General features: G+C 71.2%; 98 protein-coding genes and 2 pseudogenes (2 of these 100 only partly in view). 62 read left to right on the top strand and 38 right to left on the bottom strand.

Translation table 11 applies throughout. The features are described 5' to 3' along the window. The 3 genes from ACIQRL_RS28500 to ACIQRL_RS28490 all read left to right on the top strand — a co-directional run. Positions 1-99, top strand: partial view of an alpha/beta fold hydrolase gene (locus tag ACIQRL_RS28500; protein WP_401336895.1) — the 3' portion only. Its footprint begins 723 nt before the window's first position; 99 of the gene's 822 nt are visible here — the last part of the coding sequence; its start codon lies beyond the left edge, outside the window; its stop codon occupies positions 97-99. Positions 100-210: 111 nt separating this feature from the next. Next, on the top strand, positions 211-1,068 hold the full coding sequence (locus ACIQRL_RS28495; protein WP_401336893.1) for an alpha/beta hydrolase: 858 nt from the start codon (positions 211-213) through the stop codon (positions 1,066-1,068). A 41-nt stretch (positions 1,069-1,109) separates the two neighbouring features. Next, positions 1,110-1,952: an alpha/beta hydrolase gene (locus ACIQRL_RS28490; protein WP_401336891.1), complete on the top strand. Its 843-nt coding sequence runs from the start codon at positions 1,110-1,112 to the stop codon at positions 1,950-1,952. A 162-nt stretch (positions 1,953-2,114) separates the two neighbouring features. Here the strand turns inward: ACIQRL_RS28490 and ACIQRL_RS28485 are convergent, their stop codons facing one another. Further along, positions 2,115-2,705 (bottom strand): cation transporter, encoded by a 591-nt coding sequence (locus ACIQRL_RS28485; protein WP_401336890.1) that lies wholly within the window; start codon positions 2,703-2,705, stop codon positions 2,115-2,117. A 105-nt stretch (positions 2,706-2,810) separates the two neighbouring features. Between ACIQRL_RS28485 and ACIQRL_RS28480 the strand changes: the two genes are divergently transcribed. After that, on the top strand, positions 2,811-2,954 hold the full coding sequence (locus ACIQRL_RS28480) for a hypothetical protein (RefSeq protein WP_401336888.1): 144 nt from the start codon (positions 2,811-2,813) through the stop codon (positions 2,952-2,954). A gap of 28 nt (positions 2,955-2,982) precedes the next feature. On the opposite strand, the gene ACIQRL_RS28475 is transcribed toward ACIQRL_RS28480, so the two are convergent. Further along, positions 2,983-3,285, bottom strand: a complete 303-nt coding sequence (locus ACIQRL_RS28475; protein ID WP_401336886.1) for a winged helix-turn-helix domain-containing protein — start codon at positions 3,283-3,285, stop codon at positions 2,983-2,985. Here ACIQRL_RS28475 and ACIQRL_RS28470 point away from each other — a divergent pair. From ACIQRL_RS28470 to ACIQRL_RS28460, 3 genes and pseudogenes are all read left to right on the top strand, one after another. Further along, positions 3,193-3,935, top strand: a pseudogene (locus tag ACIQRL_RS28470) (cation diffusion facilitator family transporter); the annotation flags it as partial. The gene ACIQRL_RS28475 and the pseudogene ACIQRL_RS28470 overlap by 93 nt on opposite strands. 317 nt (positions 3,936-4,252) lie before the next feature. Next, entirely contained in the window at positions 4,253-5,767 is a 1,515-nt protein-coding gene (locus ACIQRL_RS28465) for a sialidase family protein (protein ID WP_401336885.1), read from the top strand. 465 nt (positions 5,768-6,232) lie between these two features. Beyond that, positions 6,233-6,763, top strand: a complete 531-nt coding sequence (locus tag ACIQRL_RS28460; RefSeq protein ID WP_401336884.1) for a hypothetical protein — start codon at positions 6,233-6,235, stop codon at positions 6,761-6,763. A gap of 599 nt (positions 6,764-7,362) precedes the next feature. On the opposite strand, the gene ACIQRL_RS28455 is transcribed toward ACIQRL_RS28460, so the two are convergent. Then, on the bottom strand, positions 7,363-7,944 hold the full coding sequence (locus ACIQRL_RS28455; RefSeq protein WP_401336882.1) for a DUF5994 family protein: 582 nt from the start codon (positions 7,942-7,944) through the stop codon (positions 7,363-7,365). Between the two features lie 625 nt (positions 7,945-8,569). Here ACIQRL_RS28455 and ACIQRL_RS28450 point away from each other — a divergent pair. The 4 genes from ACIQRL_RS28450 to ACIQRL_RS28435 all read left to right on the top strand — a co-directional run bounded on the left by ACIQRL_RS28450 (position 8,570) and on the right by ACIQRL_RS28435 (position 12,258). Continuing rightward, entirely contained in the window at positions 8,570-9,571 is a 1,002-nt protein-coding gene (locus ACIQRL_RS28450) for an acyl-CoA desaturase (protein WP_401336880.1), read from the top strand. A 33-nt stretch (positions 9,572-9,604) separates the two neighbouring features. Further along, the gene (locus ACIQRL_RS28445) at positions 9,605-10,045 is read left to right on the top strand and encodes a DUF5994 family protein (RefSeq protein ID WP_401336878.1); all 441 of its coding nucleotides are present in this window, start codon (positions 9,605-9,607) and stop codon (positions 10,043-10,045) included. Positions 10,046-10,650: 605 nt separating this feature from the next. Beyond that, the gene (locus ACIQRL_RS28440) at positions 10,651-10,845 is read left to right on the top strand and encodes a hypothetical protein (protein WP_401336876.1); all 195 of its coding nucleotides are present in this window, start codon (positions 10,651-10,653) and stop codon (positions 10,843-10,845) included. Between the two features lie 360 nt (positions 10,846-11,205). Beyond that, complete coding sequence (locus ACIQRL_RS28435; RefSeq protein WP_401336874.1) at positions 11,206-12,258, top strand: slipin family protein; 1,053 nt, start codon at positions 11,206-11,208, stop codon at positions 12,256-12,258. Between the two features lie 71 nt (positions 12,259-12,329). Here the strand turns inward: ACIQRL_RS28435 and mgtA are convergent, their stop codons facing one another. The 5 genes from mgtA to ACIQRL_RS28410 form a co-directional block, all read right to left on the bottom strand. After that, complete coding sequence (gene mgtA / locus ACIQRL_RS28430; RefSeq protein WP_401336872.1) at positions 12,330-14,957, bottom strand: magnesium-translocating P-type ATPase; 2,628 nt, start codon at positions 14,955-14,957, stop codon at positions 12,330-12,332. After that, positions 14,939-17,359: a phosphoketolase gene (locus tag ACIQRL_RS28425; RefSeq protein WP_401336870.1), complete on the bottom strand. Its 2,421-nt coding sequence runs from the start codon at positions 17,357-17,359 to the stop codon at positions 14,939-14,941. Before ACIQRL_RS28425 ends, mgtA begins: the two co-directional genes overlap by 19 nt. Positions 17,360-17,385: 26 nt before the next feature. After that, a complete protein-coding gene (locus ACIQRL_RS28420; protein WP_401336868.1) occupies positions 17,386-18,111 on the bottom strand; it encodes a GAF and ANTAR domain-containing protein in 726 nt (241 codons plus the stop codon). Positions 18,112-18,142: 31 nt separating this feature from the next. Further along, positions 18,143-18,961: a GAF and ANTAR domain-containing protein gene (locus tag ACIQRL_RS28415; protein ID WP_401337049.1), complete on the bottom strand. Its 819-nt coding sequence runs from the start codon at positions 18,959-18,961 to the stop codon at positions 18,143-18,145. A 1,017-nt stretch (positions 18,962-19,978) separates the two neighbouring features. After that, complete coding sequence (locus tag ACIQRL_RS28410; protein WP_401336867.1) at positions 19,979-20,185, bottom strand: hypothetical protein; 207 nt, start codon at positions 20,183-20,185, stop codon at positions 19,979-19,981. 388 nt (positions 20,186-20,573) lie between these two features. Between ACIQRL_RS28410 and ACIQRL_RS28405 the strand changes: the two genes are divergently transcribed. After that, positions 20,574-20,852 carry a hypothetical protein gene (locus ACIQRL_RS28405; protein WP_401336865.1) on the top strand — a complete coding sequence of 93 codons (279 nt, stop codon included), beginning with the start codon at positions 20,574-20,576 and terminating at the stop codon, positions 20,850-20,852. Between the two features lie 873 nt (positions 20,853-21,725). Here ACIQRL_RS28405 and ACIQRL_RS28400 read toward each other — a convergent pair. Continuing rightward, on the bottom strand, positions 21,726-22,151 hold the full coding sequence (locus ACIQRL_RS28400) for an STAS domain-containing protein (RefSeq protein WP_401336864.1): 426 nt from the start codon (positions 22,149-22,151) through the stop codon (positions 21,726-21,728). A 919-nt stretch (positions 22,152-23,070) separates the two neighbouring features. Between ACIQRL_RS28400 and ACIQRL_RS28395 the strand changes: the two genes are divergently transcribed. The 8 genes from ACIQRL_RS28395 to ACIQRL_RS28360 all read left to right on the top strand — a co-directional run bounded on the left by ACIQRL_RS28395 (position 23,071) and on the right by ACIQRL_RS28360 (position 35,114). After that, entirely contained in the window at positions 23,071-24,978 is a 1,908-nt protein-coding gene (locus ACIQRL_RS28395; RefSeq protein ID WP_401336862.1) for an FHA domain-containing protein, read from the top strand. 386 nt (positions 24,979-25,364) lie between these two features. Next, entirely contained in the window at positions 25,365-26,579 is a 1,215-nt protein-coding gene (locus tag ACIQRL_RS28390; protein WP_401336860.1) for a glycoside hydrolase family 3 N-terminal domain-containing protein, read from the top strand. 194 nt (positions 26,580-26,773) lie between these two features. Continuing rightward, on the top strand, positions 26,774-28,063 hold the full coding sequence (locus ACIQRL_RS28385) for an MFS transporter (protein ID WP_401336858.1): 1,290 nt from the start codon (positions 26,774-26,776) through the stop codon (positions 28,061-28,063). A gap of 105 nt (positions 28,064-28,168) precedes the next feature. Beyond that, positions 28,169-28,723 (top strand): hypothetical protein, encoded by a 555-nt coding sequence (locus ACIQRL_RS28380; protein ID WP_401336856.1) that lies wholly within the window; start codon positions 28,169-28,171, stop codon positions 28,721-28,723. Between the two features lie 390 nt (positions 28,724-29,113). Continuing rightward, on the top strand, positions 29,114-29,578 hold the full coding sequence (locus ACIQRL_RS28375; protein WP_401336855.1) for a DUF3592 domain-containing protein: 465 nt from the start codon (positions 29,114-29,116) through the stop codon (positions 29,576-29,578). Positions 29,579-29,643: 65 nt separating this feature from the next. Continuing rightward, positions 29,644-31,929: a HEAT repeat domain-containing protein gene (locus ACIQRL_RS28370; RefSeq protein WP_401336853.1), complete on the top strand. Its 2,286-nt coding sequence runs from the start codon at positions 29,644-29,646 to the stop codon at positions 31,927-31,929. Between the two features lie 241 nt (positions 31,930-32,170). Further along, on the top strand, positions 32,171-34,222 hold the full coding sequence (locus ACIQRL_RS28365) for a phosphocholine-specific phospholipase C (RefSeq protein ID WP_401336851.1): 2,052 nt from the start codon (positions 32,171-32,173) through the stop codon (positions 34,220-34,222). A 52-nt stretch (positions 34,223-34,274) separates the two neighbouring features. Then, positions 34,275-35,114, top strand: coding sequence for a phospholipid scramblase-related protein (locus tag ACIQRL_RS28360; RefSeq protein WP_401336849.1), 840 nt, complete (start codon positions 34,275-34,277; stop codon positions 35,112-35,114). Positions 35,115-35,211: 97 nt separating this feature from the next. On the opposite strand, the gene ACIQRL_RS28355 is transcribed toward ACIQRL_RS28360, so the two are convergent. After that, positions 35,212-36,180 (bottom strand): hypothetical protein, encoded by a 969-nt coding sequence (locus tag ACIQRL_RS28355; RefSeq protein WP_401336848.1) that lies wholly within the window; start codon positions 36,178-36,180, stop codon positions 35,212-35,214. Next, positions 36,177-37,109 (bottom strand): phosphatase PAP2 family protein, encoded by a 933-nt coding sequence (locus tag ACIQRL_RS28350; protein WP_401336846.1) that lies wholly within the window; start codon positions 37,107-37,109, stop codon positions 36,177-36,179. The genes ACIQRL_RS28355 and ACIQRL_RS28350 overlap by 4 nt, the downstream gene beginning before the upstream one ends. 230 nt (positions 37,110-37,339) lie before the next feature. Between ACIQRL_RS28350 and ACIQRL_RS28345 the strand changes: the two genes are divergently transcribed. Then, on the top strand, positions 37,340-37,957 hold the full coding sequence (locus ACIQRL_RS28345; protein ID WP_401336844.1) for a TetR/AcrR family transcriptional regulator: 618 nt from the start codon (positions 37,340-37,342) through the stop codon (positions 37,955-37,957). Between the two features lie 192 nt (positions 37,958-38,149). Here the strand turns inward: ACIQRL_RS28345 and ACIQRL_RS28340 are convergent, their stop codons facing one another. Continuing rightward, entirely contained in the window at positions 38,150-39,154 is a 1,005-nt protein-coding gene (locus tag ACIQRL_RS28340) for a DUF2510 domain-containing protein (RefSeq protein ID WP_401336842.1), read from the bottom strand. A gap of 843 nt (positions 39,155-39,997) precedes the next feature. On the opposite strand from ACIQRL_RS28340, the gene ACIQRL_RS28335 reads away from it, so the two are divergent. Further along, positions 39,998-42,664, top strand: a complete 2,667-nt coding sequence (locus tag ACIQRL_RS28335; protein WP_401336840.1) for an ATP-binding protein — start codon at positions 39,998-40,000, stop codon at positions 42,662-42,664. Positions 42,665-43,043: 379 nt separating this feature from the next. Here the strand turns inward: ACIQRL_RS28335 and pcaD are convergent, their stop codons facing one another. From pcaD to ACIQRL_RS28300, 7 genes are read right to left on the bottom strand one after another with little or no spacing between them, the layout of a single operon-like run. Continuing rightward, positions 43,044-44,186: a 3-oxoadipate enol-lactonase gene (gene pcaD, locus ACIQRL_RS28330; protein WP_401336839.1), complete on the bottom strand. Its 1,143-nt coding sequence runs from the start codon at positions 44,184-44,186 to the stop codon at positions 43,044-43,046. Next, the gene (pcaB, locus tag ACIQRL_RS28325) at positions 44,183-45,532 is read right to left on the bottom strand and encodes a 3-carboxy-cis,cis-muconate cycloisomerase (RefSeq protein WP_401336837.1); all 1,350 of its coding nucleotides are present in this window, start codon (positions 45,530-45,532) and stop codon (positions 44,183-44,185) included. The genes pcaD and pcaB overlap by 4 nt, the downstream gene beginning before the upstream one ends. Continuing rightward, entirely contained in the window at positions 45,529-46,092 is a 564-nt protein-coding gene (pcaG, locus tag ACIQRL_RS28320) for a protocatechuate 3,4-dioxygenase subunit alpha (protein ID WP_401336836.1), read from the bottom strand. Before pcaG ends, pcaB begins: the two co-directional genes overlap by 4 nt. Continuing rightward, the gene (gene pcaH, locus ACIQRL_RS28315) at positions 46,089-46,865 is read right to left on the bottom strand and encodes a protocatechuate 3,4-dioxygenase subunit beta (protein WP_401336834.1); all 777 of its coding nucleotides are present in this window, start codon (positions 46,863-46,865) and stop codon (positions 46,089-46,091) included. The genes pcaG and pcaH overlap by 4 nt, the downstream gene beginning before the upstream one ends. Before the next feature lie 10 nt (positions 46,866-46,875). Further along, complete coding sequence (locus tag ACIQRL_RS28310; RefSeq protein WP_401336832.1) at positions 46,876-48,078, bottom strand: thiolase family protein; 1,203 nt, start codon at positions 48,076-48,078, stop codon at positions 46,876-46,878. Then, entirely contained in the window at positions 48,075-48,722 is a 648-nt protein-coding gene (locus ACIQRL_RS28305) for a CoA transferase subunit B (protein WP_401336831.1), read from the bottom strand. Before ACIQRL_RS28305 ends, ACIQRL_RS28310 begins: the two co-directional genes overlap by 4 nt. Further along, complete coding sequence (locus tag ACIQRL_RS28300; RefSeq protein WP_401336829.1) at positions 48,722-49,504, bottom strand: CoA transferase subunit A; 783 nt, start codon at positions 49,502-49,504, stop codon at positions 48,722-48,724. Before ACIQRL_RS28300 ends, ACIQRL_RS28305 begins: the two co-directional genes overlap by 1 nt. A gap of 270 nt (positions 49,505-49,774) precedes the next feature. On the opposite strand from ACIQRL_RS28300, the gene ACIQRL_RS28295 reads away from it, so the two are divergent. Continuing rightward, the gene (locus tag ACIQRL_RS28295; RefSeq protein ID WP_401336827.1) at positions 49,775-50,239 is read left to right on the top strand and encodes a MarR family winged helix-turn-helix transcriptional regulator; all 465 of its coding nucleotides are present in this window, start codon (positions 49,775-49,777) and stop codon (positions 50,237-50,239) included. A 123-nt stretch (positions 50,240-50,362) separates the two neighbouring features. Here the strand turns inward: ACIQRL_RS28295 and ACIQRL_RS28290 are convergent, their stop codons facing one another. Both ACIQRL_RS28290 and ACIQRL_RS28285 read right to left on the bottom strand, forming a co-directional pair. Further along, positions 50,363-51,331: a DUF3048 domain-containing protein gene (locus tag ACIQRL_RS28290; RefSeq protein ID WP_401337047.1), complete on the bottom strand. Its 969-nt coding sequence runs from the start codon at positions 51,329-51,331 to the stop codon at positions 50,363-50,365. A 177-nt stretch (positions 51,332-51,508) separates the two neighbouring features. Then, a complete protein-coding gene (locus tag ACIQRL_RS28285; protein ID WP_401336825.1) occupies positions 51,509-52,579 on the bottom strand; it encodes an ATP-dependent DNA ligase in 1,071 nt (356 codons plus the stop codon). 74 nt (positions 52,580-52,653) lie between these two features. On the opposite strand from ACIQRL_RS28285, the gene ligD reads away from it, so the two are divergent. Beyond that, positions 52,654-53,685, top strand: a complete 1,032-nt coding sequence (gene ligD, locus ACIQRL_RS28280) for a non-homologous end-joining DNA ligase (protein WP_401336823.1) — start codon at positions 52,654-52,656, stop codon at positions 53,683-53,685. Between the two features lie 479 nt (positions 53,686-54,164). Then, a complete protein-coding gene (locus ACIQRL_RS28275) occupies positions 54,165-55,202 on the top strand; it encodes a LacI family DNA-binding transcriptional regulator (protein ID WP_401336821.1) in 1,038 nt (345 codons plus the stop codon). 294 nt (positions 55,203-55,496) lie between these two features. Here ACIQRL_RS28275 and ACIQRL_RS28270 read toward each other — a convergent pair whose 3' ends face one another. After that, a complete protein-coding gene (locus ACIQRL_RS28270) occupies positions 55,497-56,288 on the bottom strand; it encodes a VOC family protein (RefSeq protein ID WP_401336819.1) in 792 nt (263 codons plus the stop codon). A gap of 271 nt (positions 56,289-56,559) precedes the next feature. Between ACIQRL_RS28270 and ACIQRL_RS28265 the strand changes: the two genes are divergently transcribed. Then, positions 56,560-56,805 carry a WhiB family transcriptional regulator gene (locus ACIQRL_RS28265; RefSeq protein WP_401336818.1) on the top strand — a complete coding sequence of 82 codons (246 nt, stop codon included), beginning with the start codon at positions 56,560-56,562 and terminating at the stop codon, positions 56,803-56,805. 450 nt (positions 56,806-57,255) lie between these two features. Here ACIQRL_RS28265 and ACIQRL_RS28260 read toward each other — a convergent pair whose 3' ends face one another. The 3 genes from ACIQRL_RS28260 to ACIQRL_RS28250 form a co-directional block, all read right to left on the bottom strand. Then, entirely contained in the window at positions 57,256-58,233 is a 978-nt protein-coding gene (locus ACIQRL_RS28260) for an acyl-ACP desaturase (protein ID WP_401336816.1), read from the bottom strand. Positions 58,234-58,446: 213 nt separating this feature from the next. Next, positions 58,447-59,223, bottom strand: coding sequence for a dimethylargininase (gene ddaH / locus ACIQRL_RS28255; protein ID WP_401336814.1), 777 nt, complete (start codon positions 59,221-59,223; stop codon positions 58,447-58,449). A gap of 136 nt (positions 59,224-59,359) precedes the next feature. Continuing rightward, the gene (locus ACIQRL_RS28250) at positions 59,360-60,994 is read right to left on the bottom strand and encodes an ABC-F family ATP-binding cassette domain-containing protein (RefSeq protein ID WP_401336812.1); all 1,635 of its coding nucleotides are present in this window, start codon (positions 60,992-60,994) and stop codon (positions 59,360-59,362) included. A gap of 318 nt (positions 60,995-61,312) precedes the next feature. On the opposite strand from ACIQRL_RS28250, the gene ACIQRL_RS28245 reads away from it, so the two are divergent. Both ACIQRL_RS28245 and ACIQRL_RS28240 read left to right on the top strand, forming a co-directional pair. Continuing rightward, positions 61,313-61,999, top strand: a complete 687-nt coding sequence (locus tag ACIQRL_RS28245) for a GPP34 family phosphoprotein (protein WP_401336811.1) — start codon at positions 61,313-61,315, stop codon at positions 61,997-61,999. A 153-nt stretch (positions 62,000-62,152) separates the two neighbouring features. Further along, positions 62,153-62,989: an isocitrate lyase/phosphoenolpyruvate mutase family protein gene (locus ACIQRL_RS28240; RefSeq protein ID WP_401336810.1), complete on the top strand. Its 837-nt coding sequence runs from the start codon at positions 62,153-62,155 to the stop codon at positions 62,987-62,989. A gap of 25 nt (positions 62,990-63,014) precedes the next feature. Here the strand turns inward: ACIQRL_RS28240 and ACIQRL_RS28235 are convergent, their stop codons facing one another. Beyond that, complete coding sequence (locus ACIQRL_RS28235) at positions 63,015-63,431, bottom strand: SsgA family sporulation/cell division regulator (protein ID WP_401336808.1); 417 nt, start codon at positions 63,429-63,431, stop codon at positions 63,015-63,017. Positions 63,432-63,700: 269 nt separating this feature from the next. Between ACIQRL_RS28235 and ACIQRL_RS28230 the strand changes: the two genes are divergently transcribed. After that, positions 63,701-64,804, top strand: coding sequence for a WD40/YVTN/BNR-like repeat-containing protein (locus ACIQRL_RS28230; RefSeq protein WP_401336806.1), 1,104 nt, complete (start codon positions 63,701-63,703; stop codon positions 64,802-64,804). Between the two features lie 146 nt (positions 64,805-64,950). Here the strand turns inward: ACIQRL_RS28230 and ACIQRL_RS28225 are convergent, their stop codons facing one another. Beyond that, positions 64,951-65,247, bottom strand: a complete 297-nt coding sequence (locus ACIQRL_RS28225; protein WP_401336805.1) for a YciI family protein — start codon at positions 65,245-65,247, stop codon at positions 64,951-64,953. A 216-nt stretch (positions 65,248-65,463) separates the two neighbouring features. Here ACIQRL_RS28225 and ACIQRL_RS28220 point away from each other — a divergent pair, with 216 nt between their 5' ends. From ACIQRL_RS28220 to mmpA, 4 genes are all read left to right on the top strand, one after another. Next, on the top strand, positions 65,464-66,093 hold the full coding sequence (locus tag ACIQRL_RS28220) for a DUF3887 domain-containing protein (protein WP_401336803.1): 630 nt from the start codon (positions 65,464-65,466) through the stop codon (positions 66,091-66,093). A 21-nt stretch (positions 66,094-66,114) separates the two neighbouring features. Next, positions 66,115-66,498 (top strand): hypothetical protein, encoded by a 384-nt coding sequence (locus tag ACIQRL_RS28215; RefSeq protein ID WP_401336801.1) that lies wholly within the window; start codon positions 66,115-66,117, stop codon positions 66,496-66,498. Positions 66,499-66,663: 165 nt separating this feature from the next. After that, the gene (locus ACIQRL_RS28210) at positions 66,664-67,353 is read left to right on the top strand and encodes an endonuclease V (protein ID WP_401336800.1); all 690 of its coding nucleotides are present in this window, start codon (positions 66,664-66,666) and stop codon (positions 67,351-67,353) included. 272 nt (positions 67,354-67,625) lie between these two features. Then, positions 67,626-67,772, top strand: a complete 147-nt coding sequence (mmpA, locus tag ACIQRL_RS28205; RefSeq protein WP_401337045.1) for a morphogenic membrane protein MmpA — start codon at positions 67,626-67,628, stop codon at positions 67,770-67,772. A gap of 94 nt (positions 67,773-67,866) precedes the next feature. Here the strand turns inward: mmpA and ACIQRL_RS28200 are convergent, their stop codons facing one another. Further along, positions 67,867-69,039, bottom strand: coding sequence for a saccharopine dehydrogenase family protein (locus ACIQRL_RS28200; protein ID WP_401336798.1), 1,173 nt, complete (start codon positions 69,037-69,039; stop codon positions 67,867-67,869). 144 nt (positions 69,040-69,183) lie between these two features. Here ACIQRL_RS28200 and ACIQRL_RS28195 point away from each other — a divergent pair, with 144 nt between their 5' ends. The 7 genes and pseudogenes from ACIQRL_RS28195 to ACIQRL_RS28165 all read left to right on the top strand — a co-directional run bounded on the left by ACIQRL_RS28195 (position 69,184) and on the right by ACIQRL_RS28165 (position 76,141). Next, positions 69,184-69,588, top strand: coding sequence for an MmcQ/YjbR family DNA-binding protein (locus ACIQRL_RS28195; RefSeq protein ID WP_401336796.1), 405 nt, complete (start codon positions 69,184-69,186; stop codon positions 69,586-69,588). A 93-nt stretch (positions 69,589-69,681) separates the two neighbouring features. Further along, the gene (locus tag ACIQRL_RS28190; RefSeq protein WP_401336795.1) at positions 69,682-70,818 is read left to right on the top strand and encodes a CaiB/BaiF CoA transferase family protein; all 1,137 of its coding nucleotides are present in this window, start codon (positions 69,682-69,684) and stop codon (positions 70,816-70,818) included. Positions 70,819-70,939: 121 nt separating this feature from the next. Next, the gene (locus ACIQRL_RS28185; RefSeq protein ID WP_401336793.1) at positions 70,940-72,082 is read left to right on the top strand and encodes an acyl-CoA dehydrogenase family protein; all 1,143 of its coding nucleotides are present in this window, start codon (positions 70,940-70,942) and stop codon (positions 72,080-72,082) included. 21 nt (positions 72,083-72,103) lie between these two features. Next, entirely contained in the window at positions 72,104-73,318 is a 1,215-nt protein-coding gene (locus ACIQRL_RS28180) for an acetyl-CoA C-acetyltransferase (RefSeq protein WP_401336791.1), read from the top strand. A gap of 38 nt (positions 73,319-73,356) precedes the next feature. Then, on the top strand, positions 73,357-75,549 hold the full coding sequence (locus ACIQRL_RS28175) for a 3-hydroxyacyl-CoA dehydrogenase NAD-binding domain-containing protein (protein ID WP_401336789.1): 2,193 nt from the start codon (positions 73,357-73,359) through the stop codon (positions 75,547-75,549). Between the two features lie 131 nt (positions 75,550-75,680). Continuing rightward, positions 75,681-75,788 (top strand): annotated as a pseudogene (locus ACIQRL_RS28170) (hypothetical protein); the annotation flags it as partial. A 71-nt stretch (positions 75,789-75,859) separates the two neighbouring features. Beyond that, positions 75,860-76,141, top strand: a complete 282-nt coding sequence (locus tag ACIQRL_RS28165) for a hypothetical protein (protein WP_401336788.1) — start codon at positions 75,860-75,862, stop codon at positions 76,139-76,141. Here ACIQRL_RS28165 and ACIQRL_RS28160 read toward each other — a convergent pair. Together ACIQRL_RS28160 and ACIQRL_RS28155 are read right to left on the bottom strand one after the other, a co-directional pair. Next, positions 76,128-76,826 (bottom strand): MerR family transcriptional regulator, encoded by a 699-nt coding sequence (locus ACIQRL_RS28160; RefSeq protein WP_401336786.1) that lies wholly within the window; start codon positions 76,824-76,826, stop codon positions 76,128-76,130. The genes ACIQRL_RS28165 and ACIQRL_RS28160 overlap by 14 nt on opposite strands. A gap of 289 nt (positions 76,827-77,115) precedes the next feature. Beyond that, entirely contained in the window at positions 77,116-79,047 is a 1,932-nt protein-coding gene (locus ACIQRL_RS28155; protein WP_401337043.1) for an N-acetylmuramoyl-L-alanine amidase, read from the bottom strand. Positions 79,048-79,624: 577 nt separating this feature from the next. Between ACIQRL_RS28155 and ACIQRL_RS28150 the strand changes: the two genes are divergently transcribed. Continuing rightward, the gene (locus ACIQRL_RS28150; RefSeq protein ID WP_401336784.1) at positions 79,625-80,548 is read left to right on the top strand and encodes an adenosine kinase; all 924 of its coding nucleotides are present in this window, start codon (positions 79,625-79,627) and stop codon (positions 80,546-80,548) included. A gap of 226 nt (positions 80,549-80,774) precedes the next feature. Here ACIQRL_RS28150 and ACIQRL_RS28145 read toward each other — a convergent pair whose 3' ends face one another. After that, positions 80,775-82,274, bottom strand: a complete 1,500-nt coding sequence (locus tag ACIQRL_RS28145; protein ID WP_401336783.1) for a M1 family metallopeptidase — start codon at positions 82,272-82,274, stop codon at positions 80,775-80,777. Between the two features lie 182 nt (positions 82,275-82,456). On the opposite strand from ACIQRL_RS28145, the gene ACIQRL_RS28140 reads away from it, so the two are divergent. Beyond that, positions 82,457-84,424 (top strand): Xaa-Pro dipeptidyl-peptidase, encoded by a 1,968-nt coding sequence (locus tag ACIQRL_RS28140; RefSeq protein WP_401336781.1) that lies wholly within the window; start codon positions 82,457-82,459, stop codon positions 84,422-84,424. A gap of 18 nt (positions 84,425-84,442) precedes the next feature. On the opposite strand, the gene ACIQRL_RS28135 is transcribed toward ACIQRL_RS28140, so the two are convergent. Next, positions 84,443-85,405, bottom strand: a complete 963-nt coding sequence (locus ACIQRL_RS28135) for an FAD-dependent oxidoreductase (protein WP_401336780.1) — start codon at positions 85,403-85,405, stop codon at positions 84,443-84,445. Positions 85,406-85,471: 66 nt separating this feature from the next. On the opposite strand from ACIQRL_RS28135, the gene ACIQRL_RS28130 reads away from it, so the two are divergent. Together ACIQRL_RS28130 and ACIQRL_RS28125 are read left to right on the top strand one after the other, a co-directional pair. Further along, entirely contained in the window at positions 85,472-86,491 is a 1,020-nt protein-coding gene (locus ACIQRL_RS28130) for an oxidoreductase (RefSeq protein ID WP_401336778.1), read from the top strand. 112 nt (positions 86,492-86,603) lie between these two features. Further along, on the top strand, positions 86,604-88,244 hold the full coding sequence (locus ACIQRL_RS28125; RefSeq protein ID WP_401336776.1) for an ABC-F family ATP-binding cassette domain-containing protein: 1,641 nt from the start codon (positions 86,604-86,606) through the stop codon (positions 88,242-88,244). 72 nt (positions 88,245-88,316) lie between these two features. On the opposite strand, the gene ACIQRL_RS28120 is transcribed toward ACIQRL_RS28125, so the two are convergent. Beyond that, positions 88,317-90,704: a Tex family protein gene (locus ACIQRL_RS28120; RefSeq protein ID WP_401336774.1), complete on the bottom strand. Its 2,388-nt coding sequence runs from the start codon at positions 90,702-90,704 to the stop codon at positions 88,317-88,319. A 173-nt stretch (positions 90,705-90,877) separates the two neighbouring features. Next, on the bottom strand, positions 90,878-91,744 hold the full coding sequence (locus tag ACIQRL_RS28115; protein WP_401336773.1) for a hypothetical protein: 867 nt from the start codon (positions 91,742-91,744) through the stop codon (positions 90,878-90,880). A gap of 112 nt (positions 91,745-91,856) precedes the next feature. Here ACIQRL_RS28115 and ACIQRL_RS28110 point away from each other — a divergent pair, with 112 nt between their 5' ends. Both ACIQRL_RS28110 and ACIQRL_RS28105 read left to right on the top strand, forming a co-directional pair. Then, positions 91,857-92,810 (top strand): GlxA family transcriptional regulator, encoded by a 954-nt coding sequence (locus tag ACIQRL_RS28110; RefSeq protein WP_401336772.1) that lies wholly within the window; start codon positions 91,857-91,859, stop codon positions 92,808-92,810. 299 nt (positions 92,811-93,109) lie between these two features. Then, positions 93,110-93,745 carry a DJ-1/PfpI family protein gene (locus ACIQRL_RS28105; RefSeq protein ID WP_401336770.1) on the top strand — a complete coding sequence of 212 codons (636 nt, stop codon included), beginning with the start codon at positions 93,110-93,112 and terminating at the stop codon, positions 93,743-93,745. Positions 93,746-93,798: 53 nt separating this feature from the next. Here ACIQRL_RS28105 and ACIQRL_RS28100 read toward each other — a convergent pair whose 3' ends face one another. Further along, complete coding sequence (locus ACIQRL_RS28100; protein ID WP_401336769.1) at positions 93,799-94,542, bottom strand: enoyl-CoA hydratase/isomerase family protein; 744 nt, start codon at positions 94,540-94,542, stop codon at positions 93,799-93,801. A 298-nt stretch (positions 94,543-94,840) separates the two neighbouring features. Here ACIQRL_RS28100 and ACIQRL_RS28095 point away from each other — a divergent pair, with 298 nt between their 5' ends. Then, the gene (locus ACIQRL_RS28095) at positions 94,841-95,341 is read left to right on the top strand and encodes an ATP-binding protein (protein WP_401337041.1); all 501 of its coding nucleotides are present in this window, start codon (positions 94,841-94,843) and stop codon (positions 95,339-95,341) included. 8 nt (positions 95,342-95,349) lie between these two features. Here ACIQRL_RS28095 and idi read toward each other — a convergent pair whose 3' ends face one another. The 3 genes from idi to galE form a co-directional block, all read right to left on the bottom strand. Further along, the gene (idi, locus tag ACIQRL_RS28090; RefSeq protein WP_401336767.1) at positions 95,350-95,943 is read right to left on the bottom strand and encodes an isopentenyl-diphosphate Delta-isomerase; all 594 of its coding nucleotides are present in this window, start codon (positions 95,941-95,943) and stop codon (positions 95,350-95,352) included. Positions 95,944-96,241: 298 nt separating this feature from the next. Then, positions 96,242-97,180, bottom strand: a complete 939-nt coding sequence (locus ACIQRL_RS28085) for a cation diffusion facilitator family transporter (RefSeq protein ID WP_401336766.1) — start codon at positions 97,178-97,180, stop codon at positions 96,242-96,244. Between the two features lie 135 nt (positions 97,181-97,315). Further along, positions 97,316-98,296 carry a UDP-glucose 4-epimerase GalE gene (galE, locus tag ACIQRL_RS28080; RefSeq protein WP_401336765.1) on the bottom strand — a complete coding sequence of 327 codons (981 nt, stop codon included), beginning with the start codon at positions 98,294-98,296 and terminating at the stop codon, positions 97,316-97,318. A gap of 318 nt (positions 98,297-98,614) precedes the next feature. Between galE and ACIQRL_RS28075 the strand changes: the two genes are divergently transcribed. The 15 genes from ACIQRL_RS28075 to hpnH all read left to right on the top strand — a co-directional run. Next, entirely contained in the window at positions 98,615-100,411 is a 1,797-nt protein-coding gene (locus tag ACIQRL_RS28075; RefSeq protein WP_401337039.1) for a DUF5941 domain-containing protein, read from the top strand. Further along, positions 100,408-101,160 (top strand): phosphocholine cytidylyltransferase family protein, encoded by a 753-nt coding sequence (locus ACIQRL_RS28070; RefSeq protein WP_326784319.1) that lies wholly within the window; start codon positions 100,408-100,410, stop codon positions 101,158-101,160. Before ACIQRL_RS28075 ends, ACIQRL_RS28070 begins: the two co-directional genes overlap by 4 nt. Further along, positions 101,148-102,209 carry an iron-containing alcohol dehydrogenase family protein gene (locus tag ACIQRL_RS28065; protein WP_401336763.1) on the top strand — a complete coding sequence of 354 codons (1,062 nt, stop codon included), beginning with the start codon at positions 101,148-101,150 and terminating at the stop codon, positions 102,207-102,209. The genes ACIQRL_RS28070 and ACIQRL_RS28065 overlap by 13 nt, the downstream gene beginning before the upstream one ends. Then, positions 102,187-102,966, top strand: coding sequence for a CDP-alcohol phosphatidyltransferase family protein (locus ACIQRL_RS28060; protein ID WP_401336761.1), 780 nt, complete (start codon positions 102,187-102,189; stop codon positions 102,964-102,966). The genes ACIQRL_RS28065 and ACIQRL_RS28060 overlap by 23 nt, the downstream gene beginning before the upstream one ends. Further along, entirely contained in the window at positions 102,963-103,847 is an 885-nt protein-coding gene (locus tag ACIQRL_RS28055; protein ID WP_401336759.1) for a glycosyltransferase family 2 protein, read from the top strand. Before ACIQRL_RS28060 ends, ACIQRL_RS28055 begins: the two co-directional genes overlap by 4 nt. A 128-nt stretch (positions 103,848-103,975) precedes the next feature. Then, the gene (locus tag ACIQRL_RS28050; RefSeq protein ID WP_401337037.1) at positions 103,976-104,872 is read left to right on the top strand and encodes an ABC transporter permease; all 897 of its coding nucleotides are present in this window, start codon (positions 103,976-103,978) and stop codon (positions 104,870-104,872) included. Continuing rightward, positions 104,865-105,644 (top strand): ABC transporter ATP-binding protein, encoded by a 780-nt coding sequence (locus ACIQRL_RS28045; protein ID WP_401336757.1) that lies wholly within the window; start codon positions 104,865-104,867, stop codon positions 105,642-105,644. The genes ACIQRL_RS28050 and ACIQRL_RS28045 overlap by 8 nt, the downstream gene beginning before the upstream one ends. A gap of 358 nt (positions 105,645-106,002) precedes the next feature. Further along, the gene (gene hpnC, locus ACIQRL_RS28040) at positions 106,003-106,905 is read left to right on the top strand and encodes a squalene synthase HpnC (protein ID WP_401336756.1); all 903 of its coding nucleotides are present in this window, start codon (positions 106,003-106,005) and stop codon (positions 106,903-106,905) included. Next, on the top strand, positions 106,902-107,852 hold the full coding sequence (gene hpnD, locus ACIQRL_RS28035; RefSeq protein WP_401336754.1) for a presqualene diphosphate synthase HpnD: 951 nt from the start codon (positions 106,902-106,904) through the stop codon (positions 107,850-107,852). The genes hpnC and hpnD overlap by 4 nt, the downstream gene beginning before the upstream one ends. Further along, positions 107,852-107,992, top strand: a complete 141-nt coding sequence (locus ACIQRL_RS28030) for a DUF6380 family protein (RefSeq protein WP_401336752.1) — start codon at positions 107,852-107,854, stop codon at positions 107,990-107,992. Before hpnD ends, ACIQRL_RS28030 begins: the two co-directional genes overlap by 1 nt. Next, positions 107,989-109,395, top strand: coding sequence for a hydroxysqualene dehydroxylase HpnE (hpnE, locus tag ACIQRL_RS28025; RefSeq protein ID WP_401336750.1), 1,407 nt, complete (start codon positions 107,989-107,991; stop codon positions 109,393-109,395). Before ACIQRL_RS28030 ends, hpnE begins: the two co-directional genes overlap by 4 nt. Beyond that, a complete protein-coding gene (locus tag ACIQRL_RS28020; RefSeq protein ID WP_401336748.1) occupies positions 109,392-110,522 on the top strand; it encodes a polyprenyl synthetase family protein in 1,131 nt (376 codons plus the stop codon). The genes hpnE and ACIQRL_RS28020 overlap by 4 nt, the downstream gene beginning before the upstream one ends. A gap of 154 nt (positions 110,523-110,676) precedes the next feature. Next, positions 110,677-112,680, top strand: a complete 2,004-nt coding sequence (gene shc, locus ACIQRL_RS28015; RefSeq protein ID WP_401336746.1) for a squalene--hopene cyclase — start codon at positions 110,677-110,679, stop codon at positions 112,678-112,680. Further along, positions 112,680-113,321 (top strand): 1-hydroxy-2-methyl-2-butenyl 4-diphosphate reductase, encoded by a 642-nt coding sequence (locus ACIQRL_RS28010; protein ID WP_401336745.1) that lies wholly within the window; start codon positions 112,680-112,682, stop codon positions 113,319-113,321. The genes shc and ACIQRL_RS28010 overlap by 1 nt, the downstream gene beginning before the upstream one ends. Before the next feature lie 5 nt (positions 113,322-113,326). Then, positions 113,327-113,768, top strand: partial view of an adenosyl-hopene transferase HpnH gene (hpnH, locus tag ACIQRL_RS28005; protein ID WP_401336743.1) — the 5' end (the start) only. It continues 581 nt past the right edge of the window; the window shows 442 of its 1,023 coding nt (coding positions 1-442); it begins with the start codon at positions 113,327-113,329; the stop codon falls past the right edge of the window.

Here is a 113,768-nt window from a genome sequence, read left to right as displayed (position 1 = left end):
GACGCACAGCTCAAGGTCTACGCGGGCGCCCCGCACGGCCTGGTCGGCGACTTCGAGAAGGCGTTCAACGCCGACCTGCTCGCCTTCATCACGAGCTGAACCACCTCACCTGCCCGACCGCACCCGGGGCACCGCACGGCCCGCGCGTTCCGCCGTACCGCACGCCGGTGCCCCGGTCTTCCGCCCAACACCTGCTTCGAGGAGCCCCGCATGTCCGATCACCCCGCCCAGATCCCCGCCGCCACCCTGGAGCGCATTGCCGAGGCCAACGCCTCGGGCCGCACACCCGTCGTCTTCATCCACGGCCTTTGGCTCCTGCCCAACAGCTGGGACCGCTGGGCGGCGCTGTTCGAGGCCGCCGGATACGCCCCGCTCTCGCCGGGCTGGCCCGACGACCCGGACACGGTCGAGGAGGCCGCCGCTCACCCGGAGGTCTTCGCGAACAAGTCGGTCGGCCAGGTCGCCGACCACTACAGCGCCGTCATCGGACTCCTCGACCGCAAGCCCGCCGTCATCGGCCATTCCTTCGGCGGTCTCCTCGCCCAGATCGTCGCCGGCCGCGGGCTGGCAGCCGCCACCGTCGCCATCGACGCGGCGCCCTTCCGCGGTGTCCTGCCGCTGCCCGTCTCCGCCCTGCGCTCCTCCCTGCCCGTTCTGGGCAACCCCGCCAACCGGCACCGTGCCGTGCCCCTCACCTTCGAGCAGTTCCGCTACGCCTTCGCCAACGCCGTCGGCGAGGACGAGGCTCGACAGCTTCACGACACCTACGCGGTCCCGGCGCCCGGAGCACCGCTCTTCCAGGCCGCCACCGCGAACTTCAACCCCTGGACCGAAGCCAAGGTCGACGTCGACAACCCCGACCGAGGCCCCTTGCTGGTCGTCTCCGGCGAGAGGGACCACACCGTCCCGCACGCCATCTCCGCGGCCGCCTACAAGCGCCAGCTCCACAACCCCGGCCTCACCGAGTTCACCGAAATCCCGGACCGCGGGCACTCGCTGACCATCGACCGAGGCTGGCGCGACGTCGCCGAGACCGCTCTCACCTTCGTACAGCGATTCACCAAGTAGCCCCAACCCGCCCCGACACCCCGCCTCAGCTGGAGAACCCGATGGCGCACCTGTTCCGCACCATCCGACGCGTCCCGCGTAAGGCCGGCCCCGTCGCCGCACTGACCACGCTGCTCGCCGTCAGCCTGACCCTCACCCCCGCCGCAGCCTCGAACGCCGACCACACCGAAACGGTCAGACCCAAGCCCACCATCGTGCTGGAACACGGCGCGTTCGCCGACGCCTCCGGCTGGAACGCCGTCATCCACGCCCTGCAAAAGCGCGGCTACACCGTCTACGCCCCGGCCAACCCGCTGCGCTCCCTGTCTGGCGACACCGAGTACCTCAAGTCGTTCCTCGCCACCATCCCGGGCCCCGTCATCCTCGTCGGCCACTCCTACGGCGGCGCCGTCATCACCGGCGCCGCCACCGGCGACCCAGCGGTCAAAGCCTTGGTCTACATCGCCGCCTACGCCCCGGACCAGGGCGAAACCGTCGCCCAGGCCACCACCCTCGGCGGCGGAACCACCGAACTGCTGCAGCACATCACCGCCCGCCCCTTCCCCGGCGCCGCCACCGGCGACGCCGACGCCTACATCGACACCGCCTACTTCCGGCAGCTCTTCGCCCAGGACCTACCCGCCGACCAGGCCGCGCAGATGGCCGCCGCACAACGCCCCGCCGCCTTCACCACCCTCTCCCAGCCCGCAGGCACACCCGCCTGGAAGACCATCCCGTCCTGGTACCTGATCGCCCGCAACGACCACACCATCCCCCCGGCCGCCGAGCGCGCCATGGCAGCCCGCGCCAACGCCCACACCATCGAGATCAACAGCTCCCACGCCGCCATGGTCGGCCACCCCCACGCCGTCACCGACCTCATCCTCGACGCCGCCACCGGCTGACCCGGCATCCAAAACTGCGGTGCCCGGTTCAGGCCTGACAGCCCGTGCCGGGCACCGCACTGCCTACAGCGCGGAACAGGGGGTGCCGCGCCCCGATGAGGAGCGTGCCCGTTCGCCCTGACCCAGTTCGTCCGGCTGCGGATCATCGAGCCGGACAGGCGGTCAGTGCTCGCCGGAGAAGATCTCCCACACCTCGCGGACGGCGTAGTAGACCAGCACGTAACCGGCGAGCGGGTCGGCCCACCAAAGACCGGCCAGGGAGTTGAGGACCAGTCCCGCGAGAACGGCGGTGGCGAGCAGGCCGTCGATGAGGGTGACCTGGCCTTCGGTCTTGAGCACCGGGTTGTCGAGCGCTGTTCCGGTGCGGGCCTTGCCTGCCGCCAAGGCGAACATCACGACGGCGGTCACTGCGGTCCAGGCGATGCCGAGAAGGGAGTGGCGTGGGTGGAAGCCGGTGGCCAGCACCACGGTGGACTGCGCGAGCAGGTAGAGCGCGAGCAATGCGAAGCCGACTCCGATCAGCCGCAGCGCGCGCTTTTGACGGGACTCGCCGGTCCCGGAGAGCTCCCAGATCACCACGGTGGACGCGCCGATCTCGATCAGCGAGTCCAGGCCGAAGCCGGCCAGGGCCACCGAGCGGGCGGAGACGGCGGCCGCGGCCAGCACCCCGATGCCGACCACGTTCCAGCCGAGCGTGGCGTACTCCAGGACGAAACCTCGGCGGAGCAGGGACTGGCGGGAAAACTCTTTCACGGTGGGCACCGCACGATTTTCCCAGGCGGCTCAGCCGCGGCGGCAGGCGGCCGGGGTCCGGGCAACGGCGGGCAACCTGGGCGCGGACCGGTCGACGGGCTCACCATGCGCATAGCCACACCGCAGATCGACCACCTCGGTGAAGACGTTCCGGAACTCCTGCAGATCACCGCCGCGGCCGGCGATGACCAGGAGCCGCACTGCGCCGACACACACGGCCCCGTCCACCGCCCCGACCCCCACGACTGACCACACCCTCGGCAGTAGCGGCGAATGGTCAGTCGTGGGGTGGCAGGTGGCCGATCTGGTGGTCCGCCACGTTCAGGGCCTCGTCGACCAGGCGCCGCAGGTGCCCGTGGCGCAGGCCGTAGACCACTCGGCGCCCCTCCTTGCGTGTGGTCACCAGTCCGGCCAGCCGCAGCCGGGCCAGGTGCACACGCACGAGCCACACGGCCACGACGGGCTCGGCCACCGTCACGACCACGGCGAACGTCACCGCCACCCGCACGCGGACGGCGGGCACCGCGGGCATGGCCCGGACGAGCACCGGCACGGCCACGGCGATCACGACCCCGGCCATGAAACCACGACCATGGCGACGGGAGCGGCCGGTGGGCTCGGATACGTCACCAGTTCGGGCACATGGTCACCCCGCACGGCCATGAGGCCATGGACAAGGTCGACTCGGTGCTGGAGACCTCCCGGGAGGGCATGCGGGCCCTTTGGCTGTCGCTCGGCATCCTTGGACTGACCACCGTCGTCCAGGCCGGGGTCGTCGCGTTGTCCGGGTCGGTGGCCTTGCTGGGCGACACCATCCACAACGCTGCGGACGCGCTGACCGCCGTCCCGCTGGGCATCGCGTTCGTCCTCGGCCGCCGCGCGGCGAACCGCCGTTACACCTACGGCTACGGCCGCGCCGAGGACCTGGCCGGCATCGTCATCGTGCTGACCATCGCCGCTTCGTCCGCGCTGGCCGCCTACGAGGCCGTTGACCGGCTGCTCAACCCGCACGGCATCACGCACCTGTGGGCTGTGGCCATCGCCGCGGTGGTCGGGTTCATCGGGAACGAGTGGGTGGCCCGCTACCGCATCCGCACCGGGAAGAAGATCGGATCGGCCGCGCTGGCGGACAGGAGCCGTCCCGCGCCGGACGGCCCTTGGCGCCGATGGGTGAGACATGGGTCGCCTCGAGGGCAGGCGTGTTGCCGGGGCGGTGCGGCCAAGGCCTGGACGGCGGTCCTGCGGTGATGCTGTCCGCGTCGCACAGGCTGCCGCGAAACGTGGTGCGCAAGGCGGGCCATCGAGGTGTCTGAGAGTCAAGAGGACGTCAAGTCCCCCTGATTCAGGTGATGTTGCGAGGGAACGCGTTGACATGGCCATGATTGCGCAGCAGAGTGTCGACGTCCTTCAGCACGTCCTGCACGATGTTCGGTTCGGCCGGGCTCCGCCCTCCCTCACAGTGCGGACGTGCGTACGTGGCATGCTCCCGACCCCGCTTCGCCACGCACCGATGCCGGACGTGCCCCTTCTGTGAAAGGGAACGGATCATGTCCCTGGCATCCCTGCTCCAGCGCCTGGCGAGACCCGGCCTGGTGACGGTGGCCCTCGCGGCCGGCGCGCTGGCCCTGTCGACGACCACCGCCAGCGCCGCGCCGGCCCTCACTCAGATCAGCGCCGATCCCTACACCAACTCCACCAGCCAGCACGCCACCGAGGTCGAGCCGGACACGTTCTCCTACGGCTCCACGATCGTCTCCGCCTTCCAGGTCGGCCGGTTCACCGACGGCGGCGCCTCCAACGTCGGCTTCGCCACCTCGACCAACGGCGGCGCCACCTGGACCAAGGGTTTCCTGCCGGGGATCACCACACAGGCGGGCGGCACCTTCCAGAGGGTCAGCGACGCGTCGGTGACCTATGACGCCAAGCACAACGCCTGGCTGATCTCCACCATCCCCATCACCTCGTCCGTCACCGTGCCTGAGGTCTACACCAGCCGCTCGACCGACGGCGGACTGACCTGGAGCAACCCCGTGGTCACCGCGACCGGTTCGAGCCTCGACAAGAACTGGATCGTCTGCGACAACACCGCCACGAGCGCCTTCTACGGCAACTGTTACACCGAGTACGACAACAACGGCGACGGCGACCGCATCAAGATGACCACCTCCTCCGACGGAGGGCTCACCTGGGGTGCCTCGAAGAACACCGGCAACAGCGCCACCGGTCTGGGCGGGCAGCCTGTCGTCCAGCCGAACGGCACCGTGGTGGTCCCGATCGCCAACGCCTCGGAGACCGCGATCCGCGCCTTCACCTCCTCCAATGGCGGCAGTTCCTGGACCAACGCCACCACCGTGGCCACCGTCAGTACGTTCACCGTGCACGGGAGCCTGCGCAGCGGGCCGCTGCCCTCCGCCGAGATCGACGCCGCCGGCAAGGTGTACGTGGTCTGGCAGGACTGCCGCTTCCGCGCCAGCGGGGGCTCCTGCACCTCCAACGACATCGTGTTGGCGACGAGCACCAACGGCACCACCTGGTCGTCGGTGACCCGCATCCCGGTCGACGCGACGACCAGCACAGTCGACCACTTCATCCCCGGCCTCGCCGTCGACCCGGCCACCTCGGGCAGCACCGCGCACCTGGCGCTGACGTACTACTACCACCCGGTCGCCAACTGCACCGCTGCCAACTGCCAGTTGGACGTCGGATATGTCTCCTCGACCGACGCCGGCAGCACCTGGACGGCGCCGACCCAACTGGCCGGACCGATGACCCACTCCTGGCTGGCGAGCACCACGCAGGGCACCATGGTCGGCGACTACATCTCGACGTCCTTCTCCGGCGGAACGGCACACCCGGTGTTCGCCGTCGCCTCGGCCCCCAGCGGGTCGGTCTTCAACGAGGCGATGTACACGCCGACTTCGGGTCTCACCGCGACCGCAGGCACCGTCACCGTCACGACCGCCACCGCACGTGACAACGCCTTCTCGGCCCGCCTGGCCGCCATCGCCTACGCGCAATGGCTCGCCAACGGCGGCGCGGGGGGCGGCGAGGACAGCCCCTGATCGACAGACCCCGATCGCAACAGCCGCCCCGGCGAACTTGCCGGGGCGGCTCCGCGCCAGGTCTCCTTCCGGCCGGAGGGCCATGATCGGGACGTGGCCGCGCCACCGAGCTAGCGACGGCCCCTCGGGCCAGACCAACTGCGCCGGTGAGACTGTCCGGGCGGAAGATGTCGGCGCCCGGCGGCAGCGGGATGCGGAAGTGGCCGTCGACGTCGCTCGCGCTGAGGTTCCATCAGCCAACACGGATGGCGGGAGTCACGCACCGCCAGCCGCCATCGTACGCAGTCGCCGCACCGTTGGGCGGCACAGCGTGCCCAGCACGGGCCCGAACGGTGTGTTGACCCTTCAGAAACCGTTCGATTACAGCGAATTCACCCTTCAACATCTACCCGCGTAGCGCGCCATGGGGTGTCATGGACACGACTCCGACGATCCTCGCCGGGGCAGTCCTCCAGGGAGACCCCCATGCGTTCCATCACCCGAATATCCGCCGTCGGCGGCTCCGTCCTCGCGCTCACCCTCAGCGGCCTCATCGTCGGCGTCAGCGCCGGCACGGCCAACGCCAGCACCTGCTCCCACGCGTACCTGCCACTGCCCGACTCCAGCTGTACCCCCGGCGCCTACAACCCGGATGTCACTCAGTCCACCATCGGCAGCACCATCTGCGTGTCCGGCTGGACCTCCACCGTCCGCCCGCCCACCTCCTACACCAACCCGCTCAAGGCCCAGGGCATCATCGACTACGGCTACGCCGACACCAGCATGTCGTCTTACGAGGAGGACCACCTCGTACCCCTGGAACTCGGCGGGTCCCCCCGCGACCCGGGCAACCTGTGGCCGGAGCCGTACTCCGGGACGAAGACCGCCTACACCAAGGACGGCACCGAGACCAAACTCAAGAACGCCGTCTGCAACGGCACCATCACCCTGTCCGCCGCCCGCAGCGCCATCAAGACCAACTGGACCACCGCCCTCCAGGTCACCGGCATCGGCTGAGAAGACGGACGAGAGCCGATCGCGCGGGCACCGGTCATCACCGGCCAGTGCCACATCCGGGGCACTGGTCTGTTCCGCTGCCGAGGGAATCGGTTACTGGGCGCCGTCACGGTCAGGTCCTGCGTCGCCAGGGGTGGACGCGCGTGTCCCAGGTCTCGGAGAACCTGGCGTGCCGTGAGGGCTTCTACATTCTTGGGATCATGCTTGCCCGAGCGCTGAGCGCGCAGGTGTAGAAGCGCTAGAGGTGATGGAAAAGTATCCGCCTGCGAAGACCGGACAGGAGGACGGCCCGCCTCCACTTCCGATTGCTCCAGCCGACTCTGGGCGGTTTGCGGGTTCCGATCCGATACCGGGCTCGGAGTCCGCAGGCTCGGCCCCTCGTTTCTACGCAGTACGGCTCGGATCGGCCTCGAAGGCCGGCTGGACGACGCTGTGCGCGGCCACATTTGTCGGGCCCGGTGAGGAATCCTCGACGGGCTCGATGGACCGAGTGGGCTGAGCACGTGGCGCGCCGGCAGCGGGCTGGCCTTCGCGTTCTGCGGCGAATTGGCAGTGGCCTGGAGCAGGGTCCGGAGGCGGCTCTTCAGCCGACGCGCACCTCACATGCCGATGATCAGTCGGCTGGCCTGCTTCGGGACGGCCGCAGTGACCTGCGAGGCGCCGCCCTCGGACTCCCATGTCCTCTCCGCGTCCCGCACCTGGTTGGGGACGGGGGAAACGTCGTGCAGGGCCCGGTCGGCGGTGATGAGCGCGCTCGCTGTCAGTGGCGGGCCGCCGTATTCGGATGCCGCCGTCATGAGACGTGCGGCTGCTTCCGGGTCGGTCTCGGGCGGGATCACCAGCAGGTCCCAGCGGCCGGTGCCGTAGGACAGGAGAAGAAGCTTGTGCGGGTCGATCTCCGGAGTGAACCAGCCGACCTTCACGACATGGCCGTTGACGGGCACCTTGTGCGGGATGACCGGCCAGTGCTCGGGGTTGACGGCGACGTGGGTGATGCGGCCCCACAGGGGGTCCAACGCATCGGTCAGTGCCGGCAGTTCGCGCAGCAGGTCGCGGGAGCGCGGCCACCAGGCGCCGTCCAGGAGCCCGCGGGATCGGGCGTCGGCCTTCAGTACGAGACGGGCGGGAGGCGCCGCGACGGGTGCGAGCCGCGGCAGAGTTGCTTCGAAGGTCGCGGTCATGATGAGGACCCGTCTCCGGGCCGCTCCAGAAGTTGCGGCCCGGGTTTCGCCGTTCGCCGGGAACGACCCGGCGTGGAAGCCGGTGTGCGAAATGCCCTCGGTGTCTTCACCGTACTCCTTCTCCTCCTCCTGCCGCGGCCGTCGTACCGGCAGGAGTAGGCTCACGACGTCGGGGGCACCTCGTACGCCGGTGATCACACAGGCCTCGTCCTCGTCGCAGCAGAGACGCGGGCCGACCAGGTCCGGGCAGGTTCCGCCCCGTGACATCCGAAGCCGCGCGCCGCCCACCCCGTTCCGAGGTCACGCACGAGCAGGGCCGGGTGCAAGTCCGTACGGTCGCCGCGGACTGTGAAGCGGTTCGGCGCGTCGCGGACGCGCGCCGGTCGCCTTTCGCCGGGGACGAGCAGCGTCGCGGGCCCCCGGGAAAGGAAGACGCGACCGCACCTCACGCGCGACCGCACCTCACAACCGCACCTCACAGAGGACGCCCCGCACGCCGCGGGTCCACTCCGCTCCTGCCCCGACTTCAGCGGACCGCCCGCCGCTCGCACCCATCCACCCGCCGTCGAATAGGCGCTGCCCAAGACCCCGGCCGCACTGTCGTCACCGAGGTCAAGGACCGCCCATGTCTTTCCCGTCTCCGCGTCCCCCGTCCGCCACTCAGCCGGACATCGCCCCGCCCCTCCTGGAGTACGACGGGAGGGCACCTTTCCCGCGCCGCGGAACGACGTGCGAGCGCACCGGCAACGAACGCCTGTCTCTGACGATCACGGCGTTGATCGTCTTCCTGCCGTTCCTGGCACTCGGCCTGGCCGGCTGGTTGCTCTGGGGGCGCCTGATCCATCCTGTCGATGTCCTGCTCGCCGCGGTGCTCTACACGGTCACGGGCCTCGGCGTCACCGTCGGCTTCCACCGGGGCCTGACCCACGGCGGCTACCGGGCCGTACGGCCACTGCGCATCGCGCTCGCGACCGCCGGGTCGATGAGCTTCCAGGGAGACGTGATCGGCTGGGTCGCCATCCACCGCCGCCACCACGCCTTCACCGACCGGCCGGGCGATCCGCACTCTCCGTACCGCTACGGCACCTCCGTGCGCGGCCAGTTACGGGGTCTGGTGGACGCCCACGTCGGCTGGCTGTTCCGCAACGACCCCACGTCCGCCGCGCGTTACGCTCCCGACCTCGTCGCCGACCGCGACATCCGCGCCGTGTCCAGGGCTTTCCCGGCCCTGTGCGTGCTCACCCTCGTCCTCCCCCTGGCCGCGGGCCGACTGATCGGCGGCACCTGGACATCCGCTCTGACCGCCCTGCTGTGGGCGGGACTTGTCCGCATCGCCCTGCTCCACCACGTCACCTGGAGCGTGAACTCCCTCTGCCATGTGATCGGCGAGCGTCCGTTTCGCACCCGTCGCCACGACCGCGCCACCAACTTGTGGCCTCTGGCCCTGGTCTCCTTCGGCGAGAGTTGGCACAACCTCCACCACGCCGACCCCACCAGCGCCCGGCACGGCGTCGACCGTGGCCAGCTCGACCCCTCCGCCGCCGTCATCCGCCTTTTCGAACGCCTCGGCTGGGTCAGGGACGTGCGCTGGCCCACCCCCGAACGTATCGCCGCCCGCCGCGTGTGAACCCGATCGACCATGTCTCCTTCAGGAGTTCTCATGACACTCGTTCCCCCGCCCCGGCCCCCGCTCTCGTCGTCCGCCCTCCGCCTGCGTCTGAGGGCCCGACCGGCACAGGGCCACCTGCCCCGGCACATCGACGGCGCCTGGTGGCCCCGCTCGACCGATCTGACGTCCGAACTGCCCCAACTGCTGGGCGGACTGCCGGCCGCCTGGGGGCACGTCAGCAGTGTCCTTGTGGGCGAGGCCGTATGGGCCTCCTTCCCGGGCCGGCTGTTCGTCGCCGACCAGGTGGTACGCCTGCGTCGGACGACCAGCCGGCACGCCCCGTCCACCGTCTGCCTGCTGGCGCCCGGTCGCGGCCGGTGGGACCTGCTGGTCGTACCGCCCGCGGCCACGGAGGCGCAGGCCGGGTGGCTCATGGACAGCATGGACACCGCTGTGAAGGACAGCACGGGGTGGGACACCGCTGTCCGTTGACGGTGCCTGTCGGATCGGTTGTGGGCCCGTGGTACCCAGGGATGCCGTGGGCCCGCGGATGCTGTCACCGCACCGGTAGAGGGCCGTCGGCGCCTTCCGTCCGGTACCGAGCGGCGCAGCCTTGAGCGGTGGAAGTCGGTGGAGGTCGGTGGTGCCGCGGTGGCCTCGGCCGGGCGCGGCGGGGTCCTCGTTCCCCGTCCTGCGGCAGCCGTGTTGTCCGGACGCGGAGTCGTCCGGACCCTCGGCGGAGTACGCTCGGTGCTACCGAGGGTATTCCGCGCACCGGCTCCCATGTCCGTGTCGCTTTCGGCGATTTGATCACCTCGGGCCGGTTTCGGTCGGTCCGGAGCCGGGTTCGTGTCATGAATGCGACCGCTACCCCCACGCCGATCCCCGAAAGCACTCCCTCCTCTCCCTTCTCTCCCTCCTCTCCGTCATGCCGGAGGCCTTTCGCTTCCGTTGATTCCTCGCCGACGGCCGTGCTCGATCCGCTGGGGGGTCGGGTCACCGGCGGCCTGGCGGATCACCCGTACCGTCCGGCTGTCCCGGGCGCGGTGCCCGTACGTGGGCAGGTACAGCCGACTCCCGCCTCGGCTCTTTGGCTGATGGCCGCCGGGAAGGACTGCCTGCGCACCTCGCACGCGGTCCGGTTGATGGTGGAGGCGGCGAGCCTGCGCACGGTCTCGGAGACCGACCGGGCCGTTCAGGCGGCCTGGGACGCCGACGGGGACCCTACGGTCCACGAGTCGGACGCCCGCCCGCAGATCCCGGTCGTTTCCGCTCCGCCGACGGCGAGATGAGGGCTGTGGAGCCGGTCCTTCCCCGGCACCGTGGCCCTTCGGATGAAGACGGCAGTGGTCCCTCGGATGAAGAAGACAGCCGAGCACGCGGGACCCTGTGACCGCGCGTGGTGACCGTCGGCACGCGACCTCAAGAGTCAGCCGACATACGACCTTCAGCCGACATACGACCTTCAGCCGACACGCGACCTCAGGAGTCGGTGGTGGCCGCGGACACGCGACCCCAGGAGCCGACAGCGCCTCGACAGCAGCCCGAGACCCCGGCCGCCTCTCGGACGACAGGCCGGGGTCCTCCTGTGCCGTGTGCCTCCCGGACCGCTCGGGTCCGGGGCCGTCATCGACGTAAGGAATGTGGGAATCATGGGTGTTCTGATCACCGTGCTGGTGGTGTTCGCCGTGGCCGGGCTCGTCCTGCTCGCCCTCAGCGTGCGCAACGTCCAGCAGTACGAGAAGGGTGTGGTGTTCCGCTTCGGGCGCCTGCTGCCGGACATCCGCGGGCCCGGCCTGCGGGTCATCCGGCCGATCGGGGACCGGATGCGGAAGGTGTCCGTACAGACCGAGGTCCTCGGTATCCCGCCGCAGGGGTCCATCACCGCCGACAACGTGACACTCACCGTGGACGCGGTCGTCTACTTCAAGGTCATCGACCCCGTCAAAGCCCTGGTGAACGTGCGCAACTACCCCGCCGCGGTCTCCCAGATCGCCCAGACGTCGCTCCGCTCGGTCATCGGCAGGGCCGACCTGGACACGCTGCTCTCCGACCGCGACCACATCAACGCGGAACTCAAGAAGGTGATGGACGCCCCCACCGAGGAGCCCTGGGGCCTGCGCATCGAACGCGTGGAGATCAAGGACATCGCCCTTCCGGAGTCGATGATGCGCTCGATGTCCAAGCAGGCCGAGGCGGAGCGGGAACGCCGTGCCCGGGTCATCGCCGCCGACGGCGAGTTCGAGGCGTCGCAGCGGCTGACCGACGCCGCCGCGACCATGGCCGACACCCCCGGAGCCCTCCAACTACGCCTGCTGCAGACCGTGGTGGACGTCTCCGCCGAGAAGAACAGCACCCTCGTGATGCCGTTCCCCGTGGAGATGCTCCGGTTCTTCGAGCACCAGAGCAGGGACACCGACGGCGCGTCCGACAGGCGGGTCATTCACCGGACCAGCCGGAGCACCCGGAGCACCCGGAGCACCCGGAGCACCCCGAGGCCCGCGGTGCCCGAGGGCGTCGTGATCCCCGAACCCGCCATCCCGTCAACTGCCATCCCTGCACCGGCCATCGCGCCCACCTTCTCGCTGAGCGGGGAACGGGTCGGCTCCGGGGGCAAGCGGATCGGCAACCGTGCTGAGGTGGCCCGGGAGCGACGGGACAACTGGCCGACACGGAAGGACGCCGAGGAGTCACTGAACGGCTGACCGTGCCGCCGCCGGGTGGCGCGGATCGGCCGGCCGATGTTGCGCGGTGCCTCTGATGGCCCCGGTGGCAGTCACCGGGGTCGCAGCGGTCCGCGGTGGCTGAAGCGGCCGGCCCGGCGCTGGATGCGGTGCCGACGCGTTCGGTGGCGCAGCGGTGGATGTGCCGCTCGCGCGTCGGCACGGGCGTAGAAGACGTGCTTGGCACCCTCGATCAGCACCAGGTACAGCACGACCATCAGGGCCAGGGCGAGAAGGAGCCCGAGCGGCAGGGACTGGAAGCCGAGCGGCTCCGCGAGCGGTGACATCGGCAGCGCGACACCGACGGCGACGACGGCGATGGCGCTGACCATCAGGGGGCGGCTGGGCCGGCTGCGGTAGAACGGCACCCGGCGGGTGCGGATCGCGAAGACGACCAGCGCCTGCGTGGCGAGGGACTCCACGAACCAGCCGGAGCGGAACAGATCGGCGCCCGTGTGGAAGATCTCGATCATGACCGCGAAGGTGAGGAAGTCGAAGACGGAGCTGACGGGGCCGAAGAAGAGCATGAAACGGCGGATGAAGGCGATGTCCCAGTGTGAGGGCGCCCGCAGTTGCTCCGCGTCGACGTGGTCGGTGGGGATGGTCAACTGCCCGGCGTCGTAGAGGAGGTTGTTGAGCAGGATCTGCGAGGGCAGCATCGGCAGGAAGGACAGCACCAGGGAGGCTCCGGCGGCGCTGAACATGTTGCCGAAGTTGCTGGAGGTGCCCATCAGGACGTACTTGATGGTGTTGGCGAAGATCCGGCGGCCCTCGGTGACCCCGTCGGCGAGGACGCCGAGGTCCTTCTCCAGGAGCAGGACGTCGGCCGCGTCCTTGGCCACGTCCGTCGCGGTGTCCACGGACAGCCCCACGTCGGCGGCGTGCAGGGCCAGCGCGTCGTTCACCCCGTCGCCGAGGAAGCCGATGGCCCGGCCCCGGCGCCGCAGCGCCCGTACGACCCGGGCCTTGTCCTGGGGCGAGACACGGGCGAAGACGGTGGTGGTCCCGGCCGCCCTGGTCAGCTGCTCGTCGTCCAGTTCCCCGATGTCCCGGCCGGTCAGGGCCAGGCCGGGCGGCAGGCCGAGGTCGGCACAGACCTTCTGCGCGACGAGGGCGTTGTCGCCCGTACAGATCTTGACGGTGATGCCGAGGTCGGCCAGGCGTTTCAGGGAGGCGGCGGCACCGGTCTTGGGCGGGTCGAGGAAGACCAGGAAGCCGGCCAGGCGCAGCCGGTACTCGTCGGCGGCGGTGAGGGACGTCTGCCTGTCCGCGTCCCTGGTGGCCACGGCGACGACCCGGCTGCCCGCCGCGAAGTGTTCCTGGAGCACCGCCGCGGCCTCCTCCGGTACGTCACCGCAGCGGGCCAGGACCGCCTCGGGCGCCCCCTTGGTCACGAGCAGGCGGCTGCCGTCCGTGCGCTCGACCAGCGCGGAGCCGAGCCGCCGGTCGTGGTCGAAGGGCAGCAGCGCGAGCCGGTGGTGACCGGCCGGGGGTGTGCCCGTGGCCTGCCACAGCGCGCTGTCCAACGCGTTCCCGCCCACGTGGTCGAGGCCGCCCTCGGTGGCCAGCAGGCCCAGCGTCAGCACCGTGTCGGAGGGTGCGCCGGCCGGGTCGAGGGCCGCCTCGAAACGGATGCGGCCCTCGGTGAGCGTGCCGGTCTTGTCGGTGACCAGGACGTCCATGTCGCCCAGATCCTCGATGCACACCAGCCGTTTGACGAGGACCTTGCGCCGCGCCAGCTGCCGTGAGCCGGTGGCCAGACTCGTGCTCACCACGGCGGGCAGCAGCTGCGGGGTGATCCCCACCGCGATGGCCAGCGAGAAGAGCAGGGCGTCGAGCAGCGGCCGGTGGAGCAGGAGGTTGATGACGAAGATCCCCGTGGTGAGGGCGGCGGCGACCTTGAGGAGCAGCATGGAGAAGCGGCGCAGCCCCGCCTGGAAGTCGGTCTCCGGCTGCCGTTCTCCCAGTTCCAGGGCGATCCGTCCGAACTCGGCGCGGCCTCCGGTGGCGACGACCACTCCGGTCGCGCCGCCCCCGTGCACCACCGTCCCCATCAGCGCGCAGGAGGTCAGCTCGGCCAGTGCCGCCCCCGCGGCGACCGGTTCCGGGGTCTTGTCGACAGGGGCGGACTCCCCGGTGAGGACGCTCTCGTCGCAGGCGAACGCCGTGCACTCCAGCAGACGCAGGTCCGCGGGCACCACCTGCCCCAGCGTCAGACGTACGACATCGCCCGGCACCAGCTCGGTCACATCGACCTCGGTGGCCGCACCGTCCCTGACCACGACGGCCGTGTGCCGCACCCGCGAGTGCAGGGCCTGCGCCGCCTTCTCCGCCCGGTACTCGTTGACGAATCCCAGCGCCACGCTCAGCACCAGGATCCCCGCGATGACGATCGCGCCGGTCCGCTCGCCGAAGAAGTACGAGACCCCGGCCGTCACCGCCAGCAGGATCAGCAGGGCGCTGCGCAGTTGCCGCCCGAGGAGCGCCAAGACCCGGACGTGGTGCGTGCGTACGGCGTTCGGCCCGACGGCCGCGAGCCGCGCGGCCGCCTCACCTGTCTCGCCCCCCGACAGGCCGTCGGGGCCGCTCGCGAGCGCGGCCAGCACGGCCTTCGCGTCTTCGGCGGAGGCGTCGCCCACCCGCATCTCCGGCACCCGGACGGTCACTGACTCCAGGTCCAATCGGCGACCTCGGGCAGGTCCGCCCCATGGGCGCGGATCCAGTCGTGATGGCGGTAGCGGACGTCGACCATCCGCTGCCGCAGCTCCGCCGCACGGACCGCGAGACCGGGCACCCGGTCGATGACGTCCATGACCAGCCGGTATCGGTCGAGGTCGTTGCGTACGACCATGTCGAACGGGGTCGTGGTGGTCCCCTCCTCCTTGTAGCCGCGCACGTGCAGGTGCGGGTGGTTGGCGCGCCGGTAGGCGAGCCGGTGGATCAGCCACGGATAGCCGTGGTACGCGAAGACGACGGGCTTGTCGGGGGTGAACAGCGCGTCGTACTCGCTCTCGGACATGCCGTGCGGGTGTTCCTCCGCGGGCAGCAGCCGGGCGATGTCGACGACGTTGACCACCCGTACCGCGAGTTCGGGCAGATGGAGACGGAGCAGCGAGGCGGCGGCCAGCACTTCGAGGGTGGGCACGTCGCCCGCGCAGGCGAGCACCACGTCCGGCTCGCCGCGCTCGGACCCGGTGCCGGCCCAGGACCAGATCCCGGCGCCGCGGGCGCAGTGCGCGCGGGCGGCGTCGAGGTCGAGCCAGTCGAAGCAGGGCTGCTTGCCCGCGACGACGACATTGACGTAGTCGCGGCTGCGCAGCACGTGATCCGCCACGGACAGAAGGGTGTTGGTGTCCGGGGGGTAGTAGACCCGCACGACCTCCGGGGACTTGTTGAGTACGTGGTCGACGAAACCGGGGTCCTGGTGGGAGAAGCCGTTGTTGTCCTGACGCCACACGTGCGAGGTGAGCAGGTAGTTGAGGGAGGCGATCGGGCGGCGCCAGGGGAGCCGGCGGGCGACGCGCAGCCACTTGATGTGCTGGTTCGCCATGGAGTCGACGATGTGGACGAAGGCCTCGTAGCAGGAGAACAGGCCGTGCCGTCCCGTCAGGAGATAGCCCTCCAACCAGCCCTGGCAGGTGTGTTCGGACAGGATCTCCATCACCCGGCCACCGCGTTCCAGGTGCTCGTCCGTCGGTAGTACCTGGGCCTCCCACGCCTTGCCGCTCGCCTCGTAGACGGCCTGGAGACGGTTCGAGGCCGTCTCGTCCGGGCCGACCAGCCGGAAGTCCCGCCGCTCGCCCGTGCCGGCCATCACCCGCGCCAGCAGGTCGCCGAGGACACGGGTCGGCTCGTGCGCCGTCGCGCCGGGCTTGTCGACCGGGACGGCGAACCGTTCCAGGGGCGGGAGGGGCAGGTCGTGCAGCAGCAGACCGCCGTTGGTGTGCGGGTTGGCGCCCAGACGGTGCGCGCCGTCGGGGACGCAGGCCAGGACCTGTGCCCGGGGGCGTCCCTGCTCGTCGAAGAGTTCCTCCGGCCGGTAGGAGCGCAGCCATTGCTCCAACTGCCGCAGATGGTCCGGGTTTTCGCGTACGGCCGACAGGGGCACCTGGTGCGCTCGCCAGGTGTCCTCCACCGGGAGGCCGTCGACCTCGGCGGGTCCGGTCCAGCCTTTGGGAGTGCGCAGCACGATCATCGGCCACCGTGGGCGTTCGGTGACGGCGGAGTCGGTGCCCTCGGTGCGGGCGGCGTGCTGGAAGGCGGCGATACGGTCCAACGCCTCGTCCATGGCGCGGGCCATCGCCCGGTGGACGGCGCGGGGGTCGTTCCCGGTGACATGGAGGGGCTCGTGGCCGTATCCCCTGAGCAGGGAGTCGAGTTCGGGCTCCGGTATCCGCGCCAGGACCGTCGGGTTGGCGATCTTGTATCCGTTGAGGTGCAGGATCGGCAGGACGGCACCGTCGTGTACCGGATCGAGGAACTTGTTCGAGTGCCAGGAGGCGGCCAGCGGGCCGGTCTCGGCCTCGCCGTCGCCGATCACGCAGGCCACCAGGAGCCCTGGGTTGTCGAACGCGGCCCCGTAGGCGTGCGAGAGGGAGTAGCCCAGCTCGCCGCCCTCGTGGATCGATCCGGGTGTCTCGGGCGCGACATGACTCGGGATGCCACCCGGGAAGGAGAACTGCCGGAAGAGGCGGGCCATGCCGGCGGCGTCCCGCGTGATGTCCGGGTACATCTCGGTGTAGCTGCCCTCCAGCCAGGAGTTCGCGACCACGGCCGGCCCGCCGTGACCTGGACCCCAGACACAGATCGCGTCCAAGTCCCTTTCCTTCACGACCCTGTTGAGGTGCGTGTGGACCAGATTCAGTCCGGGTGAGGTACCCCAGTGCCCCAGCAGCCGCGGCTTGACGTGCTCGGGTGCCAGGGGCTCGGTCAGCATGGGGTTGGACATGAGGTAGATCTGGCCGACGGCCAGGTAGTTCGCCGCCCGCCAGTGGGCGTCCAGCGCGTTCAGTTCCTCCTCGTCGATGTCGTCGATGCGTACAGGGGTGTCGAGCGAAGTCTCGTGAGGGGGATCGAGTGGCATGACGAACCCTTCTTGAAGAGGGCTGCTCAGAAACTTCGGGAACTGAGACCGGGGAGGAATTCGGTTTCGTCGATGAAGGCGCGGGCGACATCCGAGAGGCGGCGGTTGTGGGAGCGGGCGTAGGCCCTCAGGGTGGTGAAGGCCTGTTCCATGTCCGTGTGGCGGCGCTCGGCGAGTTTTCCCTTGGCCTGTTCGATCAGGACGCGGCTGTTGAGGGCTGACTGCAACTGCTCGTTGAGGAGCGTGTTGCGCTCGGTGGTGCGTTGTTGCAGCAGGCTGATGGTGGCGACGTCGGCGAGGGCCTGGGCGAAGGGGGCGGCGGCGGGGCTGATGGGCGCCGGGGCGGTGTAGAAGAGGTTGAGGGCGCCCACGACCTCGTCGCGCAGGCGCATGGGCAGCGCCTGGACGGCGTTGAAACCGCTGAGCTGAGCCTGGGCGGCGAACAGGGGCCAGCGGGCTGCCTCGTTGCGCAGGTCGTGGACGGTGACCGCGACTCCGGTGTGGAAGCAGTCCAGGCAGGGGCCTTCGTGGTTCTGGAGCTGGAAGAGTTCCAGGAGGCGCACCCGTTCGTCGGAGGCGGCCATGACGCGCAGTACGCCGTCACGGTCGGCGAGCAGGACGCCCGCCGCGCTCGCGTCGAGCAGGTCGACGCAGCGGTCGGTGAGCAGACGCAGGAAGTCCATGAGGTCGAAGTCGGCGACGAGACTGTCGGCGAGCTCGACGAACGTCCGGGCCATGAGCTGTTCCTTCATCGTGCACACCTCTGTGTATGGGGCGTGAGCATCAGGACTCCTCGTCGGGTGGTCGCGCATCCGGCGGTTGGATGTCGGACGGAGCCGTGTCCGGGGGGAGGCGGAGCCGGTGGGCGACCACGTCGGCGGCGACCACCGAGAGCCGTGTCCCTCGGGCGTACGCGTGGGCGCGCAGCCGGATGAAGGCTTCCTCGAAGCCGACGTCGAGCTGGACCATGAGGATGCCGGTGGCCTGGTCGATCTCGGCGCGGTATCCGCCCAGGTCGTCGAAGGGTGCGGCGTCCGGCCGGTCGGTGCCGGCCGCGTCCGCGTCGGGCGCGTGGGTGTCGAACGGGACACCCGTCTCACTGATCCGGGCATCGAGCAGAATCAGCGTGGCGGCGTCGGCGAAGGCCATCGCATCGGCCACCTCCTCCGCGTCCAGCTCGACCGAACTGCTGGAGTACAGGTCGAGTACGCCGGGTCTTACGGCCCCGATCTGCAGGGGGAAGGCGAAGACCGCTCTGGCACCGGCTTCCAGGGCCGCGTCGGTGAACACCGTCCAATGTCGCGGGAGTTCACCGGCCAACAGGTCGGGGCAGAGGACCGTCGAGCCGAGGACGTAGGCGTCCACACACGGTCCCTCGCCCAGGGTGAGCTGGAGTTCTTCCAGATGCTGACTGACGGAGTCGGTGCTGCACAGCGGATGACTCGCCCGGTCGCGAGACATCGCGGACATCCCGGCCCCGCCGACCGGCAGTGCCGCCACTGCCGCCGTGCACACGTCGAGGACGCCGACCCGGGCGCCGCGCAGGGCCGCCTGCTCGGCCACGAGAGCCTGGATCCGCGCCGACCGGCTGCCGGGGACCATGGTCACCACCGGGTCCAGGAGCGGTGATCAAGTCCCATCAGCCTCGCCGCCGTTCGCACCCCCAAGGGGAGAACCGGCGTCAGGAGCACGGTGCCGTCGGCCGCCCCGCGGCCGTCTTCGGCGTCCGTCCGATCCCAGCAGCGGAGAGCGGCCGGGATCGGCTGGTCAGGCCGGTCCGCCAAGGTGACACCGAGTGGTGCCCGGTGCTCGGTGACCGGTCGCTCCTGCGGCCGCCGTGCCTCGTCCCGGCCCCGCGCGTGCGGACGAACCAGGATTCCGGCGAAGGCGAAGGCCAAGGCCCGGCCGGCTCTGGTGAGCCGGCCGACGCCGGCCAGGGTGACAGGCGCCCGGTTGTCCGTGCCGTGCCGGCAGACGTTCAGGATCGGTGGGATACCCATGGACGGGGTGCCTCGGTTCACGAGACCGTACCGGGTACGCGGTACGGTCGTACGGTCGTGCAGACAGGTGAATGACCGATCCAGCAGCCGTTGTTCCGGAGCGTAGGACCCAGCCGGTCACCTAGGGGATGCGCGCGGCGGGCGGACGAGTGATCCGCTTTCCGCAGGCATGTGGGCCAAGCAGTGGTGGCCCGCCGGGGTCTGGGACGTCCGTACGCAGCATAGTCCCGAGGCAGGTCTCCTGGTTGGCCCGGAGAGGGGCACCACGATGTACACGGCGGTGATCGGGCGGCTTCCATGCCGTGCCGGGGCGTTGAACGCGGGTGAGACACCGTCAGCCGGGCCGTCTCCCGTTGTACCGTCCGCTCCGCCGAAGAAGCCTCACCTGCCCGCGCTCGCGGGAGATCTCCCGGAACTGCCTGAACGGGAGCCGTGGTTCGTCGGTCCGCGTCGGTGACCGGGTCCTGCCGGGTGGCAGGTATCGACAGGACCGATGCCGGTCCTCCGGATCGGGGGAAATTCTGACTTCCGCGGAGTCCGGGCGAATCGGAAGGCGGAATGAGCCGTCCGGATGATCCGGAGCGGCATGGCCCACGCCGTACCGTCGGTAGACGCCCGGCTACCTCACTTCCCTGGTCAACGTGGTCTCGACAAGCGGGAGTTCCGCGGGCTGGGCAGGGGCCGCTGGGGCGAACAGAGCCTCGGCGGGAGCGTTCGCCGGCTCGGCCGACGGCGCCGGCAGGATGCGGTCCTCCCACCAGGACAGGCCCATCACGGCAGCGAGCAGGACGAAGGGGGTCGAAGCCGGAACGATCAGCGCGTACATGTGTACCGCCTGCGGTGGTATGCGTGCGACGCGGCGGACAGCACGAGGGTGCCCGCCCGGGGCGCATCGAAGCTGCCAGGGGCCGTAGCGACGGCGCGTGCTGGAACGGCCCGTTGGTTGACGGGACGGAGTCCGGCACTGATGCGTGAGGTGCGCCCCCGAGGGAGCGCGACAGGTGATCGACGCTGCCGGGGGCTGGGGCCTAACCATGCACGTTAGCCCTCGCCGTACTCCCCGGACAGACGTCAAGTGGCCATCCGCTTCCGACCGCTTCCGTCGGACACCGCGGACACGGTGCGCTATCCGCAACCACGTGGAAGGGCTAGGCTGTGTGAACAGGCCCTGGCCCCCGGCAGTGATGGTTCGTTCCGCTCCGGGGAGGCCCGCCGTGTTCGTTCTGCTTCTCGTGCCGATCGTCGTCCTGTTCGGCCTAGGATTTCTCAATCCCCTCTGGTGGGTGGCCGCGGCCGTGTTGTTCTTCGGCGCCACCCGCTACGGCCGCGATCGCGGGGGAGGCTGGATCCGTGGCGACGGTTCCGATCGCAACGGCTACCGGGACTACGAGGAGCGCCGGGACCGCCAGAACCGCTGGGACCGCCGCTACAGCCGTCAGAACCGGGCGCGTTGGAGGCGCGAGGACCGCCGGGACCACGAACACCGCGAGTGACCGGTGAAACGGCCGAACGCCGCGGGTGACCGGTGAACCGGCCTGGCAACAAGAGGTTTTGCGGGGGGCTTTCGGCCACACCGGGCTCGCGGAGATCGCCTTGGCCGGCTCGGCACGGAAACCGCGTCCGTTCGAGGCACACCGGGCACACTGAGCACACGAGCCCGCTCCTCAACTGCTCGCCGGCGCCCGGCCCAGGCCGAGTGCTCCCGCCAACCCCGCACCCGATCAGGGTTCCAGGGTCGACCGGACGCGGCTTCTGGGCTTCGCCGGCGGAACACAGCCCGGGGTGAAGCGCCCGTTCGTCCCCGGAAGCGCCGCGCCCCCGTCGTGCGGCCGACGGTCCTTGTGAGGGGTGCGCCACTCGCGGATCTCGGCTGACCGGATCATGCGCTGTCCCTCTTGGGCGGGACGCCCGTCGTCGCGAGCCGCGCAGCGGACGGTCGCGGCCCGGTCGGGACCGCCGGTTCGGCTCCGGCAACGACTCCGGCGCACACACGCAACGACTCCGGCGCAAACACGCCGGAGTCGCCCTTCCGGGCGGCTGCACGTGAGAGTGAGCCAACCCACCGTCCATGTTACTGCGGGTGGCGCGGCTCGTACTTTTCCTGGGCGTCGCATCAACCGTGCTCTCCTATGGCCTCTCTCGGGCCGACAGCCACCGACCGTGCTCAGCCGACTGCTTGTGGCGTCGTTGCCGTCATCCGATGCCCTCCGAAGGCGGTTGCGCACCGGGAATCCGAAAGCACATCCCACCAGGCCGTCCGTCTCCGCGATCACCATGGCGAAGCCCGGCCGCCGGATGGCGGCGGTGAAACGGTTCAGAAAGTGCCGGCCCGGGCTTTGGTGGCCGCCGCCGCCCCGCCCGGGCCGTCACCGCGCATCACCCGAGAGCACCGAGGCGAGCGGAACAGCCCGGCGCCGCGGGATCCGGGCGGTCGGAGCCGGGACATCCCCGAGCGGAGGTGACGGCTGCCCGAGCGGAGCGTCGAGGAGCAGGAACCCGGAGCCGGTGAGGTCGAGGATCAGCTCCAGTGTCGGTGGCGGGTGGTGCAGCCGCAGGGTCCCGCCGGCCTCGGTGGTCCGCTGCGCGGCGTGGAGGAAGACGTTGAGGCCGGTGCAGTCGCAGAAGGTGACAGGGGTGAGGTCGATGTCGATGGTGCGGATGCCGTCGCTCAGAAATCGCGCCAGTGCCGTGCGTACCAGCGGGGCCGATTCCAGGTCGATCTCACCGGCCAGGGTGATCAGTACCTGCTTCCCCCGGTCATGGCGGCAGACGGTGAGCTGCGGTCGGGGCATGATGCCTCGGTTCGGTGGACCATCCGGCAGTGGACGCGGTGACGCCGGGGATCCGGGCCCCCATGGCGCGCTGCCGGCAGGGCATACGTTCGGCGGAGGCGGAGCAACGGCCGGTCCGACAGCCGGTGCGACAGCACACCGGACCCGCCCAGTTCCCTCCAGGGATGCGCCGGGTCACGGACGAAGAGTCCGCTCCCCGCAGCCATCTGTGTCGAGCAACGACAAGCCGCCAGGGTCTGGGACGCCCGTACGGCAGCATAGTCCTCGACCGGGTCCGGCGGACGTCCGGCAGTCGTCCGTTCCGCGTACCCGGGCGACGCCTGGACATGATGCCGCGCGGGTATGTCCGTGCCCTGCGTGGTTCTTGGGCAGGCGGTGCGAAGCACGGTGACCACCGCGATCCGGGGTGACGGACCGTGCACCGCACAAGGAGGCGGCTTCGCATGACGGAGGCGCACACTTCGACTCTGTAAGCCGCACGGCCCGGACCCGGGCAGCTGTCGGCGACCCGAGGATGGACAACCAGCGCCGACGGGGTGGTTGAGCAGATCGCCGGGATTGCCGCCCGGGGAAGTCCCCGGAGCCGACGCACCGGTCGGCGGATTCACTCGCACCGGGCCGCCTGCGCGACCGGGAACCGGGCGGGCACGCGATGGGGGGCGCGGCGTCACGTGTACCTGGCGGGCGACCGTCGCCGGAAGCCCTCTCCCGAACGGCCTCGGAATCGGGCATGATGGGTCATCCGTACCGGTCAAGCGACTCTACGCCGTTGTCAGAACTGCACCATCAACCGTTCACAAACGTCGAGCGGATGTCGCTCCGTCGTACCCGTCACACGCTGCCCGGCCACACCCGCGCAGCGGTGCGATCCGGTGGCACCGCGACAGCAGCAATGTCGTCATCCTCGGAAGGAAGTCCCGTGGCACCGGTGCTTGTTGGACGCGAAGGAATACTGGCCGGAGAACGCATACCGGTGATCGGCACCCGGGTCACCTTCGGACGTAATCCCGAGAACACCGTCGTCGTCTCCAGCCTGAGCGTCTCGCGCTTCCACGCGGAGATCGTCCTCGATGACACCCAGGGCTACGTTCTGCGCGACTGCGGCAGCAGCAATGGCACGGCGGTGAACGGGGAGGAGATCGACTCCCGGCTCCTCGAGCCCGGGGACGACATCACCATCGGCGACCAGGAGTTCCGGTTCGAGGTCGCGGACGCCATGGAGACGATCATGGCACTCTCCTTGCCGAGGTCCCTGACCCACGGTGACGAGGAGATCGAACGCGGTCCGGTGCTGCGGGTCACCATCGCGGGCGGAGGCCCCGTCGGCCTGTCACTCGCCCTCCTGCTGGAGCACTTTCTCGGCGCCCAGGTGGACATCACCGTCTACGACGGCCGTTGGCGCAAGCAGGGGCGCCGGATCGTCTGGAAGGACCTGAGCCAGGGCAATGTGCGGCGCCAACAGGTCGTGACCGTACAGAGTCGGCAGTACCTCAGCCTGCCCGAGGAGACGCAGGCCCGGCTCTTCGACCCGGACCACTACACGGAGATGTGGCCCTCCGGCCCCGACTCGATCGGCGATCACCACCCGCGCAACATGCGCATCGCCTACATCGAGGACCGGCTTCTGGAGGTGGCCAACGAGAAGTCGGGCCGGATCCGACTCGTCCCCGCCCGGTTCAGCATCGACGAGCAACAGGACGCCCTGACCACCCAGCACGTACTGGCGATCTGTGACGGCGGGCGGTCTCACACCCGTGAGCACTTCGCCGCCAAGTTCGGCAAAGCGGACGAGTCCATCTACTCGCTGAACGACCGTCACCTCCAGGACGTCATCCTCGGACTGCGCGTGAAGTCGGCTCTGGCCGACCCCATGGCGGTCCTGCTGACCGTCGGGCAGAACCGGTTCCTGCTGAACTCCCTGCGTGGCGAGGGCTTCCTCAACATGCGCCTGACGGACGCGGAGGCCGCGGAGGTCGTCGGCATCGATCCGGTCCGCCGCGTCTTCGAGGAGTGCATCGCCTCTCGTCCCTGCCTGATGGGGCGCGACGAGCACGGCGACTTCCAGTGCTCCACGCACAGCACCCTGTTCCTGCCGGCCCTCATCAAGGGCTCGGCCCTGTGGAAGCGGGTGGGCGAAGGGCTGCGCCTGTTCGGCGTCGAGCCCGACGAACTGAGCGCGGTCACCTCCTTCCGGCTGGACATGGTGCAACGCCCCCGTTTCACCGCTGAGTTGCTGCCACCAACGGCCAACTCAACGGGTACGTACGGCTTTTTGCTGGGCGATGCCGCCAACGCCATCCACTTCTGGCCGGGGCGGGGGCTCAACAGCGGCCTGGCCTCGGCGATCTCGCTCGCACGGTCGCTGAACGGGGCGTGGAACGGGAAACCCTTCCGGGACGCGGACTTCCTGCGCCACGAGGCCGCCATGTCGATGCTCCAGTACCGCCACAAGAGCCGCGCGTGGAAGGCGATGGTGACCACCGACGACCAGGGTGCCACCTGGGCCATCAAGGACATCATCGCGCACGGCATCGACGGGATCGCCGAGGAGCCGGACCGCGAGGCCGACACCGCGACGCTGCTGGAGCGGCTGCGCGGGATCCGCTCCCGGCTGGAGAAGCGCATGTCCGGACTGCCGGACGACGAGGCCATCCTGGAACGGCTGGGGACCCTGGAGAGCGGCACGCTGCGCATGCTGGTCCTCAGCGGTGCCTGGGACACGCTCACCATGGGCGGCGAGGAGGTCGACATCGACATCTTCTACGGGCAGGACTCCGCCGCCGCGGCAGCGGCCGTCGAGGCCCTGGAGCCGGCCGCGCAGCTCTGAGGGGTGCCGAACCTGTCCGCGCCGGGTCCACGCCGGTGACGACGCCGGTGTGGACCCGGCGAGCGGGGTCCGGCCGGCGCGGGTGGCGATCTCGCTGGTGGTGATCAGCGGCGCGGCCGAGCCCCGGCCGGCTCCGGAACCGGCCTCCGGCGCCGGAGGCCGGAGTCCGGTTCGTGCTGCGCCGCTACGGTCCGATGGACGGCTTGCCGACCGCGACCTACGACAGGTCCGGACTCGTGCGTGTCCGCTGATCCGCCGGACCGGTTCGGCATCCCCGCCGGTACAGGCCCGGGCCAAGGGACATGTGTGCGGGTACCCTGAAATCGGGTACCGACTACCCGCTCACGACACGAACGGCCCGCAGCAGGCACACCCGGAGTAGCTCCATGGCATCGCACCCGTCGCCCGGCCACCGTTCCAGCAGCAGTCGTTCCGTCTGGCTCGCGTCCTCGCTGGCTCTGTCGTTGGCGGCGGCCGGAGTGGGCGGTGTGGAGGTCTCTCAGGCCGCCACGATCAGCACGTCCGCCGCGAGCACCAGATTCGCGGTGCCGACGTGCGCCGACAGGACGTTCAGGGGGATGACCGTCCCCCAGCGGGTCGGTCAGCTCTTCATGGGATCGGTCACGCCGTCGGCTCCCGACAGCAAGCGGATCCAGCTCATGCGCCAGTACCACGTCGGCTCGGTGTTCCTGGCCGGGCGGAGCAAGGCCGGGACGAAGGCGACGAAGACCCTGGTCGACAGCCTTCAGGCGAAGGCGGACAGCGCGGCAGGACATCGTGTGGGCCTCCTGGTCTCGACCGACCAGGAGGGCGGACAGGTGCAGGTGCTGTCCGGCCCCGGGTTCTCGACCATCCCGAGCGCCCTGACGCAGGGAAGCTGGACGACGGAGAAACTGCGCGGTGAAGCCGCCGTGTGGGCCAAGGAGCTCAAGTCGGCCGGCGTGAACCTGAACCTCGCGCCCGTCGCGGATGTCGTACCGGCGAGTCTGGGAACGGCCAACGCTCCGATCGGTCGGTACAACCGCGAGTTCGGTCATACCGCTGCGACGGTGGCTCCCCACAGCGACGCGTTCCTCGTGGGCTCCGCCCAGTCCGGGGTGCTGGCCACGCTCAAGCACTTCCCCGGACTCGGCAACGTCCGTGGTAACACCGACACCACGGCCAACGTCGTGGACACCGTGACGACGAGCAAGAGTTCGAGCATCGCACCGTTCAAGTCCGGCATCCAGGCCGGGGCGCCCTTCGTCATGATCTCCTCCGCCACCTACAGCAAGATCGACCCGAAGAACCGGGCCGCGTTCTCCCCGACGGTGATCCAGACACTGCTGCGCAAGGATCTGGGTTTCAAGGGCGTGGTCGTGTCGGACGACCTCGGCATCGCGGTGGCGGTCAAGGCCGTGTCCCCGGGCGACCGCGCGGTCAAGTTCCTGTCGGCCGGCGGTGACGTGGTTCTGACCGTCGAACCGAATCTGATCCCGGCCATGACCAATGCGGTACGGGCTCGGATGGCGCAGAGCGCGACCTTCCGCGGGCAAGTGGAACAGAGCGTCCATCGCGTCCTCGACGCCAAGCAGAAAGCGGGCCTGCTGTCCTGCGGCTGACCTGGACGACGCCGACCACGCCGACGATGCCGTGGGGCGGCCGTACGCGGCCGGGGCCAGGCTTCAGGTGCCCTGCCTTGCGGTAAGCCGGCCGGAACGGCCTCCGGCCCGGGAATCCAGGTGACCGCCGAGGGCGGCGCTGCTTACCATCGGGCGCCGCAGTCCTCTTTCTCCTTTTCCTGATCGGTCACCGCGTGAAGTCCCTGGTTCCTGGCGTGCTGCGTGACGAGCCGCAGTTCGCCCGCCTGTTCGTCGGGCAGTCCCTGTCGGTGGTGGGCGATCGTATGTCGTTCGTGGCGGTACCCTTCGCCGTGCTCTCGGTGGGCGGGTCCGCCTCCGACGTGGGGCTGCTGGCGGCGGCGGGGGTCCTGCCCATGCTGCTGTTCGCCCTGGTGGGCGGGGTCTGGGCGGACCGGTTCCAGCGGCACCGCATCATGCTCGTCTCGGACCTCGTGCGGTTCGTCGTGCAGGGGCTCGCCGCGGTCCTGCTGCTGACCGGTGTTGCCGAGGTGTCGCATCTTGTGCTGCTGATGATCGTGTTCGGCACGGCGGACGCGTTCTTCATGCCCGCGGCCACAGGACTGATCCCCCTGGTCGTCGGGGCTGACCGATTGCGCGAGGCGAACGCCCTGCGCGGGTTCGTCCAGTCGTCCGGGCTGGTCGTCGGTCCGGCCCTGGCCGGGGTGCTGGTCGCGTCGGCCGGCCCCGGCGGCGCCCTGGCGGCGGACGCCCTGACCTTCGCGGTGAGTGCCGCGTTCCTGGCCCGGCTGAGACCCCGCGGCACGGCACCCGAGGCGATGGGGGGCACCCCCGGAGGAAGCTTCCTCGGCGAACTGCGCGCCGGCTGGGCGCAGGTGCGCGGCCGGACGTGGGTGTGGTCCGGCATGGCCGCCATTGCGGTCTACCACGTCGTCGTACTGCCGTCCGTGTTCGTGCTGGGGCCTGTCCTGGCGGAGGACCAGTGGGGTGGTGCGGCAAGCTGGTCGGTCGTGACCGTGGGCTTCGGCATCGGCTCCGTCGTCGGAGATGTGTGCGCCTACCGGCTCAAGGTCGGCCGTCCCATGGCGCTGGCCGCCGCGGCGCTCGCCGTGGGCTCCTGTCAGGCGCTCATCATCGGGTCCGGCGCGCCGCTCGCTCTGATAGCGATTCTTGAAGCGGTGACCGGTGTCGCCGTCTCCCTCTTCTTCGTCATCTGGGAAACCGCGCTCCAGACGCACATTCCCGAATCCGCCCTGTCCCGCGTGAGTTCGTACGACTATCTGCTGTCGACGGGACTCATGCCGCTGGGTCTTGTGCTCGCCGGTCCGCTGTCCGAGTCCCTCGGCGTGCGGCCCACGCTCTACGCGATGAGCCTCATCGCGGTCCCCGCCGCCCTCGCACTGCTCTGTGTCCCGGCCGTACGGCGCCTCCCGGCCGATGCTTCGGACGCGACACCCCTGGGCGGCGGCAGCATCCACGCCGGCCCGGAGGTCAGCGTGCCGTGAGGCCGGCGAGCGGTCGCCGGAACCCGCGTTTCCTCCTGGGCGGCGCTGGTTCGGCCCTCGGCCGGTGATCCGTTACGCTGCGGGCCGTCGATCGCAAAGGAAGACATGTTCAAGCGACTTGTGACGGCCGCGGTGACGGCGGTACTGATAGCCGGGCTCGGCGCGTGCGGCAGCGGGGGTGACGCCCACGACGGCACGGACCACTCGGCCGACGGTGGCCGGAACAGCGGGGGCGTTGCCGACGAGTCCCGGCCGGACCCGGCCACCACGACGGACGCGAGCGTCTTCGGGCTCCGGGACGAGGTCCGCCACCTCGCCGCCAGGACCACCCGGGCCACGCGGCCGCGGACGACCAGGAAGTGCACCTCGACCACGCGGCGTGTCAAACACACCACCAGCACCGGCTCGGGCACCAAGCGGCACACCCGCACCTGGTACTCCACCGAGCAGTCCAGGAACTGCAAGCAGGTCCGCAGCGGAACCGAGACCTACACGCGCGTCGTCCGTCCGGAACACTGGTGCGTCAGCCTGGACGACCTCGACGGCGACGCCACACAGGACGACGTCTGGTTCCAGGTCGGCAGAACGACCTACGACGCGGCCATCGGCACGGACAGGCACACCCGCATGGACTTCACCCCCAAGGGCAACGGCTGCTGACCGGAAACGCGCCGGCCGTCTCCTGCCCGCCTTGCTACCGCCTCTGTCGGCGACATCACATGACGTGACGAACGACGCCTCGACATAGCCGAGTTGACGTACGGCGGGCTCCACCGTCGCCTCACCTCTTCGGGCGCGGTCCGGGACGGGTGGTGCTGATGGAACGGAAGTGACCTGGTGCCCGTCTTCCTGCGGAGGGGGCCGCGCGGCCCGTGCTTCCCGCGGGCCGGACGGTCGTATCCGGACCGGCCCGGTCGAGCCGCGGGTGCGCGGCGGTGTCGGGTGAACCCGTCCGGCGCGTGCGGCGTCCCGGGGCGGGCGCCCCGCCGTTCGCGTCGCTTCACGCGTTCTGACGCACCATCAGCATCATGTGCACCAAGGGAACTTCGAATGAGCTTCATCGCGTTTGTGTTCGCCGCCGTCATTTCTCTGTTCGTGCTCGCCCCCATCGCCATGGCGGTGACGTCGGTGAACAGGGTCCGCCGGCGGACCCGGGCGCAGCGGCACGGTCTGCGGACCGAGGGCAGATGCATAAGAATCGAGACGGTGCGGCGCTCCGGCGGCGGGCGTCCCTCCTCCTTGCGACGGCACCACCTCTTCGAGTTCGTCACGCGGGACGGCCGACAGGTCCGGTTCGAGGACACCGCTCCGGACACCACCGTCCCCGGTGACCTGTTCACCGTCTCCTATCTGCCGGAGCGCCCGGACAAGGCCACGGTCGCCCTGCCCGGCGACCGCCGCGCCCAGCGGGAACTTGGCTGCCTTCTGGTGTTCCTGGCCTTCTTCCTCACCACGTCACTGGTCATCGCCGGTGCCGGGATCGGCATGCTCTCCCTGTTCGCGGCTGGCGGCTAGCACTCCGTGATCATGGTTACGGGACGGGGGAATCGGTGATGGCGGACGGTGCGAGGGGGACGACGGTGCGCGTTCTGGTGATGACCACGGCGTGGGCGCCGGCCCTCGGCGGGGTCAGCGCGTTCAACCGGCAGCTGTGCGCGGCGCTGGCCGCGGCCGGGGCGCAGGTGTTCTGTGCGGCGCTGGGCGAGCAGGGCCAATGGCAGTGGGACGACGCACGGGCGCTCGGTGTGACGCTGCTGGAGCTCCCGCGGGTCTCCGGTGCCGGCGACGGAGCGGGGACGGGCCATGTTCCCGTACTGCCCGGTGGGGTCGTGCCGGACATCATCGTGGGACACGGCCGGATCACCGGACCGTCGGCGCTGAGACTGAAGCGAACCGCCTACCCCGCGGCGCGGCTGGTCCAGTTGGTGCACATGGCATCGAACGCGTCGGAGTGGGGCGGCACCGAGGAGGCGGCGCCGGAGGAGGAACACGCCCGGTTCGAGGTCGAGTTGGCCTCACAGGCCGACCATGTGCTCGCGGTGGGAACGCGTTTAGCCGCCTGGCTGCTCAGGGAGCTTCCCGCGCGGAAGCCGGGCGAGGTGGTCCGGCTCGACCCCGGCTTCGACGACACCGATGCGCCGGAGGTCTGGGCGGCGCTGCCCGAGTGGAAGCCGCCGGAGTCGCATCTGCCGCGGGTGCTGCTCGTGGGCCGGCCGGAGGACTGGCAGGCCACGGGCACGGACATCGCCGCGCGGGCGCTGGCGTACGCACTGGACCGGCTGCCGCCCGGCAGGTACGTCGACCTGGTGCTGTACGACGCGCATCCGGGCGAGCGCGGGGACGGGAACGAGGGTCTGCGCGAGCGGGCCCTGGAGTGGGCCTCCCGGCCCGCGTGGTTGGAGGTGAGCATGCGTCACTACGCCACCGAGGGGGCGTGGCTGCGCCAGGAGCGGGAGAGCGCCGACCTGGTGCTGATGCCGTCGCGGGCCGAGGTGTTCGGCCTGGCAGGACTGGAAGCCGTCACGGCCGGGGTTCCGCTGCTTGTCTCCGACCGGAGTGGTCTGGGCGTGCTGCTGCGTGAAGTCCTGCCGGCACAGGACGCGGACCGGACGGTCGTCCCCGTCACGGGTCACGAGGAGGCGGATGCGGCGGAGTGGGGCCGCCGGATCGCCGAGGTGCTGGAGGACCGGGAAGCGGCGTTCGGGCAGGCCGCCCGGGTGCGCCGGACCTGTGCGGCGGAGCGGACCTGGGCGGCCGCGGCCGCGCTGGTCCTCGCGGCGTCCCCCGTGACGGATCCGTCGGCCGCTCCGGAGGAGGACGCGGCGGTGCCGGACGGCGCCGCCGCGGCGGCCGTGGCCGGGACCCCGGCGGGGGACGGGCGGCCCGCCGAGCCGGTCGGGACGGAGACGAACGGCCGGTGCGCGGCGCGGACACGCCGGAACCACGAGCACGTCGGCCCCGCGGCACCGCCCGTGGATCCGGCCGACTCCGAGCCCGACCATGTCGCCGGCACCCCGCTCGGAGACAGTCCGGACCGGGTCCGCGGTCTCGTGGCGACCGCCCAAAACGCTGCCGACCGCAGCCAGTTCCTGGAGTATCTCGCGGACACCTGGCCCGAGCACCCCGAGACCCTGGCCGCCGTCCAGACCGCCGCGACCGACCCCAGCCACGAGGTTCGCCACACCGCCCTGCGGGCGCTGGGGAGGCACTGGCCCGACCGCTACGAGTCCCTGGCCGCCATTCAGGAGGCCGTCACCGACCCCGAGGCCGAGGTCCGCGAACTGGCCCTGCCGCTGCTGGCGGAGTACTGGTCCGGCCACCCCGAGACGCTGCCGACCGTCCACGAGGCCGTCACCGATCCCGAGGGCGAGACCCGTGTCGTGTGCCTGCCGCTGCTGGCGAGGTACTGGCCCGATCACCCCGAGGTTCTGGCCACCGTCCGGGCCGCCACGATGGACCCGAGCCCGTATGTGCGTCTCACCGCACTGGAGACGCTGGGCGAGTGCTGGCCCGACCACCCCGAGACCCTGGCCGTCATCCAGACGGCCACCACCACCCCTGACCCCTTTGTGCGGCGGACCGCGCTGCAGACGCTGGGGAAGTACTGGCCCGACCGTCCGGAGGCCGTCGCCACCCTCCAGGCCACCACCAACCATCCCAACCGCGAGGCCCGCGAAGCCTCCCTGTGGACGCTGGCGCAGTACCGCCCCGACCGCCCCGAGACCCTGGCTGCCGTCCTGGCCGCCAGGGCCGATTCCGACCCGGACGTCCGCCGTACCGCCCGACGGATGCTGGCGAGGCAGTGGCCCGACCGCCCCGAAGGCCCGGCCGCCGTGGAGGGCTCCGACGGGTGGGCCGACCGATGAGCCGTCGGCGGACGCGCGGTTGCGGAGCGGATCGCTCCGAGGCGGATCGGGAGCCGCTGTCTCGTCACGTCGCCCCGGACCCCGGTGCCGCGTCCGGAACCGTTCGCTTCGCGTACCGCCGAGTTTCACGCAAGGGATACAGGGCCCTTTCCTGACGTTTGGTGCGCTTGGAACACTCCCTTCGCGCACGTTCCATCAGCCTCCGGCCGCAAGGCCCGTCAGGACAAGAGGTCACCCACTCATGCCTCACGTGAATCGACGTCGATTCCTCCAACTCGCCGGTGGTACAGCGGCGTTCACCACGCTGTCCGGCATCATCCAGCGTGCGGCGGCTCTGCCCGCGCACCGCCGTTCGGGCACGATCGAGGATGTCGAGCACATCGTCGTCCTGATGCAGGAGAACCGTTCGTTCGACCACTACTTCGGCTCGATGCGCGGTGTCCGCGGCTTCGGCGACCCGCGCCCGGCCACCACGACGGGCACCAAGTCGGTCTGGTACCAGTCGGACGGCACCAAGGACGTGCTCCCCTTCCACCCGGAGGCGGACGACCTCGGTCTCGCGTTCATCCAGGACCTCCCGCACGGCTGGAGCGACGGGCACACCGCGTTCAACAAGGGCAAGTACGACAAGTGGGTGCCCGCCAAGTCGGCGACGACGATGGCCTACCTGACGCGTGACGACATCCCGTTCCACTACGCGCTGGCCGACTCGTTCACCATCTGTGACGCGTACCACTGCTCGTTCATCGGCTCCACGGACCCCAACCGCTACTACATGTGGACGGGTTACACGGGCAACGACGGCAAGGGCGGCGGCCCGGTCCTCGGCAACGACGAGGCGGGGTACGGCTGGACGACGTACCCGGAGCGGCTGGAGGCGGCCGGGATCTCCTGGAAGGTCTACCAGGACGTCGGCGACGGGCTCGACGCGAACGGCTCCTGGGGCTGGATCCCCGACGCCTACCGGGGCAACTACGGCGACAACTCGCTGCTGTACTTCAACCAGTACCGCAACGCCAAGCCGGGCGAACCGCTGTACGACAAGGCCCGCACCGGCACCGACGCCCGCAAGGGCGAGTGCTTCTTCGACCAGCTCCGGGCCGACGTGCAGGGCGGGACGCTGCCGCAGATCTCCTGGATCGCCGCTCCCGAGGCGTTCACCGAGCACCCCAACTGGCCCGCCAACTACGGCGCCTGGTACATCTCCCAGGTGCTGGACGCGCTCACCTCGAACCCCGAGGTGTGGGGCAGGACGGCGCTGTTCATCACGTACGACGAGAACGACGGCTTCTTCGACCACCTGGTGCCGCCGTTCCCGCCGCAGTCCGCCGCGCAGGGCAGGTCGACCGTCGACGTCGGTCCGGACCTCTACGCGGGTGACGTGAGCCGTGCCGCCGGACCCTACGGACTGGGCCAGCGGGTGCCGATGCTCGTCGTCTCGCCCTGGAGCAAGGGCGGTTACGTCTGCTCCGAGACGCTCGACCACACCTCGATCATCCGGTTCATGGAAGCCCGGTTCGGGGTGCGCGAGCCCAACATCTCGCCCTGGCGGCGCGCCATCAGCGGCGACCTCACGGCCGCCTTCGACTTCGCGCACAAGGACACCGAACCGGTCGTGCTGCCCGACACCGACGGCTACCGGCCGCCGGACACCAACCGCCACCCCGACTACGTGCCCACCCCGCCGGCCAGCCCCGCCCTGCCCCGGCAGGAGCGCGGTTCGCGCCCGTCGCGCCCCCTCAAGTACGCGCCTCTCGTGGACGGTTCGGCGGACACCGCGGCCGGCAAGTTCACGCTGACCTTCGGCTCCGGCGCCAAGGCCGGCGCGGCCTTCCTCGTGACCTCCGGCAACCGCACCGACGGCCCCTGGACGTACACCACCGAAGCCGGCAAGACCATCTCGGACACCTGGAACTCGGCGTACTCCGGCGGCTCGTACGACCTCACGGTGCACGGTCCGAACGGCTTCCTGCGCACGTTCAAGGGCGTCGGCAAGGCGGCGGGACCCGAGGTCACCGCCCGCCACACCGGCTGTGACGTGGAGCTCACCCTCGTCAACAAGGGCTCCGCCACGGCGACGCTCACGCTCACGAACGGCTACGGCGGACAGTCTCAGGTCCTCCGGGTGCGGGCGGGCGCGACCGTGAAGCACACGGTGGACCTGCGGGCGAGCAAGTGCTGGTACGACCTGACCGTCGTCTCCGACACGGAAGCGGGCTTCCTGCGGCGATTCGCCGGACATGTCGAGAATGGCCGGCCCGGCGTCAGCGACCCTGCCCTCATCACCGTCTGATGGTTACCCGACCGCCGGTCCACGTTGTGGCGTGTCGCGGTAGTGTGCCCCGGTGACCACGCATTCGAACACTCCTGCAGGTTGGTATCCGGACCCGAACGGGAAGCCCCAGACGCAGCGTTACTGGGACGGCTCGCAGTGGACCGACCAGGAGGCTCCGGCCGCCCAGCAGATACCGCAGCAGGCCCAGCCGCCGCAGCAGGCGTTTCCTCGGCAGGCTGCGGCTTCCGACCCGCGCGTCCAGCGTCAGGTGCAGCAGCAGGCCGGGGTGGCCCCGAGCGGCGCCGGCGGTGGCACGCTGTTCACCGAGCCGGTCCTGGTGGTGAACCAGAAGGCCAAGCTGATCGAGCTGACCAACGAGTACAAGGTCATGGACCAGCAGGGCGGCCTGATCGGCTCGGTCGTCGAGGTCGGGCAGGGCGTGCTCAGGAAGATCCTGCGTTTCGTCTCCGACCTCGACCAGTACCTGACGCACCGGCTGGAGATCCGTGACGCGCACGGTCAGCCGCAGTTGCTGCTCACGCGTCCCGCGAAGATATTCAAGTCGCGGGTGATCGTGACGCGTCCGGACGGTTCGCCCGTCGGCGAGATCGTGCAGCAGAACATGATCGGCAAGATCAACTTCGCGATGAACGTCGACGGCCAGAAGGTCGGTGCGATCAAGGCGGAGAACTGGCGTGCCTGGAACTTCGCGATCGTCGACCACACCGACAAGGAGGTGGCCCGGATCACGAAGACCTGGGAAGGCCTCGCCAAGACGATGTTCACCACCGCGGACAACTACGTCCTGCAGATTCACTTCCAGCTCCCCGAGCCGCTGCTGAGCCTCGTCGTCGCGACGGCGCTCACCGTCGACACGGCGCTCAAGCAGGATTCCCGCGGACTGGGCTGACCGGTCCCGGTTGTGCGGAAGGGCGGTCGCGGATCTCTCCGCGACCGCCCTTCTCGCTTGTTCCCGCCGTTGGCAGCCGAACGCGAACCGCCTGTTCCTACAGTGACGTCAGATGGCCCGAGTTGGGCTGCCGGGGCACCAACGAGGGTTCGTACGCCGCCGATCCCGGCTCCAGCGCCAGCACCGCGGCGACCGGGTGGTCGTCGTCCACGAGGGTGTCCATGGGAGCGTCCATCGGGACGGCGGCCGACTCGGGCGCCGAGCGGGACAGCGTCACCACGCCCCACCCGGCGATCGACGCCCCCGCGAGCGCGAGCAACAGGCCTTCCGCGCCGCCCTGGAGGCGTTCGCCGAGCAGCGACAGCCCGATCAGCGCCGCGGCCAGCGGGTTGGCGAGCGTCACGACGGCCAGCGGGGCACCGAGTCCGCCTTGGTAGGCGGTCTGCGAGAGCAGCAGTCCGCCCGCGGCGAAGACGGCCACGAGCAGTGCCACCAGGACGACTTGGGCGCTCAGCAGCGAGTTCGAGCGGTCCGTCGCGGCCACGGTGACGGTCTGGGTGAGCGCCGACGCCACGCCCGAGGCGAACCCGGAGGCCGTGGCGTGCCGCAGACCCGGCCGAGCTCCGCGCGACAGCCCGCCGATGACCAGGGCGGTCGTTCCCGCGACGGCCAACGCCTGCGGCAGGCTCAGCACATCGTCCGGCGCGGGCCCGGACGCGGTGACGAGCAGAGCGGCAAGGCCGATCAGTGTGAGCGCCGTTCCGCGCCACTCGACCGCGCTGACCCGCCGTCCGGCGATCCGCGCGCCCAGCGGCACGGCGGCCACGAGGGTGAGCGCCCCGAGCGGCTGGACCAGTGTGAGCGTTCCGTACTTGAGGGCCGCGACGTGCAGCAGCGCGGCCCCGGCGTTCAGCGACACCGACCACCACCAGGCGCCGCGGGCCAGCAGGCGCAGCGTGCCCGTACCGGAAGAACGGGCCGCCAGCCGCTCCTGTGCGACGGCCGCGGAGGCGTACGCGACGGCGGAGAAGAGGGACAGGACGACGGCGGTGAGCGTCGGGTTCATCGCCCCGCTCCCACGAGTTCGGGCAGATCCCGCACGGGGGCCTCGGCGTACGCGCGCCCCCGGCCGGCCTTCGCGGTCGTCACCGCCCGGTGCGGCGGATGGACCACGGCGAGGGCGACGCAGAGCAGCGCGGTCGCGACGATCGCGTCGAGCCAGTAGTGGTTCGCGGTGCCCACGATCACCAGCAGGGTGAGCAGCGGATGCAGCAGCCACAGCGCGCGCAGCCGCGACCGGGTCGCCGCGATCAGGCCGATCGCGACCATCAGCGCCCAGCCGAAGTGCAGCGACGGCATCGCCGCGAACTGGTTCGCCAGGGTGTCGGCCGCCGGGTGGGCCCCGTACACCGTGGGCCCGTAGACCTGACCGGTGTCGACGAGACCCGCCTCGGCGAGCAGCCGCGGCGGTGCGAGCGGGAAGGCGAGATGGCCGACCAGGGCGGCGGCGGTGACCAGGGCGAGGACCCGGCGGGCCCAGACGTAGTGCGCGGGGCGTCGCAGGTACAGCCACACCAGGAAGGCGACGGTGGCCGGGAAGTGGACGGTCGCGTAATAGGTGTTCGCGAGGTGCACGAGTGTGTCGCTGTGCAGCAGGGTGCCCTGTACGGCGCCCTCGCCCGGCAGGTGCAGGGACCGTTCCCAGCCCCAGACGCGGCGCGCGTTGGCGAAGGCCTCGTCCGTGCGGCCGGTGGCCAGCAGCCGGCCGGCCTTGTAGACGACGAAGAGCCCGACCACGAGCAGCAGCTCCCGCAGGAGGGGCGGGCGCGCCGCGATGTCGTCCGGACGCGGACCCGGGTCCGCGCGCGGGTCCGGACGTGGCTGTGCCCGGGCGGTCGCGTCGCGCGGCGCGGCGGCGGGTATGGCCGCGTCGGGCGGCTCCGGTTCTGATGCGGACTCGGCTACGGAATCTGCAGGCTCGGTTCGGGAATCCATCCCCCGGCCCCCTTGCTGACGGTTTTGTGTCGGGTGGTGCGCGGTGAGCCCAGGACAGGATCCACTCGGCCTCCGCGTGGGAGGAGTGGATCCTGTCCGAGGCTCATCGATACGGCAGTGTACCGATACGTAAGAGTACCGATACGGACGCGTACCGGTACCCTTGCGTATCGATTACACTGGGCGCAAGACCGCACCGGTGTGAGCCGGCTCGAGCGAGGAGAAGCGCCATGACGTCGCAGGCCGCGGACGGACCGGAGACGGTCGTCGCCTCGCGCCGCTCCAAGATCACGCCCGAGCGTGAGCAGGAGTTCTACGACGCCGTGCTCGAACAGATCCGGGAATGCGGGTACGAGGCGCTCACCATGGAGGGCGTCGCCGCCAGCACCCGGTGCAGCAAGTCCACGCTCTACCGGCAGTGGAAGACGAAGCCCCAGTTCGTCGCCGCCGCGCTGCGCAACAACCGCTGTCCGCGGTTCACCGGGATCGACACCGGCTCGCTCGCGGGAGACCTGCGCGAGGCGGCCAGGGCCGCGGGCGAATGGTCGGCGCGGGACAACACACAGTTGCTGCAGGGCCTTGGCAACGCCGTGATGCAGGACAAGGAGCTCCAGCAGGCGCTCCGTGACGCGCTCGTCGAACCCGAGGTCGCCGAGCTGCGGCAGATGGTCAGCCGTGGCGTCGAGCGCGGCGAGGTCGCCGCCGGACACCCGGCGCTGGAGTTCATTCCGGCCCAGATGCTCGGCGTCCTGCGGGTGCGCCCCCTTCTTGAGGGGCAGTACGCGGACGCGGCGTATCTCACACGGTTCGTGGAGGCCGTCGTGCTGCCGACACTCGGGCTCACCTGAGACTCAGGCCGCCGTCCGTGGGATGACCGGACGTCGGCCTGTAACGCGCCGCACCGTGGGGACGGGGGCGGCGCGCACCCCCCGGCCGGGTGGGGTTCCCCTTGAGCGGAGGGGCGCTCCACCCGGCCGATCCATGTCCGGGGTGTCGGGCGGGGCCGGGACGGGGGGAGGACGCGCCCGGCGGGAGTCGTTCTACACGTTCTGCCCGTTGCCGCCGGTCCCGGCCGCCACCTTGATGCCCTTGGTGATCGTGTCGATGATCGACTGCTGGGGCGCCTTGGAGCCGGCGTCGACGCCGAAGCGGACGACGACGAGGGAGGCGGGGTCGGCGGGGGAGGGGAAGACGAGCGACTCGACGTAACCGTCGTCGCCCTTGCTCGTCACGACCTTCCAGCGGACCAGATAGCCCTTCTCACCGGCCACCGTGACCGCCTTCGAGGCGAGCTCCGTGTGCGAGGTGATCGAGCCGTACCCCTTGCCGTACGACTCGGTGGCGTTCTTGGAGATGTCCTCCTTGGCCGCCGCCTCCGCCGTCGTGGACTTCAGCTTCTGCGCCGTCGCCGGGGCCGAGTAGGCGCCGCCGCGCTGGCAGTTCTGGGAGGTGTCGCCGGGGCATTTGTAGGTGTCCTTGGTGGACACCGCGGCGGTGCCCGCGCCGCTCTGGCCGGTCCAGCCGTCCGGAACCGGGATGCTGATGCCGTTGTAGACGTCCGTGGCGTAGCCGGCCTCGGTCTGCGGCTGACCCGACGCGCCGGGCGCGGGCGTCCGGCCGCCGGGACCACCGGAGCCTCCGGAGCCGCCGGGAGCACCGCTCGGACCGCCCGAACCGCCCTGGCCACCGCCGGGTCCGCCCGGTCCACCCTGGCCGTTCGCCCCGGCTGGGCCCTGGGAAGCCGCGCTACCGCCGTCTCCGCCGTTGGTGGTCAGCGCGTACACGCCGCCGACGATGCCCGCGAGGACGGCGATCGCCGCCGCGACGGCTATGCCCGTGCGCAGCCCGCGCCGCGGGCCGCCAGGGGCATGCGGGGCATACGGTCCGGGCTCCGGCGGGTATCCCGGGGGACCCCATACGGCCGCCGACCCGACGGGGCGGATCTGGTCCGTCCATGCCTTACCGTCCCACCAGCGCTCGGTGGCGGGAGCGTCACTTGTCTGCCCGGGGTCGGGGTACCAGCCGGGGGGAGTCACCTGCGTCATGGGCCCACCGTATGAGCTCAGGGTGAAAGGCGGATGAGAGGGCTCCCCCGAAGCCCGCTCGGAGGCCCGCCACGGGCAAGCCCGGACCTGACGGGGGCATGCCGGGACCTGCCACAGGCGGGCCTGGATCTGACGCGAGCATGCCCGGACCGGTGAGTCGTCAGGGGCGGCCCGCCTCGCTCGGGGTGCGATCGACCCGAGCGAGGCGGGCACGCGGACCGGCCCCGGTGCTCGCCACCCCGGGGGGTCGGAAGGCCGGTGCCGAAAGGCCGGGGGCGGACGGCCGGGGGCGGACGGCCGGGGTCGGACGGCCGGGATCGGGAAGCAGGGCCGGACAGTCGGGGCCGCGAACGGGTGGGCGTCCTTCGCGGCCCACCGGACGGATGAAGAACGTCAGTGCCAAGGGCGCGCACGTCACACGTGCGCCTCGGCCTCGCCGCCGTCCTCCGGGGTGAAGAGCGGGCCGCGTGGACGCCGATAGGCGCATCGCTCGGCGAAGTGGCCCACGGCGTGCGGGGCGAGGGTCCGCGGGAATGCCGGACCCGAGGGCGCGCAGGTCACAGTCGCGCGCGGGGGCGCCCGTGCCGGATCCTGCCGGGGAGCGCGGAGGTCGGTCGATCGCGGATCGGCGGCGCGACCGAAGACGGAAAATTACCTTCATTTTCCGCGCAGTTGACTGTCCATCACATTCGCCCCGGACTGCCGGGCGCCCGGTGGCCTCGTCTCCGCTGCGACACCGTCGTCCGTCCCGGCAACTGCTCCCGGGTCCCCCCTCCGCCGGGGCTTCCATGAGGCTAGGCTCATTGGAGTCACGTCGTTTGGGCGGCCTGGGGAGGTAGTGGGATGACGGAGGTACGACCCGGAGCGGTCGCCTCGGCCTCCCTGTGGGAGCGCGACGAGGAGGTCGCCATCCTCGAGGAGGCGATCGCCGCCCTGGGCGCGGACTCCGCGACCTCGGGCACCCTGCTGGTTCTCAGCGGCGAGGCGGGGCTCGGCAAGACCGCCCTCCTCGCCGAGACGCGCCGGATCGCGGAGAGCAAGGGGTGTGCGGTGTGGTCGGCGCGCGGCGGCGAGACCGTCACGGCCGTCCCCTTCAACGTCGTACGGCAGTTACTCCAGCCGGCCCTCGTCTCGCTGCTTCCGGAGGAGGCGCGCGAATACCTGGGCGACTGGTACGACATCGCCGGTCCCGCCCTCGGCGTAGCCGAACCAGGTGACCGGCAGCCCGACCCGCAGGGCGTCTGCGACGGTCTGGTCGCCGCGGTGCGGCGGCTCGCGAAGCGGGACTGGCCGCTCGTCCTGCTCATCGACGACGCGCACTGGGCCGACCAGGAGACCCTGCGCTGGCTCGCCGCGTTCGCCGAGCGCCTCGACGACCTGTCCGTCCTCCTCGTCGTCGCCCGCAGGCCCGGCGGGGTCACCGGCGAGAGCGCCCGGCTGCTCGACGCCGTGGCCGCCGCGGCCCGTCCGATCTCCACCCTGAGCGCGCTGACTCCGGCAGCCGCCGAGGGACTCACCCGCGCCACACTCGGCGAGCACGCCGACGCGCCCTTCTGCCGTGAGGTGTGGGCGGTCACCGGCGGCAACCCGTACGAGACGGTCGAACTGCTAGCCAAGGTCCAGGACAGCGAACTGGAGCCGAGCGAGGGCTCGGCCGCCGAACTGCGCGACCTGAACCGCTCGGCCCGCGGCCGCGGGCTCGTGGCCCGTCTCGAAGGACTCGGCATCGACGCCACCCGGTTCGCCTGGGCGGCCGCCATCCTCGGCACCGGGATCTCCCTCGACCTCGCCGCCCAACTCGCCGGAATGCCCGACGAAGAGGCCTCTCGCTGCGCCGAACTACTCGGCGCGGCCCGCATCTTGACCGCGGCCGGGTCCGCGAACGGCCAAGGGCCCGACGGCGACCTGGAGTTCGTGCACCCGCTGATCGCGACAGCGGTCTACCGATCGATCCCGGACGCCCTGCGCACGGCGATGCACGGTCAGGCGGCCTGGGCGGTCACCGAGTCCGGACGCGGCGCGGCCGCGGCCTCCCGCCACCTCCTCGAAGTGCATCCGGACGACGATCCCGAACTCGTCGAGCAGATGCGCGAGGCGGCCCGCGAACACCTCGCCGTCGGCGCTCCGGACGCGGCCCGGCGCTGTCTGGAGCGCGCGCTGAAGGAGCCACCGCTTCCCGAGGTGCACGCGCGGGTCCTCTACGAGCTGGGCTGCGCCACGCTCCTGACCGCGCCGTCCACGACCATCGCGCATCTGCGTGCCGCGCTCGAACGGCCCGGCCTCGAAGCCGCAGACCGGGTGGACGCGGTCATCCGGCTCTCCCAAGCGCTGGTCCACAACAACCAGTTGGACGAGGCCGTCCGCACGGTCGAAGCCGAGGCCGAGCGGCTGGAGCCGGGACCCGCCCGGATGCGGCTCCAGGCCGTGCACTACATGTGGGAGGGCATCCACGCGGGCGAGGAGCGCGCCGGGCACTCCAGCGGTCTCGCCGAACTCGTCACGACCTGTACCGGGCGCGACAACTCCGAGCGCGCGCTCCTCATACTGCGCGGCTTCGATGCCATGACCCGCGGGGAGAGCGCCGAGGAGGTCGTGGAGCTCTGCGACCGGGCCCTCGTCAACGGCCGCCTCGCACCCGGACTCGCCTGGACCGACACCGAGTGGGGCGTCGAACTCCTCCTCATGCTGGGCAGCGCGTACGCCTACGCGGACCGGCTCGACCGGGCCGAGAGCCTGTTCAGCGAGGCCCTGCACGCCTATGTGAAGGCGGGCTGGAGCGGCGGTCATCTGTCCCTGGCCAACGCGTATCTCGGCCTCGCCCACCGCAGACGAGGCCGCCTCGCCGACGCGGAGCACTATCAGCGTGAATCACTGCGCCTCGCCGAGCGGGTCGGACGCGGGCTGCCCCTGTACTGGTCGGCCACCTGCGGGCTGATCGACACGCTGCTGGCCCGCGGGCACGTCCAACAGGCCGCGGAGACCGCCGAACGCCATGGCTTCGCACCTCCGTACCCCTCCACCATCGTCCTTCCCGACACCCGCTCCGTACGCGGCCGCCTGCTGCTCGCCGTCGGCCGCACCAAGGAGGGCATCAACGAACTGGAGGCGGCGGAGAAGGCCGCCGCGGCCCGCGGCCACCACAACACGGTGCTCGCCCCCTGGGCCGTCGACCTCGCGAGAGCCCTCGCCACCGAGGACCCGTCACGCGCAGCCGCCCTGGCCGGTGACGCCCGCCGCCGGGCCGAGCGGTTCGGCACCGACACGGCGATCGGCGAAGCGCTCCGCTGCGCCGCCGCGCTCGAGACCGGCCAGCGCGCGGTCCGGCTGGCAGCCCAGGCCGTCACCTACCTGGAAGCCTCTCCCTGCCAGTACGAACACGCGGCGGCCCGCATCGAGTACGGCATCGTGTCCCGCTCGGTGATGGAGCTGAACAAGGGTCTGACCCTGGCCCGTACCAGCGCGGCGGACGGCCTGGTGGCCAAGGCGGAGGCGGCACTGGCGGGCCTGTAGCCAGGTGTCGGGTGCCCGGTCTCCTGGGCCGGGCCCGGGCGACTGGTCCACCGGCCCGGGCGACTGGTCCACCGGCCCGGGGCGCCCCGCGACGCGCCGAGTCCGGCTGCGTGCCTCAGCGGCCCGGCACCCGGGGCCCACACCCCGGGACGGACCGAGCGGGCCGTCCGGGCCGGTGCCCCGGGCCGTACGGAGCTGTCGAGCCGGGCCGCACGGCGAGGTGGAGGGTGGAGCCGGACCGCACGGCGGGGCACAGCCGGCCGCGAGGAGCCGGCGAGCCGAACCGTACGGGGTGGTCGAGCCCGGGTGGCGCGCCCCCGTTCGCCGACGGCACTTCGAGTGGGGTCGAGCCGGGGTGACGCCCCCCCGGTTGGCAGGTTCACCCCGAGTGGGGTCCTTCCCCCGGGTCCTCCTCCGCCAGCACCCGCTGGGCCACCGCGAACGCCGAATTGGCCGCCGGGACACCGCAGTAGACCGCCGTCTGCAACAGCACCGCGCCGATCTCCTCCGGGGTGAGCCCGTTGCGCCGGGCCGCGCGGACATGCATCGCCAGTTCGTCGAGATGGCCGTGCGCCACCAGCGCGGTCAGCGTGATCATGCTGCGCTCGCGGCGCGTCAGCGTCGTATCGGTCCAGATCTCGCCCCAGGCGTAGCGCGAGATGAAGTCCTGGAACCGGGCCGTGAACGGGCTCTGGCGCGCCTGCGCGCGGTCCACGTGCGCGTCGCCGAGAACCTGACGGCGCACCTCCATGCCACGCCGGGCGCCTCCCGCCGAGAAGTGCGCCCGCAGGGCCGTCAGGACGGCCTCCGGGCACTGCGCGGGCGCCAGGTGCGAGGCGCCCGGGATCTCGACGAGCGCCGCGCCCTGCACCGCGTCCGCGATCTCCCGCAGATGCGCGGGCGGTGTCGCGGGGTCCTCGCGGCCCGCGATCAGCAGCGTGGGCACGGTGATCGAAGCGAGTCGGTCCCGGATGTCGAACGCGGCCAGGGCGTCGCAACAGGCGGCGTACGCCTCCGGGTCGGCGGCGCGGTGGTCCTCGACCAGCTCAGGCACGGAGAATCCCGCGGTGAACCACCGGGTTTCGGCGGTCGCGGCGACAGGCCCCAGGCCTTCGCGGCGCACCAGTTCGGCCCGCTCCTCCCACGGCTTCGACCCGTTGAAGTGGGCCGAGGAACAGATGACGGCGAGGGACGAGAGCCGCTCGGGGTGGTGGACCGCGAGGTGCAGGCCCACCGCGCCGCCCAGCGACACGCCCGCGTACGAGAAGCGCTCGATGCCCAGGGAGTCGGCGAGTTCCAGTACGAGCGCGGCCAGGTCGGCGACCGTCGCCCCGGGGCCGATCAGGCCGGCCGGTGAGCCGCCGTGCCCGGGAAGATTCCAGCGCACCACCCGGTGGGTGACGGACAGTTCGGGTGCGACCCTGTCCCACAGGGCGTACGAGGTCCCGAGCGAGGGACCGAGGAGCAGCGGGGGAGCGGTGGCGGATCCCTCGGAGCGGTGGGTCAGCAGTCTCGCGGTCAACGTCGCTCCAGAGCACGGTCGGTGAGGACTCCGGCGGAGCCCGTGTAGTGGTTCGGGTCGGTGAGGTCCGCGAGGTCGACGCCCGGCAGGTCCTTGAGATCCGGCTCCTCGCCGAGGACCTCCGCGAGGGGCCGCCGCTCGACGACGGCCCGCTCGGCGGCGCGCGTCAGCAGCTCCTTGGCACGCGCCCTGCCGAGGACGGGGGCGAGTTCGGCGGCCAGCCGTTCGGACACGATCAACCCGTGGGTGAGATCCAGGTGTTGACGCATCGCCTCGGCGTTCACCCTTAGTCCTTCGGTCAGTTCGGCCGCGTCACGCGCCGCCCCGCCGACCAGCCGGAGCAGATCGCGCAGGGGTTCCCACTCGGCGTGCCAGGCCCCGGCCGGCCGCTCGTCCTCCGCCGCCATCGCGCCGTACAGGGTGGCCGCGAGCAGCGGAGCGCGCCGGGCCGCGGCGGCCACGAGGGTGGCCCGCACCGGGTTCGCCTTGTGCGGCATCGCGGACGAACCGCCCCCTGCCCCCTCGGCCAGCTCGGCGATCTCCGTGCGCGAGAGGGTGAGTACGTCGACGGCCGTCTTGCCGAGCGCGCCGGCCGTGAACGCCAGCGCGCCGGCCAGGTCGGCGATCGGCGTGCGCAGGGTGTGCCAGGGCAATGCGGGCTCGGCGAGGCCCAGTTCGCGGGCGTACGCGGCGGTCAGGGCCCGGGTGTCGTCCGCGCCGAAGGCGGTGAAGGCGGCCAAGGTGCCTGCCGCGCCGCCGAGTTGAGCGGGCAGGGCGGACCGTACGGCGTGCAGCCGGTCCCTGGCGTCGAGCACCAGCGACCGCCACCCCGCCGCCTTCAGCCCGAAGGTCGTCGGCACCGCGTGCTGGGTGAGCGTGCGTCCCGGCAACACGGTGTCCCGGTGTTCCGCCGCGAGGCGGGCCAGCGCCCGCCCGGTCCGGTCCAGGTCGCTCAGGACCAGGTCCAGGGTGCGGGCCGCGACGAGCATCGCGGCCGAGTCCAGGATGTCCTGACTCGTCGCGCCCCGGTGGACGTACGGGCCGAACTCTGCGGCGACGGCGGCCGTCAGGTCCGCGACCAGGGGAATCACCGGATTGCCGCCGCCCCGGGCGCGCAGCGCGATCGACGCGAGGTCGAAGTCCGCGCCACCGGCCGCGAAGGTCACGGCCGTCGCGGCCTCGGCCGGGACCAGTCCCAGTGCGGACTGGGCCCGGGTCAGCGCGGCCTCCGCGTCGAGCAGGGCCCGCAGGTACGCGGTGTCGCTCGTCGCGTCCGACGCCGGGGAACCCGCCCGGCCGGGAGCGAGCAGACCGGTGTCGGACGCGACGGGGTCGGCAGCTGTCACTGGAACTCCAGGAAGACCGTTTCGCCTTCGCCCTGAAGGCGGATGTCGAAACGGTACGTCCGCGGCGCGTCCTCGGCCGCGATCAGCGTGGCGCGCCGCTCGGCGGGCAGCCCGTCGAGCAGCGGGTCCGTGCCGTCGGCCAGATAGGCGCGGGTGAACAGGTGGTGCGTCAGTCCCCGCGCGAACACGCACACGCCGATGTACGGCGGTCCCGCGTTGCCGGGCGGCAGTGTGCGCAGCGCGTAGTGGCCGTCGGCGTCGGTGGCGACGCGGCCGTAGCCGGTGAAGTCGATGCCGTTGCGGCCGAGGAAGCCGCCCGTCGAGGGGTCGCGGCGAAGCGAGCCGGGGGCGCCGGTGAGGGAGCCGTCGGGGGCGGCCTGCCAGAAGTCCAGCAGGGCGTCGGGGACCGGGGCGCCCGCGCCGTCGAGGACGTGGCCGTGCAGGGTGATCGTGTCGGGGTGACCCTGGGGCGCGATGTCGCCGCCGCCGGGGAAGGGCAGCGCGTGGCCGTAGAACGGGCCGATGGTGTGGGAGGGGGTGGGGAGCAAGCGCTCGGTCATGATCGACGGCCTTCCTCGATCCAGGTGGCGGAGGGACCGTCGAGGACGATGTCCCACTCGTAGCCCAGGGAGAACTCGGGCCGCGAGAGTTCATGGTTGTAGGCGGCGATCAGCCGGTCACGGGCCGCCTCGTCCGTCACGGACCGCAGGATCGGGTCGTAGCGGAAGAGCGGGTCGCCCGGGAAGTACATCTGGGTCACCAGCCGCTGGGTGAACGCCGTGCCGAAGACCGAGAAGTGGATGTGCGCGGGCCGCCACGCGTTGGCGTGATTACCCCACGGGTAAGGTCCCGGCTTGACGGTGGTGAAGGTGTACCGGCCCTGATCGTCCGTCAGAGTGCGCCCCACACCGGTGAAGTTGGGGTCGAGCGGCGCCGGGTGCTGCTCGCGCAGATGGGCGTACCGTCCCGCGGCGTTGGCCTGCCAGATCTCGACGAGCTGGCCGCGCACCGGACGGCCCTCGCGGTCGAGCAGCCGGCCCGAGACGGTCATCCGCTCACCGATCGGCTCGCCCCGGTGCTGGAGTGTGAGGTCGTTGTCGATCTCGGTGATGTCGGTGACCCCGAAGACCGGCCCGGAGAGTTCGACCGTCTCCGGGTCGCCGCCGCTCACGGCGACCAGCGGCTGCTTCGGGTGGCGGAGCCGGGAACTGCGGTACGGGGGGTAGTCGCGCGCGGGGTGGTGGCGTACGGGCGCGCCGCCGGCGACCGCCTTGTCGTACGCGTCCTGGAGATCCTTGATCTCGACGTCGATGTCCGACTGAGTGAGAGCCATGGTCGACTTCCTAGCGTTCGAGGACGAGGGCGAGGCCCTGGCCCACGCCGATACAGAGGGTGGCGACGCCAACACCCGTGCCCTTGCGGGCGAGTTGGTGGGCGACGGTTCCGGCGAGCCGGGCACCGGAGGCGCCGAGGGGGTGGCCGAGGGCGATGGCGCCGCCCTGCGGGTTGAGGATCCCGGTGTCGAACTCGGGCCATTCGGCGACGCAGCCGAGGACCTGGGCGGCGAAGGCCTCGTTCAGCTCCAGAGTCGACAGATCGTCAAATCTCTTGCCCGACCTGGCGAGTGCCCGGTTCACGGCCTCGACGGGGGCGAGCCCGAAGTACCGCGGGTCGACGGCGGACACGCCGGTCGCCGAGACCCGGGCGAGGGGTTCACGGCCGGTGGCCTTCAGCCCCTCCGCGTCCACCAGTAGCAGGGCCGCGGCTCCGTCGTTCAGGGGTGAGGCGTTGCCCGCTGTCACCGTGCCCGACTCGGTGCGGAAGGACGGCTTCAGCCGGGCCATGGCGTCGAGGGACGCGTCGGCGCGTACGCATTCGTCCGCGTCGAACACGACCGGGTCGCCCTTGCGCCGGGGAAGGGTCAGCGGGGCGATCTCGGCGTCGAACAGGCCCTCCGCCCGGGCTCGGGCCGCCTTCCGATGGCTGGCGAGGGCGAACTCGTCCTGCTGCTCGCGGGTGATCTCGTGCTTGTCGGCGATGAGTTCGGCGGATTCGCCGAGCGGGATCGTCCACTGCGGGTCCATCCGCGGATTGACCATGCGCCAGCCGAGGGTCGTGGAGTACAGCTCGGCGTGCCCGGCGGGGAACGGCCGGTCGCTCTTGGGCAGGACGTAGGGCGCGCGGGTCATCGACTCCACGCCGCCCGCCAGGGCGATCGAGGCGTCGCCGAGCGCGATGGCGCGGGCCGCCTGGATGACGGCTTCGAGTCCGGAGGCGCACAGCCGGTTGACGGTCACGCCCGGCACGGAGGTGGGCAGACCGGCGAGAAGGGCGGCCATCCGTCCCACGTTCCGGTTCTCCTCGCCCGCGCCGTTGGCGTTGCCGAAGTACACGTCATCGATCAGCGCCGGGTCCAGGCCGGGGGTCCGGGCGAGGAGTTCACGGATGGCGTGGGCCGCGAGGTCGTCCGGGCGGACGGCGGCGAGCGAGCCGTTGTACTTGCCGACCGGCGTCCGGACGGCATCGACGATGTAGACGTCTCTCACGACGGGACCCCCTCGGCGACACGGACGTCGGCGGCGGTCTTCGCCGCGATCTCCTCGGCCGTGACACCCGGCGCGGTCTCCACCAGGAGCAGACCCTCGGCCGTGACGTCGAGGACGCCCAGGTCGGTGATGATCCGGTTCACGCACGCCTTCCCGGTGAGCGGCAGCGCGCACTCCTCAAGGATCTTGGGCGAGCCGTCCTTGGCGGTGTGGGTCATCACGACGATCACCGTGCGGGCGCCGTGGACGAGGTCCATCGCGCCGCCGATGCCGGTGATCATCTTGCCGGGGACGGCCCAGTTGGCGAGATCGCCGCCGGCCGAGACCTGCATCGCGCCGAGCACGGCGACGTCGATGTGCCCGCCGCGGATCATCCCGAAGGACAGCGCGGAGTCGAAGTACGAGGCGCCCGGCAGGACCGTGACGGTCTCCTTGCCCGCGTTGATGAGGTCGGGGTCGACCTGGTCCTCGGCCGGGTAGGGGCCGGTGCCCAGGATGCCGTTCTCCGACTCCAGGATCACCTCGACGCCCGCGGGGAGGTGATTGGGGATCAGCGTCGGCAGGCCGATGCCGAGGTTCACGTACTGGCCGTCCGCGAGTTCACGCGCGGCGCGGGCTGCCATCTCTTCCCTGCTCCAGGCCATTACTCGCTCACCGTTCCGTCCGCCGCGGACGCCGAGACCGTCCGCTTCTCGATCATCTTGGCGTTCGCCTGCTCGCGGGTCAGAGCTACGACGCGCTGTACGAAGATGCCCGGCAGATGCACCGCGTCCGGATCGATCCCGCCCGGCTCCACGAGTTCCTCGACCTCGGCGATCGTCACCCGGCCCGCCATCGCGGCCAGCGGGTTGAAGTTCCGGGAGGACTTGTTGAAGACGAGATTGCCGTGCCGGTCGCCCTTCGCGGCGCGCACCAGGGCGAAGTCGGTGCGGATGCCGTGCTCCAGGACGTACGGGGTGCCGTCGAACTCGCGCACCTCCTTCGGCGGGGAGGCCACGGTGACGCCGCCCCGGCCGTCGTACCGCCACGGCAGCCCGCCGTCGGCGACCTGCGTGCCGACCCCGGCGGGTGTGTAGAAGGCGGGGATCCCGGCGCCGCCCGCGCGCAGCCGCTCGGCCAGCGTGCCCTGCGGGATCATCTCGACCTCCAGCTCGCCGGCCAGGTACTGCCGGGCGAACTCCTTGTTGCCGCCGATGTACGAGCCGGTGACCCGGGCGACGCGTCCGGCGGCGAGCAGGGTCGCGAGCCCGGAGTCCATGGCCCCGCAGTTGTTGGAGACCACCCCGAGCCCCTGGACGCCACGCTCGTGGAGCGCTTCGATCAGCACGTTCGGTACACCGCTGAGGCCGAATCCGCCGACCGCGAGCGTCGCGCCGTCCGGTACATCGGCCACCGCCTCCAGTGCCGTGGCGACCACCTTGTCCATCCGTGAAGCCTCATCTCTCCCGAGTGCCCAGCGGCCGAATTAATCAGGGCACTGATTAATTGTCCGAGGTTTCCGACACGCTGCCACCCAGAGTTCGCTCCGTCAAGACCCCAGATGGGGGAGGGGATCAACAGGACGTCCGGGGTGTCGGAGGTCGGGACAGCCGACCGGGAGGGCGGGTATCGTTCAGTGCACCGATGAATTCGATGCATCAACGCCTACGACCCTGGTGCCGCGGTCACCAGCGCGTACCGGACCCGAGGAGCGCACATGGCCGCGGTGGACCTCTCCACCCACCCCGGGCACCTGGCCCGGCGACTGCAGCAGGCGCACTACCTGCTGTGGAACACGATGGTCTCCGAGGAGACCACCTCGCCCCAGTTCGCGGTCCTGAACGCCCTCGTCGCCGAGCCCGGCCTCGACCAGCGGACGGTGGGGGAGCGGGTCGGGCTCGACCGGTCCACGATCGCCGAGGTCATCAGCCGGCTCGGGCGCCGCGCCCTGCTGGACAAGGTGCGTGATCCGCAGGACGGACGGCGCTTCCTGCTCCGCCTCACGGACGACGGGCTGCGGGTCCACCGCAAACTGACCGTCCGCACCGCGCGGATGAACCAGGTCCTCCTGGCCCCCCTCTCCGCCGACGAGCAGACCCTCTTCTTCGACCTCATCCAGCGGGTCTCGGACGCCGCCGAGGGTCTCCGCCACCCTGCCGAACCCCTCGGCGCGCGGCGCTGAGGGGTTCGGCAGGGCGAAGCGGCCGTGGCCCCGGCGCGGGGGCCTGGATGCCGGGCCTGCGGGAGCCCGCCCGGGGTGTGGTGCGGACGCGGGGCCGGTGGGGGTCGGACCCCGCTCGCCGTCTCACGCCTTGGCGAAGACCACCCACACCTGGCCCTTGGCGAAGTTCATCGGCGCGCCGTCCGGGGTCGTGAACCGCGTGCCGTCCGCCGCTTCGGGCCGCGTCCAGTTCGCGTCGTAGGAACGGCCGTCGCGCAGCACCTTCGCCGTGCCCGAGCCCACCGACTCCGTGTACGGCGTGTTGTTGCCGAGGACGTCGTGGTACTTGGAGGTGCGCACCTTCACGTACTGGATGACCACCGTCGCCGGTGCCACCGAGGTGCCGTCGGTCGTCACGGTCGGCGTGCCGTCCATGGCCACCAGCCAGCGGTCGCGGTCGGCGGACCAGGTGAAGGTGAAGCGGGCCGAAGGGAAGCGGACCGTGCGGGAGGTCTCGGGGGTGCCGCCCGCGGGCGCCGCACCGAACCGGAATCCCGTGGTCAGCGCGGTGTCGCCCGGCGCGGACCCCACAAGCCGCTGCGGGCGCAGATACAGATTGTGCGGCGCCGCCTTGCCCGCGCCCCGGTACCAGGCGTCGGACACCTTCCCCGGCGGCTCGGGATTCAGGGGAGCGCTGTCGATCAGCGGCAGCAGCCTGCGCTGGGCCCCGGAGAAGGCGAGCGTCGGCTCGTGGAACTGTCTCAGCACCTCCAGATCCGACTCGCGGGCGCTGCGTACGGGTCCGACGGCCTTGGGCAGCGTGCTCGCGAAGATCGCCATCAGCCGGCTGAGGCCGCCCTCGACCTGCTCCGCGTACACCACGTCCGCCGCGTCGAGTCCCGTCTGGGGGCGGGCCTCGGGCACATTGTCGATCTTCACCGCGAGTACCGAGCCGGCGTTCGAGAGGCCGTTCCCGGTGTCGCTCGGGCTCGGGGTCCGGCCCCGGCCGTCGTCGGCCCGTCCGCCCCCCGAGGTGCAGCCCGTCATCAGGGAGCCCGTCACCGTGACGGCCAGCAGCGCCGCCGTCCATGCGCCGCGCCGTATTCGCACCATCTGTCGCCTGCCCACCGTGCCACCTGTCCCGTGCCATCGATTGTGCGCTCATCAGTTCATCGGTGCTCGTACCCGATCGTTTCTGGCTGCGCGCGTCGACTGAGGTGATCGGCTCCGCGGGATGATCCGGGCCGGGCGAAACGGAATCGCGGACGGAACCGTTCCGGGCCCGGCGCGTCAGTCCTGCGGGCCCAGGATCTCCGCGAGGTCGTAGCCGACCGGCTCGTCCAGTTGTCCGTACGTGCAGCTCTCGGCGGTGCGGTCGGGGCGCCAGCGGCGGAAGCGGGCCGTGTGGCGGAACCGTGCCCCGTTCTCCATGTGGTCGTACGCCACCTCGGCCACCCGCTCCGGCCTGATCGGGATCCAGGACAGGTCCTTCTTCGCCGACCATCTGCTGGGCGCGCCCGGCAACCGCGCCGTCTCGTGCGCGGACTCCTGCGCCCAGGCCGCCCACGGGTGCTCGGCCGCGTCCTCCAGCCGCAAGGGCTCCAGTTCCTCCACCAGTTCCGCGCGGCGCTTCATCGTGAACGCGGCGCTCACGCCCACGTGCTGCAGCGTGCCCCCGCTGTCGTACAGGCCGAGCAGCAGCGACCCGACGACGGGTCCGCTCTTGTGGAAGCGGTAACCGGCGACGACGACGTCCGCCGTCCGCTCGTGCTTGATCTTGAACATGGCCCGCTCGTCCCGCAGGTACGGCAGCGTGAGCGGCTTCGCCATGACCCCGTCGAGCCCCGCCCCCTCGTACTGCTCGAACCACCGCCGCGCCACCTCGCGGTCCGTGGTCGCCGGCGCCACGTGCACCGGCGCGGTCACCCCGGACAGCGCCGTCACCAGCAGTGCGCGCCGGTCGCCCAGCGGAACGTCGAGCAGCGACTCGTCGGCCAGTGCCAGCAGGTCGAAGGCCACGAACGAGGCGGGCGTCTTCTCGGCCAGCATCCGCACCCGTGAGTCCGCCGGATGGATCCGCTCGGTGAGCGCGTCGAAGTCGAGCCGTCCGTCCCTGGCGATCACGATCTCCCCGTCCATCACACAGCGCTCCGGCAACCGCTCCCGCAACGCCTCGACGAGCTCGGGGAAATACCTGGTCAGCGGCTTTCCGGTGCGGCTCCCGACCTCGATCTCCTCGCCGTCGCGGAACACGATGGCCCGGAAGCCGTCCCATTTGGCCTCGTAGTGCATGTCCGGCGGGATCTTCGCCACGGACTTGGCGAGCATCGGTTTCACGGGTGGCATCACCGGCAGGTCCATGCTTCGATTCTGCGCGGCGGCGCGGGCATCCGCCCGGTGTGCGTGGTCCGCGCGGTGCGCTTACCGTGGCTCGCATGGGCGATGCTGTGGAACTCGAAGCGGCCGGCAGGAGCGTACGGCTGTCCAGCCCGGACAAGATCTTCTTCCCGGAGCGCGGCTTCACGAAGCTGGACCTGGCCCAGTACTACCTGGCCGTCGGTGACGGCATCCTGCGCGCTCTCCGCAACCGCCCCACCACTCTGGAGCGCTACCCCGACGGAGTGACCGGCGAGTCCTTCTTCCAGAAGCGGGCGCCCAAGAACATGCCCGACTGGATCCCGACCGCCCACATCACCTTCCCCAGCGGCCGGAGCGCCGACGAGATGTGCCCCACCGAGCCGGCGGCCGTGCTGTGGGCCGCGCAGTACGGCACGCTCACGTTCCACCCGTGGCCGGTCCGCCGCGACGACGTGGACCGCCCCGACGAACTGCGCATCGACCTCGACCCGCAGCCGGGCACGGACTACGCCGACGCGGTGCGCGCCGCCCACGAACTGCGCGAGGTCCTCCACGAGTACGGCGACCTGCGGGGCTGGCCCAAGACCTCCGGGGGCCGCGGGCTGCACGTCTTCGTGCCGATCCAGCCGCGCTGGACCTTCACCCAGGTGCGCCGGGCCGCCATCGCCGTGGGGCGCGAGCTCGAACGCCGTATGCCCGATCGGGTGACCACCGCGTGGTGGAAGGAGGAGAGAGGCGAAAAGATCTTCGTGGACTACAACCAGACCGCGCGGGACCGCACCATCGCCTCCGCCTACTCCGTACGTCCCCGCCCGCACGCCCCCGTCTCCGCGCCGCTGCGCTGGGACGAGGTGGAGGACGCCAGACCCCGGGACTTCGACCTGGCGACCATGCCGGGCCGCTTCGCCGAACTCGGCGATGTGCACGCCGACATGGACGACCACGCCTTCTCGCTGGAGGCCCTGCTGGAACTCGCCAGCCGCGACGAGCACGACCACGGTCTCGGCGATCTCCCGTACCCGCCCGAGTATCCGAAGATGCCGGGCGAGCCCAAACGGGTCCAGCCGAGCCGAGCCAAGCACGAGGACGCCCGGCCGCCGAGCGGCTGACCACCGGCGGCCGGACCGCCCGCCCGGGCGCGATCCCCGTGCGGCCGGATCCCGCGGTGCGCCTCGGCTGCGGGCGGCGACACCCGCGGTGCCTGATCCGGCGAGCCCTCCGGCGGCAAATTCGGTGCGCTGCACGTGAGTTGGGTGAGCGTCGTCATGCGCAGCTCGGCGTCCGCCGCGCGGTCCGTGATGTCCCACAGGGGCGGTGTCGCCTCCGCGCCGAACGGGTCGGCGCGGTCTCCCGTGGCCATGGCACACCCTCGCCACTGACCACGGCATGCCGAACGCCACGGACAACGGGCCTCGGTCGGACCGCCGTACGCCCGATGCCGGACGTCCGGCGGCCCAGGGTCGGCCCCTTCCGCCCAGGGGCCCTCGATGTGATCGGTTCGAGCCGCTCCCGGTGATCGGGGAGCGCTCTCACGGAGCGGCGGTCGCGCGGTTATCCTGATCCGCATCCGCCGAGGAGGTGCCCTGAGGTGACCGAGACAGTGTCGCGCCCCACGCTGGAGGCCGTGGCCGCGCGCGCCGGGGTCTCCCGGGCCACCGTGTCGAGGGTCGTGAACGGTGGGGACGGGGTCCGTGAGCCGCTCGTCGAGCGGGTGCGCCGGGCCGTCGAAGAGCTCGGGTACGTGCCGAACCAGGCCGCACGCAGCCTCGTCACCCGGCGCCACGACGCGGTCGCCGTCGTGATCGCCGAGCCGGAGACCAGGGTCTTCGCCGACCCCTTCTTCGCACTCCAACTCCGGGGCATCAGCAAGGAACTGACGGCGCACGACTCACAGCTCGTCCTGCTGCTCACGGAGGGCCGCGACGACCACGCCCGCGTCGCACGCTATCTCGCCGGAGGCCATGTCGACGGCGCGCTCGTCTTCTCGCTGCACCTCGACGACCCGCTGCCCGGCCTGATCCACGGCGCGGGCGTGCCCACGGTGTTCGGCGGGCGGCCCGGCTGGGGCGAGGGAGACCGCGAGGCGGTCTACGTCGACTGCGACAACCGGGGCGGTGCCCGGCAGGCCGTACGGTACCTCCTCGGGCTCGGGCGGACGCGTATCGCCCACATCACCGGCGCCCTCGACCAGACGTCAGCGGTCGACCGGCTCGACGGCTTCCGGGACGTCATGGCCGACGCCGGTCCGGAGGTCGTCGCGCAGGGCGATTTCACCCCCGCGGGCGGCGAACGCGCGATGCGGGAGCTGCTGGAGCGACGCCCCGACCTGGACGCGGTGTTCGTGGCGAACGACCTGTCGGCCCTCGGCGTGCTGCGGGTGCTGCGTGAGCACGGACGACGGGTGCCCGAGGACGTCGCCGTGATCGGTTTCGACGACATGCTGCCGATCGCCGAGCAGACGGATCCGCCGCTGACGACGGTACGTCAGGACATAGAGGAAATGGGCCGGTTGATGGCCCGGCTGCTGATCCGTGGCCTGGAGGGCGGGGCGGACGCGGAAGGACCGGCGTCCGAGCCCTCCGGCGTGGTCCTGCCGACGACGGTGGTCCGAAGGGCTTCCGCGTAGAGCCCCGCTCGGCGGAGGCCCGACGGGCCTCGCCGGAGGTCTCCTCACTCCCGGCGACACCAAGACGCTGGGGACCTCGGCGAGTTGAGCCCGGGTGCGGGCCGACCGGCCGCCCCCGCGGCATCGGCGGATCGTCGCGATCGCACCGATTCCCTGGGCGGTCGGCCCGCACCCGAACCCTGCTCGGCCGGGTGAGGTCTCGACGGGGCACATAAGGGTGACGCCCCCTCGGGGCGCGTAAGCGTGACGGCATCGGCGGGACTCCATGTGCCCGGGGCCCGCCGATCGGGGACGTCAGCTCTGCTGCGGTGCGCTCTTGATCACCGCGAAGCGGGCCCCGTACGGATCGGCGAGCTTGGCCATGCGGCCGACGCCCTCCATGTCCGTCGCGGGCATACGGACCGTGCCGCCGAGCTCCTGGGCCTTGGCCACCACGGCGTCGGTGTCGGGGACCTCGACGTACGGCAGCCAGTACGCGCCGGACTTCGCCTCGACCGGGTCGTCGGCGAGCGGCATCACACCGCCGAACATGCTCTCCTCCTCGGTCCCCTCGGGGTTGATACAGGTGTAGGTGCCGCCGGGGAACGGAACCGCCGAGGTGTTCCACCCGAAGACCGCGTTGTAGAACGCGGCGGCCGCCGCGATGTCCGGGGTGTAGAGCTCGACCCAGCACAGCGATCCCGGGTCCCCGGCCAGGCCCAGCCCCTTGGTCCGGCCCGGCTGCCAGATGCCGAAGGTCACGCCCGCCTCGTCGGCGAGCATGGCCATGTGGCCTTCGCCCATCACGTCCATGGGCGGCATGAGCACCGTGCCCTTGGCCTGCTCGACCGCCTTGGCCGTGGCTTCGGCGTCCGCTGTCTGGAAGTAGACGTTCCAGGACGGCGGTCCCTGCTCGTCGGTGATCTGCATGCCGCCGGCCACGGTCTTCCCGTCGACCTGGAAGAAGCCGTAGCCACCGGCGTCCGGGCCCGCCGACTGGAACTGCCAGCCGAAGAGGCCTCCGTAGAAGGAAGTGGCGCCCTCGATGTCGGCCGTGCCGACATCCAGCCAGTTCGGGGCACCGTTGACGAAGCGAGTGGTGAGCATGATTGCCCTCCTTTGGGGGGTCCCGTTGCCTTTGATGCCGAGTCTTCCACCGCCCACTGACAATCGCCGTCGAGACGCGCAAACCACCCCGGAGCCAAGCCCCTCACTACTCTCGGTGTCCACCACGATTCGCACTGTTCTTGTCTTTCCCCGCGCGCCGCCGTGCCCGGGGCCCACCCGCGGGGCCATCATCGAGGCCGCCAGGAGCCTTGGTACACGGCGTTGATCCTGTGTTGATCGAACGTTTTTCGCCGCGAGGCACGCTCTGACCATGTACTCGGAAACCATCACTCCGTCCGACCTCGCCTGGCAGGAGCAGGCGTTGTGCGCGCAGACGGGGGCGGACTTCTTCTTTCCCGAGCCGGGCAGCTCGGTGCGCGAGGCGAAACGCATCTGCGGGATGTGCGTGATGCGTTCGGCGTGCCTCGACTACGCCCTGAGCAACGACGAACGCTTCGGCGTGTGGGGCGGACTCTCCGAGAAGGAGCGCCTGGGCCTGCGACGCGCCATGGACTGACGCGAGCCTCGTCACCGGTGGCCGCGTGACGCGGTGGGCGCCCGTCGCCCGCACCGGGACATCGGGTCCGGCGCGCCACCGCCGACCGGCACGATCACCCCATGGACCGGACCGCGCAGCGGATCGTCGAAAGCCTGCTCAACGCTCTCGACCCGCCGTGGCCGTGGCGGTCGCGACCGTCACCCGTACGGGCTGGGCCGCCCCCTGGCGGAACACCTCAGAGAACTGCGCCGCCACCCCGTACCCGACGTCAGGGACGCCGCACCGAACCGGCCGACGGCACCGGAGTGAGCGGCTGCCCCACGCCGCGTCGGCCGACGCGGGTCCGGGCACGCGCGAGCCCCCGGATCACGTCCCGCGCGAGGCGGGGCGGCGTGAGCCGGGGGCGAGGTACGGGGCCGCGTGGTTCGTACGGCTCGGCTACGGAGCCGCGCGCTCGCGGGGGCGGGGCTACGCGTTCGCGCGGGCCGCCATGCGGGCCTTGCGGGTGGCGAGCTTCTCGTCGAACTTCGAGGCCTCCGCGTCGAGACCGCCCATGAAGAAGCCGAGCTCCTCCTGGGCCTTGAGGCCCTCGGGGCCCAGGCCGTCCATCTCCAGGACACGGAGGTGGCGCAGCACCGGCTGGAGTACGTCGTCGTGGTGGATACGCATGTTGTAGACCTCGCCGATGGCCATCTGCGCGGCCATGCGCTCGAAGCCGGGCATGCCGTGACCGGGCATCCGGAAGTTGACGACGACATCGCGGACGGCCTGCATGGTCAGGTCGGGGGCGAGCTCGAACGCGGCCTTCAGGAGGTTGCGGTAGAAGACCATGTGCAGGTTCTCGTCGGTCGCGATGCGCGCCAGCATGCGGTCGCAGACCGGGTCGCCCGACTGGTGGCCGGTGTTGCGGTGCGAGATGCGGGTCGCGAGCTCCTGGAAGGCGACGTACGCGACCGAGTGCAGCATCGAGTGGCGGTTGTCCGACTCGAAGCCCTCGCTCATGTGCTGCATACGGAACGCTTCGAGCTTGTCCGGGTCCACGGCGCGCGAGGCGAGCAGGTAGTCGCGCATGACGATGCCGTGCCGGCCCTCCTCCGCCGTCCAGCGGTGCACCCAGGTGCCCCAGGCGCCGTCACGGCCGAACAGGGAGGCGATCTCGTGGTGGTAGCTCGGGAGGTTGTCCTCGGTGAGGAGGTTGACGACCAGCGCGATGCGGCCGATCTCGGTGACCTTGGACTGCTCCTTGTCCCAGGCCTCGCCGTCCTCGAAGATCCCGGGGAAGTTGCGGCCGTCGCTGAAGGGCACGTACTCGTGCGGCATCCAGTCCTTGGCCACCTTCAGATGGCGGTTCAGCTCGGTCTCGACCACTTCCTCCAGCGCGTACAGCAGACGAGCGTCGGTCCAAGCGGCTGACGGGCTGCCGAGGTCGGGAGAAGTGATCGTCACGGGTGCTCCAGGGAGGGACGGGACAGCGAGCGGAACAACTAACCTACGGCATCGTAGGCTACGTCTCCGTAGGTTACGCCTCCGTAGGTTAAGAACCCTGTAAAGGTCGCTGATCAGCGGTGTTACAGGCGAGGGCGCGCACTTCCCGGCCCGCGCCGGGGGAAGCCCTGGACGTCGAGGCTCCAGGGCCGGACGGATGTATCGGTCGCTCGTTCAGACGTACAGCTCCCGAAGTCTTACTGAGAGACACGTCACACAGCCTTCGAGCTTCTCGAATTCGCCGATGTCCACCAGGACCGGTTCGTGGCCGAGATCCGCGAGCAGTTCCGCGGTCTTCGGGGCGCCCGACGACATCAGGAGCTTGCCGCCACCCAGGAGGACGACGTGTGCCCCGGACTCCTCCGGGACCGCCAGGAAGCGCGGGAAGAGCGAGGGGGTGTCCACGAGCGGCTCGTGCCCGATCACCGTGCCGTCGGGCAGCGCGGTGACCGCCGACTTCAGATGCAGGACCTTGCTGACGGGAACGGCGACGACCCGCGCCCCGAGCGGTTCGAAGACCGCACGCAGCTGCTGGACCCCGGCCGCGTTCGTCCGGCCGCCACGGCCCACATAAATGGTGTCGCCGACCTTCAGGATGTCGCCGCCGTCGAGGGTGCCCGGCTCCCAGATCCAGTTCACCGAGCAGCCGAGCCGGGCCACGGCCTCCTCGACCCCCGGAGTCTCGGCGCGGCGGGACTCGGCGCCGGGGCGGGCGATGAGGGCGACATTGCGGAAGACGACGACGGCGTCCTCGACGAACACCGAGTCCGGACAGTCCTCGGCCGGGTCCACCTCCACGGTCTCCCAGCCGTGCGTGCGCAGCGCCTCGGTGTACGCCTCCCACTGCTCGACCGCGAGGTCGACGTCCACCGTCGTGCGCTCCATGTGCGTGACCAGCCCCTCGGCGAGGCGGGGGCTGGGCCGGCGTACGAGCGCTTTCTGACTGGGCACGGGTGGGTCTCCGAATCGGCAGGGGGTGTCGGCGCAACATCATGCAGCGCGATTCGCGCGCGCAGAAGCCCCCCGGCCCGACGCCGGGGCACCGGCACCGCCCACCCCCGACGCTAGGCCGCCCCCGCGCTCCGCACTATGAGGAATACCCGACAGTTTCCGGCGCGATTTCTTTCAGTTCTCCTCCTTCCAGCAGCAGCCGTCGCGTGATGCCGATCGACTCCAGGAACGGCATGTCGTGGCTGGCGACGATCAGCGCACCTTCGTACGACTCCAGGGCCGTGGTGAGCTGGCGGACACTCGCCACGTCGAGGTTGTTCGTCGGCTCGTCGAGCATCAGGAGCTGCGGCGCGGGGTCGGCCAGCATCAGCGCGGCGAGGGCCGCGCGGAAGCGTTCGCCGCCGGACAGCGTCTCCGCCCGCTGGTCGGCCTTCGCGCCCTTGAAAAGGAAGCGGGCGAGACGGGCCCGGATCCGGTTGTTGGTGGCGGCGGGCGCGTACCGGGCCACGTTCTCGGCGACGGTCAGCGTGTCGTCGAGAACGTCGAGTCGCTGCGGCAGGAAGCGCAGGGGAACATGGGCGCGGGCCTCACCGGACACGGCGTCCAGCTCCCCGGCGATCGTCCGCAGCAGCGTCGTCTTGCCCGCTCCGTTGCGCCCGATCAGCGCGATCCGTTCGGGTCCGCGCAGATCGAACACACCGTCCACCCGCGCGCCGTACCGCAGTTCCAGCCGGTCGAGTGTGAGGACGGTGCGCCCCGGTGGTACGGCCGTGTACGGCAGGTCGATGCGGATCTCGTCGTCGTCCCGTACGGCCTCCACCGCCTCGTCGAGACGGTCCTTCGCCTCGCTGAGCTTCTCCTCGTGCATGATCCGGTGCTTGCCCGCGGACTCCTGGGCAGCCCTCTTGCGCGCGCCCATGACGATCTTCGGCTCGCGCTTCTGCTCGAACATCTTCTGGCCGTACCGCTTGCGCCGGGCCAACTTGAGCTGCGCGTCGACCAGTTCGCGTTTCTGTTTCTTCAGGTCGGACTCGGCGACGCGCACCATGCGCTCCGCCGCCTCCTGTTCGCCGGCGAGCGCCTCCTCGTACGCGGAGAAGTTCCCGCCGTACCAGGCGACCTCGCCGGAGCGCAGATCGGCGATCTGGTCGACCAGGTCCAGCAGTTCGCGGTCGTGGCTGACCACGACCATGACTCCGGACCAGGCCTCGACGGCCGCGTACAGCCGTTGTCGCGCGTACAGGTCGAGGTTGTTGGTGGGTTCGTCGAGCAGGAGGACCTCGGGCCGGCGCAGCAGGAGCGCGGCCAGTCGCAGGAGCACCGACTCGCCGCCGGACACCTCGCCGATCGTGCGGTCCAACTCGATGTGCCCGAGACCGAGTTCGCCGAGGGTCGCGCGGGCCCGCTCCTCGACGTCCCAGTCGTCGCCGACGACGTCGAAGTGCTCCTCGGCCGCGTCGCCCGCCTCGATCGCGTGCAGGGCGGCGCGGACGGCGGAGATGCCGAGTGCCTCGTCGACCCGCAGGGTGGTGTCGAGGGTGACGTTCTGCGGCAGATGGCCGACCTCGCCCGCGACCCGGACCGTGCCGTCGGCCGGGGTGAGGTTTCCGGCGATCAGTTTCAACAGGGTTGATTTTCCGGACCCGTTGGAGCCGACCAGCCCGGTGATGCCGGGTCCGAAGGTGATCTGGAGGTCGTCGAAGACCTCGGTGCCGTCCGGCCAGGCGAAGGACAGGGAGGTACAGGTGATGGAGGTGGGTGACGCTGACATGAGTGCCTCGCGGTTGCTGGATGCGGTCGGGGGTACGCGTACGGGACACCGCGAGGCGACGACGATCCAGTTCGGAGGAGAGCGAGAAGTCGGAGGAGAGCGAGAAGAGGGATCCGCACCCGAGGACGGCTCGAACGCCGAGGTCGCACGCTGCGCACACGCGGGCCGGACAGGACCGGCTGTGTGTGACGCGGTGTCTCAGACCTCAGACGAGCAACGTCCTTCTCCATTCGACGGCAACAGAACCGCTGTACACCGTACGGGCGGCCCATTGGGCTGTCAAAGGATTAACGCGCCCCGACGAACCAAGGAGACCTCGTGCCGAACGGCCCGCTCTCGTTGCCCGCCCGGCTCTACCTCCTGGCCTGGGACACCTCGAAAAGGAAGATCACCGGATCCACCCACCTCCACCACCTGGTGCGCGCCGGAGCCCTCACCGAGCTCGCCCAGCGCGGGCTGCTCGTCGACGACGACGGCATCGTCACGCCCGTGGACCCCGACTCCCGTACGGGGGACCTCGTCCTGGACGGACTCCTGGAGCTCGTCTTCGAGTCCCGGCCCCGCAGGTGGAAATCCTGGGTCACCTCGCGGGCCAGGGTCACCCTGGACGCCGTACGCGCCCAGCTCGCCGCCGAGGGGTATCTGCGGGCGGAGAAGAAGCGGGTCCTCGGGCTCTTCCCCTCCGTGGAGTACGAGCTCGACCGGGTGCCCGCCGTGGAGGCCCTGCGCGCGGAGGCGCGACAGGTGCTGGAGGGACCGGTGCCCGTCGCCGACGTCGGTGACCGCGAGGCGGCCCTCGTGGCCCTCGCCACCGCGGCCGAGCTCCGCACCCTCGCGTCGCCCAAGGAGCGCAAGCTCCACAAGGCCCGCATCGACGAACTCACCGAACGCGGCGGCGCGGCTGCTCCGGCCCTGCGGAAGGTCATCCAGGAGGTCCGTACGGCGGTGATCGTGGCGGCCACGACGGCCTCGGCCACGGCCGCGACGGCGACCACGACGAACTGAACGGACGCGGGCGCACCCGGGAACGCGGGTTCCCGGGAGCAGCGCCGTCCCCCCGAGGCACGCGGCCCCGGAGAGCGGAGAGCGGCGCGCGGTGCCACGTACACGTCGGATTCCTGCCAGCCCCGTCTCGCGGCCCGTGTTTGGCTTGTGTCCATGACCGACACCGAGCAGCTCCGCGCGTCCGCCCTCGCCCTCCGTGCCCTGCATGTGCCCGGCCGGCCCCTCGTCCTGCCGAACGCCTGGGACGGGGCGAGCGCCCGGATCGTCGAGGAGGCCGGCGCGGCGGCGGTCGCGACGACCAGCGCCGGGCTGGCCTGGGCGCTGGGCACGGCGGACGGGGACCGGCTGGACAGGGCGGACGCGCTCGCGGCCGTGGCCCGGATCGCCGCCGTGGTCCGGGTGCCGGTCAGCGCCGACATCGAGAGCGGATACGCGCCCGACGCCCAGGGTGTGGGGGACACCGTCCGCGCGGTGCTGGCGGCGGGCGCGGTGGGCGTGAACATCGAGGACGCCCTCTACGCGGAGGGTGCCGGGCCGCTGCGCGCGGTGGAGGAACAGGCGGAGCGCATCGCGGCAGTCCGTGCGGCCGCCGACGCGGCGGACGTGCCGCTGTTCGTCAATGCCCGCATCGACACGTTCCTGCGCGGCGCCGGCGGGGTGGACGAGACCCTTCGGAGGGCCGCCGCCTACCTCGACGCGGGAGCCGACGGCGTCTTCGTCCCCGGAACCGTCGATCCGGTGATCGTGAAGGCGCTCGTCGAGGGCATCGAGGGCCCCTTGAACATCCTGGTGGGCCCGGGAGCGCCGTCCGTCGACGAGCTGGCCGCACTCGGGGTGGCCCGGATCAGCGCGGGTTCGAGTATCGCGGTGGCCGCGCACTCCCTGGTCATGCGTGCCGCGCGGGAGCTGCTGGGCACGGGGACCTACGAGACCCCGGCCGGCGGCCTCGACTACGCGGGGCTCAACGCCCTGATGGGCCGTGCCGGCTGACGGCGCGGAAGGGACCGGCGCCGCTTCAGCAGGTGCCCCGCATGAGCTCCGCCAGATCGTGGTCCAGGTCCACCTGGAGGTGCTCCAGGCCGACCGGCACCAACTCGGTCGTCTGCTGCAGGAAGTTCCGCACCTCGCCCGAGCGGATGTGCACCACGGCGGTGCCCTCGGGGGCGTGGAACTCCAGCACGGTGCGGTCGTATCCGTAGGGCCGCACCCGCACGTCGCCGTATCCCACCGAGTCGTCGAGGCCCGACACGAGCAGCTCGCGGGCGAAGGTCCAGCAGACCTCCACGCCTTCGAGCGTGGCGGGGGCGGGGAAGGTCATGCGGACGGCGAACGGGTCGGTCCGGTCGTAGTGGAGCGTGGCCGGAATGCTCGGCATCCGCGGCGCGGCGGCGACGAGGCGGGCCTCTACGGGCTGCTCGATGACGGTGGACAACGCCTTGCTCCCTTGTGACGGCTGAACGAACTCCGGGCGGATGAAGCCGGTCAATTGAAGAGACGGAAGAATGACCCGGCGCGTGCACCTCTGGGCCGAGTGACCTCTGTCACCGAGTGTTGCACCGGGGAGATCCACTTTCCCCGACCGTGGTGATCCCTTTCCGTTCCGCACTCACCCGACACCGAAGAGGACACCCGGGCGGCGCCCGAGGTTCCCGAGGGAGGCCATATAGACGCCATCGGGGGAGTGGACTAGCTTCGCCCGCCATGAGGGGCTTGGGGAAGACGAGACGTACGAGCCGGACGATCGGCGTGGGACTGGGGGCGGCAGCGCTCGCCGCGGCACTCGCGGTGGCGGCACCCGCACAGGCGCGCGACGCGGCGCGCGACGCGGCCCGGACCCCGCACTGGGCGCTCAAGAACAGCGGTACGGACGTACGGCTGCGGGGCCTTTCGGCCGTCAACGGGGACACCGCGTGGGTGGCCGGCTCGAAGGGCACCGTGCTGCGCACCACAGACGGCGGCGCGCGCTGGCGGAACGTGTCGCCGGCCGGGGCCGCGGACCTGGAGTTCCGTGACATCGAGGCGTTCGACGCGCGGCGCGCGGTGGTCCTGGCCATCGGCGAGGGCGAGGCGTCCCGCGTCTACCGGACCGAGGACGGCGGCGCCACCTGGAGCGAATCGTTCCGCAACACCGACCCCAAGGCCTTCTACGACTGCCTCACCTTCCTAGACCGGCGGCACGGCCTGGCGGTGAGCGACCCGGTGGACGGCAGGTTCCGCATCCTGTCGACCAGCGACGCCGGCCGCTCCTGGAAGGTGCTGCCCGGCGACGGGATGCCCGCCGCTCAGGACGGCGAGGCGGGCTTCGCCGCGAGCGGCCAGTGCCTGGTGGGTTCGGGGCCCCGCGATGTGTGGCTGGCCACGGGAGGGGGCGCGCACGCGCGCGTGCTGCACTCCGCGGACCGCGGACTGACCTGGACCGCCGCCGACACGCCGATACCCGCGGGAGATCCGGCGCGCGGTGTCTTCGCCCTCGCCTTCCGCGACCGCGTCCACGGTCTCGCGGTGGGCGGCGACTACCGTGCCGACCAGGCCTCACCGCAGGCCGCGGCGGTCAGCCGCGACGGCGGCCGCACCTGGACGACCGCGGACCGGCCCCCGCCCGCCTACCGCTCCGGCGTCACCTGGCTTCCGCACAGCCGCACCGCCGCCCTCGCGGTCGGTCCCACGGGCACCGACCTGACGACCGACGCCGGCCGCACCTGGCGCACCCTCGACACCGGCTCGTACGACACGGTGGACTGCACCCCGGACCTGGGCTGCTGGGCCTCCGGCGAGAAGGGGCGGGTCGCCCGGCTGGAACGCTGAGCCGTGCGCAGGCCCTCCCGGGCACGCCGTCGGCCGTTCCGCCGTGCCCGGTCGGTGCCCGGGTTCTGTCCGGCGTACCGTCGAGGGCCCCCGGGGAGCGACACGGAACGGCTCCGGCGGGTGCTCGGCCGGGGCGGGCGAGCGCCTCAGCCGAGCGGTTCGCGGTACCGTTCGAGGCCGGGTGCCGTCTTCGTCGCGACGAACTCGGTGACGCGATACGCGCACACGCCGGCCGTGACGAACGGGTCGCCCGCGGCGATCTCCTCGATCCGCGCCCGGTCGTCCGCGACGGCCAGGATCACGCCTCCGTCGCGTGGGTCCTTGCGCCCCGAGGCGAGGAAGTGCCCGGCGGCGTACTGCTCGTCGAGCCAGGCGACATGGGCCTCCAGGACGGCGTCGACGGCTTCGAGCGGCGCGGTGTAGGTGAGCTCCAGTACGAACATGATCGCGAGCCTACCGCCGGCCCGCCGACCGGTTTCCGCGTCCCTTGGTGCGGGTTCGGCGTCCTGTCCGGGGCGAGGATTCGATCTCCGGGGGACCAGGACTCGATGTCCGGCGGACGAGGGCTCACGCTCCGGCAAGCGAGGACTCACCCTCCGGCAGACGGGGCTGTAAAGGCATCCTTGACGTGCCTCGTCGTGTAAAGGCATCCTTTACATGTGACCGATTCCTCGCCGTCCCTCGCCGCCGCGTGCGCCCTGCTCGCCGAGCGGGCGTCGGCCCTGGCCGCCTCTCTGGGCAGCCCGTTGACCCCGCCGGCCTACCTCGACCTGGTCGGCCGCGCCCAGAACATCGACGCGCTCGGGGAACAGGTGCTCAAGCTGTGCGTCCAGCAGTCCCGCGACGCCGGCCACACCTGGCAGGAGATCGGGGACCTGCTCGGAGTCACCCGTCAGGCCGCCTTCCAGCGGTTCGGCAAGCCCATCGACCCTCGCACCGGAGAACCCATGGACAAGACAGTGCACATGACCGACGCCGCGGAACGCGCCCTCGCGATCGTCACGGCCGTCCTCGAAGACCGCATGGACGACGCCCGTCCGTCGTTCAACGCGCAGGTCCTGGAGGCGTTCACCGACAAGGTCCGGGCCGACGGCCTGGCCACGGTCGCCGGACTCGTCGGCGCGTTCGAGGGATTCGCGCAGGGCGAGCCGTTCGTCCGGCGCGTCGGCGACCACACCGTCGTCGACATCCCCCTGAACTACGAGGCCGGTGACATGAAGGCCCGGGTCGCGTTCGACGCCGAGGAGAAGGTGGCCGGAATCTTCGTCCTCCCGCCCGAAGTCCCCTGACGTGACCGTCCGTTCCCGTCCATGCCCGTCCGTTTCCCGGCCCACGGTGACCACCAGGAGATGCAGTTGAGCCACGAGAGCGCGACTCCGTACGACGACGGGGTGATCCGCTGCGACGAGCAGGGCCTCACCGTCCGCCGCTACTACCCCTGGGGGGCGAAGAGGATCCCCTACACCTCGATCAGAGGGGTCACCACGCTTCCCCTGACCGGCGCGAACTCGGTCCGGAAGTGGCGTATTTGGGGGTCGGGTGACCTGGTCCACTGGTGGAACCTCGATCCGCGGCGCCCCGGGAAGGACATGGCGCTCGTGATGGATCTGGGACGCCATGTGCGTCCCACGATCACTCCGGACGACCCGGACGCCGTGCGGCGCATTCTCGCCGAGCGCGTCGCCGGCGGATGACCGGGACAGCCGGCGGGCACGCTCGGGCCCGGCCGGTTCCGGCTTGAACCGGCCCCCGCCCGACTCCGTCGCGGGCCCCGGTGAGGTGAGACCGCGGGCCCCGGTGAGGTGAGCCGCAGACCCCACCGCCGGGGATGTCCGTCACTCGCCTAGGCTCGTTCCATCATGACGACCGTGAGGATTCCCGCGGGCTGGCCCGCCACCGAGGAGCAAGCCCGCGTCGTGCAGGACGAGTTGCGCGAACGCGTGGTGCTCGACGAACCGGGCCCGCCGCCCGGCACCGGCCTGGTCACGGGCGTCGACGTCGCCTACGACGACGAGCGGGACGTCGTGGTCGCGGCGGCCGTCGTCCTCGACGCGGCGACCCTCGACGTCGTGGCGGAGGCCACCGCGGCCGGCCGGGTCTCCTTCCCGTACGTCCCCGGACTGCTCGCCTTCCGCGAGATCCCGACCGTGCTGGCCGCGCTGGACGCCCTGCCCTGCCCGCCCGGCCTGGTCGTCTGTGACGGGTACGGACTCGCCCACCCGCGCCGCTTCGGCCTCGCCAGTCACCTCGGCGTCCTCACCGGGCTCCCCACGATCGGCGTCGCCAAGAACCCGTTCGCCTTCACCTACGAGGAGCCGGGCGTCCGGCGCGGCAGCGCGGCACCGCTGCTCGCCGGCACCGACGAGGTGGGCCGAGCACTGCGCACCCAGCACGGGATCAAGCCCGTGTTCGTGTCCGTCGGCCACCGGGTGGACCTCGACAACGCCTGCGCGCACACCCTCGCGCTCACCCCGAAATACCGTCTGCCGGAATCCACCCGGCGCGCGGACGCCCTGTGCAGACGGGCTCTCCAGGAGGCAACTGCCTGACGTCTTCGGACGGTTGGCCGGCCCGGCGTCCCTCACCCGCCGGCCGCCCGGCCGTCCCGTACGCGCCGACCGCCCGATGTCTCCCACGAGTCGGTCCGACCGGCGTCCCTCACGTGCCGGTCCGACCGGCGTCCCTCACGTGCCGGCCCGCCCGACGCCCTCACGCGCCGGGCCGCCTGATGTCTCCCACGCGTCGGCCGGCACGGTCTGAGTACGTGTTCTGAGTACTCGTACGGATGTATGAAGCCGCGATGATCGGCAAGCTGATCCGTATGACGACGCACCGTGCCCCGAAGCCCGCCGCTGACCCCGCTCGGCCCGCCGGACGCGCCGTGACGGCCGCACTGGTCCTCGCCGTTCCGGCCGGACTCGCCTGGATGGGCGGGATGATCTACACGGTCATGGCCTGGGCGTCGTGAGGGTCACCCGACCCTCACGCCCGCGTCGCACCCACCGGAGTACCCGGCCCCCGGCCCTTCGGGGTTCTTCCGGGTCCCACCGGACTTCCCGGCCCTACCGGACCGCCGCCACCCGGAAGGTGATCCCCGCCGCGCCGAGCCGTTCCAGCAGCGCGTCGCCCATCGCCACCACCGGTGTGACCTGACCGGACGTCTTCGGCAGCTCGTCGAGGGCCAGGGACAGCGCGGACTCCGCGAGCATCTTCGCGGTCTCGTCGTAGCCGGGGTCGCCGCCCGAGACCTCGGTGAACACGCGCTTGCCGCCGCCCTCGCCCACGAAGCGCACCGAGAACCAGCTCTTCGCACGGCGTGCGGCGCTCGGCCCCTCGCCCGGCTTGATCCGGTCGGACAACCAGCGGCGCGCGGGCGGGAGCTGGGCGGCGGCGAAGACCGCGCTCACTCCGGCGACCCCGCCGAGGGCGATGGGCAGCCGCTCGACGGCCGCGTAGTGGCGGTAGCGGAAGTCCGGCCCGTACCGCGCCAGGGCCCGCGCCGAGCGCTGCACGACCTGGGCGTCGATCGTGGGCAGCGGCAGGGCCCACGCCCCGACCTCCGCGGCGAACCGCGGCGCGCCCAGCGGTGCCGTGACCCGCCGCCCCATCAGGCGCGGTTCGTGGTGCCCGCGCTCCCGCGCCGCGGCCAGCATGTGCCGGCCCCGGGCGAACTGGTTGAGCGCGGAGGCGAAGGTGCCGCCCGAGAACATCGCCTGGGAGCGCACGAATCCGTCCACCCGCAGCGGCACGTCCTCCGGGAGCTGCCGCACGGTGAAGTAGGCACCCAGGTCGTGCGGGATGGAGTCGAAGCCGCAGGCGTGCACGAGCCGCGCGCCCGTCTCCCGCGCGCGGGCGTCGTGCCGGACGTACATCAGGTCCACGAACTCGGGCTCGCCGGTCAGGTCCAGGTAGTCGGTCCCGGCATCCGCGCAGGCGGCCACCAGGTCCTCCCCGTAGGTGATGTACGGCCCGACCGTCGTGGCCACCACGCGCGCGTGTCGGGCGAGTTCGCGTACCGATTCCGGGTCCGTCACATCCGCCCGCAGTACACCGGGCGCGCCGCCGAGCCGCTCCCGCAGCCGTTCCAGCTTCTCCGCGCTGCGCCCGGCGATCGCCCACCGGAGTCCCTCGGGCGCGTGGGCGGCCAGGTACTCCGCGGTGAGTTCCCCGACGAACCCCGTGGCTCCGAAGAGCACGATGTCGTACGCGCGGTCCGACTCGATCAGCCTGCTCATGACACCCTCCGCACTGTCGGCTGCGCTCGATCGTGCGGTGCCCGCCCGCCACGTCGTGCGCGAAGCGCCGTTGTCGGTGGCTGAGGCTAGCGTGAGGTACGAACAGTCGGACGACGAGGTCGCACGAACAGGCCGGAGGCAGCCGTGGCCGTGTCGAAAAACGCGCTGAAAAAGTGGCAGAAGGTGCGCGAGTACGCGCTCGGCCTGCCCGGCGCCACGGAGGAGTTCCCCTGGGGCGAGACCGTCGCGAAGGTCAACAAGAAGGTCTTCGTCTTCCTCGGCCTCGACGACGGCAGCCATCCCCTGGGCATCACGGTGAAGATCAAGGACGAGGCGGCCCACGCCCACGCGCTCACCTCCCCCGGCGCCGAGCCCGCCGGATACGGCCTGGGCAAGGCCGGCTGGGTCCGCATACCCCTGGAGGAGCAAGGGGCTCCCGCTGCGGAGCTGCTGTGCGACTGGGTCGAGGAGAGCTACCGCGTCATAGCGCCCAAGAAGCTGATCGCGGAGCTGGACCGACCGGCGCCGAGGCCGGAACCGCGAATTTAACTAAGCGCTTGCTCGCCAGGGTCTTGCCCGGAGTGGAACACGTTCTTAACATCACTGATGTCACATCAGTGGTGTCACAGTGCTGGGGGCTTGATGACAGTGGCAGGAACACCGGGACACGGCCCCCTCGCCGGGGTGCGCGTGGTCGAACTGGCGGGCATCGGCCCCGGCCCGTTCGCCGCCATGCTGCTCGCCGACCTCGGAGCGGACGTCGTCCGGGTGGACCGGCCCGGCGGCCCCGGGATCGGGGTCGACCCGGCCTACGACACCACCAACCGCAACAAGCGGTCCGTGATCATCGACCTGAAGTCCGAGGACGGCCCGGCCCGCGTTCTCGACCTGGCCGAACGCGCCGACATCCTGATCGAGGGCTACCGCCCCGGCGTCGCCGAGCGGCTCGGCGTCGGCCCCGAGGCCTGCCGTGCCCGCAACCCGAGGCTCGTCTACGGCCGCATGACCGGGTGGGGCCAGGAAGGCCCCCTCGCCCACCGGGCCGGACACGACATCGCCTACATCGCGCTGACCGGCACCCTCGGCATGATCGGCGAGCCGGACGAGCCGCCGTCGGTCCCCGCGAACCTCCTCGGCGACTACGCGGGCGGCTCCCTCTATCTCGTCGTCGGCGTCCTCGCCGCCCTCCACCACGCGCGCGCGACCGGCGCCGGGCAGGTCGTCGACGCGGCCATCGTCGACGGCACCGCGCACCTCTCCACGATGATCCACGGCATGATGGCCGCGGGCGCCTGGCAGGACCGGCGCCGCGCCAACCTCCTCGACGGCGGCTGCCCCTACTACGGGACCTACGAGACCGCGGACGGCCGGCACATGGCGGTGGGCCCGCTGGAGCAGCACTTCTACGACGAGTTCGTGGAACTGCTCGGCATCCCCGAACTCGGCCCCGCCCGCAGGGACCCGGCCCGCTGGGAGGAGCTGCGCGAGGGCGTCGCCGCCCGCTTCAGGACCCGTACGAGAGACGAGTGGACCGCCGTCTTCGAGGGCTCGGACGCCTGCGTGGCGCCGGTCCTGTCGCTCCGCGAGGCCCCGGCACACCCGCACCTCGCCGCCCGCGGCACCTTCGTGGACCACGGCGGCATCACCCAGCCGGCCCCCGCGCCGCGCTTCTCGGCCACCCCCACCTCGGTCCGCGGCGGACCCGCCCAGCCGGGCGTCGACACCGCGGACGTGGCCCGTGACTGGGACGTACCCCGGCTGACGAAGGACGGCGGCTGATGGAGCCCACCCGACCGCCCGTCCCCGGCGCGGACCAGGCGCCCGTACGCGCCCTCGCGATCCCCGGGAGCCGCCCGCTGCCAGGGTTCCCCCGTATGACCTCCAGGAAGGCGTTTCCCGCATGAAGCGGCAGATCTTCACCGCCGAGCACGACGCGTTCCGCGAGACCGTGCGCACCTTCCTCGCCAAGGAGGTGCTGCCGCACTACGAGCAGTGGGAGAAGGACGGCATCGTCTCGCGCGAGGCGTGGCGGGCGGCCGGCAGGCAGGGCCTCCTCGGACTCGCCGTGCCCGAGGAGTACGGGGGCGGGGGCACCACCGACTTCCGCTACAGCGCCGTACTCGCCGAGGAGTTCACCCGCGCGGGAGCGGCGGGTCTCGCCCTCGGACTGCACAACGACATCATCGGGCCGTATCTGACGGACCTCTCCACCGAGGAGCAGAAGCGGCGCTGGCTGCCGGGCTTCTGCGACGGCACGGTCATCACGGCGATCGCCATGACCGAACCCGGCGCCGGATCCGACCTCCAGGGCATCGCCACCCACGCCGAGGACAAGGGCGACCACTTCCTGCTCAACGGCTCCAAGACCTTCATCTCCAACGGCATCCTCGCCGACCTGGTGATCGTCGTCGCGAAGACCACCCCCGAAGGCGGCGCGCACGGGCTGTCGCTGCTCGTCGTCGAGCGCGGCACGGAGGGCTTCGAGCGCGGCCGCAACCTCGACAAGATCGGCCAGAAGGCCCAGGACACGGCCGAGTTGTTCTTCCACGACGTGCGCGTGCCCAAGGAGAACCTGCTCGGCGAGCTGAACGGCGCGTTCGTCCACCTGATGACGAACCTCGCACAGGAGCGCATGGGCATCGCGGTGGCCGGGATCGCCGCCGCCGAACACCTGCTGGAGATCACCACGGAGTACGTGAAGGAGCGCGAGGCCTTCGGGCGGCCGCTCGCCAGACTCCAGCACATCCGCTTCGAGATAGCCGAGATGGCCACCGAGTGCGCCGTCACCCGCACCTTCCTCGACCGCTGCATCGTCGACCACGCGAACGGCGAACTCGACGCGGTGCACGCCTCGATGGCCAAGTGGTGGGCCACCGAACTGCAGAAGCGGGTGGCCGACCGGTGCCTCCAACTGCACGGCGGCTACGGCTATATGACGGAGTACCGGGTCGCACGGGCCTTCACCGACGGACGCATCCAGACCATCTACGGCGGGACGACCGAGATCATGAAGGAGATCATCGGCCGTTCCCTGCTCGGCTAACCCTCCCCGAAAGGCTGACCAGTGAGCACCGAAGCGTACGTGTACGACGCGATCCGCACCCCGCGCGGTCGCGGCAAGCAGAACGGCGCCCTGCACGGAACCAAGCCCATCGACCTGGTCGTCGGGCTCATCCACGAGGTGCAGCGGCGCCTCCCGGGCCTCGACCCGGCCGCCATCGACGACATCGTGCTCGGCGTCGTCGGCCCGGTCGGCGACCAGGGCTCCGACATCGCCCGTATCTCGGCGATCGCCGCCGGACTGCCCGACACCGTGGCCGGCGTCCAGGAGAACCGCTTCTGTGCCTCGGGCCTGGAAGCCGTCAACCTGGCCGCGATGAAGATCCGTTCGGGCTGGGAGGACCTGGTGCTCGCGGGCGGCGTCGAGTCGATGTCGCGGGTGCCGATGGCCTCGGACGGCGGCGCGTGGTTCGCGGACCCGATGACCAACCTGGCCACCAACTTCGTGCCGCAGGGCATCGGCGCCGACCTCATCGCCACCATCGAGGGCTTCTCCCGCCGCGATGTCGACGAGTACGCGGCCCTCTCCCAGGAGCGCGCCGCCGCCGCCGTCAAGGACGGCCGCTTCGAGAAGTCCGTCGTCCCCGTCAAGGACCGCAGTGGCCTCACGGTCCTCGACCACGACGAGTTCCTGCGCCCCGGCACCACCGCCGACTCGCTCGCCAGGCTGAAGCCGTCCTTCGCCGACATCGGCGAACTGGGCGGCTTCGACGCCGTGGCGCTGCAGAAGTACCACTGGGTCGAGCAGATCGACCACGTCCACCACGCGGGCAACTCCTCCGGGATCGTGGACGGCGCCTCGCTGGTCGCCATCGGTTCCAAAGAGGTCGGCGAGCGCTACGGCCTCACCCCGCGCGCGCGGATCGTCTCCGCGGCCGTCTCCGGGTCCGAGCCCACCATCATGCTCACCGGGCCCGCGCCCGCGACCCGCAAGGCGCTCGCCAAGGCCGGCCTGACCATCGACGACATCGACCTCGTCGAGATCAACGAGGCCTTCGCGGCCGTCGTCCTGCGCTTCGTGAAGGACATGGGCCTGTCGCTGGACAAGGTCAACGTCAACGGCGGCGCCATCGCCCTCGGCCACCCCCTCGGCGCCACCGGCGCGATGATCCTCGGCACCCTCGTCGACGAACTGGAGCGCCAGGACAAGCGGTACGGCCTCGCCACCCTGTGCGTGGGCGGCGGCATGGGCATCGCCACGATCGTCGAGCGCGTCTGACCTCCCCAACGGATCAAGGATCTACGGAGCATCCCCTGATGAGCACTGAGCCCACCACCATCCGCTGGGAACAGGACGAGACCGGCGTCGTCACCCTCGTCCTCGACGACCCCAACCAGTCCGCGAACACCATGAACCAGGCCTTCAAGGACTCGATCGCGGCGGTCGCCGAGCGCGCCGAGGCCGAGAAGGACTCCGTCCGCGGCATCATCTACACCTCCGCCAAGAAGACCTTCTTCGCGGGCGGCGACCTCAAGGACATGATCCAGGCGGGTCCCGAGGACGCCCAGCAGGTCTTCGAGGAAAGCACCGCCATCAAGTCCTCGCTGCGCCGCATCGAGACTCTCGGCAAGCCGGTCGTCGCCGCGATCAACGGCGCGGCCCTCGGCGGCGGTTACGAGATCGCCCTCGCCTCCCACCACCGGGTCGCCCTCGACGCGCCCGGCTCCAAGATCGGCCTGCCCGAGGTCACCCTCGGCCTGCTGCCCGGCGGTGGCGGTGTCACCCGCACGGTCCGCCTCATGGGCATCGCGGACGCCCTCCTGAAGGTGCTGCTCCAGGGCACCCAGTACGCGCCGCGGCGGGCCCTGGAGAACGGTCTCGTCCACGAAGTGGCCGCCACCCCCGAGGAGATGCTCGCCAAGGCCCGCGCCTTCATCGACGCGAACCCGGAGTCGAGGCAGCCCTGGGACGTCCCCGGCTACAGGATCCCCGGCGGCACCCCCTCGAACCCGAAGTTCGCCGCCAACCTTCCGGCCTTCCCGGCGAGCCTGCGCAAGCAGCTCGGCGGCGCGCCCTACCCGGCCCCGCGCAACATCCTCGCCGCCGCCGTCGAGGGCTCCCAGGTCGACTTCGAGACCGCGCTGGTCATCGAGGCCCGCTACTTCACCGAGCTGGTCACCGGTCAGACGTCGAAGAACATGGTCCAGGCGTTCTTCTTCGACCTCCAGGCCGTCAACTCCGGCGCCAACCGCCCCCAGGGCATCGAGCCGCGCCCGGTCCGCAGGGTCGCCGTCCTCGGCGCCGGGATGATGGGCGCGGGCATCGCGTACTCCTGCGCCCGCGCGGGCATCGACGTCGTCCTCAAGGACGTCTCCGCCGACGCGGCGGCCAAGGGCAGGGCGTACTCCGAGAAGCTCTGCGCCAAGGCCGTGTCCCGGGGACGTACGACCCAGGAGAAGGCCGACGAGCTGCTCGCCCGCATCACGCCCACCGCCGACCCGAACGACCTCGCGGGCTGTGACGCCGTCATCGAGGCCGTCTTCGAGGACACCGCGCTCAAGCAGAAGGTGTTCCAGGAGATCCAGGGCATCGTCGAGCCCGACGCCCTGCTCTGCTCCAACACCTCGACGCTGCCGATCACCGCGCTCGCCGAGGGCGTGGAGCGGCAGGAGGACTTCATCGGCCTCCACTTCTTCTCCCCGGTCGACAAGATGCCGCTGGTCGAGATCATCAAGGGCGAGCGCACCGGCGACGAGGCACTGGCCCGTGCCTTCGACCTCGTACGGCAGATCAAGAAGACCCCGATCGTGGTCAACGACTCGCGCGGCTTCTTCACCTCCCGGGTCATCGGGCACTTCATCAACGAGGGCGTCGCGATGGTCGGCGAGGGCATCGAGCCCGCCTCCGTCGAGCAGGCCGCCGCCCAGGCCGGCTACCCGGCCAAGGTGCTCTCCCTCATGGACGAGCTCACGCTCACCCTGCCGCGCAAGATCCGCAAGGAGTCCAAGCAGGCCGTCGAGGAGGCGGGCGGCACCTGGGAGACCCACCCCGCGGAGGCCGTCATCGACCGCATGGTCGACGAGTTCGGGCGCCCCGGCCGCAGCGGCGGCGCGGGCTTCTACGAGTACGCGGAGGACGGCAAGCGCGGCAGGCTGTGGCCGGGACTGCGCGAGCACTTCACGAAGGCGGGCTACGAGATCCCGTTCGAGGACATGAAGGAGCGCATGCTCTTCTCCGAGGCGCTGGACACCGTCCGGCTCCTGGAGGAAGGCGTCCTGACCTCCGTCGCCGACGCCAACATCGGGTCCATCCTCGGCATCGGCTTCCCGGGCTGGACCGGCGGTGTCCTGCAGTACATCAACGGCTACGAGGGCGCGACGGGTACCGGACCGGCCGCGTTCGTGGCCCGCGCGCGGGAGCTCGCCGAGCGCTACGGGGACCGTTTCCTCCCGCCGGCGCTGCTCGTCGAGAAGGCGGAGAAGGGCGAGCGGTTCACCGACGCGTCCTGACCGGGCCACACCACGCCAGGGCCCACGTCACGGGGTGACGTGTCGCCGAGTGGTATGAGGGGCTTGCTCCACGGGGGCGGGCACCGGACGCCGACCGGCGAACCGGTACCCGTCCACGCCGAGGAGCCCCCATGGGTCGCCGTCCCGCCCTCGCTCTGCTGGACATCCTGCGCGGCGAGGGCGTGGACCGCGTCTTCGGCAACCCCGGCACCACCGAACTGACCTTTCTGGCCGCCCTCGCGGAGGCCGAGGACGCACCGGAGTACATCCTCGGCACCCACGAGGGCGCCGCCATCTCCAGCAGGACCCGATGCGGTCGGGCGACCTCGTCGCGCCTGCCCGCCCCGCCGTCAAAGCGGCCGTCGACGTCCAGCACGCCCGTGACCTGCCCCTCGCCGTGCGCCGCGCCCTCGCCGTACGGCCGCCCGTCGGCCCGGTGTTCCTGTCCGTGCCGATGGACCTGCTCGCCGAGGACACCGAGGTCGAGGTCCCGCCCCGCACACCGACGCCCCGCGCGGCCCCGGCCGCCGGCCTCGACCACGCCGCCGCTCGGGCCGCGGGGGCGGGCCGGCCCGGGATCAGGACTCCTTGAGCCACTCCCGCAGTTCGTCCTTCAGGGAGCGCTGGAACGCGGTCAGCAGCGCCTGGACGACCAGCGGCTGCATGTGCGCCGACAGCGACTTCACCGCCGCCACGGACTCCCGTTCGCCCACGGCGTCGCGCAACAGGAGGGACAGTTCGTGGGCCGCCGCGCGCGAGTGCTCCAGCAGGACGGCCCGCGCGGCGAGGATCGCCTCGTCCGCGATCGGTACGTCCAGGAGCTCCACGCCGAGCTTCAGCAGCCCGGGGTCCAGCCGGACGGAGTCCCCCGTCCGCTCGATGACGTTCATCGCGGCGAGCCGCTCCAGGTCCGCGTCGCCGAGCGCCCGCCCGGCCCGCCGCTCCAGTTCCTCCCGGGTCACGTCCTCCATCGCGTCGGGCGCCCAGGAGGCCACCACGGCGCGGTGGATGGCGAGGTCGTGCGCGCTCAGTCCGGGCGGCAGCCGCGTCAGATGGCGCTCGATCGCGGCCAGTGTCATGCCCTGGTGCTGCAACTCCTCGATGAGCGCGAGCCGGGCCAGATGCTCCTGGCTGTAGTGGCCCACGCGCCGGGGGCCGATCACGGGCGGCGGCAGCAGGCCCCTGGCGCTGTAGAAACGGACCGTACGGACCGTGACGCCCGCCCGCGCGGCCAGCTCGTCGACCGTGAGGGTCGGCTCCTCGGTGTCCGTCGTCATGGCAGGTACCCGCCTCTCGCGTCGTGCGGCGCACGCCCATGGTGACCGGTGACGGTGCGGTGCAACAGTATTGCTGTCCCACCAGTGTTGTGAAAGCCTCCGCCCGGGACCGGCGCCGAACAGTTCTGTGCCCGGCACGTCAGAAGACGTGCCGGGCACGGGTGCGGCGGGCGGCCGGCTTCACGGCCTTCCCGCACGGACGCGTTCTCTTCGAGCGCTCGCGACCTGATCGACGCGATCAGGTGCGACGGTCATCCGTCGGGTCGGTGTGATGAGCCGGAGCCCGTGGTCACACGCCTGTCGCCGCCACATCCGCGGAGTAGACGAGCGCGACCCGGTGGTTGTACTGGATGGTGTACATCTGCTTGGCGCCGATGACGACCGCCCCGGAGGTGAAGTAGTCGTCGGTGTTGGCCGGCGGCCGGGTGGCGACGTACGCCTGACCGGCGGGAACCGTGTAGTAGCTGATCGCTGCCTGCGTGGAGGGAGACAGCCCGGCCGGGTACTCCGCCCGGTCGGGATAGCTGGAGCCGTAGACCGCCACCGGCGTGGTGCCCGCGGCGGAGACCAGCGTCACGTCGTGCGCGGGAGTCGTGTTGATGCCGTCCGGGTTGTAGAACCAGACCATGGCACCGCTGTACCAGATGGCGGTCCAGTCGCCGTCGACGCCGGCCACCACGAACTGCTGTCCCGCCTGGGCGGTGGACCCCCAGTCGCTGATCCGGTCGGTGCCGTCTCCGCCCTGGTGAACGGCCTGGTCGCCGAAGAGCGGGGCGGTGTCGGCGGGCGCGGTACGCAGGAAGACGAAGTTGGAGGACTGCTGCTGCCGGGCGCAGGCGGGAGTGGCGCCGGTGGGGTCGTCGCCGGGGCAGATCTCCACGGTCTGCTGGTTCCCGGTGAAGCCGGGGGTGATCGTCACCGCCGAACCGACCGGCCCGACCCCGTGCTCCCCCGTCACCGGAGCGCCGAGCAGGCTCATCAGGTGCTCCCAGTCCCAGGAAGTGCCCGGGTCCCAGTGCATACCCGCGACGAGACTGGACTTGGGGCCGGCGACATTGTCGTGGCCGATGATGTGCTCACGGTCCAGCGGTATGCCGAAGCGGTCCGAGAGGTAACGCACCAGGGACGCCGTGGCCTCGTACTGCGCCTCGGTGTACCAGGTGCCTCCGTGCGCGGCGTAACCCTCGTGCTCGATGCCGATGGAGTGCAGGTTCGTCGAGTAGTTGCCGGCGTGGAAGGCGATGTCCTTGGTCGGCACCATCTGCGTCACCGCGCCGTCCGAGGACCGCATCACATAGTGCGCGGCACTGCCGCTCGCGCTCTGGAACGTCGCGATGGCGGACTCGTACGACGACTCGGTGTCATGGATGACGATGGTGTCGATCCTGATGCCGTTGTCGGGCCGGCTGGAGACCTGGCCGTTGGCCGACGCGGCCGGCACGAACGTGCACGAGACCTCGGGCGGGCACTCGGTCGCCGCGGACGCCGTGGTGCCGGTCAGGGAGAGCCTGCTCAACTGCCCGGTGGCGACGCGGACCTTGCTGTCCGCGCCCATCGACACCCGCTGGCCGTCGGGGGTGATGCGCGCGGCCCCGGTCCTGATGGTGGCGAAGACGCGGTCGGCGAACGCCCTGGCGCCCCGCTTCTGCGACGAGCCGCTGTAGCGGGCCACCGCCCCGTACCACTGGCCGGCGTCCGAGGGCCGGCCGCCGGACACGGCCTGCTGGTAGGAGGCCAGAAGCGCGGCACCGCCCGCGATGTTGGCGGCAGAGTCCTCGCGCAGGTCGGCGACGGTCAGGCCGGTGAGCCTCGCAGCGGCCCGCAGGGTGTGCAAGGAGGGGTCCTTCGCCATCGCGCCGAGATCCGCCCGCCCCACCGCCCCGGCCGGACCGCTGGCCAGCATCGCGGGCGTGACGTCGGTGAGGTGCATCGGGCCGTAGCCGCCACTGGTGCTCATCCGGCCGGAGTGGGCGTCCCACGCCGACTCCTGGTACGCCACGGCGAGCAACACCTCGACGGGGACGTGGTACTTGGCGGCGGCGGCCGCGAAGGCGTGCTGCCGCGCGCTCGGTCCGGACGGTACGGCCGCGGTGGCCTGTGCGGCCGTCGGCACCAGGGCGGTCAGGGCTCCCGCGGTCAGCGCGCCCGCCGCCGCTAAACCGATCAGCCGCTGCCGTGACACCCGCTTGCGGGAAGCGTTGTCCGTTGCCTTCTTCGTTATCACGTGTTTTCTTACTCCAGGACAACCGGGAAGGAACAGTCGGCTTTGGGTATTTGTCGGAAGACGGAGCCGATGTCGCTTCGAGGTGAAAATTAGGGCGCATTCGGTTGCTGATGAGATGCGCTGGAACCCTATGTTCGGCGAGCTTCGCTGCGCAAGGCGCCTTTCCCGGCGGCGCGTTGCGGCCGCGGACGGAATGCGCCGCCCTGGACGAGTTGGGCCCCCGGGCAGCGTATGCTCGGGTTTCCCGCGGAGTCCGGCTTCTCCTGTGAGGGCGGGGGTTCAATGCGACTCCCCGTTCTTTGTCACTTCCACGACGCAGAATATGAGCTTTCCACCGGCCCACCGCCAGCCACATCCCATTCCGCCTTCTGTGGACATGAAGTCGACGACCGTCATGTTCCGTCAGGCACGGTGGACCGAGACATGGTCAACCTCGTGGGCCAGTGCGCGGACATGCACCCGCGGCCGATGTCGACCGGTCGGCGCGGCAAGCGACTTGCGGAAGTCTCTGCAACTCCTTGCCGTGATCGTCGGCGCCTGCTTGACTCGCTGCTCGCGTCCGAGAGGGAGAGTCATGAGCCGCGACATCGACGTCCTCGTCCTGGGCGGTGCGGGGGTGGACACCATCGTCCAGGTCCCCGAACTGCCGCTTCCCTACGCCGACAGCTACATGATCCGCCCCGGTATCGAGAGCCGGGCCGGGCAGACCGGTGACTTCGTCGCGCTGGGCCTGCACGCCCTCGGCCTGCGCACGCACCACCTCGATCTGCTCGGCGACGATCCCGAGGGCGACCTCGTACGAGCCCTGCACCGCGACCGGGGCATCCCGCTCACCGAGGTCCCCCAGCCCGCCGGAACCAAGCGCGCCGTCAATCTCGTCGGCCCCGACGGACGCAGGCTGTCCCTGTACGACGACAGCCGCTCGCGCGAAGCGGACCGGCTGCCCGAGAAGACGGTACGGGACCTGGCCTCGGCGAGCCGTCACGCGCATGTGTCCATCACCCACCCGTGCGCCTTCGCCCTGCCGGCCCTCCGGGAGTCCGGGGTGACGCTCTCGACCGACCTGCACAACTGGGACGGCGAGAATCCGTACCACGAACCGTTCGCGTTCGCCGCCGACATCGTGTTCGTCTCCACCACCGCACTCGCCGACCCCGAGCGCACCATGCGGCGGATCGTGGAACGGGGCCGGGCCGAGGTGGTCGTCGCCACGGCCGGCGCCGAGGGCGCGTACCTGCTGGCCGACGGCGAGCTGACCCACATCCCGGCGGTCGAGCCCCGTACGCCCGTGGTCGACTCGAACGGCGCCGGGGACTCCTTCGCCGCGGGCTTCCTCTACGGCCGTCTGACCGGCGAGCCCCTGGGGCGCTGCGCCCTGTACGGCGCGGTGGCCGGCGCCTACGCCTGCACCGTTCCCGCCACCCGGGCGGACGCCATCGGCCGCGACGAACTCCTTTCCCAGGTAGCCGAGTCGGAAGAGATTCCAAGCCGCCACTGACCTACCACCCAGCCACCCTCGGCGCGCGCCGGTGTCGCAGGCATCGCCGGTACAACGGCCGTCGCCTGCCCGCCGGTTGCTCGTGGCTGACGCCAACCCGCCCTCGGCGCGCGGGCGGCGTCCGGGCCGCCGCCCGCTCCCCGGCGGGGCCCGCCCGTCCCCGACGGGGGAGGGCGGGCCGGGGGCGGGCGACGACGGAGACCCCGTCGGGCGGGCGGCCGGTGCCTCAGCCGGAGTGGACCGCGTCAGTGGCGGCGATCTTCTTCCACGACTTCGGCCTGGCCACGGCGCCCTTCGAAGACGAGGCGGGGGCGAGTCCCGCGCTCCGCGCGGCGGGCGCCGCCGGCTTCGACGGCTGGAACAGCCAGGTGTCGAAGAGCGCCGCGAGCGACGTGCCGGACACCTGCTCCGCGTACTTCTGGAAGTCGCCGACCGACGCGTTCCCGTACGCGTGCTCCTTCGGCCACCCCTTCAGGATGGTGAAGAAGGTGTCGTCCCCGACCTGGTTGCGCAGCGCCTGCACCGCCAGCGCGCCCCGGTCGTAGACGGCGATGTCGAACTGGTTGTCCGGTCCCGGGTCGCCGGGCGCCACCGTCCAGAAGGAGTCGTCCGCCGGGTGTGAGGCGTACGTGTAGTCCGCCAGCTCCTGCGTCGTGCCCTCGCCCTCGTGCTCCGACCACAGCCACTGCGCGTAGCGCGCGAAGCCCTCGTTGATCCAGATGTCCTTCCAGCCCTTGAGGGACACGTCGTCGCCGTACCACTGGTGCGCCAACTCGTGTACGACCACGGAGGTGTTGGAGCCGTTCGCGAACTGCCGGGGGCTGTAGTACACCCGGGTCTGGGTCTCCAGCGCGTACCCGGTGGTGGTGTTGGGGACGTACCCGCCGGCGGAGCTGAAGGGATACGGCCCGAAGTAGCCGCTCAGCCAGTCGACCAGCTCTCCCGTGCGCTCGACGCTGGCGCGCGCCGCTCCGTCGTTGTCGCCGAGGTCCTTGCTGTACGCGTTGACGACCGGGACACCGCCCTCGGACGTGCTGGTCGTGATGTCGAACTTCCCGACCGCCAGCGTGGTCAGATAGGTGGCCTGCGGCTTGTTGGACCGCCAGTTGTAGCGGGTCCAGCCGAGGCGTGAACTCGTCGACTGCAGTGTGCCGTTGGAGATCGCCTGGGTGCCGTCCGGAACGGCCACGGACACGTCGTACGTCGCTTTGTCGAGCGGGTGGTCGTTGCTCGGGTACCACCACCAGGCCGACTCGGGCTCGTCCGCCGCGACCGCCCCGTCCGGGGTGCGGTGCCAGGTCGAGAAGCCGTAGGCGCTCTTCGTGGACGGCACTCCGCTGTAGCGGACGACGACGGTGACCGGCGTGCCCTTGGCCAGGGGCGTGGCCGGCGTGATCTCCAGCTCGTGCTGACCCGAGGTGGCGAACGACGCCTTCGCGCCATTGACCCGGACCTCGCTCACGTCGAGCAGGAAGTCCAGATCGAACCGGGACAGGTCCTGCGTGGTGGTCGCCAGGAGGGTGGCCGTGCCCTCCAGTTCGTCCGTCCGCGGCTGGTACGTGAGCCGCAGGTCGTAGTGCGAGACGTCGTATCCGCCGTTGCCGTAGGCCGGGTAGTAGGGGTCGCCGATGCCCGGTGCTCCCGGTGTGTAACTTGCCGCCGATGCCGGGATCGCCAGCAGTAAGGAGGCGGCGAGGGCGCCCGGGGCGATGAGTCTGCGGTGCACGTCAAGCTCCAAGTCGTCGGGGCGTGAAGTCGTTCCGGAGCCTATTCAGTCCCGGTGGCCCCAGTCATGTCCACGGCCACCCCTGTCACACGATCGCCATTCGGCCGACATGAGTCATCCAGCCCCATGGGTCTTTCATCTGCCCTCTGTCGCACGGGAGTTGACCGGGGTACCTTCCGCGCATGCCGATACCAGTACGCCGCACGCGCTTCATGACCTGGAGATCGCTCGCGACGGCGGCCGTTGCCGCTCTGATGGCCGCCTTCCTCGTTCCGGTCGCCGCACACGGCGCCCCACGGGAGAGCGCCCCGGTCTATTCGTACGAGAACGCGATCCGTGAGTCCGTCTGGGTCGACACCGGTCTCGACGGTGACAGCGACGGAAGGAGCGACAGGGTCGCCGTCGACATCGTCCGGCCCCGCGAACTCGCCCGGCAGGGCCGCAAGGTCCCCGTGATCATGGACGCTAGCCCGTACTACTCCTGCTGCGGGCGCGGCAACGAGAGCCAGGTCAAGACGTACGACGCGAACGGCCACGTCGTCCAGATGCCGCTGTTCTACGACAACTACTTCGTGCCGCGCGGTTACGCCTTCGTCGGCGTCGACCTCGCCGGTACCAACCGCTCCGACGGCTGCGTCGACGTGGGCGGCCGCTCCGACATCCAGTCCGCCAAAGCGGTCGTCGACTGGCTGAACGGCCGCGCCAGGGGCTACACAACCCGTACCGGCGCCGCCACGGCGAGGGCCGGCTGGACCAACGGCAGAACCGGCATGATCGGCAAGAGCTGGGACGGCACCATCGCCAACGGCGTCGCCGCCACCGGCGTCAAGGGCCTGAGGACCGTCGTGCCGATCAGCGCCATCTCCTCCTGGTACGACTACTACTTCGCCAAGGGCGCCCCGCTCTACGACTCGGGCCCCGACTGGCTGTCCGGCTACGTCGACAGCCCCGACGCCCAGGCAAAGTGCGCTGCCGTGCAGCGGAAGCTGGTCGACGGGGCACCGCGCACCGGCGACTGGACGTCGCTGTGGACCGAGCGCGACTACGTCAAGGACGCGGCGAAGGTGAAGGCCAGCGTCTTCCTCGTCCACGGCATGCAGGACCTCAACGTCCGCACCAAGAACTTCGGCCAGTGGTGGGACGCCCTCGCCAAGCACGGTGTCGAGCGCAAGATCTGGCTCTCCCAGACCGGCCATGTCGACCCCTTCGACTTCCGCCGTGCCGCCTGGGTCGACACCCTGCACCGCTGGTTCGACCACGAACTCCTCGGCTACGACAACGGCATCGACCACGAGCCCATGGCCGACATCGAACGCCACCCGGACCAGTGGACCACCTCCGCCGTCTGGCCGCCCCGCACCACCCGCGCCACGATCCTGCGTCCGGGCGCGGGCGCGCTGCCGGGCGTCGGCACCCTCGGACTCCGCGGCGCGTCCGGAACGGAGACCTTCACCGACGACCCGAAGCTCAGCGAGACCGACTGGGCCGCGAACGTCGACCGGCCGACCCCGGACAAGGCCGGCTTCACCACCGGGCCGCTCACCCACGACCTGCGGATCTCCGGCTCCTCCAGGGTGACCGTCACCGCCACGCCGACCACCTCGACGGCCCATCTCTCGGCCGTACTCGTCGACCTCGGCCCGGACACCATCCGTGACTACGCCGGCTCCGGCGAGGGCATCGCCACCCTCGCCGACCGCACCTGCTGGGGCGCGAGCACGGCCGGCGACAGTTCCTGCTACCAGGTGACCGAGGCGGCCAGGACCGACGTCGACTACACGGTCCTCAGCCGCGGCTGGGCCGACCTCGGCGACTACGCCTCGGACCACGGCGTCCCGCTCACGCCGGGCACGGCGTACACCATCACGCTGGACCTGGCGGCCACGGACCATGTCGTCCCGAAGGGCCACCGCCTCGCGCTGATCGTCGCGGGCACCGACAAGGATCTGATCGACCCGCCCTCCAGCACCCCGACCCTGGCCCTCGACCTGGCGCGCACCTCGGCCCGCGTCCCGCTGGTGGGCGGTGCCGACGCCTTCTCCCGGGCGATCGCGGGCTCCACGGCGGCCCCGGCCGCAGCCGTCCTGGACGGCGTACGCGACCCCCGCAGCGCGCTCCGCGTCCCGGGGGAGAACCCACTGATCCCCTGACGGAGGTTCAGCCGGAGTTCAGACGGAGGCGGTCGGACCCACGAGTTCGGCCGCCTCCCGGGCGCAGCCCCAGGCCACGGTGACCCCGGCACCTCCGTGCCCGTAGTTGTGCACCAACAGCCGTCCGTCCGGAAGGACTTCGCGCTCCAGACGGACCGTGTCGCGTACCGGCCGCAGTCCCACCCGGTGGCCGAGCACGCGCGCCCCGGCGATCTCGGGGCGCAGCGCCGCGCACCGCTCGACGATCTCCGCCGCCACCTTCGGGTCGGGAACCCGCGACCAGTCGTCGTCGTCCGTGGTGCCGCCGAGGACCAGCCGGTCCGGCTGCGGGAAGACGTACGTGGTCGTCCCGGCCGCCGGGTCCGTGGAGACGAGCCACTCACGGATCCCGGGGTTCTCGACGAGCACGAGCTGCCCGCGTACGGGCCGTACGGCCGGATCCGGAACGAGATCGCGGGCCCCGAGGCCGGCGCAGTTCACGACGACCGCCGCCTTCGGCTCCGCGAGGTCCGTCACCGTCCGCTCCTCGACCGTCCCGCCCGCCCGCAGCAGCCGTTCACACAGCCACCGCAGATGCACGGGCATGTCGATCAACGGCAGCCGCGCCCGCAACCCGGTCCCCGGGTACTCCTCGGCCGTCGCCTCGCGCAGTCCGGGTACCCGGTCCGCCCACGACCGCAGTTCGTCCAGCCGCGTCTCGCCCATGACTCCCTCGACCAGGCGTACGCCCGTCTCCTCGGGCCGCGTCGCCAGCTCCTCGTACTCGGAGAGGGAAACGAGCGCCCACGTGCGGGCGAGCGCCTTCGGCTCGATGCGGTACGGCCACCACAGCGCCCCCGCAACCGCCGAGGTGGTCCGCTCGGCGGGCTCCCGCGCCCACACCCGGACCCGCCTGCCGGCCTCGGCCAGCACCACGGCCGTCGTGAGCCCGACGACCCCGCTGCCGACCACGATCACATCGCCGCTTCCGGACTTCTCCATGCCGGGACGTTAGCGGAATATGTCATGCCGTGGTCGGATCACTCTCTGTCTGGGGATACTCACAGTATGTCTGCCGAGTACGCCACCTTCGGCCTGGCACCGGCGATGCGTGCCGGTGGAGTCCTCGCCAACGGTGACTACCAAGTACACCGGGACTTCGTCGACTTCATCGTCGACGGACGCCCGCTGCTGTTCCAGCTCTCCGACCTCGACGCGGTGTCCCCGCTCGCCTCCGACGTACCCCCCGCGATCTTCGTCGCGCAGGTGCGCGGCCTGCTCCTGGAGGCCGACGCCCCGCTCGAAGGGGGCAGGTACGTCATCTACGGCTGTCCCGAGTGCGAGAGCATCGAGTGCGGCGCCGTCACCGCACTCATCGAGAGGGACGGCGACGACTACGTCTGGCGGGACTTCGCCTGGCAGACCGGCGAACGCGCCGACCTGGAACGCAACGGCTACCACGGCATAGGGCCGTTCCGCTTCCACGGCCCCGAGTACCGCGACGCGCTGAACTCCCTGCTCGACGGTGACGCGGGCTCCCGCCGCCGCGTCCTGCTGATCGGGGCCCGGGGCGCCCTCCTGGCGAAGCCGGCCGCGGCCCTGCGTGCCGTCGGCATCGGCGCCGACATCGCCCGCGACGCCACCGGGGTGCCGGCGGACGAACTGCGCACCTACGGCGCGGTGGTGTTCGGCCGGGCCGTCCCCGAGGCGGAACGGGCCGCCGTACGGGAGTCCTTCCGGGGCGCGGGCGTCGACGTCGCCCATGTCGAGGGGCTGGCCCCGATCGTTCCGCTGCTGGTCGCCCAGATCGAGCACGCCCTGGACCGCAGCCCCCGGGAACTGCGCCGGCTGACCCGCCTCGTCGCCGCCGAGGGCGAGGCCGGAGTCGAGGTCACCTCCACCTGCCGGGTCCGGCTGACCGCGTACCGCCTGGACCGCCTGGCGCGCACCCGTGCGCACGACGTCTTCGACGGAATCCTGGAACCCGGCCACCACCTGATCCCGCTGGAGGCCAGAACGGTGAAGGGGGAGTCCTTCATCGTGGCCCGCACGTCCGGCGGCGTACTGGTGGCGGCGATGCCCCACTGAGCGACGGCCCCGCGGTCCGGGGCCCGCGGCGGACCCAGCGGTCGAGGCCTGCGCGGGCCCCGGAGAGCGGCGGCGCGGGGTGCGGCCGGGGGCCGTTAAAATCGGCTTCCTGATGACTGCCACTCTCGTCGCCAAGAATCTCACCGCCGGACACGGCGACCGCGCGCTCTTCGCCGGACTCGACCTCGTCGTCGCGCCCGGCGACGTGATCGGGCTCGTCGGCGCCAACGGCGCGGGCAAGTCCACGCTGCTGCGGCTGCTCGCGGGCCTCCTCACCCCGGAGGCGGGCGAGCTGCGGCTCTCCCCGCCGTCGGCGACCGTGGGGCACCTGCCCCAGGAGCCGGAGCGCCGGGAGGGCGAGACCGTACGGGACTTCCTCGCACGCCGTACCGGCGTCGACGAGGCCCAGCGGATCATGGACGAGGCGACACAGGCGCTCGTCGACGGAGCGCCGGGCGCGGACGACGCGTACGCCACGAGCCTGGAGCGCTGGCTCGACCTCGGCGGCGCCGACCTCGACGAACGCGCCGAGGAGGTCGCCGACTCCCTGGGCCTCGGCGTCGGTCTCGACCAGCTCATGACGTCCCTGTCCGGCGGTCAGGCGGCCCGCGCCGGACTCGCCTCCCTCCTCCTCTCCCGCTACGACGTCTTCCTGCTCGACGAGCCGACCAACGACCTCGACCTGGACGGTCTGGAGCGCCTCGAACGCTTCGTCTCCGGCCTGCGCGCCGGGACCGTCGTCGTCAGCCACGACCGCGAGTTCCTCACCCGAACGGTCACCAAGGTCCTCGAACTCGACCTGGTACAGCAGCAGATCACGCTGTACGGCGGCGGCTACGAGGCGTACCTCGAAGAGCGTGACACCGCCCGCCGGCACGCCCGCGACGACTTCGACGAGTACGCCGACAAACGGTCCGCACTCGAAGGCCGGGCCCAGATGCAACGGGGCTGGATGGACAAGGGCGTCAAGAACGCGCGGCGCAAGGCGAACAACGACAACGACAAGATCGGCCGCAAGTTCCGCAGCGAGGCCAGCGAGAAGCAGGCCGCCAAGGCCCGGCAGACGCAGCGCATGATCGAGCGGCTGGACGTCGTCGAGGAGCCCCGCAAGGAGTGGGAACTGCGCATGGAGATCGCGGCGGCCCCGCGATCGGGCGCCGTGGTCGCCACACTGCGGGACGCGGAGGTACGGCGCGGGGACTTCGCCTTCGGTCCGGCGACCCTTCAGATCGACTGGGCGGACCGGGTGGCCGTCACCGGCGCGAACGGCGCCGGCAAGTCCACCCTGCTGGGCGCGCTCCTCGGCCGGGTCCCGCTGTCCGCCGGCCACGCCACGCTCGGCTCCGGTGTGGTCGTCGGCGAGGTCGACCAGGCCCGCAAGCTCTTCCACGGCTCCGAGTCGCTGCTGGACGCGTTCGGCGCGGCCGTCCCCGACACGGAACCCGCCGAAGTCCGCACCCTGCTGGCCAAGTTCGGCCTCAAGGCGGACCACGTCCTGCGCCCGGCGGCCACCCTCTCCCCGGGAGAACGCACCCGTTCGGCGCTGGCCCTCCTCCAGGGCCGAGGCGTCAACCTGCTGGTCCTGGACGAGCCGACCAACCACCTCGACCTTCCGGCCATCGAGCAGCTCGAAGCGGCCCTGGACTCCTACGAGGGCACGCTCCTGCTGGTCACCCACGACCGCCGCATGCTGGACGCGGTCCGCACGACCCGCCGCCTGGAAGTGGCGGACGGCAAGGTGACAGAGCACTGAGCCCGGTCGGAGCACGCTGAGCCGGACCGCGGAGGGGCCGGCCGCCGATACGGCGGCCGGCCCCTCCGTGTCTCAGCCCCGGCCCCGCCCGGGGTCGGTCAGACCCGCGCGCCGCAGGGCGTCCGCCATGGCGCTGTTCGCCGGCGGCGGCGCCTGACGGGAGCCGCCCCCGGTGCCACCCCCGGCACCGCCGCCGCGGCCCTGCCGCTGCTGCCCACGCTGCTGAGGAGGCCGCCCGCCCCGCTGGGGACGACCGCCGTCCTCGGCCGCGGGGGCCGCGGCCTCGTCGTCCAGCCGCAGCGTCAGCGAGATCCGCTTGCGCGGGATGTCGATGTCCAGGACCTTCACCTTGACGATGTCGCCGGGCTTCACGACGTCCCGCGGGTCCTTGACGAACGTCTTCGACAGCGCGGAGACGTGCGCCAGGCCGTCCTGGTGGACGCCGATGTCGATGAACGCCCCGAAGGCGGCGACGTTCGTGACGACCCCCTCCAGGACCATCCCGGAGGACAGGTCGGAGATCTTCTCCACACCGTCCTTGAAGGTGGCCGTCTTGAAGGCGGGCCGCGGGTCGCGTCCCGGCTTCTCCAGCTCCCTCAGGATGTCCGTGACGGTCGGCAGACCGAACTTCTCGTCGACGAAGTCGGCCGGCCGCAGCGAGCGCAGCACACTGGTGTTGCCCACCAGGGAGGCGACCTCGCTGCCCGCCGTCTTCACCATCCGCCGCACCACGGGGTACGCCTCGGGGTGCACGCTGGACGCGTCCAGCGGGTCGCTCCCGCCCCGGATCCGCAGGAAGCCCGCGCACTGCTCGTAGGCCTTGGGACCGAGCCGGGCCACGCCCTTGAGCGCCGTACGGGAGGTGAAGGGGCCATTGGCGTCGCGGTGCGCCACGATGTTCTCCGCGAGGCCCGAGGTGATGCCGGAGACCCGGGCCAGCAGCGGGGCGGAGGCCGTGTTCACGTCCACGCCCACGCCGTTCACACAGTCCTCGACCACCGCGTCGAGCGAGCGGGACAGCTTCACCTCGGACAGGTCGTGCTGGTACTGCCCGACACCGATGGACTTCGGGTCGATCTTCACCAGTTCGGCCAGCGGGTCCTGGAGCCGGCGCGCGATGGAGACGGCGCCGCGCAGCGACACGTCCATGTCGGGCAGCTCCTGCGTGGCGAACGCGGACGCCGAGTACACCGACGCCCCCGCCTCCGACACCATGACCTTGGTGAGGTTCAGCTCCGGGTGCTTGGTGATGAGCTCACCGGCGAGCTTGTCGGTCTCGCGCGAGGCCGTGCCGTTGCCGATCGCGATCAGGTCGACCGCGTGCTCCTTGGAGAGCCGGGCGAGCTTGGCGACGGCCTCGTCCCACTTGTTGGCCGGGACGTGCGGGTAGATCACGTCCGTGGCGACGACCTTGCCGGTCGCGTCGACGACGGCGACCTTCACGCCCGTACGGAAACCGGGGTCCAGGCCCAGCGTCGCGCGCGTGCCCGCCGGGGCGGCGAGCAGCAGGTCCCGCAGGTTCGCCGCGAAGACGTTCACCGCCTCGTCCTCGGCGGCGGTGCGCAGCCTCAGGCGCACGTCGATGCCGAGGTGCACGAGAATGCGGGTGCGCCAGGCCCAGCGGGCGGTGTCCGTCAGCCACTTGTCGCCGGGCCGGCCGCGGTCGGCGATCCCGAACCGGTGGGCGACGATCCCCTCGTACGACGAAGGCCCCTCGGTGGGTTCCTCCGGCTCCAGGACGAGATCGAGGACGTCCTCCTTCTCGCCGCGCAGCATCGCGAGGATCCGGTGCGAGGGAAGCTGCTTGAAGGGTTCGGCGAAGTCGAAGTAGTCGGCGAACTTGGCGCCCGCCTCCTCCTTGCCCTCGCGCACCTTCGCGGCGAGCCGGCCGCGCACCCACATGCGCTCGCGCAGCTCACCGATCAGGTCGGCGTCCTCGGAGAACCGCTCGGTCAGGATCGACCGGGCGCCGTCCAGCGCGGCCTGCGGGTCGGCGACACCCTTGTCGGCGTCGACGAAGGCCGCCGCCGCGGCGAGCGGGTCGACCGACGGGTCGCCGAGCAGGCCCTCGGCCAGCGGTTCGAGACCCGCCTCGCGCGCGATCTGCGCCTTGGTGCGCCGCTTCGGCTTGAACGGCAGATAGATGTCCTCAAGGCGCGCCTTCGTCTCGGCGGCCCTGATCTGTGCCTCGAGCTCCGCGCCGAGCTTGCCCTGCTCGCGCACCGAGTCGAGGATCGCGGCCCGCCGGTCCTCCAGCTCCCGCAGATAGCGCAGCCGCTCCTCGAGGGTGCGCAGCTGCGCATCGTCGAGCATCTCGGTCGCTTCCTTGCGGTAGCGGGCGATGAAGGGCACCGTCGAACCGCCGTCGAGCAAGTCGACGGCGGCCTTGACCTGCCGCTCCCGTACGCCGAGCTCCTCGGCGATCCTGCCTTCGATGGACCCTACGAGGGGTGTCGTCACGATCCCGTACCGCCTTCTCCACTGAGGTTGCGCGGCAATTGTGGCAGGTGACACCGACAATGGGGGATCAGGGCGACACTCGACCGGGTCGCGTGCCGCGGGCGGGGACCCTTTCGCGCTCCCGGCCCGCGCGGCCGTGAGCGGTCCGGGCGGCCGTGAGCGGTCCGGTTTCCTCAGTCCTTGCCGATCATTCCCTCCGGGAACGCGCCGGCGGCGAACGCGGTCATCAGCAGCCCCTTCGCGATCTCGGTGAGGCGCTCCACCCCGGCGGCGCCCAGGTGCTCGTAGGGAGCCCGGTCGAGGCGGTCCGTCCGGGCCTCGATGTCCTGGCGCAGGGCCGTACCGGCCGGCGTCAGCTCGCCCTCCGCGTCGAGCAGCCCGCGCTCGCGCAGCCGCGCGGACGCCGCCTCCCAGTCCTGCCGGGACCAGCCGCGCGTGCCCAGCACCCACCGGGGGGCCATGCCCTTGCCGGTCGCCGTGTGGCTGACCAGGGCCTCCACGGGGTCGAGCTCCGCGTCGAGCAGCGCCGCGAGGTGACCGTCGCCGCGGTGCTCGCGCAGCAGGGTGGCCGCGTGCCAGAGCGCCAGGTGCGGCGCCTCGGGGACGGGGAGGTCCGCGTGCGCGGCGTACAGCGGGCGGGCGGTCGTGCCGCAGGCCTCGGCCGCGCGCAGGGCGAGCTCCGCGGCCTCGGCCACCTCCTCGGAGGCGATGACGTCCGCGCCGAGCAGCCGCGTGAGTGTCGCGTCCACGGCGCGCAGGCGTGCCGCGAGGACCGTCTCCGGAGAGGCCGTCCGCCAGACCGCGGGCACATGCTCGGCCACGAGTTCGTGCCGGAAGTTGAAGAAGGTCGCCGTCACCGTGCCCGCGCCGACCGCGCCCATCGCGGCGGCCCGTACCGCGAAGTAGGCGCTCCGGTCGTTCTGGATGCCGACCGCGGCCAGCTCGCGCCCGAGATCGGGCGAGAAGTAGTGGGTCGAGTGGAGCGGGTTGAGGACGTTGTGGCAGCGCCGCCCGGCGCGCTCCGGCAGTGGGGAAGTCATACCCCGCACATTACCGACTGGTTGGTATGTCGTGAACGCCGAAACCCGCTATGGCAGGAAAGGTGGGATCCTCGTCATTGCGGCCATGGGCGCGCCGGTCGAGAATCGGGACATGCGAACGGTCCTGATCGTCCTCTTCGACGGCGTGCAGAGCCTCGACGTCACCGGCCCCCTGGAGGTGTTCGCGGGCGCCGAGACCTACCGCGCCGGCTCGTACCGCATCGGCACGGCCTCCCTGGACGGCGCCCCGGTGCGCTCCTCCAGCGGCCTCGTCCTCGCCCCGGACCGGGCGCTCGCCGACGCGCCGGACGCCCACACCCTGCTGGTTCCCGGCGGCAGCGGTACCCGGCGCCCCGATCCCCACCTGATCGGGTGGCTGCGCGCCCACGGTCCGCGCGCCGAGCGCCTGCTCTCGGTGTGCACCGGCGCCGGACTGCTCGCGGCGGCGGGCCTTCTCGACGGCCGCCGCGCCACGACCCACTGGGCCTACTGCGACGAGCTCGCCCGCGACCACCCGGCGGTCACGGTCGATCCCGACCCCATCTACGTACGCGACGGCCATGTGGCCACCTCGGCGGGCGTCACCTCCGGCATCGACCTGGCCCTCGCCCTCGTGGAGGACGACCTGGGCCGCGACGCCGCCCTCACCGTCGCCCGTCACCTCGTCGTCTTCCTCCGGCGCCCGGGCAACCAGGCCCAGTTCAGCGCCCAGCTCGCCGCCCAGACCGCGCGGCGCGAACCGCTGCGCGAGATCCAGCACTGGATCTCCGAACACCCGGGCGACGACCTGAGCGTCGAGTCCCTCGCGGCCCGCGCCCGCCTCTCGCCCCGCCATTTCGCCCGCGCCTTCCGGACCGAGACGGGTACGACGCCCGGCCGGTACGTCGAGCGGGTCCGCCTCGAACACGCCCGGCGGCTCCTGGAGGACACCACCGACGGCATCGAGGAGATCTCCCGCGCCTGCGGCTACGGCACGCCCGAGGCCATGCGCCGCGCCTTCCTGAAGATCCTCGGCTCGGCGCCCGCGGAGTACCGGCGCCGCTTCCGGCCCGCCCGCGCGGGCTGACAGCCCGCTCCACCCGAAGCCGCCCCGCGTCCGTCATCCCGCAGGCCGGTACCGAGCCGGTTCACTCTCACGGGCGGCCCCGGAAGGCCGACCTTCCGTGCCCCTGTCCCGGCGGCCGAATCCCCCGACGCGCAGCCTCCGCCGCGGCGCACTCGGACGGGGCCGGCGTCCGCCGGGGCTCCCGTGAGAGGGCGCCTCGCTCTCTGCGACACCCGCAGGCGGGCACCCCGCCCGCCCGTGACGCCCGACGCCCAGCCACCCAGGGGCCCGCACCGTGCCCCTTCGTCGAAAGGAACCCGATGCAGATCGCCATCGTCCTCTACGACCGCTTCACCGCCCTGGACGCCGTGGGTCCGTACGAGACACTCGGCCGGCTGCCGGACGCGGACACCGTCTTCGTCGCCGAGCACAGCGGACCGGTCCGTTCCGACACCGGCCGGCTGGCGCTCATCGCGGACAGGGCCCTCGCCGAAGTCCCGCGCCCGGACATCGTCGTGGTACCCGGGGGGCCGGGGCAGAGCGCCCTGATGGACGACCGGGTGCTCCTCGACTGGCTGCGGGCCGCCGACGCCACCAGCGTCTGGACGACCTCGGTGTGCACCGGCTCCCTGCTGCTCGCCGCGGCGGGGCTCCTGGACGGCCGCCGGGCCACCTCCCACTGGCTGGCCCTCGACCAGTTGGAGCGGTTCGGGGCCGAACCGACGGGGGAGCGGGTCGTGTTCGACGGCAAGTACGTGACCGCGGCCGGAGTCTCCTCCGGCATCGACATGGGGCTCACCCTGCTCGGCCGGATCGCCGGGGACGAACACGCCCAGGCCGTCCAGCTGTTGACCGAGTACGACCCACAGCCGCCCTACGACGCCGGATCCCCGGACAAGGCGCCCGCGCACCTCGTCGAGGAGTTCCGGAGCAAGAGCCGTTTCCTGCTCAGCTAGGACCTGTCCGGCGAGACCGCCGGTCTCCTACCCCGTGAGCGGTCGGCGAGCCCTCACGGGGTCCAGGTGAAGTGCGGCTGCCGGCGCTCCAGGAAGGCGGCGACCCCCTCCGCGGTGTCGCCGCCCGCGCGTGCCTGCTCCGCCCAGTACGCGTCGCGGTCGGTGCGCCCGTTCGCGAACTCCTTCGCCGCCGCCTGTGTCAGCGGGGAGCGCGCGGCCAGCACACGGGTGAACTCCGCGACCCGCTTGTCGAGTTGGTCCTCGGGCAGCACCTCGTCCACCAGACCGGTGCGCAGCGCGCGTTCGGTGTCGATCAACTCGCCCGAGAAGAGCAGGTACTTGGCGGTGGACGGACCCACCAGGGCCGCCAGCCTCCGTGTGGAGGAGGACGGATAGACGATGCCGAGCTTCGCCGGGGTCACCCCGAACAGCGACCCCTCCTGTGCGAACCGCAGATCGCAGGCGGCCGCGAGCTGGGACCCGCCCCCCACGCAGTGGCCGCGGATCGCGGCGAGCGTCGGCTTCGGGAACGCGGCGAGGGCCTCCTCGGCGAGCACGGCGAGGCCCTGAGCCTCGTCCGGGGACTCCCGCAGTGTCGAGATGTCGGCCCCGGCGCAGAACGTCTCGCCCTCACCGGTGAGCACGAGCGCGTGCACTTCGGTGCGAGCACCCAACCCGTCCAGCAGAGGCGGCAGCGCCCGCCACATCCCCGTCGTCATGGCGTTCCGCTTGGCGGGGTGGTGGATGACGACGGTGGCGACCCCGTCGTCGACGCGATGCAACAGCTGCGGCTCCATACGCCGGATGCTATCCGCACCCGCAGGCCCGATTCCGATCATGGTCTCGGGCCGTTTCCCGGGCGACGGAACCGTGGGGAACGAATCGGGTCGGACGAGGGGCAAACCCGTACAACCCGAATAGTTTCGGAAGTCGCCACAAAGAGGCCAGGAGTTGTCGCAGAATCGACGATGCCGTACGTCGGCGATCAGGAATCGTCGATAACTGCTGACTTCTGTTCAGTCAACCGGTACGGACCAGTGCATTACCAACACTCGACGTGTGGTGACAATCGAGCGCAAGGGTGGCGACCGAACGATGGAGAACCTCGGGCGGGGGTCCGACCCGAGCCCCGAAGGCGGAGGCGCGACTCCCGGCGTCAGATCGCCGGGACCACTGCCGTACGAGGGGGTGTGGCGGTTCACCGCCGCCGCCGTCGACGCCTCGGTGCCACAGGCGCGGCACGCCGTCCGTGATCTGCTGGTCCGCCAGGGCGTGCCGGTCTCGGGCGATGTCGTTCACGGACTGCTGTTGATCGTCTCCGAACTGGTCACGAACGCCGTCAAGCACGCGGCACTTCTGTCGCCGATGCTCGCGGTGGAGGTCGCGGTCGGCGCCGAGTGGGTACGGGTGTCCGTCGAGGACAACCACCCCTACCGCCCGACCGCTCTGGAGGCCGACCACGGGCAGACCGGCGGCCGGGGCCTGCTGCTGGTGCGCGAGGTGGCCAGGGAGTTCGGCGGAGTCTGCGACGTCGAGCACACCGCGGACGGCGGCAAGGTGATCTGGGCCGCCCTGCCGCTCGCTCCGAGCGTGTAGCGGATCGCCTACCAGCCCGCGGACGGGCCCGTCAGCTCCCGGATCGCCGGACGGGCCGCGTCCAGCACGGTCATGAACCATGCCGAGAAGGGGTCCTTCGCGTGCCGCTCCGCCAGCTCGGCGGCGGTCACGAAGGCCGTCGAGCCGACCTCCTCCGGGTCGGGCCGCGGCGCCGACTGCACCATCCCGACGAAGAGGTGGTTGTACTCCTGCTCCACCAGGCCGGAGTCCGGGTCCGGGTGGTTGTAGCGGACCGTGCCCGCCTCGGCGAGCAGGGTCGGCGACACCCCGAGTTCCTCGTACGTCCGCCGGGCCGCCGCCGCGAAGGGTCCCTCGCCCGGGTACGGGTGGCCGCAGCAGGTGTTCGACCAGACACCGGGGGAGTGGTACTTGCCGAGGGCGCGCTGCTGCAGCAGCAGCCGGCCCTGTTCGTCGAAGAGGAACACCGAGAACGCTCTGTGGAGCTGCCCCGGGGCCTGATGGGCAGCGAGCTTCTCCGCCGTACCGATCGTGTTGCCGTCCTCGTCGACCAGTTCCAGCAAGATCGCTTCAACGGTGCCGTTCGACGAACTGTGCGTCGCGGTGGCAGGTGTGATCGGCATACCCATCCTTCGCATCGGTCTTCAAGCCCCAAGTCTGCCGTACGAAACCGGCACTCCCGGCACTTCGCTGCTCCCGCATGTCCCGCCCCGGGGAGCCCCGGGCGGGAACCGCCGCCGACGCGGGTCGGACGCCGGAAGCGGCCGGACACCTGATCGTGCCCGGTGTCACCGGCGCGGAATCGTCGGGGGAGGGGGCCGACAGGTGTTCGGACGGCCGGCCGGAACGGCACCGGACACCCACCCATGCCGCCGAGGCCGCCGGAACGGGCACCGGCGCCCGCGCGGGTCGCCGGGACCGTCAGTGGCAGAGTCTGGCCTCGTGTTCCGCGTGTCCGCTCGGCTCCAGCTGGAACGTGCAGTGCTCGACGTCGAAGTGGTCGCCCAGGCAGCCCTGGAGTTCGTGCAGGACCTTCTCGTGGCCGATCGCGTTCAGGACGTCGGAGCTGACGACCACGTGCGCGGAGAGGACCGGCATGCCGGAGGTGATCGTCCAGGCGTGGAGGTCGTGGATGTCCTCGACACCGTCGAGGGCCAGGATGTGGGCGCGCACGTCCGCCATGTCGACCCCCTTGGGCGCCGCCTCCAGGAGGACGTCGAGCGTCTCCTGCAGCAGCTTCCAGGTACGCGGGACGATCATCAGCGCGATGGCGATGGAGGCGATCGGGTCCGCCGCCTGCCAGCCGGTGGTCATGATCACCACCGCGGCGACGATGACCGCCGCCGAGCCCAGCGCGTCCGCCGCGACCTCCAGGAAGGCGGCGCGCACGTTCAGGCTGTCCTTCTGCCCGCGCATCAGCAGCGTCAGCGAGATCGTGTTCGCGACCAGACCGATCACACCGAACACGATGGTCAGCCCGCCGTTGGTGTCCGCGGGCGTGATGAAGCGCTGGATCGCCTCCACCAGGACGTAGCCGCCGACGACGAGCAGCAGCAGACAGTTGGCGAGCGCGGCGAGGATCTCGGCCCGCGCCAGGCCGAAGGTGCGCTTCTCGCTCGGCGGGCGCGCCGCGAAGTGGACCGCGAGCAGGGCCATGCCCAGCCCGAGCGCGTCCGTCGCCATGTGTGCCGCGTCCGCGACGAGCGCGAGCGAATCGGCGAGTACACCGCCGAAGATCTCGACGACCATGACGGTGAGCGTGATCGCCAGCGCGACCCGCAGCCTCCCGCGGTACGCGGCTGTCGCCGTGCCGGCCGGGGGAGCGCCGTGCGCGTGCCCGTGGTCGTGCCCAGCCCCCATGGAAGCCGCCTCCTGTTTTCCGCTCGGTCATCACAGTCAACTACGGGCGGGGGGTATCGGGCAACGCGGCACTGAACACCGTTGTCATATGCTCTGACCTGCGGAAACGATCAGCAGGTCAGAGCACCGGCACGATCAGGTGACGTTGGTCCCCGGGTGGTGCAGCAGCCAGCCCCGCCACGCCGACTCCACCATCTCGCGCACCTCGCGCCGAGCTCCCCAGTCCAGCCGCTCGGCGGCCAGGGCGGCCGAGGCGACCGCGCGCGGGGCGTCGCCGGGTCGGCGCGGCTCGACGAGCGGTTCCAGGGTGCTCCCGGTGACCTCGGCGATGAGCGCCACGAGCTCCCGCACGGAGACCCCCTCGCCGCGGCCGATGTTCACCGTCAGATCGCCGGCGGCGCCGTCCGTCAGCCGCCGGGCCGCCGCGAGATGGGCCTCGGCGAGGTCGGCGACGTGGATGTAGTCGCGTACGCAGGTGCCGTCCGGCGTCGGGTAGTCGTCGCCGAACACCCTCGGGGCCTCGCCGCGGGTGAGACGGTCGAACACCATCGGGACGATGTTGAAGATTCCGGTGTCGGCGAGCTCCGGCGAGGCCGCGCCCGCCACGTTGAAGTAGCGCAGGCACACGGTGGCGATGCCGTGCGCCCGGCCCGCCGCCCGGACCAGCCACTCGCCGGCGAGCTTGGTCTCGCCGTAGGGGCTCATCGGGGCGCAGGGGGTGTCCTCCGTGATGAGGTCCACGTCGGGGTTGCCGTAGACGGCCGCCGACGAGGAGAACACGAAACGCTTGACGCCCGCCCCGGCGACCGCCTCCAGGAGCGTCGCGAGACCGCCCACGTTCTCCTGGTAGTAGCGCGTCGGCTCGGCCACGGACTCGCCGACCTGCTTGCGCGCGGCGAGGTGCACCACACCCGTCACCGCGTGCTCCGCCAGGACCCGCTTGAGCAGATCACCGTCAAGCGACGACCCCTGGACGAGGGGGATGGTCTCCGGAAGCCGGTTCGGCACCCCGGACGACAGGTCGTCGAGGGCGACGACGCGCTCCCCGGCCGCCGCCATCGCCCGCGCCACGTGTGCCCCGATGTATCCGGCTCCGCCTGTGATCAGCCATGTCATGGACGACCACCCTATGCGGGTCCGGCGCCCTGTCCGCCGTGCCCCGCTTCGGGGGGTGGGCCGTGGTCGTGCCCGATGCCTGGAATGCTTCGGTATGCGCACCCGCGTTTGTGGCCCGGGCCCGGAATCCCTGATGATGATCGCGGCGCCCGCAGGACAAAATCGGTTGATCGGGCCATGAACGGGCGGTGAACGCCCGCTTCGAATCATCCGATAGCCTCTGCCGACATGCCGCCGGGGCCGCTGCCATGGGCCGGGGCCATCCCATCACGCACACGCCGGACGCGAGGCCGCGCCGGCACTCAGGGAGTGAGTTCGCTGCCGACCGCCATCCTCACCGGCCAGCCGGTCCCCGGATCGTCGCTCGAGGGCGATCTGCGGTCGCTCGGCTTCGACGTGCGTCTCGCCTCCGACGCGGGCGAGACCGAGACCCTGCTCGCCGCCGTGCCGGCGAACGAGCGTGTCGCCGTCGTCGACGCCCGCTTCGTCGGGCATGTGCACGCCCTGCGCCTCGGCCTCACCGACCCGCGCTTCGCGGCCTCCGCCCTTCCCGGCGCCGTGTCCGTACAGCCCGAGGCCCGGCGGGCGCTGACCCGCGCCGTGACCCGGGAGAGCGTGGCCGCGGGCAACGCGGCCGTCGCCACCGAGGACCTCGTCGAGCGCCTCGGCGCGGCACTCGACGCCGACGACCTCGCCGTGTACCGCCCGGAACTCGGCACCCTCGTCGCCGCCGTACCCGCCGATCCGCAGGAGCGCAACGAGGTCCGGCAGGCCGTCCTGGCCGTCGACGACGAGGCCGTACGGCTGCGCAGCGCCGTCAAGGCCCGCGACGGCTTCTTCACCACGTACTGCATCAGCCCGTACTCGCGTTACATCGCCCGCTGGTGCGCCCGCCGGGGTCTGACCCCGAACCAGGTCACCACCGCCTCGCTGATCACCGCGCTGATCGCCGCGGGCTGTGCCGCCACCGGCAGCCGCCCCGGTTACGTCGCCGCCGGGCTGCTGCTCCTGTTCTCCTTCGTCCTGGACTGCACGGACGGACAGCTCGCCCGCTACTCCCTCCAGTACTCGACGCTGGGCGCGTGGCTGGACGCGACCTTCGACCGCGCCAAGGAGTACGCCTACTACGCGGGCCTCGCCCTCGGCGCGGCCCGTGGCGGGGACGACGTGTGGGCGCTGGCGCTCGGCGCGATGATCCTGCAGACCTGCCGGCACGTCGTGGACTTCTCCTTCAACGAGGCGAACCACGACGCCACGGCCAACACCAGCCCCACCGCGGCCCTCTCGGACAAGCTCGACAGCGTCGGCTGGACGGTCTGGGTGCGCCGGATGATAGTGCTGCCCATCGGCGAACGATGGGCGATGATCGCCGTTCTCACGGCGCTGACGACCCCCCGCATCACCTTCTACGCGCTGCTCGTCGGCTGCGCGTTCGCGGCCACCTACACCACGGCCGGCCGGGTGCTGCGCTCGCTCACCCGCAAGGCGCGCCGCACGGACCGCGCCGCCCAGGCGCTCGTGGACCTCACCGACTCCGGCATGCTCGCCGAGTACCTGACCCGCTTCGCGGACCGCCTCCCGCGCGTCGCCCCGGCCCTGGTCGCCTTCGTCGCCGGGGCGGTCGTCGTGACCTCCGCCGCACTCGCTCCCTACGGCAGCTGGTGGCCCGTCCTGGGCGCCGTCGTCTACGTCCTGCTCTCGCCGGCCGCCCTGCTCAGGCCCCTGAAGGGCGCCCTCGACTGGCTGGTCCCGCCGTTCTTCCGCGCGGCCGAATACCTCACCGTTCTGGCACTGGCGGTCAACGCCGACGTGAACGGGGCGCTTCCGGCGGCTTTCGGCCTGGTGGCCGCGGTCGCCTACCATCACTACGACACGGTGTACCGCATCCGCGGGAACGCCGGAGCCCCCCCGCACTGGCTGGTGCGGGCGATCGGCGGGCACGAAGGCAGGACGCTGCTGGTCACCGTCCTGGCCGCGCTGCTCACCGCCACACAGTTCAAGGTCGCGCTCACGGCGGTCGCCGTGGCCGTGGCGCTGCTGGTGCTCGTCGAGAGCATCCGCTTCTGGGTGTCCTCCGGGGCACCCGCCGTACACGATGAAGGAGAACCCGCATGATCGGCCTCGTGCTGGCGGCCGGCGCCGGACGGCGTCTGCGCCCCTACACCGACAGCCTCCCGAAGGCTCTCGTGCCGGTGGGCCCCGCGGGCATAGAGGACTCCATCACGGTCCTGGACCTGACCCTCGGCAACTTCGCCGAGATCGGCCTGACCGAGGTCGGCATCATCGTCGGCTACCGCAAGGAAGCCGTCTACGACCGCAAGGCGGCTCTGGAGGAGAAGTACGGCCTCAAGATCACGCTGATCGACAACGACAAGGCCGAGGAGTGGAACAACGCCTACTCCCTGTGGTGTGGACGTGACGCCCTCAAGGACGGCGTGATCCTCGCCAACGGCGACACCGTGCACCCGGTCTCCGTCGAACGGACGCTGCTCGCGGCCCGCGGCGACGGCAAGAGGATCATCCTCGCGCTCGACACGGTGAAGAAGCTCGCCGACGAGGAGATGAAGGTCGTCGTGGACCCCGACAAGGGCGTCCAGAAGATCACCAAGCTCATGGAGCCGTCCGAGGCCACCGGCGAGTACATCGGTGTGACCCTCATCGAGGGCGCCGCCGCCGCCGAGCTGGCCGACGCCCTGAAGACGGTGTGGGAGACCGACCCGCAGCAGTTCTACGAGCACGGCTACCAGGAGCTCGTCAACCGCGGCTTCCGGATCGACGTCGCTCCGATCGGCGAGGTCAAGTGGGTCGAGATCGACAACCACGACGACCTCGCCAAGGGACGTGAGATCGCGTGCCAGTACTGACGAGGCTCATCCCCTCGCCGGTCGTCGTCGACATCCGCCCCGGTGCCCTGGACGACCTGGCGAGCGTGCTCTCGGACCAGCGGATCTCCCACTCGGGCAAGCTGGCCATCGCGGTCAGCAACGGCTCGGGCGCCCGGCTGCGCGACCGGATCGCCCCGGCGCTGCCCGGAGCGAGCTGGTACGAGGTCGGCGGCGGCACGCTCGACGACGCCATCCGGCTGGCCGATGCCATGAAGTCCGGGCACTACGACGCGGTCGTGGGCCTGGGCGGCGGCAAGATCATCGACTGCGCGAAGTTCGCCGCGGCGCGGATCGGGCTGCCGCTGGTCGCGGTGCCCACGAACCTCGCGCACGACGGCCTGTGCTCGCCCGTCGCCACCCTCGACAACGACGCGGGCCGCGGCTCGTACGGCGTGCCGAACCCGATCGCCGTGGTCATCGACCTCGACGTGATCCGTGAGGCGCCGGTCCGGTTCGTCCGGGCGGGCATCGGCGACGCGGTCTCCAACATCAACGCGATCGCCGACTGGGAGCTGTCCAACCGGGTCACCGGCGAGAAGATCGACGGACTGGCCGCCGCCATGGCCCGCCAGGCGGGCGAGGCGGTACTCCGGCACCCCGGGGGTGTCGGCGACAACGACTTCCTCCAGGTCCTCGCGGAGGCGCTCGTCCTCACCGGCATCGCGATGTCGATCTCGGGCGACTCCCGCCCGGCCTCCGGCTCCTGCCACGAGATCAACCACGCCTTCGACCTCCTCTTCCCCCAGCGCGCGGCGAGCCACGGCGAGCAGTGCGGCCTGGGCGCGGCCTTCGCGATGTATCTGCGCGGGGCCCACGAGGAAGCGGTGTACATGGCCGAGGTGCTCCACCGGCACGGACTGCCGGTACTGCCCGAGGAGATCGGCTTCACCGTGGACGAGTTCGTCCAGGTCGTGGAGTTCGCTCCGCAGACCCGGCCCGGCCGCTACACGATCCTCGAACATCTCGACCTGAAAACCCACCAGATCAAGGACATCTACTCCGACTATGCCAAGGCCATCGGTAGCTGAACTCCGCCCTGTCGTTCATCCCCCAGGGGTGAAGGACCGGCGCAGCGGTGAGCACTGGGCGGGACGCCTGTACATGCGAGAGATCTCGCTGCGCTGCGACCGCTACCTGGTGAACACCAGGATCACGCCCAACCAGCTCACGTACCTGATGACCCTCTGTGGCGTGCTCGCTGCCCCCGCACTGCTGGTGCCGGGGATCGTCGGCGCCGTGCTCGGCGTGGTGATGGTCCAGCTCTACCTGCTGCTCGACTGCGTCGACGGCGAGATCGCGCGCTGGAAGAAGCAGTACTCGCTCGGCGGGGTCTATCTCGACAGGGTCGGCGCCTATCTGACCGACGCGGCCGTCCTCGTCGGCCTCGGTCTGCGCGCCTCCGACCTGTGGGGCACCGGAAGCGTCGACTGGCTGTGGGCCTTCCTCGGCACACTGGCCGCCCTCGGCGCGATCCTGGTCAAGGCCGAGACCGATCTCGTCGGTGTCGCCCGGCATCAGAGCGGGCTGCCGCCGGTCAAGGAGTCCGCCTCCGAGCCACGTTCCTCGGGCGTGGCGCTGGCCCGCAGGGCCGCCGCGGCACTCAAGTTCCACCGGCTGATCCTCGGCATCGAGGCGTCCCTGCTGATCCTGGTCCTCGCCGTCGTGGACCAGATCAGGGGCGACCTGTTCTTCACCCGCCTCGGCACCGCCGTGCTCGCCGGCATCGCGCTCGTGCAGACCGTGCTGCACCTGGTGTCCATCCTCGCTTCGAGCAGGCTCAAGTGAGCGCGGCGACGAAGGTCGGCGCGGTGATCATCACCATGGGCAACCGCCCCGACGAACTGCGAGCCCTCCTCGACTCCGTCGCCAAGCAGGACGGCGACCGCGTCGAGGTGGTCGTGGTCGGCAACGGCTCACCCGTCCCGGACGTCCCCGCGGGTGTCCGAACGGTCGAACTCCCCGAGAACCTCGGCATCCCCGGCGGCCGTAACGTCGGCATCGAGGCCTTCGGCCCCGGCGGCACCGACGTCGACGTCCTCCTCTTCCTGGACGACGACGGCCTGCTGGCCCACCACGACACGGCCGAGCTGTGCCGCCGGGCGTTCACCGACGACCCGGAACTCGGCATCATCAGTTTCCGCATCGCCGATCCCGCGACCGGCGAGACCCAGCGCCGCCACGTCCCGAGGCTGCGCGCCGCCGACCCGATGCGCTCCTCGCGCGTCACCACGTTCCTCGGCGGCGCCAACGCGGTCCGTACGAAGGTCCTCGCCGAGGTCGGCGGACTCCCTGACGCGTTCTTCTACGCCCATGAGGAGACCGACCTTGCCTGGCGGGCCCTCGACGCGGGCTGGATGATCGACTACCGCTCCGACATGGTTCTGTACCACCCGACGACCGCCCCTTCGCGGCACGCGGTGTACCACCGTATGGTCGCCCGCAACCGGGTGTGGCTCGCACGGCGCAACCTTCCCGCTCCGCTCGTCCCGGTCTACCTCGGCGTCTGGATGCTCCTGACGCTGCTGCGCCGCCCCTCGCGGGCCGCTCTGCGGGCCTGGTTCGGCGGATTCAGGGAGGGCTGGACGAGTCCGTGCGGACCCCGCCGTCCCATGAGGTGGCGCACCGTGTGGCGGCTGACTCGACTGGGCCGACCCCCGGTCATCTGACAAGCTCGATCCTGAGAGCACCCGGGCCCGATCCGGTCGCCGGCTCCCGCCGGTGCCCGGCCCGGCCGTGCTCGTCCTGAAGACGAGAGTGTTCCCAGGTGAGTGCCACGCCTGACGGCGGAGTCGCGGTGAGCGATCTGCCGTCCCCCGACGACGGGCTGACCGCGGCCGAAATGGCCGCCAGGTACGGGCTCGCGGTCAGCGGTGCCCGGCCCGGTCTGGTCGAGTACGTCCGTCAGCTCTGGGGCCGGCGGCACTTCATCACCGCCTTCGCGACCGCCAAGCTCACCGCGCAGTACAGCCAGGCCAAGCTGGGCCAGCTCTGGCAGGTGGCGACGCCGCTGCTCAACGCGTTCGTCTACTACCTGATCTTCGGCCTGATCCTGAAGGCCGGCCGAGGCATGCCGCACGACGTGTACATCCCGTTCCTGGTGACCGGCGTGTTCGTCTTCACCTTCACGCAGAACTCGGTCATGGCGGGTGTCCGGGCGATCTCTGGCAACCTCGGGCTGGTGCGCGCGCTGCACTTCCCGCGCGCCTCGCTGCCCATCTCGTTCGCCCTGCAGCAGCTCCAGCAGCTGCTCTTCTCGATGATCGTGCTGTTCCTCGTGGTCATCGCCTTCGGGAGCTATCCGAGCCTGTCCTGGCTGCTGATCATCCCGGCGCTGTTCCTTCAATTCCTGTTCAACACGGGCCTCGCGCTGATCGTCGCGCGGATGGGCAGCGGGACGCCCGACCTCGCCCAGCTGATGCCGTTCATCCTGCGCACCTGGATGTACGCCTCCGGCGTCATGTTCTCCATCAGCGCGGTGCTCGTCGGCCGCCCCGAGTGGATCATCCGGGTGCTCCAGGCGAACCCGGCCGCCGTCTACATGGACCTGGTGCGCTACGCGCTCATCGACGGCTACGGCTCCGCCCACCTGCCCCAGCACGTGTGGGCCCTCGCCGTCTTCTGGGCCGTGGTCACGGCCGTCGGCGGTTTCGTGTACTTCTGGAAGGCCGAGGAGAGGTACGGCCGTGGCTGAGCCCGGGAAGAGGTCGCGCATCCCGACCGTGATCGCGGACGAGCTGCACATCGTCTACCGCGTGAACGGCGCCAGGACCGGCAAGGGCGGCGCCACCGCCGCACTCAGCCGCATCCTCAACCGTGGCGAGGAGCGCGGTGTGCGCAAGGTGCACGCCGTCAGGGGCGTCTCCTTCACGGCGTACCGGGGCGAGGCCATCGGCCTGATCGGCTCCAACGGCTCCGGCAAGTCCACGCTCCTGCGGGCCATCGCCGGTCTGCTCCCCGCGGAGAAGGGCACGGTCTTCACCGACGGCCAGCCCTCGCTGCTCGGGGTGAACGCGGCCCTGATGAACGACCTCACCGGCGAGCGGAACGTCATTCTGGGCGGTCTCGCGATGGGCATGTCCCGCGAGCAGGTCAGGGAGCGCTACCAGGAGATCGTCGACTTCTCGGGCATCAACGAGAAGGGCGACTTCATCACCCTGCCGATGCGGACCTATTCGTCCGGCATGGCGGCCCGGCTGCGCTTCTCCATCGCGGCGGCCAAGGACCACGACGTCCTGATGATCGACGAGGCCCTGGCGACCGGTGACCGCTCGTTCCAGAAGCGGTCCGAGGCGCGGATCCGCGAGCTCCGCAAGAGCGCGGGCACGGTGTTTCTGGTCAGTCACAACAACAAGTCGATCCGCGACACCTGCGACCGCGTGCTGTGGCTGGAACGCGGCGAGCTGCGCATGGACGGGCCGACCGAGGACGTCCTCAGGGAGTACGAGAAGTTCTCGGGCAAGTAGCCCGTTTCGCCCAGGGTCCCGCCGGAACTCTCCGGCGGGACCCTGCGTCTGCAAGGGAGACGCCAACTCCCGTCGGCACGAGGAATCTTGACGCCAATCGGTGTGTTGTTGTGATGTGCAGGACACCCCGGCGGAGTGTGCCGCGTTGTACAACGTAAGCTGTACCGGTGCTGAATCGCGTCAAGTAGGGCGATAATACGCGACACCCGGCACCGTCACGCTGAGCGGATCTTCGGGCGGCGTGTCCGAAATGGGCAGTGTTGGGTCGGCAGTGTAGAACGGGAGATGTGACGGCAATGGCTACGGTGACTCTCCAGCTCCGCGATGCGTGTGCCGTCCTCGCGCCGGGCGGCGAGCGGTGACCCAAGCCGGGACGGCCCGCACCGACGATCCGGAGCGCGGCACCCTCGACAAAGCCGCGGACGAGAACTTTCCCGTGGCCCCCTTCTTCCTGCCCAGGGCCTGGCGCGACGACCTGATGGCCGTGTACGGCTTCGCCCGCCTCGTCGACGACATCGGAGACGGCGATCTCGCCCCCGGCGGTGCCGACGCCCGTCTTCTCGGCGTGTCGGCCGTGGAGGCCGACGACCGCATGGTCCTGCTCGACGCCTTCGAAGCCGATCTTCACCGGGTGTTCGACTCGACCCCGCGCCATCCCCTGCTGCGCCGGCTCCAGCCCACGGTCCGCCGCGCGGGCCTGACTCCCGAGCCCTTTCTCGGCCTGATCGCGGCCAACCGCCAGGACCAGCTCGTCAAGCGGTACGAGACCTACGACGACCTGCTGGCCTACTGCGAACTGTCCGCGAACCCCGTCGGCCGCCTGGTCCTCTCCGTCACCGGAACGTCCACGCCGGAACGGGTCCGCGACTCGGACGCGGTGTGCACGGCGCTGCAGATCGTCGAGCACCTCCAGGACGTCGCCGAGGACCTCGGCCGCGACCGCGTCTACCTGCCCGCCGAGGACATGAAGCGCTTTCATGTCGTCGAAGCGGATCTTGCCGTCCCCACAGCAGGCGCATCGGTGCGAGCACTGGTTGCATACGAAGCAGAACGCGCCATGAACCTCCTGAATGAAGGCACCCCCCTCGTGGGTAGCGTCCACGGCAGGCTGAAACTGCTGCTCGCGGGGTTCGTTGCGGGGGGAAGGGCGGCGATCCGTGCGATCGCCGCCGCCGAATACGACGTACTTCCCGGCCCGCCCAAGCCCGGCAAGCTCCAGTTGCTGCGCGAGGTGGGAGTGACTCTGCGAGGAAAGGGGTGATCCGGACCGTGGAGTCGGAACAGCACGTGTCCGCACCGGTACTCGCCGCGTACAGCTATTGCGAGGCGGTGACCGGCCAGCAGGCCCGCAATTTCGCGTACGGCATCAGGCTTCTGCCGACGCCCAAGCGCCGTGCCATGTCGGCGCTCTACGCGTTCTCGCGGCGCGTCGACGACATCGGCGACGGCACGCTGGCACCGGACGTGAAGGCGGTACGCCTGGAGGAGACCCGGGCGCTGCTCGCCCGTGTCCGCGCGGGCGCCGTCGCCGAGGACGACACCGACCCGGTCGCGGTCGCCCTCAGCCACACCGCCGAGTACTTCCCGGTACCCCTCGGGGGCCTGGACGAGCTCATCGACGGCGTGCTGATGGACGTACGCGGTGAGACGTACGAGACCTGGGACGACCTGAAGGTCTACTGCCGGTGCGTGGCCGGGGCGATCGGGAGGCTCTCGCTCGGGGTCTTCGGTACCGAACCGGGAGCGCGTGGCGCCGAGCGCGCGCCGGAGTACGCGGACACGCTCGGGCTCGCGCTCCAGCTCACCAACATCCTGCGGGACGTCCGGGAGGACGCCGAGGGCGGGCGCACCTATCTGCCCGCCGACGACCTGGCCAAGTTCGGCTGCTCGGCCGGGTTCAACGGGCCGACCCCACCGCCGGGCTCCGACTTCGCTGGCCTCGTGCACTTCGAGGTGCGCCGGGCGCGTGCGCTGTTCGCCGAGGGCTACCGGCTGCTGCCCATGCTGGACCGGCGCAGCGGCGCCTGTGTCGCGGCCATGGCGGGCATCTACCGGCGGCTCCTGGACCGCATCGAGCGCGAGCCCGAGGCCGTGCTGCGCGGCAGGGTGTCGTTGCCGGGGCGCGAGAAGGCGTACGTCGCCGTGCGCGGCCTCTCCGGTCTCGACGCCCGGCACGTCTCCCGCCGTACGGTCCGGAGGCGTGCCTGATGGACAAAATGGGCCAACGTGATTCCCTCGACGAAAAGCGGCACGCAACCCTCCGGCGCCGGGCGGCGTCCCTGACTGCGACGGCCTGCCGTGCACCGTTCAACCATCACGGCGCGGCCGCGGGGGAGGGTGCGCGATGAACGAGGTCGAGTCCACGGACGACTCCGGCCGGGCCGCTGCCGTGGTGATCGGCGGCGGGCTCGCCGGGATCACCGCCGCGCTCGCGCTGGCCGACGCCGGGCTGCGGGTCACGCTGCTCGAAGGCCGGCCGCGCCTCGGCGGTCTCGCGTTCTCCTTCCAGCGCGGCGAACTCACCGTGGACAACGGACAGCATGTCTTCTTGCGCTGCTGCACCGCGTACCGCTGGTTCCTCGATCGCGTCGACGCGACCTCGCTCGCGCCCCTGCAGGATCGTCTCGACGTGCCCGTTCTCGACCTGGAGGCACCTCCCGGACGACGGCTCGGCAGAATCGGCCGCAGCGCTCTGCCCGTGCCGCTGCATCTGGCGCGCAGCCTCGCGACGTATCAGCATCTGTCGCTCGCCGAACGCGCCAGAGTCGGCCGTGCCGCGCTCGCGCTCAAGGGCCTGGATCTCACGGATCCGGCACTCGACGCGCAGAACTTCGGCGACTGGCTCGCCAAGCACGGTCAGTCGGAACGTGCCGTCGAAGCACTGTGGGACCTCGTGGGGGTCGCCACCCTCAACGCGGTGGCCAAGGATTCCTCGCTCGGCCTCGCCGCGATGGTGTTCAAGACGGGTCTGCTGTCCGACCCGGGCGCGGCCGACATCGGCTGGGCGCGCGTCCCGCTGGGCGAACTGCACGACACCCTCGCCCGCAAGGCGCTCGACTCCGCGGGCGTGCGTACCGAGATCCGTACACGCGTCACCTCCGTCTCCCCCTACGAAAACGGGCGTTGGAGCGTTCAGGTTCCCGGTGAGCGCATCGACGCCGACACGGTCGTGCTCGCCGTCCCCCAGAGCGAGGCCCACGGTCTTCTGCCCGAGGGGGCGCTCGACGCCCCCGAGCGGCTCCTGGAGATCGGCACCGCGCCGATCCTCAACGTCCACGTCGTCTACGACCGCAAGGTCCTCGCCGCGCCGTTCTTCGCGGCGCTCGGCTCCCCGGTGCAGTGGGTCTTCGACCGCACCGAGGCGTCCGGGCTCCGGGAGGGGCAGTACCTGGCGCTGTCGCAGTCGGCGGCGCGGGACGAGATCGACGAGCCCGTCGCCGTGCTCCGGGAGCGGTATCTGCCGGAGCTGGAACGACTGCTGCCCGGTGCCCGCGGCGCCGGAGTGAAGGACTTCTTCGTGACCCGGGAGCGCACCGCGACGTTCGCCCCCGCCCCGGGCGTCGGGCGGCTGCGGCCCGGTGCCCGTACCAAGGCCCCCGGCCTGTACCTGGCCGGAGCGTGGACCGCCACAGGGTGGCCCGCGACCATGGAGAGTGCGGTTCGCAGTGGAGTCGGTGCGGCGGACGCCGCGCTCGACGCCCTGGGCCGGCCCCGCGATCACCTCCTCGGACTCTTCGAGGAGGCGGCATGACGCTCGACCGGAGCCTGGCAGGCCCCCGCACCCCCGGTACCGCAACAAGAGGAGAGATTGTGCCCACTGTGCCCCCGGCCGAAACGGCTGCCGACGCGGTGGACGTGACCGCGCTCCTGGAGCGCGGCCGGACCCTGGCCACACCGGTGCTCAAGGCAGCCGTCGACCGTCTGGCGGCGCCCATGGACACCGTCGCCGCCTACCACTTCGGCTGGATCGACGCCGAGGGCAACCCCGCGGACGGCGACGGCGGCAAGGCGGTGCGCCCCGCGCTCGCCGTCCTCTCCGCGCAGGCGGCCGGCGCCGCCCCCGAGGTGGGCGTCCCCGGCGCGGTCGCGGTCGAGCTGGTGCACAACTTCTCGCTGCTGCACGACGACCTGATGGACGGCGACGAGCAGCGCCGCCATCGCGACACCGTCTGGAAGGTGCACGGCCCCGCCCAGGCCATCCTGGTCGGCGACGCCCTGTTCGCGCTGGCCAACGAGGTCCTGCTGGAGCTCGGCACCGTCGAGGCCGGCCGCGCCACCCGGCGCCTGACCACCGCCACCCGGGCCCTCATCGACGGCCAGGCCCAGGACATCTCCTACGAGCACCGCGACCGCGTCAGCGTCGAGGAGTGCCTGGAGATGGAGGGCAACAAGACCGGTGCCCTGCTCGCCTGCGCCTGCTCCATCGGAGCCGTCCTCGGCGGCGCCGACGACCTCACCGCCGACACGCTGGAGCGCTACGGCTACCACCTCGGCCTCGCCTTCCAGGCCGTCGACGACCTCCTCGGCATCTGGGGCGACCCGGAGGCCACCGGGAAGCAGACCTGGAGCGATCTGCGCCAGCGCAAGAAGTCCCTGCCGGTGGTGGCCGCGCTCGCCGCGGGCGGACCCGCCTCCGAGCGGCTCGGCGACCTGCTCGCCGAGGACGCCAAGGCCAGCGACTTCGAGAACTTCTCCGAGGAGGAGTTCGCCGCCCGCGCCGCGCTCATCGAGGAGGCGGGCGGCCGCGAGTGGACCGCCCAGGAAGCGCGCCGCCAGCACGCGATCGCCATCGAGGCGCTGGACGCCGTCCCGATGCCCGAACAAGTGCGGGCCCAGCTCGTGGCGCTGGCCGACTTCGTAGTCGTACGGAAGAGATGATCGTTATCGGTCGAATAAACCTCGCGTAGTCGCCGGCCGGTGCTTCTTTCCCAAGCTTCGAACCTCGTTCGAGCGGGGGGATATCCATCCGAACGAACGCACCGGCCGACGGCGGACCCACAGCAGAGACGTACCACTGCACGAAGGGGAAGCCATGACAGCGACGACCGACGGAAGCACCGGGGCCCTGCCGCCCCGCGCTGCCTCGGCCAGCGAAACCCAGCATCAGACCACTCCCGAGGCGGCCGGGACAGTCGAGACCCGAGACGCCGCCACGCGCGCCATGGTGCGAGCCACGGATTTCCTGCTGGCGCGGCAGGACGCCCAGGGATGGTGGAAGGGCGACCTCGAGACGAACGTCACCATGGACGCGGAGGATCTGCTTCTCCGTCAGTTCCTGGGAATCCGCGACGAGCCGACCACCCGCGGCGCCGCGCTGTTCATCCGCGGCGAGCAGCGCGAGGACGGCACCTGGGCCTCGTTCTACGGCGGTCCGGGCGAGATCTCCACCACCATCGAGGCGTACGTCGCCCTGCGGCTGGCCGGGGACGCTCCCGACGAGGCGCACATGGCGAAGGCTTCCGCGTGGATCCGCGAGCGCGGCGGCATCGCGGCGGCCCGTGTCTTCACCCGGATCTGGCTCGCCCTCTTCGGCTGGTGGAAGTGGGACGACCTGCCCGAACTGCCGCCGGAGCTCATCTACTTCCCGAAGTGGATGCCGCTCAACATCTACGACTTCGGCTGCTGGGCGCGGCAGACGATCGTGCCGCTCACCATCGTGTCGGCGAAGCGTCCGGTGCGGCCGGCGCCGTTCCCGCTGGACGAACTGCACGCCGACCCCCGTCACCCCAATCCGGTCAAACCCCTTGCCCGCGTGGCCAGTTGGGACGGCGCCTTCCAGCGCCTGGACAAAGTCCTGCACCAGTACCGCAAGGTCGCACCGCGCGCCCTGCGTCGAGCGGCGATGAACACGGCGGCCCGCTGGATCATCGAGCGCCAGGAGAACGACGGTTGCTGGGGAGGCATCCAGCCGCCCGCCGTCTACTCGGTCATCGCGCTGCATCTGCTCGGCTACGACCTCGAACATCCGGTGATGCGCGAGGGGCTGGCCTCGCTCAACCGTTTCGCCGTATGGCGCGACGACGGTGCCCGGATGATCGAGGCCTGCCAGTCGCCGGTGTGGGACACCTGTCTGGCGACCATCGCGCTGGCCGACGCGGGAGTGCCCGCCGATCACCCGCAGCTCGTCAAGGCCGTGGACTGGATGCTCGGGGAGGAGATCGTCAGGCCCGGCGACTGGTCCGTCAAACGGCCCCAACTGCCGCCGGGCGGCTGGGCGTTCGAGTTCCACAACGACAACTACCCCGACATCGACGACACCGCGGAGGTCGTCCTCGCACTGCGCCGCGTCCGGCACCACGACCCGGACCGCGTCGAGAACGCCATCGGACGCGGGGTCCGCTGGAATCTCGGCATGCAGTCCAAGGACGGCGGCTGGGGCGCGTTCGACGTCGACAACACCAGCGCCTTCCCCAACCGGCTGCCGTTCTGCGACTTCGGCGAGGTGATCGACCCGCCCTCCGCCGACGTCACCGCGCACGTGGTGGAGATGCTGGCGGTCGAGGGGCTCGCGCACGACCCGCGCACCCGCCGGGGCATCGAGTGGCTGCTCTCCCACCAGGAGCCCAACGGTTCCTGGTTCGGGCGCTGGGGCGTCAACTACGTATACGGGACAGGGTCGGTGGTCCCGGCGCTCGTCGCGGCGGGACTGCCCGCCTCGCACCCCGCGATCCGCCGGGCCGTGGCCTGGCTGGAGACCGTGCAGAACGAGGACGGCGGCTGGGGCGAGGACATGCGCTCCTACGAGGACATCCCCGGCTGGAGCGGACGCGGCGAGTCGACCGCCTCCCAGACCGGCTGGGCGCTGCTCGCCCTGCTGGCCGCCGGGGAGGCCGAATCCAAGGCCGTGGAGCGCGCAGTGGTCTGGCTCGCCGAGACCCAGCTTTCCGACGGCTCCTGGGACGAGCCGTACTTCACGGGAACCGGCTTCCCGTGGGACTTCTCGATCAACTACCACCTCTACCGGCAGGTCTTCCCGCTCACCGCACTCGGCCGCTACGTCCACGGAGAGCCCTTCTCCGCGGCGAAGGGGGGCTGATGGACAGGCGGCCCGCACCGGAACCGCTGCTGATCGCCTGCGCGCTCGGCATCGAGCACCTCGCCCTGCGCAGCGGCGACCGGAGCGGTGCCGGCGGGCCGGTCACCGTGCTGCGCACCGGCATGGGACCCAAGGCCGCCGACCGGTCGGTCACCCGGGTGCTCGCCGACCCGGCGCTGTCCGCGGCGGCCGTAGTGGCCACCGGTTTCTGCGCGGGGCTCGCCCCGGGCATGCACCCCGGTGACCTGGTCGTCGCCGAGGAGACCCGGGACCCGGGCGGCACCACGCCGTGTGTGGGCACCGATCTCCTGGTCAAGGAACTCATGCGCGCCCTGCCCGGCCGCACCGTCCACACGGGGCCGCTCACCGGCTCCGATCACGTCGTCCGCGGTCACGAGCGCTCCGACCTGCTCGCGACCGGCGCCATCGCCGTCGACATGGAGTCCGCGGCCACCCTGCTCGGCGCGGTCCGCTCGGGGATCCGTCCCGTTGCGGCCGTACGGGTGGTCGTGGATGCTCCAGAACATGAACTCGTCCGAATCGGCACGGTCCGCGGTGGAATATCAGCTTTCCGTGTTCTTCGTGCAGTGCTTCCCGCTTTTTTCGAATGGCACCGTTCTTTGTCGCTCCCTCGGAGGTGAGCCGTATGGCCATGCCGCTTCGGCAGTCCATGAAGGTCGCTGCATACCTGTTTGAACAGAAGCTCAGGAAGCGGGACAAGTTCGCCCTGCTCGTCGAGTTGGAGCCGCTCTTCGCCTGCAACCTCGCGTGTGAGGGCTGCGGCAAGATCCAGCACCCCGCCGGTGTGCTCAAGCAGCGCATGCCGGTCGCCCAGGCCGTCGGCGCGGTCCTCGAATCCGGTGCGCCGATGGTGTCCATCGCCGGCGGCGAGCCGCTGATGCACCCTCAGATCGACGAGATCGTGCGGCAGTTGGTGGCCAAGAAGAAGTTCGTCTTCCTCTGCACCAACGCGATGCTGATGCGCAAGAAGATGGACAAGTTCACGCCCTCGCCGTACTTCGCCTGGGCCGTGCACATCGACGGGCTGCGCGAGCGGCACGACGAGTCCGTCGCCAAGGAAGGCGTCT

Origin of the sequence: Streptomyces sp. NPDC091209 (assembly GCF_044757755.1) — a bacterium.
In the GTDB taxonomy this organism is placed as follows: Bacteria; Actinomycetota; Actinomycetes; order Streptomycetales; family Streptomycetaceae; genus Streptomyces.
The sequence above is the reverse complement of the archived record's forward strand: the minus strand, read 5'-3'. Positions and strand labels throughout refer to the sequence as shown.

Excerpts from the sequence above, each read along its gene's own strand:
- ACIQRL_RS28215 (WP_401336801.1), top strand. The coding sequence starts at position 66,115 with ATGCCCGTCCGTTTCCCGGCCCACGGTGACCACCAGGAGATGCAGTTG.
- ACIQRL_RS28200 (WP_401336798.1), bottom strand. The coding sequence starts at position 69,039 with ATGAGCAGGCTGATCGAGTCGGACCGCGCGTACGACATCGTGCTCTTC.
- ACIQRL_RS28030 (WP_401336752.1), top strand. The coding sequence starts at position 107,852 with ATGGACAAAATGGGCCAACGTGATTCCCTCGACGAAAAGCGGCACGCA.
- ACIQRL_RS28110 (WP_401336772.1), top strand. The coding sequence starts at position 91,857 with ATGCGAACGGTCCTGATCGTCCTCTTCGACGGCGTGCAGAGCCTCGAC.
- ACIQRL_RS28100 (WP_401336769.1), bottom strand. The coding sequence starts at position 94,542 with ATGGAGCCGCAGCTGTTGCATCGCGTCGACGACGGGGTCGCCACCGTC.
- ACIQRL_RS28400 (WP_401336864.1), bottom strand. The coding sequence starts at position 22,151 with ATGCCCCGACCGCAGCTCACCGTCTGCCGCCATGACCGGGGGAAGCAG.
- ACIQRL_RS28420 (WP_401336868.1), bottom strand. The coding sequence starts at position 18,111 with ATGAAGGAACAGCTCATGGCCCGGACGTTCGTCGAGCTCGCCGACAGT.
- ACIQRL_RS28020 (WP_401336748.1), top strand. The coding sequence starts at position 109,392 with ATGACGCTCGACCGGAGCCTGGCAGGCCCCCGCACCCCCGGTACCGCA.
- ACIQRL_RS28250 (WP_401336812.1), bottom strand. The coding sequence starts at position 60,994 with ATGTCAGCGTCACCCACCTCCATCACCTGTACCTCCCTGTCCTTCGCC.
- ACIQRL_RS28445 (WP_401336878.1), top strand. The coding sequence starts at position 9,605 with ATGACACTCGTTCCCCCGCCCCGGCCCCCGCTCTCGTCGTCCGCCCTC.
- ACIQRL_RS28085 (WP_401336766.1), bottom strand. The coding sequence starts at position 97,180 with ATGGGGGCTGGGCACGACCACGGGCACGCGCACGGCGCTCCCCCGGCC.
- ACIQRL_RS28010 (WP_401336745.1), top strand. The coding sequence starts at position 112,680 with ATGGACAGGCGGCCCGCACCGGAACCGCTGCTGATCGCCTGCGCGCTC.
- galE (WP_401336765.1), bottom strand. The coding sequence starts at position 98,296 with ATGACATGGCTGATCACAGGCGGAGCCGGATACATCGGGGCACACGTG.
- ACIQRL_RS28160 (WP_401336786.1), bottom strand. The coding sequence starts at position 76,826 with ATGACGACGGACACCGAGGAGCCGACCCTCACGGTCGACGAGCTGGCC.
- ACIQRL_RS28465 (WP_401336885.1), top strand. The coding sequence starts at position 4,253 with ATGTCCCTGGCATCCCTGCTCCAGCGCCTGGCGAGACCCGGCCTGGTG.
- shc (WP_401336746.1), top strand. The coding sequence starts at position 110,677 with ATGACAGCGACGACCGACGGAAGCACCGGGGCCCTGCCGCCCCGCGCT.
- ACIQRL_RS28390 (WP_401336860.1), top strand. The coding sequence starts at position 25,365 with ATGGCATCGCACCCGTCGCCCGGCCACCGTTCCAGCAGCAGTCGTTCC.
- mmpA (WP_401337045.1), top strand. The coding sequence starts at position 67,626 with ATGACGACGCACCGTGCCCCGAAGCCCGCCGCTGACCCCGCTCGGCCC.
- ACIQRL_RS28480 (WP_401336888.1), top strand. The coding sequence starts at position 2,811 with ATGCGCATAGCCACACCGCAGATCGACCACCTCGGTGAAGACGTTCCG.
- ACIQRL_RS28440 (WP_401336876.1), top strand. The coding sequence starts at position 10,651 with ATGGCCGCCGGGAAGGACTGCCTGCGCACCTCGCACGCGGTCCGGTTG.
- ACIQRL_RS28375 (WP_401336855.1), top strand. The coding sequence starts at position 29,114 with ATGAGCTTCATCGCGTTTGTGTTCGCCGCCGTCATTTCTCTGTTCGTG.
- ACIQRL_RS28495 (WP_401336893.1), top strand. The coding sequence starts at position 211 with ATGTCCGATCACCCCGCCCAGATCCCCGCCGCCACCCTGGAGCGCATT.
- ACIQRL_RS28230 (WP_401336806.1), top strand. The coding sequence starts at position 63,701 with ATGAGGGGCTTGGGGAAGACGAGACGTACGAGCCGGACGATCGGCGTG.
- ACIQRL_RS28175 (WP_401336789.1), top strand. The coding sequence starts at position 73,357 with ATGAGCACTGAGCCCACCACCATCCGCTGGGAACAGGACGAGACCGGC.
- ACIQRL_RS28460 (WP_401336884.1), top strand. The coding sequence starts at position 6,233 with ATGCGTTCCATCACCCGAATATCCGCCGTCGGCGGCTCCGTCCTCGCG.
- ACIQRL_RS28425 (WP_401336870.1), bottom strand. The coding sequence starts at position 17,359 with ATGCCACTCGATCCCCCTCACGAGACTTCGCTCGACACCCCTGTACGC.
- ACIQRL_RS28225 (WP_401336805.1), bottom strand. The coding sequence starts at position 65,247 with ATGTTCGTACTGGAGCTCACCTACACCGCGCCGCTCGAAGCCGTCGAC.
- ACIQRL_RS28455 (WP_401336882.1), bottom strand. The coding sequence starts at position 7,944 with ATGACCGCGACCTTCGAAGCAACTCTGCCGCGGCTCGCACCCGTCGCG.
- ACIQRL_RS28125 (WP_401336776.1), top strand. The coding sequence starts at position 86,604 with ATGACTGCCACTCTCGTCGCCAAGAATCTCACCGCCGGACACGGCGAC.
- ACIQRL_RS28070 (WP_326784319.1), top strand. The coding sequence starts at position 100,408 with ATGATCGGCCTCGTGCTGGCGGCCGGCGCCGGACGGCGTCTGCGCCCC.
- ACIQRL_RS28190 (WP_401336795.1), top strand. The coding sequence starts at position 69,682 with ATGACAGTGGCAGGAACACCGGGACACGGCCCCCTCGCCGGGGTGCGC.
- ACIQRL_RS28140 (WP_401336781.1), top strand. The coding sequence starts at position 82,457 with ATGCCGATACCAGTACGCCGCACGCGCTTCATGACCTGGAGATCGCTC.
- idi (WP_401336767.1), bottom strand. The coding sequence starts at position 95,943 with ATGCCGATCACACCTGCCACCGCGACGCACAGTTCGTCGAACGGCACC.
- ACIQRL_RS28285 (WP_401336825.1), bottom strand. The coding sequence starts at position 52,579 with ATGGACCTGCCGGTGATGCCACCCGTGAAACCGATGCTCGCCAAGTCC.
- ACIQRL_RS28115 (WP_401336773.1), bottom strand. The coding sequence starts at position 91,744 with ATGACTTCCCCACTGCCGGAGCGCGCCGGGCGGCGCTGCCACAACGTC.
- ACIQRL_RS28305 (WP_401336831.1), bottom strand. The coding sequence starts at position 48,722 with ATGGCCTGGAGCAGGGAAGAGATGGCAGCCCGCGCCGCGCGTGAACTC.
- ACIQRL_RS28345 (WP_401336844.1), top strand. The coding sequence starts at position 37,340 with ATGACGTCGCAGGCCGCGGACGGACCGGAGACGGTCGTCGCCTCGCGC.
- ACIQRL_RS28105 (WP_401336770.1), top strand. The coding sequence starts at position 93,110 with ATGCAGATCGCCATCGTCCTCTACGACCGCTTCACCGCCCTGGACGCC.
- ACIQRL_RS28340 (WP_401336842.1), bottom strand. The coding sequence starts at position 39,154 with ATGACGCAGGTGACTCCCCCCGGCTGGTACCCCGACCCCGGGCAGACA.
- ACIQRL_RS28365 (WP_401336851.1), top strand. The coding sequence starts at position 32,171 with ATGCCTCACGTGAATCGACGTCGATTCCTCCAACTCGCCGGTGGTACA.
- ACIQRL_RS28265 (WP_401336818.1), top strand. The coding sequence starts at position 56,560 with ATGTACTCGGAAACCATCACTCCGTCCGACCTCGCCTGGCAGGAGCAG.
- ACIQRL_RS28435 (WP_401336874.1), top strand. The coding sequence starts at position 11,206 with ATGGGTGTTCTGATCACCGTGCTGGTGGTGTTCGCCGTGGCCGGGCTC.
- ACIQRL_RS28380 (WP_401336856.1), top strand. The coding sequence starts at position 28,169 with ATGTTCAAGCGACTTGTGACGGCCGCGGTGACGGCGGTACTGATAGCC.
- ACIQRL_RS28295 (WP_401336827.1), top strand. The coding sequence starts at position 49,775 with ATGGCCGCGGTGGACCTCTCCACCCACCCCGGGCACCTGGCCCGGCGA.
- ACIQRL_RS28150 (WP_401336784.1), top strand. The coding sequence starts at position 79,625 with ATGAGCCGCGACATCGACGTCCTCGTCCTGGGCGGTGCGGGGGTGGAC.
- pcaH (WP_401336834.1), bottom strand. The coding sequence starts at position 46,865 with ATGGCTCTCACTCAGTCGGACATCGACGTCGAGATCAAGGATCTCCAG.
- ACIQRL_RS28185 (WP_401336793.1), top strand. The coding sequence starts at position 70,940 with ATGAAGCGGCAGATCTTCACCGCCGAGCACGACGCGTTCCGCGAGACC.
- ACIQRL_RS28355 (WP_401336848.1), bottom strand. The coding sequence starts at position 36,180 with ATGAACCCGACGCTCACCGCCGTCGTCCTGTCCCTCTTCTCCGCCGTC.
- ACIQRL_RS28300 (WP_401336829.1), bottom strand. The coding sequence starts at position 49,504 with ATGGACAAGGTGGTCGCCACGGCACTGGAGGCGGTGGCCGATGTACCG.
- ACIQRL_RS28350 (WP_401336846.1), bottom strand. The coding sequence starts at position 37,109 with ATGGATTCCCGAACCGAGCCTGCAGATTCCGTAGCCGAGTCCGCATCA.
- ACIQRL_RS28475 (WP_401336886.1), bottom strand. The coding sequence starts at position 3,285 with ATGGCCGGGGTCGTGATCGCCGTGGCCGTGCCGGTGCTCGTCCGGGCC.
- ACIQRL_RS28165 (WP_401336788.1), top strand. The coding sequence starts at position 75,860 with ATGCGGTCGGGCGACCTCGTCGCGCCTGCCCGCCCCGCCGTCAAAGCG.
- ligD (WP_401336823.1), top strand. The coding sequence starts at position 52,654 with ATGGGCGATGCTGTGGAACTCGAAGCGGCCGGCAGGAGCGTACGGCTG.
- pcaG (WP_401336836.1), bottom strand. The coding sequence starts at position 46,092 with ATGACCGAGCGCTTGCTCCCCACCCCCTCCCACACCATCGGCCCGTTC.
- ACIQRL_RS28060 (WP_401336761.1), top strand. The coding sequence starts at position 102,187 with ATGCCAAGGCCATCGGTAGCTGAACTCCGCCCTGTCGTTCATCCCCCA.
- ACIQRL_RS28135 (WP_401336780.1), bottom strand. The coding sequence starts at position 85,405 with ATGGAGAAGTCCGGAAGCGGCGATGTGATCGTGGTCGGCAGCGGGGTC.
- ACIQRL_RS28095 (WP_401337041.1), top strand. The coding sequence starts at position 94,841 with ATGGAGAACCTCGGGCGGGGGTCCGACCCGAGCCCCGAAGGCGGAGGC.
- ACIQRL_RS28490 (WP_401336891.1), top strand. The coding sequence starts at position 1,110 with ATGGCGCACCTGTTCCGCACCATCCGACGCGTCCCGCGTAAGGCCGGC.
- ACIQRL_RS28290 (WP_401337047.1), bottom strand. The coding sequence starts at position 51,331 with ATGGTGCGAATACGGCGCGGCGCATGGACGGCGGCGCTGCTGGCCGTC.
- ACIQRL_RS28210 (WP_401336800.1), top strand. The coding sequence starts at position 66,664 with ATGACGACCGTGAGGATTCCCGCGGGCTGGCCCGCCACCGAGGAGCAA.
- ACIQRL_RS28335 (WP_401336840.1), top strand. The coding sequence starts at position 39,998 with ATGACGGAGGTACGACCCGGAGCGGTCGCCTCGGCCTCCCTGTGGGAG.
- ACIQRL_RS28410 (WP_401336867.1), bottom strand. The coding sequence starts at position 20,185 with ATGTACGCGCTGATCGTTCCGGCTTCGACCCCCTTCGTCCTGCTCGCT.
- ACIQRL_RS28450 (WP_401336880.1), top strand. The coding sequence starts at position 8,570 with ATGTCTTTCCCGTCTCCGCGTCCCCCGTCCGCCACTCAGCCGGACATC.
- ACIQRL_RS28240 (WP_401336810.1), top strand. The coding sequence starts at position 62,153 with ATGACCGACACCGAGCAGCTCCGCGCGTCCGCCCTCGCCCTCCGTGCC.
- ACIQRL_RS28130 (WP_401336778.1), top strand. The coding sequence starts at position 85,472 with ATGTCTGCCGAGTACGCCACCTTCGGCCTGGCACCGGCGATGCGTGCC.
- ACIQRL_RS28415 (WP_401337049.1), bottom strand. The coding sequence starts at position 18,961 with ATGGTCCCCGGCAGCCGGTCGGCGCGGATCCAGGCTCTCGTGGCCGAG.
- hpnE (WP_401336750.1), top strand. The coding sequence starts at position 107,989 with ATGAACGAGGTCGAGTCCACGGACGACTCCGGCCGGGCCGCTGCCGTG.
- ACIQRL_RS28270 (WP_401336819.1), bottom strand. The coding sequence starts at position 56,288 with ATGCTCACCACTCGCTTCGTCAACGGTGCCCCGAACTGGCTGGATGTC.